Annotated in this window: 102 protein-coding genes (2 of these 102 cut by a window edge); 37 read left to right on the plus strand and 65 right to left on the minus strand. The window is 58.5% G+C overall.

Annotated elements, in window-relative coordinates; all coding sequences use genetic code 11:
* From WX88_RS29995 to WX88_RS11545, 16 genes are all read right to left on the minus strand, one after another.
* Positions 1-293, minus strand: partial view of an urease accessory protein UreF gene (locus WX88_RS29995; RefSeq protein WP_156176073.1) — the beginning only. The gene continues 385 nt to the left of window position 1, outside the view; the window shows 293 of its 678 coding nt (coding positions 1-293); its start codon is at positions 291-293; its stop codon lies beyond the left edge, outside the window.
* Positions 294-366: 73 nt separating this feature from the next.
* Positions 367-2,541 carry a tetratricopeptide repeat protein gene (locus tag WX88_RS27555; protein WP_052732601.1) on the minus strand — a complete coding sequence of 725 codons (2,175 nt, stop codon included), beginning with the start codon at positions 2,539-2,541 and terminating at the stop codon, positions 367-369.
* A gap of 1,213 nt (positions 2,542-3,754) precedes the next feature.
* A complete protein-coding gene (gene ureC / locus WX88_RS11480; RefSeq protein ID WP_046244524.1) occupies positions 3,755-5,470 on the minus strand; it encodes an urease subunit alpha in 1,716 nt (571 codons plus the stop codon).
* Between the two features lie 36 nt (positions 5,471-5,506).
* A complete protein-coding gene (locus tag WX88_RS11485; protein ID WP_046244525.1) occupies positions 5,507-6,034 on the minus strand; it encodes a hypothetical protein in 528 nt (175 codons plus the stop codon).
* Positions 6,035-6,049: 15 nt separating this feature from the next.
* Complete coding sequence (locus WX88_RS11490; protein ID WP_046244526.1) at positions 6,050-6,790, minus strand: urease subunit beta; 741 nt, start codon at positions 6,788-6,790, stop codon at positions 6,050-6,052.
* Between the two features lie 135 nt (positions 6,791-6,925).
* On the minus strand, positions 6,926-7,534 hold the full coding sequence (locus tag WX88_RS11495) for a HoxN/HupN/NixA family nickel/cobalt transporter (RefSeq protein WP_046244527.1): 609 nt from the start codon (positions 7,532-7,534) through the stop codon (positions 6,926-6,928).
* A gap of 320 nt (positions 7,535-7,854) precedes the next feature.
* Complete coding sequence (leuB, locus tag WX88_RS11500; RefSeq protein WP_046244528.1) at positions 7,855-8,988, minus strand: 3-isopropylmalate dehydrogenase; 1,134 nt, start codon at positions 8,986-8,988, stop codon at positions 7,855-7,857.
* Positions 8,976-9,572, minus strand: a complete 597-nt coding sequence (leuD, locus tag WX88_RS11505; RefSeq protein ID WP_046244529.1) for a 3-isopropylmalate dehydratase small subunit — start codon at positions 9,570-9,572, stop codon at positions 8,976-8,978. The genes leuB and leuD overlap by 13 nt, the downstream gene beginning before the upstream one ends.
* Before the next feature lie 318 nt (positions 9,573-9,890).
* Complete coding sequence (leuC, locus tag WX88_RS11510) at positions 9,891-11,285, minus strand: 3-isopropylmalate dehydratase large subunit (protein WP_046244530.1); 1,395 nt, start codon at positions 11,283-11,285, stop codon at positions 9,891-9,893.
* A 146-nt stretch (positions 11,286-11,431) separates the two neighbouring features.
* On the minus strand, positions 11,432-12,589 hold the full coding sequence (locus WX88_RS11515; RefSeq protein ID WP_052732602.1) for a 2-isopropylmalate synthase: 1,158 nt from the start codon (positions 12,587-12,589) through the stop codon (positions 11,432-11,434).
* 364 nt (positions 12,590-12,953) lie between these two features.
* On the minus strand, positions 12,954-14,222 hold the full coding sequence (gene ilvA, locus WX88_RS11520; RefSeq protein WP_046244531.1) for a threonine ammonia-lyase IlvA: 1,269 nt from the start codon (positions 14,220-14,222) through the stop codon (positions 12,954-12,956).
* Positions 14,223-14,429: 207 nt separating this feature from the next.
* Positions 14,430-15,497: a ketol-acid reductoisomerase gene (gene ilvC / locus WX88_RS11525; RefSeq protein WP_046244532.1), complete on the minus strand. Its 1,068-nt coding sequence runs from the start codon at positions 15,495-15,497 to the stop codon at positions 14,430-14,432.
* Between the two features lie 184 nt (positions 15,498-15,681).
* The gene (gene ilvN, locus WX88_RS11530) at positions 15,682-16,272 is read right to left on the minus strand and encodes an acetolactate synthase small subunit (protein ID WP_046244533.1); all 591 of its coding nucleotides are present in this window, start codon (positions 16,270-16,272) and stop codon (positions 15,682-15,684) included.
* 144 nt (positions 16,273-16,416) lie between these two features.
* Positions 16,417-18,153, minus strand: a complete 1,737-nt coding sequence (ilvB, locus tag WX88_RS11535) for a biosynthetic-type acetolactate synthase large subunit (RefSeq protein WP_046244534.1) — start codon at positions 18,151-18,153, stop codon at positions 16,417-16,419.
* Positions 18,154-18,309: 156 nt separating this feature from the next.
* Positions 18,310-19,983, minus strand: a complete 1,674-nt coding sequence (gene ilvD, locus WX88_RS11540) for a dihydroxy-acid dehydratase (RefSeq protein WP_046244535.1) — start codon at positions 19,981-19,983, stop codon at positions 18,310-18,312.
* Between the two features lie 176 nt (positions 19,984-20,159).
* Positions 20,160-21,047: a branched-chain amino acid transaminase gene (locus WX88_RS11545; protein WP_046244642.1), complete on the minus strand. Its 888-nt coding sequence runs from the start codon at positions 21,045-21,047 to the stop codon at positions 20,160-20,162.
* Between the two features lie 412 nt (positions 21,048-21,459).
* On the opposite strand from WX88_RS11545, the gene WX88_RS11550 reads away from it, so the two are divergent.
* The 4 genes from WX88_RS11550 (at position 21,460) to WX88_RS11565 (ending at position 29,939) form a co-directional block, all read left to right on the plus strand.
* The gene (locus WX88_RS11550; RefSeq protein ID WP_046244536.1) at positions 21,460-23,004 is read left to right on the plus strand and encodes a hypothetical protein; all 1,545 of its coding nucleotides are present in this window, start codon (positions 21,460-21,462) and stop codon (positions 23,002-23,004) included.
* A 277-nt stretch (positions 23,005-23,281) separates the two neighbouring features.
* Positions 23,282-27,805: a glutamate synthase large subunit gene (gene gltB / locus WX88_RS11555; protein ID WP_046244537.1), complete on the plus strand. Its 4,524-nt coding sequence runs from the start codon at positions 23,282-23,284 to the stop codon at positions 27,803-27,805.
* A gap of 178 nt (positions 27,806-27,983) precedes the next feature.
* Entirely contained in the window at positions 27,984-28,289 is a 306-nt protein-coding gene (locus WX88_RS11560; RefSeq protein WP_046244538.1) for a GIY-YIG nuclease family protein, read from the plus strand.
* Positions 28,290-28,469: 180 nt separating this feature from the next.
* Positions 28,470-29,939: a glutamate synthase subunit beta gene (locus WX88_RS11565; protein WP_046244539.1), complete on the plus strand. Its 1,470-nt coding sequence runs from the start codon at positions 28,470-28,472 to the stop codon at positions 29,937-29,939.
* Positions 29,940-30,218: 279 nt separating this feature from the next.
* Here the strand turns inward: WX88_RS11565 and WX88_RS11570 are convergent, their stop codons facing one another.
* The 4 genes from WX88_RS11570 to WX88_RS11580 all read right to left on the minus strand — a co-directional run bounded on the left by WX88_RS11570 (position 30,219) and on the right by WX88_RS11580 (position 33,265).
* A complete protein-coding gene (locus WX88_RS11570; RefSeq protein WP_197076758.1) occupies positions 30,219-30,764 on the minus strand; it encodes a hypothetical protein in 546 nt (181 codons plus the stop codon).
* Between the two features lie 116 nt (positions 30,765-30,880).
* The gene (locus WX88_RS11575) at positions 30,881-31,210 is read right to left on the minus strand and encodes a LytTR family DNA-binding domain-containing protein (RefSeq protein ID WP_046244540.1); all 330 of its coding nucleotides are present in this window, start codon (positions 31,208-31,210) and stop codon (positions 30,881-30,883) included.
* Between the two features lie 631 nt (positions 31,211-31,841).
* Positions 31,842-31,991 (minus strand): hypothetical protein, encoded by a 150-nt coding sequence (locus WX88_RS31360; RefSeq protein ID WP_231590682.1) that lies wholly within the window; start codon positions 31,989-31,991, stop codon positions 31,842-31,844.
* Between the two features lie 113 nt (positions 31,992-32,104).
* Positions 32,105-33,265: an NAD(P)/FAD-dependent oxidoreductase gene (locus WX88_RS11580; protein WP_052732603.1), complete on the minus strand. Its 1,161-nt coding sequence runs from the start codon at positions 33,263-33,265 to the stop codon at positions 32,105-32,107.
* A 153-nt stretch (positions 33,266-33,418) separates the two neighbouring features.
* Here WX88_RS11580 and WX88_RS11585 point away from each other — a divergent pair, with 153 nt between their 5' ends.
* A complete protein-coding gene (locus WX88_RS11585) occupies positions 33,419-34,099 on the plus strand; it encodes a hypothetical protein (RefSeq protein WP_046244541.1) in 681 nt (226 codons plus the stop codon).
* Between the two features lie 87 nt (positions 34,100-34,186).
* Here WX88_RS11585 and WX88_RS11590 read toward each other — a convergent pair whose 3' ends face one another.
* From WX88_RS11590 to WX88_RS11600, 4 genes are all read right to left on the minus strand, one after another.
* A complete protein-coding gene (locus WX88_RS11590) occupies positions 34,187-34,636 on the minus strand; it encodes a hypothetical protein (protein ID WP_046244542.1) in 450 nt (149 codons plus the stop codon).
* A 38-nt stretch (positions 34,637-34,674) separates the two neighbouring features.
* Positions 34,675-34,893, minus strand: a complete 219-nt coding sequence (locus WX88_RS30000; protein ID WP_156176075.1) for a hypothetical protein — start codon at positions 34,891-34,893, stop codon at positions 34,675-34,677.
* Between the two features lie 130 nt (positions 34,894-35,023).
* Positions 35,024-35,440 (minus strand): hypothetical protein, encoded by a 417-nt coding sequence (locus WX88_RS11595; RefSeq protein WP_046244543.1) that lies wholly within the window; start codon positions 35,438-35,440, stop codon positions 35,024-35,026.
* Positions 35,441-35,537: 97 nt separating this feature from the next.
* Entirely contained in the window at positions 35,538-36,119 is a 582-nt protein-coding gene (locus WX88_RS11600; protein ID WP_046244544.1) for a helix-turn-helix domain-containing protein, read from the minus strand.
* 289 nt (positions 36,120-36,408) lie between these two features.
* On the opposite strand from WX88_RS11600, the gene WX88_RS11605 reads away from it, so the two are divergent.
* From WX88_RS11605 to WX88_RS11615, 3 genes are all read left to right on the plus strand, one after another.
* Positions 36,409-37,578, plus strand: coding sequence for a 1-deoxy-D-xylulose-5-phosphate reductoisomerase (locus WX88_RS11605; protein ID WP_046244545.1), 1,170 nt, complete (start codon positions 36,409-36,411; stop codon positions 37,576-37,578).
* Positions 37,579-37,694: 116 nt separating this feature from the next.
* Positions 37,695-39,041, plus strand: a complete 1,347-nt coding sequence (gene rseP, locus WX88_RS11610) for an RIP metalloprotease RseP (RefSeq protein WP_046244546.1) — start codon at positions 37,695-37,697, stop codon at positions 39,039-39,041.
* Between the two features lie 169 nt (positions 39,042-39,210).
* Positions 39,211-39,714 (plus strand): DUF6702 family protein, encoded by a 504-nt coding sequence (locus WX88_RS11615; RefSeq protein ID WP_046244547.1) that lies wholly within the window; start codon positions 39,211-39,213, stop codon positions 39,712-39,714.
* A gap of 99 nt (positions 39,715-39,813) precedes the next feature.
* On the opposite strand, the gene WX88_RS11620 is transcribed toward WX88_RS11615, so the two are convergent.
* On the minus strand, positions 39,814-40,479 hold the full coding sequence (locus WX88_RS11620) for a DUF2461 domain-containing protein (protein ID WP_046244548.1): 666 nt from the start codon (positions 40,477-40,479) through the stop codon (positions 39,814-39,816).
* Between the two features lie 12 nt (positions 40,480-40,491).
* Between WX88_RS11620 and WX88_RS30810 the strand changes: the two genes are divergently transcribed.
* From WX88_RS30810 to WX88_RS11630, 3 genes are all read left to right on the plus strand, one after another.
* On the plus strand, positions 40,492-40,692 hold the full coding sequence (locus WX88_RS30810) for a hypothetical protein (protein WP_197076759.1): 201 nt from the start codon (positions 40,492-40,494) through the stop codon (positions 40,690-40,692).
* 304 nt (positions 40,693-40,996) lie between these two features.
* Entirely contained in the window at positions 40,997-41,764 is a 768-nt protein-coding gene (locus WX88_RS11625; RefSeq protein WP_052732604.1) for a L,D-transpeptidase family protein, read from the plus strand.
* A gap of 351 nt (positions 41,765-42,115) precedes the next feature.
* Positions 42,116-43,210 carry a TolB family protein gene (locus WX88_RS11630; RefSeq protein ID WP_046244549.1) on the plus strand — a complete coding sequence of 365 codons (1,095 nt, stop codon included), beginning with the start codon at positions 42,116-42,118 and terminating at the stop codon, positions 43,208-43,210.
* 202 nt (positions 43,211-43,412) lie between these two features.
* Here the strand turns inward: WX88_RS11630 and WX88_RS11635 are convergent, their stop codons facing one another.
* On the minus strand, positions 43,413-44,843 hold the full coding sequence (locus tag WX88_RS11635; RefSeq protein ID WP_046244550.1) for a DUF5723 family protein: 1,431 nt from the start codon (positions 44,841-44,843) through the stop codon (positions 43,413-43,415).
* Between the two features lie 160 nt (positions 44,844-45,003).
* Between WX88_RS11635 and meaB the strand changes: the two genes are divergently transcribed.
* Positions 45,004-46,014, plus strand: a complete 1,011-nt coding sequence (gene meaB, locus WX88_RS11640) for a methylmalonyl Co-A mutase-associated GTPase MeaB (protein ID WP_046244551.1) — start codon at positions 45,004-45,006, stop codon at positions 46,012-46,014.
* On the opposite strand, the gene WX88_RS11645 is transcribed toward meaB, so the two are convergent.
* Positions 45,998-46,477 carry a hypothetical protein gene (locus WX88_RS11645; protein ID WP_046244552.1) on the minus strand — a complete coding sequence of 160 codons (480 nt, stop codon included), beginning with the start codon at positions 46,475-46,477 and terminating at the stop codon, positions 45,998-46,000. The two genes, meaB and WX88_RS11645, sit on opposite strands and share 17 nt — an antisense overlap.
* A 508-nt stretch (positions 46,478-46,985) precedes the next feature.
* Here WX88_RS11645 and WX88_RS11650 point away from each other — a divergent pair.
* On the plus strand, positions 46,986-47,942 hold the full coding sequence (locus WX88_RS11650) for a T9SS type A sorting domain-containing protein (protein WP_197076760.1): 957 nt from the start codon (positions 46,986-46,988) through the stop codon (positions 47,940-47,942).
* Between the two features lie 134 nt (positions 47,943-48,076).
* Here the strand turns inward: WX88_RS11650 and WX88_RS11655 are convergent, their stop codons facing one another.
* The 4 genes from WX88_RS11655 to WX88_RS27560 form a co-directional block, all read right to left on the minus strand.
* On the minus strand, positions 48,077-48,445 hold the full coding sequence (locus WX88_RS11655; RefSeq protein ID WP_046244554.1) for an NDR1/HIN1-like protein: 369 nt from the start codon (positions 48,443-48,445) through the stop codon (positions 48,077-48,079).
* A 31-nt stretch (positions 48,446-48,476) separates the two neighbouring features.
* Positions 48,477-48,698, minus strand: coding sequence for a hypothetical protein (locus WX88_RS30005; RefSeq protein ID WP_156176076.1), 222 nt, complete (start codon positions 48,696-48,698; stop codon positions 48,477-48,479).
* A gap of 231 nt (positions 48,699-48,929) precedes the next feature.
* Entirely contained in the window at positions 48,930-50,606 is a 1,677-nt protein-coding gene (locus WX88_RS11660; RefSeq protein WP_046244555.1) for a T9SS type A sorting domain-containing protein, read from the minus strand.
* A 310-nt stretch (positions 50,607-50,916) separates the two neighbouring features.
* Positions 50,917-52,437, minus strand: coding sequence for a T9SS type A sorting domain-containing protein (locus tag WX88_RS27560; protein WP_156176078.1), 1,521 nt, complete (start codon positions 52,435-52,437; stop codon positions 50,917-50,919).
* Positions 52,438-53,360: 923 nt separating this feature from the next.
* Here WX88_RS27560 and WX88_RS11670 point away from each other — a divergent pair.
* Positions 53,361-55,043, plus strand: coding sequence for a tetratricopeptide repeat protein (locus WX88_RS11670; RefSeq protein WP_197076761.1), 1,683 nt, complete (start codon positions 53,361-53,363; stop codon positions 55,041-55,043).
* A gap of 168 nt (positions 55,044-55,211) precedes the next feature.
* Here the strand turns inward: WX88_RS11670 and WX88_RS11675 are convergent, their stop codons facing one another.
* From WX88_RS11675 to WX88_RS11685, 3 genes are all read right to left on the minus strand, one after another.
* Positions 55,212-57,779 carry a DUF5916 domain-containing protein gene (locus WX88_RS11675; protein WP_052732606.1) on the minus strand — a complete coding sequence of 856 codons (2,568 nt, stop codon included), beginning with the start codon at positions 57,777-57,779 and terminating at the stop codon, positions 55,212-55,214.
* A 204-nt stretch (positions 57,780-57,983) separates the two neighbouring features.
* Positions 57,984-60,824, minus strand: coding sequence for a M56 family metallopeptidase (locus WX88_RS27565; RefSeq protein WP_052732607.1), 2,841 nt, complete (start codon positions 60,822-60,824; stop codon positions 57,984-57,986).
* A complete protein-coding gene (locus WX88_RS11685) occupies positions 60,811-61,236 on the minus strand; it encodes a BlaI/MecI/CopY family transcriptional regulator (protein ID WP_046244557.1) in 426 nt (141 codons plus the stop codon). Before WX88_RS11685 ends, WX88_RS27565 begins: the two co-directional genes overlap by 14 nt.
* Positions 61,237-61,415: 179 nt before the next feature.
* On the opposite strand from WX88_RS11685, the gene WX88_RS11690 reads away from it, so the two are divergent.
* Positions 61,416-62,078, plus strand: a complete 663-nt coding sequence (locus WX88_RS11690; protein ID WP_046244558.1) for a hypothetical protein — start codon at positions 61,416-61,418, stop codon at positions 62,076-62,078.
* Between the two features lie 9 nt (positions 62,079-62,087).
* Here WX88_RS11690 and folB read toward each other — a convergent pair whose 3' ends face one another.
* The 3 genes from folB to WX88_RS11705 form a co-directional block, all read right to left on the minus strand.
* Positions 62,088-62,468 (minus strand): dihydroneopterin aldolase, encoded by a 381-nt coding sequence (folB, locus tag WX88_RS11695; RefSeq protein ID WP_046244559.1) that lies wholly within the window; start codon positions 62,466-62,468, stop codon positions 62,088-62,090.
* Positions 62,469-62,699: 231 nt separating this feature from the next.
* A complete protein-coding gene (locus WX88_RS11700) occupies positions 62,700-63,767 on the minus strand; it encodes a DivIVA domain-containing protein (protein ID WP_046244560.1) in 1,068 nt (355 codons plus the stop codon).
* A gap of 82 nt (positions 63,768-63,849) precedes the next feature.
* Entirely contained in the window at positions 63,850-64,791 is a 942-nt protein-coding gene (locus tag WX88_RS11705) for a WD40 repeat domain-containing protein (protein WP_046244561.1), read from the minus strand.
* 134 nt (positions 64,792-64,925) lie between these two features.
* On the opposite strand from WX88_RS11705, the gene WX88_RS11710 reads away from it, so the two are divergent.
* Together WX88_RS11710 and WX88_RS11715 are read left to right on the plus strand one after the other, a co-directional pair.
* Positions 64,926-65,615: a 4'-phosphopantetheinyl transferase family protein gene (locus WX88_RS11710; RefSeq protein WP_046244562.1), complete on the plus strand. Its 690-nt coding sequence runs from the start codon at positions 64,926-64,928 to the stop codon at positions 65,613-65,615.
* A 38-nt stretch (positions 65,616-65,653) separates the two neighbouring features.
* Complete coding sequence (locus WX88_RS11715) at positions 65,654-66,238, plus strand: redoxin domain-containing protein (RefSeq protein ID WP_197076762.1); 585 nt, start codon at positions 65,654-65,656, stop codon at positions 66,236-66,238.
* A 102-nt stretch (positions 66,239-66,340) separates the two neighbouring features.
* Here the strand turns inward: WX88_RS11715 and WX88_RS11720 are convergent, their stop codons facing one another.
* The 13 genes from WX88_RS11720 to WX88_RS11780 all read right to left on the minus strand — a co-directional run bounded on the left by WX88_RS11720 (position 66,341) and on the right by WX88_RS11780 (position 77,607).
* Complete coding sequence (locus tag WX88_RS11720) at positions 66,341-67,174, minus strand: transglutaminase-like domain-containing protein (RefSeq protein WP_046244564.1); 834 nt, start codon at positions 67,172-67,174, stop codon at positions 66,341-66,343.
* Positions 67,175-67,274: 100 nt separating this feature from the next.
* A complete protein-coding gene (locus tag WX88_RS11725) occupies positions 67,275-67,529 on the minus strand; it encodes a hypothetical protein (protein ID WP_156176079.1) in 255 nt (84 codons plus the stop codon).
* 312 nt (positions 67,530-67,841) lie between these two features.
* Positions 67,842-68,627, minus strand: a complete 786-nt coding sequence (locus WX88_RS11730) for a DUF2490 domain-containing protein (protein ID WP_046244566.1) — start codon at positions 68,625-68,627, stop codon at positions 67,842-67,844.
* 158 nt (positions 68,628-68,785) lie between these two features.
* Positions 68,786-69,526, minus strand: coding sequence for a hypothetical protein (locus WX88_RS11735; protein ID WP_046244567.1), 741 nt, complete (start codon positions 69,524-69,526; stop codon positions 68,786-68,788).
* A complete protein-coding gene (locus WX88_RS11740) occupies positions 69,523-69,915 on the minus strand; it encodes a GntR family transcriptional regulator (protein ID WP_046244568.1) in 393 nt (130 codons plus the stop codon). The genes WX88_RS11735 and WX88_RS11740 overlap by 4 nt, the downstream gene beginning before the upstream one ends.
* Before the next feature lie 15 nt (positions 69,916-69,930).
* Positions 69,931-70,722 carry a hypothetical protein gene (locus WX88_RS11745; RefSeq protein ID WP_046244569.1) on the minus strand — a complete coding sequence of 264 codons (792 nt, stop codon included), beginning with the start codon at positions 70,720-70,722 and terminating at the stop codon, positions 69,931-69,933.
* Positions 70,706-71,563 carry an ABC transporter ATP-binding protein gene (locus WX88_RS11750; RefSeq protein ID WP_046244570.1) on the minus strand — a complete coding sequence of 286 codons (858 nt, stop codon included), beginning with the start codon at positions 71,561-71,563 and terminating at the stop codon, positions 70,706-70,708. The genes WX88_RS11745 and WX88_RS11750 overlap by 17 nt, the downstream gene beginning before the upstream one ends.
* Positions 71,564-71,826: 263 nt before the next feature.
* On the minus strand, positions 71,827-72,540 hold the full coding sequence (locus tag WX88_RS11755; protein WP_046244571.1) for a hypothetical protein: 714 nt from the start codon (positions 72,538-72,540) through the stop codon (positions 71,827-71,829).
* A gap of 307 nt (positions 72,541-72,847) precedes the next feature.
* Entirely contained in the window at positions 72,848-72,973 is a 126-nt protein-coding gene (locus WX88_RS31770; protein ID WP_262489838.1) for a hypothetical protein, read from the minus strand.
* A gap of 112 nt (positions 72,974-73,085) precedes the next feature.
* On the minus strand, positions 73,086-73,652 hold the full coding sequence (locus tag WX88_RS11765; protein ID WP_052732608.1) for a hypothetical protein: 567 nt from the start codon (positions 73,650-73,652) through the stop codon (positions 73,086-73,088).
* Positions 73,653-73,805: 153 nt separating this feature from the next.
* Entirely contained in the window at positions 73,806-75,434 is a 1,629-nt protein-coding gene (locus WX88_RS11770) for an acyl-CoA carboxylase subunit beta (protein ID WP_046244573.1), read from the minus strand.
* A gap of 181 nt (positions 75,435-75,615) precedes the next feature.
* On the minus strand, positions 75,616-76,623 hold the full coding sequence (locus tag WX88_RS11775; RefSeq protein ID WP_046244574.1) for an MlaD family protein: 1,008 nt from the start codon (positions 76,621-76,623) through the stop codon (positions 75,616-75,618).
* 138 nt (positions 76,624-76,761) lie between these two features.
* Entirely contained in the window at positions 76,762-77,607 is an 846-nt protein-coding gene (locus tag WX88_RS11780) for an N-acetylmuramoyl-L-alanine amidase family protein (protein WP_231590683.1), read from the minus strand.
* Between the two features lie 79 nt (positions 77,608-77,686).
* Between WX88_RS11780 and WX88_RS11785 the strand changes: the two genes are divergently transcribed.
* The 8 genes from WX88_RS11785 to rplS all read left to right on the plus strand — a co-directional run bounded on the left by WX88_RS11785 (position 77,687) and on the right by rplS (position 87,208).
* Positions 77,687-80,890, plus strand: a complete 3,204-nt coding sequence (locus WX88_RS11785) for a putative LPS assembly protein LptD (RefSeq protein ID WP_046244575.1) — start codon at positions 77,687-77,689, stop codon at positions 80,888-80,890.
* A 756-nt stretch (positions 80,891-81,646) separates the two neighbouring features.
* On the plus strand, positions 81,647-82,462 hold the full coding sequence (gene panB, locus WX88_RS11795) for a 3-methyl-2-oxobutanoate hydroxymethyltransferase (RefSeq protein WP_046244651.1): 816 nt from the start codon (positions 81,647-81,649) through the stop codon (positions 82,460-82,462).
* Between the two features lie 220 nt (positions 82,463-82,682).
* Positions 82,683-83,393 carry an RluA family pseudouridine synthase gene (locus tag WX88_RS11800; RefSeq protein WP_046244577.1) on the plus strand — a complete coding sequence of 237 codons (711 nt, stop codon included), beginning with the start codon at positions 82,683-82,685 and terminating at the stop codon, positions 83,391-83,393.
* A 386-nt stretch (positions 83,394-83,779) separates the two neighbouring features.
* Positions 83,780-84,535, plus strand: a complete 756-nt coding sequence (locus WX88_RS11805) for an acyl-CoA desaturase (RefSeq protein ID WP_046244578.1) — start codon at positions 83,780-83,782, stop codon at positions 84,533-84,535.
* Positions 84,536-84,694: 159 nt separating this feature from the next.
* Positions 84,695-85,237: a 30S ribosomal protein S16 gene (locus tag WX88_RS11810; RefSeq protein WP_046244579.1), complete on the plus strand. Its 543-nt coding sequence runs from the start codon at positions 84,695-84,697 to the stop codon at positions 85,235-85,237.
* 92 nt (positions 85,238-85,329) lie between these two features.
* Positions 85,330-85,911, plus strand: coding sequence for a ribosome maturation factor RimM (rimM, locus tag WX88_RS11815; protein WP_046244580.1), 582 nt, complete (start codon positions 85,330-85,332; stop codon positions 85,909-85,911).
* Positions 85,912-85,986: 75 nt separating this feature from the next.
* Positions 85,987-86,661: a tRNA (guanosine(37)-N1)-methyltransferase TrmD gene (gene trmD / locus WX88_RS11820; protein WP_046244652.1), complete on the plus strand. Its 675-nt coding sequence runs from the start codon at positions 85,987-85,989 to the stop codon at positions 86,659-86,661.
* Between the two features lie 166 nt (positions 86,662-86,827).
* Positions 86,828-87,208 carry a 50S ribosomal protein L19 gene (rplS, locus tag WX88_RS11825; RefSeq protein ID WP_046244581.1) on the plus strand — a complete coding sequence of 127 codons (381 nt, stop codon included), beginning with the start codon at positions 86,828-86,830 and terminating at the stop codon, positions 87,206-87,208.
* Between the two features lie 116 nt (positions 87,209-87,324).
* On the opposite strand, the gene WX88_RS11830 is transcribed toward rplS, so the two are convergent.
* Positions 87,325-87,732: a hypothetical protein gene (locus WX88_RS11830; RefSeq protein ID WP_046244582.1), complete on the minus strand. Its 408-nt coding sequence runs from the start codon at positions 87,730-87,732 to the stop codon at positions 87,325-87,327.
* Positions 87,733-87,905: 173 nt separating this feature from the next.
* Positions 87,906-88,613, minus strand: coding sequence for a hypothetical protein (locus WX88_RS11835; protein WP_046244583.1), 708 nt, complete (start codon positions 88,611-88,613; stop codon positions 87,906-87,908).
* A 263-nt stretch (positions 88,614-88,876) separates the two neighbouring features.
* Between WX88_RS11835 and WX88_RS11840 the strand changes: the two genes are divergently transcribed.
* The 3 genes from WX88_RS11840 to WX88_RS11850 all read left to right on the plus strand — a co-directional run bounded on the left by WX88_RS11840 (position 88,877) and on the right by WX88_RS11850 (position 90,951).
* The gene (locus WX88_RS11840) at positions 88,877-89,284 is read left to right on the plus strand and encodes a 6-pyruvoyl trahydropterin synthase family protein (protein ID WP_046244584.1); all 408 of its coding nucleotides are present in this window, start codon (positions 88,877-88,879) and stop codon (positions 89,282-89,284) included.
* Positions 89,277-89,936 (plus strand): GTP cyclohydrolase I FolE, encoded by a 660-nt coding sequence (gene folE, locus WX88_RS11845; RefSeq protein WP_046244585.1) that lies wholly within the window; start codon positions 89,277-89,279, stop codon positions 89,934-89,936. Before WX88_RS11840 ends, folE begins: the two co-directional genes overlap by 8 nt.
* A gap of 100 nt (positions 89,937-90,036) precedes the next feature.
* Positions 90,037-90,951, plus strand: a complete 915-nt coding sequence (locus WX88_RS11850) for a TIGR01777 family oxidoreductase (RefSeq protein WP_046244586.1) — start codon at positions 90,037-90,039, stop codon at positions 90,949-90,951.
* A 593-nt stretch (positions 90,952-91,544) separates the two neighbouring features.
* On the opposite strand, the gene WX88_RS11855 is transcribed toward WX88_RS11850, so the two are convergent.
* The 7 genes from WX88_RS11855 to WX88_RS11885 all read right to left on the minus strand — a co-directional run bounded on the left by WX88_RS11855 (position 91,545) and on the right by WX88_RS11885 (position 98,435).
* On the minus strand, positions 91,545-93,944 hold the full coding sequence (locus tag WX88_RS11855) for a transglycosylase domain-containing protein (RefSeq protein WP_231590684.1): 2,400 nt from the start codon (positions 93,942-93,944) through the stop codon (positions 91,545-91,547).
* 128 nt (positions 93,945-94,072) lie between these two features.
* A complete protein-coding gene (locus WX88_RS11860; RefSeq protein WP_156176081.1) occupies positions 94,073-94,531 on the minus strand; it encodes a hypothetical protein in 459 nt (152 codons plus the stop codon).
* 54 nt (positions 94,532-94,585) lie between these two features.
* The gene (locus tag WX88_RS11865; protein ID WP_046244588.1) at positions 94,586-94,978 is read right to left on the minus strand and encodes a hypothetical protein; all 393 of its coding nucleotides are present in this window, start codon (positions 94,976-94,978) and stop codon (positions 94,586-94,588) included.
* Positions 94,979-95,338: 360 nt separating this feature from the next.
* A complete protein-coding gene (locus WX88_RS11870; RefSeq protein ID WP_046244589.1) occupies positions 95,339-95,560 on the minus strand; it encodes a hypothetical protein in 222 nt (73 codons plus the stop codon).
* A gap of 34 nt (positions 95,561-95,594) precedes the next feature.
* Positions 95,595-97,250, minus strand: coding sequence for a DUF4153 domain-containing protein (locus WX88_RS11875; RefSeq protein ID WP_046244590.1), 1,656 nt, complete (start codon positions 97,248-97,250; stop codon positions 95,595-95,597).
* Between the two features lie 214 nt (positions 97,251-97,464).
* The gene (locus tag WX88_RS11880; RefSeq protein ID WP_046244591.1) at positions 97,465-97,758 is read right to left on the minus strand and encodes a winged helix-turn-helix domain-containing protein; all 294 of its coding nucleotides are present in this window, start codon (positions 97,756-97,758) and stop codon (positions 97,465-97,467) included.
* A complete protein-coding gene (locus WX88_RS11885; RefSeq protein ID WP_046244592.1) occupies positions 97,755-98,435 on the minus strand; it encodes a hypothetical protein in 681 nt (226 codons plus the stop codon). The genes WX88_RS11880 and WX88_RS11885 overlap by 4 nt, the downstream gene beginning before the upstream one ends.
* A gap of 220 nt (positions 98,436-98,655) precedes the next feature.
* On the opposite strand from WX88_RS11885, the gene WX88_RS11890 reads away from it, so the two are divergent.
* From WX88_RS11890 to WX88_RS11900, 3 genes are all read left to right on the plus strand, one after another.
* Positions 98,656-99,504, plus strand: coding sequence for a hypothetical protein (locus WX88_RS11890; RefSeq protein ID WP_052732609.1), 849 nt, complete (start codon positions 98,656-98,658; stop codon positions 99,502-99,504).
* Positions 99,505-99,532: 28 nt separating this feature from the next.
* On the plus strand, positions 99,533-100,408 hold the full coding sequence (locus WX88_RS11895) for a UbiA family prenyltransferase (protein WP_046244593.1): 876 nt from the start codon (positions 99,533-99,535) through the stop codon (positions 100,406-100,408).
* A gap of 85 nt (positions 100,409-100,493) precedes the next feature.
* Positions 100,494-101,123, plus strand: coding sequence for a hypothetical protein (locus tag WX88_RS11900; RefSeq protein ID WP_046244594.1), 630 nt, complete (start codon positions 100,494-100,496; stop codon positions 101,121-101,123).
* A gap of 59 nt (positions 101,124-101,182) precedes the next feature.
* Here the strand turns inward: WX88_RS11900 and WX88_RS11905 are convergent, their stop codons facing one another.
* Both WX88_RS11905 and rho read right to left on the minus strand, forming a co-directional pair.
* Entirely contained in the window at positions 101,183-101,842 is a 660-nt protein-coding gene (locus WX88_RS11905) for a DsbA family protein (protein WP_197076763.1), read from the minus strand.
* A gap of 300 nt (positions 101,843-102,142) precedes the next feature.
* Positions 102,143-104,410 carry a transcription termination factor Rho gene (gene rho, locus WX88_RS11910; protein ID WP_046244595.1) on the minus strand — a complete coding sequence of 756 codons (2,268 nt, stop codon included), beginning with the start codon at positions 104,408-104,410 and terminating at the stop codon, positions 102,143-102,145.
* A 450-nt stretch (positions 104,411-104,860) separates the two neighbouring features.
* On the opposite strand from rho, the gene serS reads away from it, so the two are divergent.
* Entirely contained in the window at positions 104,861-106,135 is a 1,275-nt protein-coding gene (serS, locus tag WX88_RS11915; protein ID WP_046244596.1) for a serine--tRNA ligase, read from the plus strand.
* 299 nt (positions 106,136-106,434) lie between these two features.
* Here the strand turns inward: serS and WX88_RS28750 are convergent, their stop codons facing one another.
* From WX88_RS28750 to WX88_RS11930, 3 genes are all read right to left on the minus strand, one after another.
* The gene (locus tag WX88_RS28750) at positions 106,435-106,701 is read right to left on the minus strand and encodes a UBP-type zinc finger domain-containing protein (RefSeq protein WP_072052999.1); all 267 of its coding nucleotides are present in this window, start codon (positions 106,699-106,701) and stop codon (positions 106,435-106,437) included.
* 32 nt (positions 106,702-106,733) lie between these two features.
* Positions 106,734-107,798, minus strand: coding sequence for a glycosyltransferase family 9 protein (locus tag WX88_RS11925; RefSeq protein WP_046244598.1), 1,065 nt, complete (start codon positions 107,796-107,798; stop codon positions 106,734-106,736).
* A 249-nt stretch (positions 107,799-108,047) separates the two neighbouring features.
* Positions 108,048-109,802, minus strand: a complete 1,755-nt coding sequence (locus tag WX88_RS11930; protein WP_046244656.1) for a helix-hairpin-helix domain-containing protein — start codon at positions 109,800-109,802, stop codon at positions 108,048-108,050.
* Positions 109,803-109,990: 188 nt separating this feature from the next.
* Between WX88_RS11930 and WX88_RS11935 the strand changes: the two genes are divergently transcribed.
* The 5 genes from WX88_RS11935 (at position 109,991) to WX88_RS11955 (ending at position 114,145) form a co-directional block, all read left to right on the plus strand.
* Complete coding sequence (locus WX88_RS11935; RefSeq protein WP_231590685.1) at positions 109,991-110,353, plus strand: lipocalin-like domain-containing protein; 363 nt, start codon at positions 109,991-109,993, stop codon at positions 110,351-110,353.
* A 235-nt stretch (positions 110,354-110,588) separates the two neighbouring features.
* Positions 110,589-111,170 (plus strand): thioredoxin family protein, encoded by a 582-nt coding sequence (locus WX88_RS11940; protein WP_082115994.1) that lies wholly within the window; start codon positions 110,589-110,591, stop codon positions 111,168-111,170.
* Positions 111,171-111,339: 169 nt separating this feature from the next.
* Positions 111,340-111,750, plus strand: a complete 411-nt coding sequence (locus WX88_RS11945) for an EVE domain-containing protein (protein WP_046244659.1) — start codon at positions 111,340-111,342, stop codon at positions 111,748-111,750.
* A gap of 106 nt (positions 111,751-111,856) precedes the next feature.
* Entirely contained in the window at positions 111,857-113,452 is a 1,596-nt protein-coding gene (locus tag WX88_RS11950; RefSeq protein WP_046244599.1) for a hypothetical protein, read from the plus strand.
* 138 nt (positions 113,453-113,590) lie between these two features.
* Positions 113,591-114,145 (plus strand): DUF4252 domain-containing protein, encoded by a 555-nt coding sequence (locus WX88_RS11955; protein ID WP_046244600.1) that lies wholly within the window; start codon positions 113,591-113,593, stop codon positions 114,143-114,145.
* A gap of 134 nt (positions 114,146-114,279) precedes the next feature.
* Here the strand turns inward: WX88_RS11955 and WX88_RS11960 are convergent, their stop codons facing one another.
* Positions 114,280-115,343, minus strand: the 3' portion of a protein-coding gene (locus WX88_RS11960; protein ID WP_046244601.1) for an aminopeptidase P N-terminal domain-containing protein. It continues 226 nt past the right edge of the window; only the last 1,064 of its 1,290 coding nucleotides appear in the window; its start codon lies off the right edge, out of view — the gene reads right to left on this strand; it ends in the stop codon at positions 114,280-114,282.

Here is a 115,343-nt window from a genome sequence, read left to right on the forward strand (position 1 = left end):
CCCTGCACGGCGCTGGCCTTGTGCAAAGCGGGCACCAGCAGTTGCGCATCGTACTCCTCGGCCAAGGTTCGGAACGCCTCGCTCAGCTCCGCCTGCCCGAGTCGGAAGCAGGAGTTGATGAAGGGCAGTTCGACGTTACCGGCTTGTTGCAGGTAGGAATACAGGTAATTCCGCAGGGCAAAGGGCGTGTTTACCAGGCCAAAGGTGATGCTGCTTTCCAACCCGTAGGAATAAGCGAAGGAGCCCGTAGGGATGGCCGAATCGACTAGGTGCAGGAGACGGGCAAATTGCATAGGGCCGGATGAGTTGGTGGCAGCATTGGTGGCCCAGCCCCTGGCGCGGCAGGTGGCCCCCACGAAAACAGGGTTACTGAGCTTCCAGACCTTCTTTCGCTTCTTGGAAGGTGATGATAAAACGGGCGCCCGAAGCGCTGTTCTGCGCCTGGAAGGTGCCCTTGAGCTGGCGGGTAAGGTTATTAACGAGGCGCAGCCCAAGCGAAGACGTGTTTTCCAGCTTGAAATTTCTTGGCAGCCCCACCCCGTTGTCGCTGATGGTGGCCGTGAAGGTGCCGGAGGAATCCGGCGCCGATATATGCAAGTCAACCTGCCCATTACGCCCATCCGGGAACGCATGGTTGTAAGCGTTCGACAACAATTCATTTAGTATCAACCCCAATGGCACCGCCGTGCTGGCGTTCAGATATACCCCGGTAGCCTGGGTATTGATGAGGACAGCCGTCGGAGGCTCGGCATCCTGAGCATACGGCATGCTGAACACCCCGACCGGCCGGGTCCGCATTCGCATGGGACGGCCAAAGGCATTGGACAAATAGGCCGTGAGCTGCTGCAAAAACTGGTGGAAGTCGATGCGGGCCAGGTCCGCTGACTGGTAAAGCAGCTCGTGAATCAGGGCAATGGTCTGGATGCGGTTCTGACCTTCTTGCAGCATCTCGGTGAGGGCCGGCAGGTTGGGATGCTCGTAGGCCTGCAGAGCAAATAGACTGGCAATGATTTGGAGGTTGTTTTTCACCCGGTGATGCACCTCTTTCAGCAGCATTTCCTTCTCGCTCAGCGACTGGTATAAGCGCTGCTGCGTGCGGAGCAAGGCATCGTTTTTGGCGGCTATCTCGCCGTCCCGGATTTGCAGCTGGCGGTTGGCGGTGCGTTGGGCCTGGTAGCGCCGGTACCAGGAAATGCCCAGCAGCGAAGCCAGCAGCAAAGCGCCGCTCATGGCCCCCCCAAACCAGTATTGCAGCCGTGCTTTCGACCGCATAAGGGCCGTATCTTTTCGCAGCAGCGCAATTTGGGCTTCCTTCTCGCGGAAGTCGTACCGGGTTTGCAGGGAGAGCAGCTGCTGTTCCTTCTGGGCGCTAAACAGGCTATCGGACGACTCTTCGAAGCGTACCCGGTAGGCATAGGCCGCCGCAAAATCCCCGTTAGCCGCGCTAATCTTGGCCAGGGTACACCAGGCATCGACAAAGTCAGCGCTGGATTTCGTCTCGCGGGCCAACTCCAGCGTTTGCGCTGCGGCCCGCTGAGCCTCCTGCGGCCGCCCCAGGGCATGGTACGTCTCGGCCATGCTGGAGAGCAGCTTTATCAGGTAGCTGTGCTGATGGATTCGGCGGAAGGTTTTTTCCGCCTGCTGAAAGTTGCGCAAGGCCAAGGTGTGGTGGCCCTGCTTCGCCTGGAGCCGCCCCAGAATGGCGTAGGTTCGGGCCTTGTCCAAGGCGCTGATACGACTCCCGTGCGCCTGCCCCAGCCGCAGGCTTTTTTCCAGAAATCGCTGCGCGGTCGAATACTGTTTCATCAGGGTATAAACCTCCCCCAAAGAAGAATAATCGGTAATGGTATTGGTCGTGTCGCGTTGCTCCTCATGCATGCTAACGGCCCGGTTCAGGTAGCGCAAAGCCAGCGGATAGTCCTTCAGCTGTTGGTACAACCAGCCAATGTTTGCCGAAACATAGGCCTCTTCGGTGGCCCGGCGGGCCCCATTTGCCATTTTTATGCTTCGCAGGTACGCCTGCAGCGCGGCCGGGTAGTCGCCCTGCCCCCGGAAGATGTTGGCCATGTTGTTGTAGAGCCCGATCAGTTTCACTGTATCGTGCATTTGCTGGCGCAGGGGCAGCTCGTACTGCGCCGCAGTCCACGCTTTGGTGAACTCGCTCCGGTTGATGTAGTAGATGCTCATCGTTCGGTAGCACTGCGCTATTTCCCGGATGTTCCTATGCGCCTGCGCACGTTTCAGGGCCTGCTGATAGTGCGTCATGGCCACCGGATAATGCCCCTGAAATTGGTACACGATGCCCAGCGCCAACAGCGCCCGCGCTTCGAGGGTGTCAGCGTGCTGGCGGGCCAGGGCCACCGCCCGCTCCGCATAGCCATAGGCCCGCGTCGAATCGCTGTTGCGGAAATATTCACTAAGCTTGATAAGCGTGAGTACCTGCTGTGGCTTGGAGTGGGTGGTGCGCACCACGGTCAGTAAGCTGTCGGTGAAGGCAGCCGGCTGGGCCCGACACGGAGCTGATTCAACAACAGCAATCAAGTAACAAAAAAGTACTACTAGTAGACGGGAGAAATTCATATCGGAGGTAGATTACTCAGGAAAGAAGGTATGCAGATGCCCACCTCCAATCAAGAGTTGTGACACAAATCAGCAAATACACACAATGCACCAATACCCTTTTGGTTAAAGGCTTATCTCGAAGGTCGCTATTGCCGCGCATAATTTTATGGAATAAGGCCCGACCAAACCCATCCTCTAAACCAACCAACAAGCCAAATGCTTGACCCGAACCATCGAAATGCCAAAGTACAGTGCTGCCACTACTCAACCATGGTCGAACCGAACGCCTAACGCCACAACTTTTTGCCCGCCGACAAGCACGTCCAGCGCGTCAGCACCTTACAGAGTTGCCCACCAACATAATTTTATTTGCCTGCCAGGCCAAAAATTCCCCACCATCCTGGCAGTCCTGTGCGCGGCCTGCTCCTGGCCCGGCCGCATTAAGTGGGCACACCCGACGGCGCTAGCCAACCTCACGTGCTTCCTATGGGACGCGGGCTCTACACCGGGCACGCCCGCGTGAAGCCCCCAGGAGAGAGGAGCTAACAGGCAACCAAACCCGTGAGCATAGCCGACCCCAACAAGGTGCGGGCGGTGGGCGAACTGTATGGAGCGACGACTTGGCGCGGCGGCCTAAAAATCCGCGTTTCCCCCTGAAACACCATACTCAACCTCCTAAATACAATGATTAGCTCTTTCTGAGGCTTCGGGGACACTTTCTGAGGCTTTGGAGCCAGGCGCGGATGCTTAGGTCGGGGCCCATGGTGCTTAGGACAGGACCGGTGGAGCTTGGGTAGCGAGCTGCGAGGCTTCGGGGATGCTGGCTGGGGTTTGGGAGACGATTTTTGAGGGGTAGTAACCACGTTGGAAGCCTGGAGCAAGCCCCGTAACCGGGTCGGCCTATCTTTACCGCGCTCGCGTTCGGTATGTCCCCCAGCCAACGGCTACTCTGTAAAAAGAGAAGCCCCGGCTGTTGGCGCAACCAGAGCTTCGAGAAGTGTGGGGGGTTTCGCACAACCCTTCTACTTCTAACCAGATGACAAAAGACAGTACGAATAAACTATTTAGCGAGTGCGTAACGCCACTTGGTGTTGGGGTAAAGAAGTTGCGGACTGCTCTTGGCGTGAACCTCACCCCCTGACCCCCTCTCCAAAAAAGAGGGGGCAGGGGGTGAGGTTCACGCGGAGGGCGGCTAAAACAAATTATACAGCTGCGCCAGCGGCAGTACCTCGGCCGGCTCGCACGTGAGATGTACACCGTCCACCATCACGCGATACGTCTCTGGGTCCACGGAAATGTTCGGCAGGTAGTCGTTCAAAGCCATGTCCTTTTTGCCAATATTCCGGCAGTTCTTTACGGCTACTACCTGCTTGGTGAGGCCATAATCAGCCTGCACTCTTTCAACAGAAGCGCCCGATACGAATACCATTGAGCTCTTGCCGATGGCACCGCCCAGCGCGCCGAACATGGGGCGCGAGAACGAGGGCTGCGGCGTGGGAATGGAGGCATTGGCGTCGCCCATCTGGGATTGGGCGATGATGCCGCCTTTGAGAATCATCTCGGGGCGGGCGCCGAAAAAGGCGGGTTTCCAGAGCACTAAATCGGCCAGCTTGCCGATTTCGACGGAGCCGACTTCGTGCGAAATGCCGTGGGCGCGGGCCGGGTTGATGGTGTACTTGGCCACGTAGCGGCGCACGCGGAAGTTGTCGGCCTGGCCGGTAGCGTCTTCGGGCAGGGGGCCGCGCTGCTGCTTCATTTTGTGGGCCGTTTGCCAGGTGCGGGTGATGACCTCGCCCACCCGGCCCATGGCCTGCGAATCGGAGCTGATGATGCTGAGGGCGCCCAGGTCGTGCAGGATGTCTTCGGCGGCGATGGTTTCGCCCCGGATGCGGCTTTCGGCGAAGGCCACGTCTTCGGGGATGTTGCGGTCGAGGTGGTGGCAGACCATGAGCATGTCGAGGTGCTCGTCGATGGTATTCACCGTGAAGGGCCGCGTGGGGTTGGTGCTGGAGGGGATGACGTTCGGCTCGCCGCAGATTTTGATGATGTCGGGCGCGTGGCCGCCGCCCGCGCCTTCGGTGTGGTAGGAATGGATGGTGCGGCCCTTGAACGCCGCCGTGCTGGTTTCCACGAAGCCGCTCTCGTTCAGCGTATCGGTGTGGATGCAGACCTGCACGTCGTATTCCTCGGCAATGCTGAGGCACATGTCGATGGCCGCCGGGGTGGTGCCCCAGTCCTCGTGCAGCTTGAAGCCCAGGGCCCCGGCCTCGGCCTGCTCGCGCAGGCCCTCGGGCTTGGAGGAGTTACCCTTGCCTAGAAAGCCGAAGTTGAGCGGGTAGGCCTCGGTGGCTTTCAGCATGGTTTCGAGGTAGAAGGCGCCGGGCGTGCAGGTGGTGGCGTTGGTGCCGGCCGCCGGCCCGGTGCCGCCCCCAATCATGGTGGTGACGCCCGAAGCCAGCGCCTCGGGAATCTGCTGGGGGCTGATGAAATGGATGTGGCAGTCGATGCCGCCGGCGGTGAGCAGCTGGCCTTCGCCGGCAATGACTTCGGTGGTGACGCCCACCACCATGCCGGGCGTGACGCCGGGCATGAGGTGCGGGTTGCCGGCCTTGCCGATGCCCACGATGCGCCCGCCCTTGATGCCGATGTCGGCCTTGAAAATGCCGGTGTAATCGACCACCAGCGCGTTGGTGATGACCAAATCCAGCGCGTCGGCCGGGCCGATGCCGGCGGCCTGGCCCATGCCGTCGCGCAGCACCTTGCCGCCGCCGAACTTGCATTCCTCGCCGTACACGCAGTAGTCGCGTTCCACTTCAATCAGCAGGCCGGTATCGCCGAGGCGCACCCGGTCGCCGGTGGTGGGGCCGTAGATGTCGGCATACGCGCGGCGGGAGATGGGGAGGGACATAAGCTAGTGCCTATTTTAAATTTAGCTTAAATCATTCTAAACGTTTCTCATAAATTCTTCCAATGATTTTGATTCCATTTCAAAATCTTGGTAGCTTTCAAAGAGAGTTCCATGACCTTTCTCGTCTATGGAAGAATTAATTAAAACAACCTTTCCATCCTGCATTTTCAAGGTACGCCACGGTGACTCTTGGTGGAAAGGCGTTTCTAATTTTTGATAAGCTCTGCTACTTAAATAGCTCTCCGTTTCAGTACGATTCATTCTCACATAGCCGTAATGAATATTGTCCCAGAAGAAATACCATACATAATTTCTGAATAGCTCAACGTCTTCCCGTTTAGAAAAGAACTTTGCTGTTTGAACACCTCCGCCAATGATTTCTACAAATTCTTTTTGCAATTCATAAACGGCAGGCTTTTTCTTGAATAAGGCTTTCTTACCCGCATAGAGACTTTCAATAACTGTGGTTAAGCGGGTTAAGCGGAATTGAATTTCCCTTTCAGCTTGAGGTATGAAGAAGCTCACTAAACTGCCTTCATCAGCAATATCATCTTTGTGTATCATTGAGATAATTACGGTTTAATTCTTCAGTTTCTCCAGCGCCTGCTGCTTCTTTCCGGCATCATCCAGCTGCCCATCAATCAGCCCATTGCCGCCGTACACGATGCGCTCGCCGGCCAGGGCCACCAGGCGCACGCGCTTGCGCTCGCCGGGCTCGAAGCGTACCGCCGTGCCCGCCGGGATGTTAAGGCGGAAACCGTAGGCTGCCGCGCGGTCGAAGTGCAGCGCCGCGTTGGTTTCGAAGAAGGGATAGTGCGAGCCGACCTGCACGGGCCGGTCGCCCATGTTCACAACGTCCACGTCCACCGTGGCGCGGCTTTCGTTGAGGATGATGTCGGCCGGGTGCAGCTGGTATTCGCCGGGCTGGGGGTGGCTGGCGTTGGCGGGCGCGGCACCGGGGGCCGGGGCTTTGCTAAGGCCGGAGCCGTAGAGGGCCAGGGCGGCATCGCCGGTTTCGCGGCAGATGGGGTGGTGCACGGTCACGAGCTTGGTGCCGTCGGGGAAGGTGCCTTCGATTTGGACTTCGTGGAGCATGTCGGCCACGCCGGGCAGCACGTCGGCCAGGCCCAGCAGCTGCTTGCCCTTGTCCATGAGCACGGCCACCCGCTCGCCGTCGCGGATGAACTCCAGCAGCTGCGTGGCGATGAGGGCCAGGGCTTCAGGGTAGTTCAGGAGCAGGCCGCGGGCGTAGCGCTTCTGGGCCACGAAACCGGCTTGGTGGAGGACAAGCTTGTCGAGGTCTTTGGGGGAGAGATGCATTGGGTTCGTCGGGCGATTGTAGAGACGCGACCCTTCGCGTCTCCTCGTTGCTGATGTTGTTATTGCTGGGCGGCACGGCTCCGGTCGTTCAACGAGGAGACGCGAAGGGTCGCGTCTCTACAATCGTTCCGGTGGTCACCATCGCACATTCCCATAAATCATCCAGCCGCCGTACCCAATGCACAGCAGTGAGGACAAGGTAACGGTGCTAACCTTCAGCGTCCGGCTGATTTTCATGCGCTTGGTAAACGGCACGCTGCACAGCCCGGCCACGATGAACATGCCCAGAATGGAGCCGCTGCCGAATACCACGAAGTAGAGCACGCTGCGCCACGGGTCGCGGATTTCGCTCATCACCAGCAGCACCAGGGCGCCGCTGCCGGCTAGGCCGTGGAGCAGGCCTACGGCGTAGGCGGCTCGCGAAGGTGTAGCGCCAGGCCGCACCTTGGGGGGCGGGCGTCGTTGGTCGAGCAGGCGGCTGATGCCCATGACGACGAGCATGAAGCCCACCGCGGCTTCGAAGTAGCTGGAAGTAAGAAAAGTGACGCGGCTCAGCAGAATGATGGCCCCCACAATCACTAGCATGGTGGTGTGCCCGAGGCCCCAGTACACACCGTCGCGCAAGGCTTCGGCCAGGGTGTCGCGCCGCGAAATCAGGTTGCCAACGGCCAGTAGATGGTCGGGTTCGAAAGCATGGCCTATTCCGGCGATAAATGCGAAGAAAATAGGCAGTAGACTTTCCATCGAAGGGTGCTAATGACGAAAGATAGGAAAAACTTTGGTTGAGCACCATCTTTTATGAACTGCTTTAATGAAATGAAAATACCGGAAACCATGAAGCCTCCGTGGTGGAGGCTTCATGGTTTCTTAAACGGTCAGTCTGCCTCAAGGGTGAACTGGTAGAACGGTGTAGAGACGCCATCCCTGGCGTCTCGTCGTTGAACGACAACAGCCAAACAACTATGTGGAACACCGCCCGAATCGTGCGAACGACGAGACGCCAGGGATGGCGTCTCTACACCGTTCACGCAGCATCGTTGAACGGCAGACGCTTGTTTTGCTACCTAAATGATGGTGCTCATGCCCACCCGAATGTTATTCTGGTGGAATTTACAATCCCTTAAATCTATCACGCCATAGGCAATGAAGCTGCCGACCTGTTCGGTGGTGTAGCGAGTGCCCGCATTCAACTCGGGCGTCAGCACCTGCTCGTTCAGGGCATTCTCTACGGCAGCGCGCACGGCCCGGGCTTCGTCGGCCAGGCCGAAATGGTCAAGCAGCAAGGCGGCGGAGAGGATGGCGGCAATGGGGTTGGCAATGCCCTTGCCCTTGGCCTGCGGGTACGAGCCGTGGATGGGCTCGAACAACGCGGAAAATTCGCCGATGGAAGCCGAGGGCAGCAGGCCCAACGAGCCGGCAATCACGGAGGCTTCGTCGGACAGGATGTCGCCGAACATGTTCTCGGTCAGCACCACGTCGAACTGCCGCGGATTGAGGATGAGCTGCATCGCCGCATTATCAACAAAGAGGTAGTCGACAGCTACTTCGGGGTACTCCGGGGCAATACCTTGGACGACTTCGCGCCAGAGGCGGGAAGTTTCCAGCACGTTGGCTTTGTCGACCAGCGTCAGCTTTTGGCGGCGGCCCTGTGCGGCCTGGAAGGCGCGGTGAGCGATACGGGCAATTTCCTCAGAGCTGTAGGTGCAGTTGTCGTAGGCAGTGCCATCGGCGGTGCGACCTTTTTCGCCGAAGTACACGCCCCCGGTCAGCTCGCGGAAGATGAGCAGGTCGGTACCGGCAATGCGGTCGGGCCGCAGGGGCGAAAACTCCAGCAGCTGCTCGTAAGCCGTTACCGGGCGAATGTTGGCGTAGAGACCCAGGCTTTTGCGCAGGCCGAGCAGGCCCTGCTCGGGCCGCACCTTGGCGGCGGGGTTGTTGTCGTACTTGGGGTCGCCGATGGCCCCGAGGAGTACCGCATCGGCGCGAAGGCAGGCGTCGAGGGTGGCATCCGGCAGAGGAGTGCCGGTGGCGTCGATGGCGCAGGCGCCCATCAACTGATAGTCGAAGGTGAAATGGTGCCCAAACCGCTCGGCCACGGCTTTGAGCACGCGCACGGCCTCGCCGCACACTTCCGGGCCGATGCCGTCGCCGGGCAGAACCGCGATTCGTTTGCTGACGGGGGTAGTTAAAAAGTCCATGGGCGCTGTTGTTCGTAAGTGGTGATGGCCGCCTGCTGGCTGAGCAGGTAGTCGATGTCGTCGTAGCCGTTAATCAGGCATTCTTTCTTGTAGGGGTCAAGGTCGAAGGCAATGCTTTCGCCCCACACCGGCACGCTGAGCGTCTGGGCCGGCAGGTTCACCACTAGTTGGGTGCTGGGGTAGTGCGTCACCCGCGCCAGCAGGCGCTGCAGCACTTCCTCCGTCACTTGCAGGGGCAGCAGGCCCGTATTCAGGGCATTGCCGCGAAAAATATCGGCGAAGTAGCTGGATATAATTGCTTTGAAGCCAGCGTCGTACAGCGCCCAGGCGGCGTGCTCGCGGCTGGAGCCGCAGCCGAAATTCTGGCCTGTGAGTAGAATCTGGCCGTGGTAGCGGGCGTCATTCAGCACGAAGCCATGTTTGAGCTGGCCGTCAGCCGCGTAGCGCCAGTCGGCAAACAGGTTGGCGCCAAAGCCTTCACGGGTCGTCGCCTTCAGAAACCGAGCCGGAATAATTTGGTCGGTGTCAATGTTTTCGAGTGGCAACGGCACTGCCGTCGAGCGCAGCGTCTGAAACTTGTCCATGGGAAGTTGAGTCGTTAGAAGGCCGGGTGGCGTAGGCTGAGAATTGAAACTGGCCGTCCCGCTCGGCTTGTTGCAGCATCTGGGCGGCGTAAGTAATCCAGTCGCTGGGCTTATTCTCGGGATACCGAGGAGTCGAAGTATTTTGCATAACTTTATATTTGTATTTTTTGGTTATTATTTATTATACCGTCATGCCGAGCGTAGCCGAGGCATCTCGCGTGCTTCGTTCACCGGTTAGATTACTGTTCCACGCGAGATGCCTCGGCTACGCTCGGCATGACGGTCTTTTAATCAGCATGAGGGCTTTCCACAAAAATTTTAATTCAAATACTGAGTGATGTCGACGATGCGGCCTTCCACGGCCGTGATGGCGGCCACCAAGGGACTGGCCAACAGCGTGCGCGCGCCCGGCCCCTGCCGCCCCTCGAAGTTGCGGTTGGAGGTAGACACGCAGTAGGCGCCGGCTGGAATCTTGTCGTCGTTCATGGCTAGACAGGCGCTGCAACCGGGTTCGCGCAGCTCAAAACCGGCGGCGGCCAGAATCTGGTCGAGGCCCTCGGCAATGGCTTGCTTCTCGACCAGCTTCGAGCCGGGCACGATGATGGCCTCGACGTGCGCCGCCTTGTGCTTGCCCCGCACGTAGGCGGCCACGGCGCGCAGGTCCTCGATGCGCGAGTTGGTACAACTGCCAATGAACACGTAGTTGATTTCCTTGCCCAGCAACGATTCGCCCGGCTGAAAGCCCATATACTGCAACGACTTGTCGAAGCTGCCCGCTTCGCCGGCCGCTACCTGCGCCGGGATGTGGCCAGTAAGGGCGATGCCCATGCCGGGGTTGGTGCCGTAGGTAATCATCGGGGCGATGGCCTGGGCGTCGATGGCCAGCTCGGCGTCAAACTCGGCGTCTTCGTCGGAATACAGCGTTTGCCAGTAGGCCAGGGCCTGGGCCCAGCGCTCGCCCTGCGGGGCGTAGCGGCGGCCTTGCAAGTAGGCGAACGTGGTGGCGTCGGGGGCGATGAGGCCGCCGCGGGCTCCCATTTCAATGCTCATGTTGCACACCGTCATGCGGCCTTCCATGCTCAGGGCGCGAATGGCGCTGCCGGCGTACTCCACAAAGTAGCCCGTGGCGCCGCCCGTGCCGAGCTGCGCGATGACGTGCAGAATCAAATCCTTGGCCGTGACGCCGGGCCGCAGCGCCCCGTCGAGGGTGATGCGCATGCGCTTGGGCCGGCTCAGCAGCAGGCACTGGGTGGCCATTACCTGCGTGACCTGGCTGGTGCCAATGCCGAAGGCAATGGCCCCGAACGCGCCGTGAGTGGACGTGTGGCTGTCGCCGCACACGATGGTCATGCCCGGCTGGGTGAGGCCCAGCTCGGGGCCGATGACGTGCACAATGCCTTGGTATTCGTGCCCCAGCCCAAACAGCTCGACCCCGAAGTTGGCGCAATTCTCGGTCAGTTTATCCACCTGGGAGCGGGAAATGGGGTCCGCAATGGGCAGGTGCTGGTTGCGGGTGGGCACGTTGTGGTCGGCCGTGGCCACTATCTGGGCGGGGCGCAGCAAGGGCAGGCCGCGCGCGCGCAGCTCATCAAACGCCTGCGGGCTGGTGACTTCGTGAATCAGGTGCCGGTCGATGTAGAACACCTCTAGCCCGCCAGGAATGGCTTTCACGACGTGCGACTCCCAGATTTTATCAAATAAGGACTTGGCCATGGGGTGGGATATTTTTATTGGTGCGGCCTTCGTGAATAGGTTATTATGCAGGGCGGAAATGCTGGGTACCCGTAGCGCGGACTTTCGGTCCGCGAATCTTCCCAGCTAGCGAACTCGCGGACTAAAAGTCCGCGCTACCGGCGGGCTTATACCAATTGCTCTTGTTCTACCAGGGCGTGCAGGTCGTGGTCTACCACTTCCTTTTGACGGTCGGCGAGCTGCAGGAAGGAGGCGTAGGCCCTGTTGAGGGAGTGCCGGTCGAAGTCGTAGCCGATTTTCTGGAGGCGGTAGGCCAGCGCGGCACGGCCCGAACGGGCGGTGAGCACGATGGAGGAATCGGCCACACCCACGTCGCGCGGGTTCATGATTTCGTAGGTTTCGCGGTGTTTGATGACGCCGTCTTGGTGGATGCCGCTGGAGTGCGAAAAGGCATTGGCGCCCACCACGGCCTTGTTGGCTTGCACCGGCATGCTCATCAGGTGCGCGACCATGGCCGAAGTCTCGGCCAGCAGCGGGGTGCTGATGGTGGTGTCGAGTTGCAGGTAAGGATGCTGGCGCAGAATCATCACTACTTCTTCCAGGGCGGTGTTACCGGCCCGCTCCCCTACCCCATTGATGGTACACTCAATCTGGCGAGCGCCGTTTAGGACGCCCGCGATGGAATTTGCGGTGGCTAGGCCGAGGTCGTTATGGCAGTGCGTGGAGAGGCACACGCGGTCGATGCCGGTCACGTTTTCGCACAGGTACTTGATTTTGGCGCCGTACTCTTCGGGCAGGCAGTAGCCGGTGGTGTCCGGAATGTTCAGCACCGTGGCACCGGCCCGGATGGCAGCTTCACACACGCGGGCCAGGAACACATTGTCAGTCCGGCCGGCGTCTTCAGCATAGAACTCCACGTCTTCCACAAAGGACTTGGCCAGCTTCACGGCCGCTACGGCGCGAGCCAGCACTTCCTCGGGCGTGCTGCACAGCTTGTAGCGGATGTGCGATTCCGAAGTGCCGATGCCGGTGTGAATGCGCGGGTAGCGTGCCGGCTTCAGGGCGTCGGCCGCCACGCGGATGTCGTTTTCCACGGCCCGCGACAGCCCGCAGACAGTGGCTTCGCGGGTTTGGGCGGCAATGGCCCGCACGGCTTCAAAGTCACCGGGGCTCGACACCGGAAAGCCCGCCTCAATCACGTTAACGCCGAGCAGCTCCAACTGCTGGGCAATTACCAGCTTTTCGTCGCGGTTCAGCTTGCAGCCTGGCACTTGCTCGCCGTCGCGCAGGGTGGTATCAAAGATTTGTATTTTCTGACTCGCCATGGGGGTCGCGGTTCTAAGCACTTATTACAGCCCGCAAGTACACCGCCCACTCCTTCGCTGGGAAACTATTGTTTTAGCAGCTTACTATTTCTAAAGAGGAGGTAATTTACCACAAATATCTATTAGTTAATAATTTATTGAAAAGCTAGATACAATGGCTAAGCAAGGCTAACCGAATAGAACATCAGCCCCAGCGGGGCGGCATAACGGTAGTAACCCAGGCACTAAGTACGAAAAAGCCCCAGCAGAGCGACACTAGTTCTGCGAATGCCGCCCGATGGGGCTTTGGTCTTCCGATTGTTATTTTCTCTACCGATATGTCGCCCCGCTGGGGCTAGACCGTTACGTGGACTTCCACCCCATTCTACACCAGCAAGCTCAGGAAATCCGGCTTGTCGTTCAGGTATTCGTAGGCAAAGCCTTGGGCCAACATGCGGGCCTGGATGGCAGTGATTTCGCCCGGCTGCTTTAACTCGATGCCAATGAAAACCGGGCCTTTTTCCTTGTTGTTTTTCTTGATGTACTGGAAGTGAATGATGTCGTCGTCGGGGTGCAGCACGTCGTTGACGAAGCGGCGCAGCGCTCCTGGTCGCTGGTCAAACGTCACCATAAAGTAGTGTTTGAGGCCCTGGTAGCGGGTGGCCCGCTCCTTGATGTCCTCCATCCGAGTAATGTCGTTGTTGCCGCCGCTCACCACGCAAACCACGTTTTTGCCGGCAATCTGGTCGGCGTACTGGTGCAAGGCCGAAATGCAGAGCGTGCCCGCGGGCTCCAGTACGATGCCTTCCTCGTTGTACATCTTCAACAGATCGAGGCAGACTTGGCCTTCGGGCACCAGCACCACGTCGTGGAGCAGCTCGCGGCACAGGGTGAAGGTGAGTGCGCCGGGGCACTTCACAGCCGCACCATCCACGAAGCTCTCAATCTGCTCGAGCGCCTGCCGCTGCCCGGCGGCCAGGGAGCGCTGCATGGAAGGCGCCCCCAGCGGCTGCACGCCAATGAGCTTGGTGTGCGGGCTCAGCAGCCGGAACACGCTGCCCACGCCCGAAGCCAGCCCGCCGCCCCCAATGGCCATGAAGCAGTAGTCGATGAACACAGCCGCGGCCTTGAGGATTTCGAGCCCCACGGTGGCCTGGCCTTCCACAATGGCCAAGTCATCGAAGGGATGCACGAAGGTGGCGCCGCGCTCGTCGCAGAACGCGCGGGCCGTTGCAAAGGTGTCGTCGAAGGTGCGACCCGTGAGGATGACTTCGACCTGCTCTTTCCCGAACAAGCGCACTTTGTCGACTTTCTGGGCCGGCGTTTGGGCGGGCATGAAGATGTAGCCTTTCAGGCCCAGCAGCTGGCAGGCATAAGCCACGCCCTGAGCGTGGTTGCCGGCGCTGGCGCACACCACCGACCGAGCGCCCTCGGCCGCGGTGAGGCCCGCCATTTTGTGGTAGGCGCCCCGAATCTTGTACGAGCGCACCACCTGCAAGTCCTCGCGCTTGAGGTACACGTTGGCCCCATAAGCCCGCGACAGGCACAGGTTAATAAGCAGCGGGGTTTTGTATATGACGCCCTTCAGGTTGCGGGCCGCCCGCTCCACGTTTTCAAGCGTGACCTCGGAGGTAGCGAGCGGAGCCTTTTCCATTGCTGGGTGTTTGATGATGGTGAATGCCCTGCCGGTCGCAGCAAGTAGCGCGGACTTTTAGTCCGCGTCCCCGGCCGATACCCGAATAATGCCCGCCAACCGAGTTTAACGGCGTGGGGACGCGGACTAAAAGTCCGCGCTACGGCGACGGCGCAAGACCGGTGCCCCCTCTCCTGGGGAGAGAGGGTCAGGGGGTGAGGTTTCTCGCTAGCTCAGCTCGCCCACCTTTTCGGCGGCTTTGGAGCGCAGCTCGCGCACGGTGGCGCCGGTTTGCCACAGCTCCGAGTCGCGCACTTCCTTGAGCTCGGCTTCCAGTTCCTGGCGGTAGTTGGGCGTGGAGCCGCGCTGGATGGTGCGGGCCGCTTCCTGGCCCGAGGCCACGCTGTCGTACAGCTCGTTGAGCACGGGCAGGGTGGCTTCGCGGAAGCGTCCCTTCCAGTCGAGGGCGCCGCGCTGGGCCGTTACCGAGCAGTTGGCGAACATCCAGTCCATGCCGTTTTCGCCCACCAGCGGCACTAGGCTCTGGGTCAGCTCCTCCACGGTTTCGTTGAAAGCTTCGGAGGGCGAGTGGCCGCGCTGACGCAGTACCTGGTACTGGGCCTCGATGATGCCGGCCAGGGCGCCCATCAGCACGCCTCGCTCGCCGGTGAGGTCGGAGTACACTTCCTTCTTGAAGTCGGTTTCGAACAGGTAGCCCGAGCCCACCCCGATGCCCATGGCCACGGCCTTTTCGTAGGCTTGGCCGGTCGCGTCTTGATACACGGCGAACGAGGAATTAAGCCCGCCCCCGGCCAGGAACAGCCGCCGCAGGCTGGTGCCGCTGCCTTTGGGCGCCACCAGCACCACGTCGACGTCGGCCGGCGGAATGATGTTGGTTTGGTCGTTGAAGGTGATGCCGAAGCCGTGGGAGAAATACAGCGTTTTGCCCGGCGTGAGGCGCTCCTTGAGCATGGGCCACAGCGCAATTTGGCCGGCATCCGACAGCAGGTTGCACACGATGGTGCCGCGTTCAGCCGCTTCCTCCAGCGAAAACAGGGTTTCGCCCTCCACCCAACCGTCTTTCAGGGCCCGCTCCCACGAGGTCGTGCCCTGGCGCTGCCCCACAATCACGCGGAAGCCGTTGTCGCGCATGTTCAGTGCCTGGCCGGGGCCCTGCACGCCGTAGCCAATCACGGCAATGGTGTCGTCTTTCAGCACGGCCAGCGCTTTTTCCAAGGGAAATTCCTCGCGGGTAACTACGTTTTCGTCGACGCCGCCAAAATTGATTTGTGCCATAAGTAATGGGTGAATGAGTGGATGGGTAAATGAGTGAATTGGGGAAACCGCTCGTTTGGGGGCACCTCACCCCCGGCCCCTCTCCCCAGGAGAGGGGAGCATGACGATTTTTAACTGCGCAAGTCCGGTGCCCCCTCTCCCCAAGGAGAGGGGGTCAGGGGGTGAGGTTCGCCGACGAACGAACTCACATGGCAAACACGCCGTCGCGGTCGTTTAAATATTCGTTTTCAATTACTTCACTACCAGGCTTAGCTTCCTCAAACTCGCGGAGTTGGCGGTTGAAGCCGTCGCTGGCCTTGATGATGGCGATGCGGGCGCTGCGCACGAATTCGATGAGGCCAAAAGGTTGGAGCACCCGGAGCAGGTTGTCGGTTTCCTGGCGGTGACCCGTGGTTTCGAACACGGTGTAGTCCTTGCGAATCACCACGGCGCGAGCCCCGTTTTCGCGCAGCAGCCGCTCCACCAGCGCCCGCTCGGCAATCACGTCGGTGGGCACTTTGTAGAGCGCCATCTCCTGCCAAATCACCTCATCGTTGCTGTTGAAGTACACTTTTAGCACTTCCACCTGCTTCTCCATCTGCCGGGCAATTTTGCGCACCACGTCCTCCGTTTCGGTGATGACGATGTTGAAGCGGTGAATGCCCTCAATCTCCGACGGCGAGGTGTTGAGGCTCTCGATGTTGATTTTCCGGCGCGAGAAAATGATGGCCAGCCGGTTCAGCAGCCCGATATGGTTTTCGGTGTAGGCTGTGATATTGTATTCCTGGCGTTCCATCGGGATTAAGAATTAAGTAAACGTCATGCTGAGCTTGCCGAAGCATCTTGCGGGTGGTAGTAACTCAATAGCGAGAGCGATGCGAGCGAGATGCTTCGGCAAGCTCAGCATGACTTCCTTTTTAGTTGTTCTAGAGCTGTTCTCTTATCGCAGGCGGATTTCAGCCACGCTGCACCCTTGCGGCACCATCGGGAAAATGTTCTGCTCCTGGGCTACCATCACCTCCAGCAAAAACGAACCGGGATGCGCCAGCATGGCTTCCAACGCGGGGCGCAATTCGGCGCGCGCTGCCACGCTTTGCCCCTCGATGCGGTAGCCGCGGGCCACGGCCACGTAATCGGGGCTTTCGATGTTGACGAACGAGTAGCGGCGCTCGCTGAACAGCTCCTGCCACTGCCGCACCATGCCCAGAAACTGGTTGTTGAGCACGATGATTTTGACGGCGATGCCGGTTTGCATGAGCGTGCCCAACTCCTGAATCGTCATCTGCACGCCGCCGTCGCCAATGATGGCCACCACCGTGCGCTCGGGCACCCCAAACTTGGTCCCGATGGCGGCCGGCAGCGCGAAGCCCATGGTGCCCAGCCCGCCGCTGGTGATGTGCCGGCGCGACTCCTCTAGGCGGGCGTAGCGGCAGGTCACCATCTGGTGCTGGCCCACGTCGCTCACCAGAATGGCCTCGCCCTGGGTGAGCTCGTTGAGCTGCTGAATTACCTCGCCCATGGTGAGGGCGGCCGTGGTCGGGAACAGTGCGTCTTGAATCACGGCGTCCACTTCCTCGGCCTGAAACTGGTCGAAGCGCTGGCGCCAGCCGGCGTGGGTGCGGGCTTCGACCAACTGGGTGAGCAGCGGCAGCGTTTGCTTGCAGTCGCCCCACACGGGCACGGTCGCGGCCACGTTCTTGTCGATTTCGGTCGGGTCGATGTCGAGGTGAATCACCTGGGCCTGGCGGGCGTATTTGTCGAGGCGGCCGGTCACGCGGTCGTCGAAGCGCATGCCAATGGCAATGAGCACGTCGCATTCGTTGGTGAGCACGTTGGGGCCGTAGTTGCCGTGCATGCCCAGCATGCCCACGTTCAGGGGGTGGGCGGTGGGCAGCACGCCCGCGCCGAGGATGGTCCAGGCCGCCGGAATGCCGCTTTTTTCGATGAACTCCCGAAACTCCCGCTCGGCCCCGCCCAGCACCACGCCCTGGCCCCAGAGCACCAGCGGCCGCTGAGCCCGGTTGATGAGGGCGGCAGCTTGGGCCACCGCTTCGGGCCGCACCACCGGCACCGGCCGGTAGCTGCGGATGCGGGCGCAGGGCACGTAACCGGCAAAGGGTAGTTGGTCGAGTTGCGCGTTCTTGGTGATGTCGATCAGCACCGGGCCGGGCCGGCCGCTGCGGGCGATGTAAAAGGCTTTGGCCAGGATTTCGGGGATTTCGCGGGCCTCCGTCACCTGGTAGTTCCACTTCGTAACGGGCGCCGTGATGTTGATTACGTCGGTTTCCTGAAAGGCATCGGTGCCCAGCAGGTGCGCAAATACCTGCCCCGTGATGCACACCAGGGGCGTGCTATCGATTTGGGCATCGGCCAGGCCCGTTACCAGGTTGGTGGCGCCGGGCCCGCTGGTGGCAAACACCACCCCCACCTTGCCCGAGGCCCGGGCGTAGCCCTGCCCGGCGTGAATGCCGCCCTGCTCGTGCCGCACCAGCACGTGGTTCAGCTGCTCCTTGAAGTCGTACAAGGCATCGTAAATCGGTAGGATGGCCCCGCCGGGGTAGCCGAAAATGGTGTCGACGCCCTCGGCCAGCAGCCCCAGCAGCAGCGCTTCGGCCCCGGAAACCAGCCGGGTTTCGGCGGTGGGGGCATCCAGAACGGGAAGGGTTTGCGGGGTCATGGTTGTTGGAGTTGGTTGGGCTGATGATTTGAAAATGGCCGTCATGCAGAGCGCAGCGAAGCATCTCGCTCGCTTCGTTGAACCGTTCACTAATTAGATTACTGGCGCACGCGAGATGCTTCGCTGCGCTCTGCATGACGGTCGATTTTTCATTGGTCAACCATCCGTAATGCAGCCGGAGCTGGCGTTGCCCACCGTGCGGATGTACTTGCGCAGCACGCCTCGCGCGGCGTTGGGAGCGGGGGGGCGCCACTGCGCGCGGCGCGCTTCGAGCACTTCGGCTTCCAGGCGCACGTCGATGGTGTTGGCGTTGGCGTCGAGCACTATCCAGTCGCCGTTTTCGATGAGGGCGATGGGGCCACCGTCGTAAGCCTCGGGGCAAACGTGGCCGATAACGAAGCCGTGCGTGCCGCCGGAAAAGCGGCCATCGGTAATCAGGGCCACCCGGTTGCCCAGGCCCGCGCCCATGATGGCCGAAGTGGGCTTGAGCATTTCGGGCATGCCCGGCCCGCCCTTCGGCCCCACGTAGCGGATGACGACCACGTGGCCGGCCTCCACCAGGCCCCGCGCCAAGCCGTCGTTCACCGCTTCTTCCGAGTCGAAGACGATGGCCGGGCCGGCGAACAGTTCGCCTTCTTTGCCCGAAATCTTGGCCACCGCGCCTTCCGGGGCCAGGTTGCCGTAGAGAATCTGGATGTGGCCATCGGTCTTTAGCGGGTTGGCGCGGGGGCGCAGCAGGTCCTGCTCGGCGCCCAGGGGTTGAATGTCGGCGAGGTTTTCGGCCAGCGTCTGGCCGGTCACGGTGAGGGTGTCGCCGGTGAGGAGGCCTTCGGCGAGCAGGGTTTTCAGCACGGCCGGCACACCGCCCAGGGCCGAGAGGTCTTCCATCAGGTAGCGGCCGCTGGGCTTCAAATCGGCCAGCACCGGCACCCGGTTGCTGATGGCCTGGAAGTCGGCCAGGGTCAGCTTCACGCCGGCGGCGTCGGCAATGGCCATGAGGTGAATCACGGCGTTGGTGGAGCCCCCAAGCACGGTGGTCACCACTAGGGCATTCTCGAAGGCTTCGCGCACCAAGATGTCGCGGGGCTTGAGGTCGCGCTCCAGCAGCTGGCGCAGGTAGTGGCCGCTGTCCAGGCACTCCTGCATTTTGCTGGCACTCACGGCGGTGGCCGACGACGAGAACGGCACCGACAGACCTAGCGTCTCAATGGCGGCGGCCATGGTGTTGGCCGTGTACATGCCGCCGCAGGCGCCCGGCCCGGGGCAGGCGTTGTGGATGATGCCCCGGTAGTCTTCTTCCGAAAGCTGGCCCTGCAACTTCTGCCCGTAGGCCTCAAAGCACGACACAATGTTGAGCGACTGCCCTTTGTAGCTGCCGCCCTTGATGGTGCCGCCGTACACCATCAGGGCCGGGCGGTTGAGGCGGGCCAGGGCGATGAGGGCGCCGGGCATGTTCTTGTCGCAGCCCACCACGCAGGCCAGAGCGTCGTAGTTGTGCGCGCCGGCCATGGCCTCAATCGAATCGGCAATTATCTCGCGCGACACCAGGGAGTAGCGCATGCCCGGCGTGCCGTTGGTGATGCCGTCGCTCACGCCGATGGTGTTGAAGCGCAGCCCCACCAGCCCCTGCGCCGCGAGCCCCCGCTTCACCTCGTCGGCCAGCCCGTCGAGGTGCATGTTGCAGGTGTTGCCCTCGAAGCCCGTCGAGCACACGCCCACGAACGGCTTGCGCAAATCAGCCTCCGACAAGCCTGCCCCGATGAGCATAGCCTGCGACGCTGGCAAGCTGTCGTCATGGGTGTAGATGCGACTGTATTTATTGAGAATCATGCGGGTTGATGATTGTTCTTTAAGTCTTCGTGCGGGGGAACCTCACCCCCGGCCCCTCTCCAAAAGAGAGGGGAGCCTGACATCAGTTAAAAGAGAAGAATCAACACCCATCCACTTTTTAACTGAAAGCATGTCCGGTGCCCCCTCTTTTTTGGAGAGGGGGTCAGGGGGTGAGGTTACGCCTCCACTGCTTCCGCCTGGCCCTGCACCAGCGCGGTGTAGCGCGCGGCCAGCTGGGCGCCTAGTGTTTGCTCAAAGGGCTTGGTGAATACCACGTCGTCGACCGAAGCCACACCAATTACCTCGGCGGCGGTGCCGGTCATGAAGGCTCCGGTGGCACCCTGCAGCTCGGCGGGCCGGAAGAAGCGTTCGTTAACCGTGATGCCGGTCTCCCGGGCCAGGTCGATGATGGTGTTGCGGGTGATGCCGCGCAGGATGCTGCCAGCCGGCGCGGTGAACAGCTCGCCGTTTTTCTCGAAGAAAAAGTTGGCCCCCGGTCCTTCGGCCACGCAGCCATTCAGGTCCAGCAGCAGAGCTTCGTCAAAGCCGCGACTCTTGGCTTCGGAGCTGGCAATGATGGAGTTGGCATAGTGACCCGACACTTTGGCCTCGATGGGTACGGCCTTGGGATTGGGTCGCTCGTAGGGCGACACCGTGAGGCGCAGGCTCTGGCTGCCCAGGTAGCGGTCCCACTTCCACACGGCCATCAGCAGGTTGCCGGTGGTGGGCGCGGTGAGCGTCATGTGAGGCGTGGCGGCGAAAGCCAGTGGTCGAATGTAGGCATCCGTCAGGTTGTTCTTCGCCAGCAGTTCGTAGCTGATATTTGTCAGCTCTTCTACTGAATAATCGAGGGGTAGGCTGATGGCTCGACACGAATAGTGCAGGCGCTCGTAGTGCTCGCGGGCCTTGAAGATGCGGGTGCCGTGCGGTGTATTATAGGCTCGGATGCCTTCGAAAACCGCATAGCCATAGTGCAGCGACTGAGCATAGGCGCCACAGGTAGCTTGCTCGGCGGGAATGAATTCACCATCCAGAAAAACGAGGGTATTGCTATCGAAATACATGGAAAAAGGGTTGATTTCAGAAGGGTATGGCAGCAAAAAAGCCTTTCCGAGCACCGGGCTGAGAAAGGCTGATTCCTGCTAAGACAAGATGGCTCTTTCAGCCCGCCGGCTGCAGAATAATGACCTTGACGACGGGCAGGAAAGCGAAAGTCATTTTAGATGAAATTTGCGCCGGCCGAAACCAGGCAGTTGGTTAGTGAGTAGCTTGCGGCGCACGAGCTACCGAAGCTGATGGGCCACAAGGCAAGTGGAAGACCCGGTTTACGCCTTGCTATTGGCCTGATAGTGAGTACAATTTTAGCGGGGCATTCACACGAGGAAAATTTATTTTAAGACGGCTTACTATTTCTAAGCCGGATTTCAATATCTGTAATTAGCTGATTTGTAGCGCGGAAAAGAATAGTGGATTACGATGCCAAACGAAAACAGCGACCCCGTTTTTCAATTAATAAAGTCCCTCACCCGCACCGAAAAGCGGCACTTCCGCCTGTTTGCCAACCGCCAGGGTTCCACCGAAGGCCTGAAGTTCTTGCAGCTTTTCGACGCCTTCGACGCGGCTACCAACTACAACGAGGAGCGGGTGCTGACGCAGGTGCCCGCCATTAAGAAAGTGCAGCTGGCCAACCTCAAGGCCAATCTGTATCGGCAGCTGCTGGCCAGCCTGCGCATGTACCACGCCGGCCAAAACCTCGATATTCAGCTGCGCGAGCAGCTCGACTACGCCCGCGTGCTCTACAACCGTGGCCTCTACCAGCAGAGCCTGCGCATGCTGGAGCGCCTGAAAATTGCCGCCCAGCAGGTAGGCATGAGCCACATTGCCCTGCAAGCCCTCGATTTTGAGAAGCTCATCGAAGCCCAATACATCACCCGCAGCCTACGCGGCCGGGCCGAAGAACTCTCCACCGAAGCCCTCACACTGGTTGGCCACGTGAGCCAACAGCACGTGCTCTCGAACCTGGCGCTACGCATGTACGGCTTCTACTTGCAAATTGGCCACGCCCGTAACCAAACCGATTTTGAGCACCTGACCACGTTTTTTCAATCGGCACTGGCGAATGTGGACATGCGCGGTGCTGACTTTTTTGAGCGGCTCTACTACTATCAGGCCCATGTGTGGTACTACACCATCACCCAAAACTTCCTCTCCTGCTACCGCTACGCGCAGAAATGGGTTGACTTATTCGAAACCCACCCGGCTATCCGCGAGCAGCAAACCATGCTCTACCTCAAAGGCCTGCACAACCTGCTGATATCGTCTTACAACCTGCTTTATTACAGCAAATTTACCAAAGTGTTGGCTACTCTTGAAGCGTTTGCCGACAACCCCGGCCGGCGCTCCAACCCGAACATCGAGATGCTGCTGTTTCTGTACATCTATACCAACCGGATTAACGCACACTTCATGCGCGGCAGCTTCACCAAAGGCCTGGCCATCATCCCACCCCTGCTCGCCAACCTCACGCAGTTTCAACAGCAGCTCGACCCGCACCGCCTTATGGTGTTTTATTATAAAATTGCCAGCCTGTACTTCGGCAGTGGCGAGTTCAACAAGGCCATTGAATACCTGACCAAAATCATTCAGTTTCGAGAAAGCGCGCTGCGCGAGGACATTCAGTGCTTTGCCCGCATCCTGAATTTGATTGCGCACTATGAGGCCGGACGCGATGAGAGCCTTGATTATCAGGTAAAGTCCGTGTACCGCTTCTTGGGCAAGATGAACGACCAGCAGCAGATGCAAGTCGCCATTTTCCAGTTCCTACGCACGCTCGGCGACATGAACCCGCGTGAGCTGAAAAACGCCTTCATCCAACTGAAAGACCAGCTGACGGCCATCGCCGCCAATCCGTTTGAGCGGCGACCGTTTATGTACCTAGACATTGTTTCCTGGCTCGAAAGCAAGATTGAAAACCGGCCGGTACAGGAAATCATGCAGCGTAAGTCGGCTCTCTTGAAGTAGCGGCCAGGTCAAGGGAGCAATACCTGATAGAGCATCTAACGAACCGTGGGTTTCGGCATTTGATGCCGTAAGTAAATTCAACACAACCACTTGATTTGCAATTATTCTGTCGCCAATTTCAGAACTTAGAAATAGTAATTCGGGGCAGAATAAGTTTTTGGCAGAGCAGGCCGGGCAGAAATTGCAAAAGGTCCCCGGCCACCTGCTGTATTAATGTAATTCAATGTTAACTGCTTGATAAATGCCGGTTTATTCTGCTTAGCACCTATTTCTCCTGATGCAACCTACCTCCCCCGCTCCCGGCCTATACCGGCCTGAATTTGAGCACGATGCCTGCGGGACTGGTTTCATTACCTACCTCAACGGCCGCAAAACGCACGGCATCATCGGCGACGCGCTCACCATGCTCGAAAACATGGAGCACCGCGGCGCTTGCGGCTGCGATGCCGACTCCGGCGATGGGGCCGGCCTGCTGCTGCAAGTGCCCCATTGGTTTTTTCTGGAAGAGTGCACCAGCCTGAGCATCCGCCTGCCCGAGCCAGGCGCCTACGGTGTGGGCATGATGGCGGTGCCCAAAGACGAGACCACCCGCGCCGCCTGCCACCAGCGCATCGAAGCGGCGGCGGGGCAGCTCGGCCTGCCCGTGCTGGGCTACCGGCCCGTACCGGTGAACCCGACCGGCATTGGCCCCACGGCCCTGGCGGGCGAGCCGGCCATGGAACAGGTGTTCGTGGGTCGTCCCGTCGGCATCACGCAGCCCGATGACTTTGAGCGCAAGCTGTACGTGCTGCGGCGGCTCATCGAGAAAACTGTGGTCGACGAGGTAGGCGCGGCAGCCGCGGACTTTTACTTCGCCTCCTTTTCCTGCAAAGTCATCGTGTACAAAGGCCAGCTGACTACCTATCAGGTGCGTGGCTACTTCCCCGATTTGAGCGACGAGCGGGTCACTTCGGCCTTCGGCATGGTGCATTCGCGGTTTTCAACCAACACCTTTCCGAGTTGGAAGCTGGCCCAGCCTTTCCGGCTGCTAGCACACAATGGCGAGATCAACACGCTGCGGGGCAACCTGAACTGGTTTTACGCTGGCTTGCGCAACTACGTATCGCCCTACTTCTCGGCCGAGGAAATGGACATCCTTCTGCCCGTTATTAACAGCAACCAGTCGGACTCGGCCTGCCTGGATAACATCGTGGAGATTCTGCTGCACTCGGGCCGCTCGCTGCCCCATGTGATGATGATGCTGGTGCCCGAAGCCTGGGACGGCAATACTTTGATGGACCCGCTGAAAAAGGCTTTCTACGAGTTTCACGCCACATTTATGGAGCCCTGGGATGGCCCGGCGGCCTTGCTTTTCACCGATGGCCGCATGATAGGCGCCATGCTCGACCGCAACGGCCTACGCCCCCTACGCTACGTAGAAACCGAGGACGGCCGCGTGCTGGTGGCCTCCGAGGCCGGCGTGCTGCCCATCGCTCAAAGCATCGTGGTGCAGAAAGGGCGCCTGCAGCCCGGCAAGATGCTGCTCGTTGACACTGTGGCCGGCCGCATCATTGCCGACGATGAGTTGAAGGCCCACGCCGCCGGCCGGCAGCCCTACGGCGAGTGGCTGAACGAGTACCAGATTCGGTTGGAAGAACTGCCCGAACCGCGCCAGGTATTCACTGATTTAGCAGCTGACTCGGTGTTCAAATACCACCAGGTGTTCGGCTACACCCGCGAAGACATCGACGCGCTCATCACCCCAATGGCGCTGGAGGGCAAGGAGCCCATTGGCTCGATGGGCGTGGACGTGCCGCTGGCCGTGCTTTCCGACCAGCCTCAGCACCTGAGCAGCTACTTTAAGCAGTTTTTTGCCCAGGTGACCAACCCGCCCATCGACCCCATCCGGGAGCGACTGGTGATGAGCCTGGCCACCTTTTTGGGCAACAACGGTAACATTCTGGATGAGGACAAGCACCATTGCCACTGCGTGGCACTGCGCCAGCCCATTCTCTCCAACCATGAGCTGGAGAAGCTACGCAGCATCGACACGGGCATGTTCAATGCTAAGACGCTGCAAACCTATTTCCGGGCCGACTGCCGGCCGGGCTCGCTGCAAAACGGCCTGGCCCGCCTCTGCCGCTACGCCGAGGACGCCGTGCACGACGGCTTTGAGGTGCTGATTTTGTCGGACCGCGCCGTGGACTCCGAACACGCGCCCATTCCATCGCTGCTGGCCGTGTCGGCCGTGCATCACCATCTCATCAAGCTAGGGTACCGGGGCTCGGTGGGCCTGGTGGTGGAGGCTGGCGACGTGTGGGAAGTGCACCACTTCGCCTGCCTGCTGGCCTTTGGGGGCACGGCCATCAACCCCTACCTAGCGCTGTCCACCATTCGGACCATGCACGAGGCCCGGCAGTTTGCCACCGGCCACGACCATGCGCAGCTGACCAACAACTACATCAAGGCGGTGTGCGACGGGCTGCTGAAGATTTTCTCGAAGATGGGCATCTCCACTCTGCAATCGTACCATGGCGCGCAGGTGTTCGAGATTCTGGGGCTGAACCAAGATGTGGTGGACCAGTATTTCTGCGGCGCCGTAACCCGCATTGGTGGGCTAGGGCTGGATGAAATAGCCCGCGAAACGCTCTACAAGCACTTCCAGGGCTTCCGAAGCACAACGCCCGAGGAGCAAACCCTGCTGCCCGACGGCGGCGTGTACCACTGGCGTCGCCGGGGCGAGGCGCACGTGTTCAACCCCGAAACCGTGCACCTGCTGCAGCTTGCTACCCGCACCAACAACTACGCCACCTACCAGCGCTACGCCCGCCTGGTGAATGAGCCGCCGGAACGCCTCTTCTCGCTGCGGGGGCTGCTCGATTTTGCCCGCCACCGTGAGGCCATTCCGCTGGAAGAAGTGGAGCCGGCCGTGGCCATCATGCGGCGCTTCGCCACCGGGGCCATGTCGTTCGGCTCCATTTCGCACGAGGCCCACAGCACCTTGGCCATCGCCATGAACCGCATTGGCGGCAAGAGCAATACCGGCGAGGGCGGCGAGGACCCGCTGCGCTACGAGAAGCTGGCAAACGGCGACTCCATGCGTTCGGCCATCAAGCAGGTAGCTTCGGCCCGCTTCGGCGTGACGGCCCACTACCTCACCAACGCCGACGAGCTGCAAATCAAGATGGCTCAGGGCGCCAAGCCCGGCGAGGGCGGCCAGCTCCCCGGCCACAAAGTCGACGCCTGGATTGCCAAGGTGCGCCACGCCACGCCCGGCGTGGGCCTAATTTCGCCGCCCCCGCACCACGACATCTACTCCATCGAAGACCTGGCCCAGCTCATCTTCGACCTGAAAAACGCCAACCGCGCCGCCCGCATCAACGTGAAGCTGGTGAGCAAGGCGGGCGTGGGTACCATCGCGGCGGGTGTGGCCAAGGCCCACGCCGATGTCATCCTCATTGCCGGCTACGACGGCGGCACCGGCGCCTCGCCCATCAGTTCCATCAAGCACGCCGGGCTGCCCTGGGAGCTGGGACTGGCCGAGGCCCACCAAACCCTGGTGCGCAATCAGCTCCGCAGCCGCGTGGTGCTGCAAGCCGACGGCCAGCTCAAAACCGGCCGCGACTTGGCCGTGGCGGCGCTGCTGGGGGCCGAAGAATGGGGCGTAGCCACGGCGGCGCTGGTGGCCGGCGGCTGCGTGATGATGCGCAAATGCCACCTCAACACCTGTCCCGTGGGCGTGGCCACCCAAGACCCCGAACTGCGCAAGCTCTTCAGCGGCCAGCCCGAGCACATCGTCAACCTATTTCGCTTCCTGGCCGAGGAGCTGCGCGAAATCATGGCCGCGCTGGGTTTTCGAACGGTGAACGAGATGGTGGGCCGCCCGGAATTCCTGAAGGTGCGCGAAAACCTCACCCACTGGAAAGCCCGCCATTTAGACCTCTCCGGCATTCTGCACCCGGCTGCCAACAGTTCTGGCGGCACTCTCTACCACAGCGAAGACCAAGACCACGGCCTGGCCAACGTGCTGGACTGGCAGCTGCTCGAGCACGCCCAACCGGCTCTGAACGAGCGGACGCCCGTTTTTGCCTCTTTTGAAGTGCACAACACCGACCGCACCATCGGCACGCTGCTTTCGAATGAGATTGCCAAGCGCTACCACGCCGCCGGCCTGCCCGACGACACCATTAACTTCCGCTTCCGCGGTTCGGCGGGGCAGAGCTTTGGCGCCTTCAGCGTGAAGGGCCTGTCTTTTTCGCTGGAAGGTGAGGCCAATGACTACGTGGGCAAGGGTCTGTCGGGAGCGCATCTGGCCATTTTCCCGTCGGCAGATGCCTGCTTCGTGCCCGAGCAGAACATCATCATCGGCAACGTGGCGCTGTACGGCGCCACCTCCGGCGAGCTGTTCGTACGCGGGCAGGCCGGCGAGCGGTTCGCGGTGCGCAACTCCGGCGCCACGGCCGTGGTGGAAGGCGTGGGTGACCACGGCTGCGAGTACATGACCGGCGGCCGGGCCCTCATCCTGGGCAGCACGGGCCGCAACTTCGCCGCCGGCATGAGCGGCGGCACTGCTTGGGTGTACGACCCCGACGGCACCTTCCCCGCCAACTGCAACCCCGAAATGGTGGAGCTCGACCCGCTCGACGCCGACGACGAAGACCAGATTCAGGCCCTACTGCGCAAACACGTGCAACTCACCGGCAGCCAAGTAGCCGCATTTCTTTTAGGAAACTGGTCGGAGGAAGCCGGCCGCTTCGTGAAAGTGTTTCCGAGCGAATACAAAAAGGTGCTGCAAAAAGCGCGGTATGCCACGGTGGAGTAACAAAACGTCATGTTGTCAGGCCGTCATGCAGAGCGCAGCGAAGCATCTCGCGTGGGGGAGTAATCTAATCGAAAGGACGATCCAATCGGGAGGACGATGCGAGCGAGATGCTTCGTTCTGCATGACAGGCTGGAATGACGTTCTTTATATAATCAGAATCAACCATCCCCCCTACCGCATGTACGTCTATATGCTCACCAATCCCACCCGAGCAGTTCTTTACATTGGCGTAACGAATAATTTGACCCGCCGACTGGCAGAACACGCCGACAACTTAGGCAACCCCAATAAATTCACGGGCCGCTACCAAATCAACCTGCTCGTTTACTTTGAAACTCAAACCTCCCCAGCTCAAGCCATTGCCCGCGAAAAAGAGTTGAAGGGCGGGAGCCGCGCAAAAAAAGAAGTCCTGATTGCCAAGTTCAATCCCACGTGGGCAGCCATTGATTTGGAGACTTGGGCTGGTGAGCCCAAAGAAAGTTGAATAACAAGCGACGTAAGAACGTCATGCGGGGCGACCGAAGGTCGGCGGAGCCAAACATTTCGCTCGCATCATCCTCCCGATTGAATCGTCCTTTCGATTGGATTACTCCCCCACGCGAGATGCTTCGCTGCGCTCTGCATGACGGCCTGACAACATGACGTTCCAGTAAACAACGAAAACATGGCCAACCCTACCGGCTTCAAAGAATACCCGCGCGAGCTGCCGCCCAAGACTGCGCCGCAGGAACGCGTGGCACACAACCACGAGTTCGTCGGCACTTATTCCGAAGGGCAACTGACCCAGCAGGCGGCCCGCTGCATGGACTGCGGCATACCGTTTTGCCACGCAGGCTGCCCGCTGGGCAACATCATTCCCGAATTCAACGACGCCGTGCACGCGCAGGATTGGGCGGCGGCCTATCAGATTCTGTCCTCGACCAATAATTTCCCGGAGTTCACGGGTCGCATCTGCCCGGCGCCGTGCGAGGCGGCCTGCGTGCTCAGCATCCACAGCGCCCCGGTGGCCATCGAGGAAATCGAGAAGCACATTATTGAAATCGCCTTCGCCAAAGGCTATGTGCAGCCTACGGCACCGGTCCTAAAATCGGGCAAAACGGTGGCGGTGGTGGGTTCCGGGCCGGCGGGCTTGGCGGCGGCGGCGCAGCTGGCAAAGGCCGGCCACGGCGTCACCGTGTTTGAGCGCGACGACCGGCCCGGGGGGCTACTCCGCTACGGCATCCCCGATTTCAAACTGGATAAGTGGGTGATTGACCGCCGCATTGACTTGTTGAAGGAGGATGGCGTAGTCTTCCGCTGCAACACTGAGATTGGGCACGACTTATCCGGCGCCGACCTTATGCGCAGTTTCGATGCCGTGGTGCTGGCTGGCGGGGCCAGCGTGCCGCGCGATCTGCCCATTCCCGGCCGTGAACTACCGGGCATTCACTTCGCCATGGACTACCTTACCCAGCACAACCGCCGGGTGAGTGAGCTAGACATTGCGGAAGCAGAGCTGGTCGTCACCGACCAGGACGTGGTCGTTATCGGCAGCGGCGACACGGGCTCCGACTGCGTGGGCACGGCTAACCGCCAGCGGGCGCGGTCCGTCACCCAATTCGCCCTGATGAGCCAGCCCGGCACCGAGCGCCCTGCCCACACGCCCTGGCCCGCCGAGCCGCATGTGTTTCGCAGCAGCACCTCCCACGAAGAAGGCTGCCAGCGCTACTGGGGCATCAACACCAAAGCCTTTCTGGCTGACGAAACCGGTCAGCTCCGCGCCCTGCTCGTGAGCGACGTAACCTGGGAAACCGACGTGCTGGGCCGCCGCCTTCGCTTCGAGGAAGTGCCCGACTCGGACCGCGAAATCCCTTGCCAGCGCGTGCTCCTGGCCCTGGGTTTCCGCGGCCCTCGCGCGGATGGGCTCTTGGCGCAACTAGACGTGGAGCTGGATGAGAACGGCAACGTGCGGGCCAGCGAAACCGCTTATCAAACCAATCAGCCCAAGGTTTTTGTGGCCGGCGACATGCGGCGGGGACAGTCGCTGGTGGTCTGGGCCATTTCGGAGGGGCGCGAGGCAGCCCGGCAGGTGGATGTGTTTCTGACGGGGAAGACCGCGCTGCCAAGCAAAAATGCGGTGGGAATGCTGGGATGAGGCCTAGAAAATATCGGGATTAGGCAGGAACGAGTGGAAGAGAGTTGGCCTTAGTTAAAAGTTTGATCCAAAAGTTAAACGGGCAGCCGCACTGCCACAGGGGAAAAGCCGATAGGCTGTATTGAGCAACAAAAGATAAAGCGCGTTACTACGATACGTTGCCTGTGTGCTAACACTATTTTCCTTTTGCTATTCTCAGACGGTATTTTCAGCCCTCTTCCTTAACGTGCTATATTCTCCACTTTCTGAGAGCACACCTGATTTGTTCAAAAACACCCATCAATGGGGGTCGAAGGAAGCCGGAATAGGCGTTGTCTGGCGTTCCCGGTCAAAGGTCCACGATACTATCCACCACCGGCCATCTTCAAAGTATAGTTGCACGCTGTTGATGCCTCTGCGAACCACCGGTCCATCTTTTATTAGCCGAGTTTCATAGGTGCTCCATACATGGGCGATGTTGCCAAAGACCCGCACTTCCCGGTTGATCTCGTTTTCATAGAAAGCGGTGGTTAATATCATGTTATCAGTCTGCTTATGGAAGTCTTTTAACGACATCGTACTCTGCCGCGTTTGGCCGTTCGTTGTTGCCTTTTGGTAGGAGTAGACGGCATTGGGATTATGAAGCGACGCATCGCGCTCCCATTGCCTAGGAGCACCAGCCTCGCCGGAAACGACTTCGTAGGAAGCTTTCATAATGCCGGCGATAGTAGCTACATCGGCAGATTGCGGAAATTTGGTTTGCGGCTTAATCAGGGTGGGAGTTTGTGCTAAGCAGGTGACCAACGAGAGCCATCCTACGAGCGTTAGGCGAAAAAGAAATGCCATTGCATGTAGTGATAAGAGTGTCTGCAAAGCAAGCTAGGGTGTTGCTAATAGAGAAGTTATTTACGTCAACGGACCTAGCCCTTATGCCGACAGCCCACGGTGTTATGTGCGCCGTTCTATAGCATGCGCTTCGCTAAGCTTGCGGCCAAGCACTGGCGGTAGCTTTTTCCAACCGCTATATCGGCCCCTCCTACCCGCACATGATTGTCCTCCACCGACTCCACGTTCAGCAAATTCACAATACACGAGTTATGAATCCGCATAAATTCTGCTGGTAAGTTATCAATCAGCTTCTTCAAGGTCTTGTAATAAATGTGCTTGTGCCCATCCACCATTAGGATCTGCACATAGTTACCTAGTCCCGTTATGGTAGCTATGTCCAGAAACTTTATTTTAATAATTTTTTTGTCTGCTTTGATGAAAGCAAAGGAAGTGGGGGCATTCATAGGGTTTTGGTCCTGAAATAAGAGTTTGGTATATTAAGTTAAGTAAATCGCCTCCAAATGGGCGGCTACTCGCCAAAATCAGCACGATTGACAACCGCTACCTGCTGTTCCGATTTGCTAACTCGTCTGTGGAAGTGGTTTAAGTAGACAAGCAGGCACGAAATCTCCTTCATCGTTGAGTTCGAACAGGCTGGCTAATGCTGCATGGTAAGTGCTGTAACCTTCGATGAAATAAATCAGCGGTGCGGTATCCAAGAAAACGTTTTACCAGTTAGGTCTTGGCTTACCATTGCCGCTCGTCATCCAGGTAAGCATCAATGACTGCAGTATTACTCCACAACTCACTACCTACCCCAGCCAGCGCCGACAAACGTACGGCCTCATTCGCAGCCGACGCTGGCTTTCTGAGCAATAACACCAGCCGCTGAAGCACCGCTAGCTGTTCCGCTTTTGACAGTTTTCGGGCTTCAGATCGGAAAGGATATTGTTGATGGTGGGCGAAACTTCCATATTAGCTAGTTGATTGAATCATTCGGCGCTGCCAGGGCTTTTGCTGGTAAGCCAAGCGGACTTACTCCTTGCCTAGCCTTTCAATTTGTCCAACGTCGAGTCAATGATTACCGATTGCACCTTACTTAGCGTTTAATTCAGCAGCGGTTTTGAGTTGGTGCTTGGGTAGTTTTTTATGCCACCCAAATATAGAAACCGGGCTTTCAATTGACCAGTTCACCCCGGCCAAGACGTACAGCGGGTCTCCCTGAATATTCACGTCGATGAGCATGCTTGCGTTGCTGAGCAGCTTGCAGCAGTCGGGGTTGGGGTAGTGTCAGCTTGTGAAGGGCGCTGCTACTGGCACAAGTTACGCTGCACCAAACTCGCGCCAGTGCCTACCTCCTACCCTATCACCTTCTGCACCCAGGGCTTCAAACCCGGCACCCGCGCCAGGCGCACGCCCGCGTTCACCAGCCAGGGCTTGTTGCTGAGGAAGCGCATGAGGCGGTAGCTTTTGGCCAGCTTACGGCTGATTTTCTCCGCCACCTGCGCATCGTACTGTTTCATAAATCCGGCGGCAAAATCCTGCTTCTCAAAGCAGGCTAGAACCTGAGCAGCAGCCAGAATACCACTCTGCATTGCCGTATCGATGCCGTGGCCCTGGATGGGGTCGATGAGGGAGGCCGCATCGCCGCAGAGTAGAAACCGCTGACCACTGACGGACACGGTGCGCCCACCACCCAGCGGCAGGCCAAAGCCCTGAATGCCGCCGTGCTGGCGCGCGCTGGCGAAGCGCCCAGCCAGCGCAGGATGCGTGGCCAGCAGTTGGGGCAGCAGCTGTTTCAGGTCCACTTTGTGGCGGGCCACGGTTTCGGAGAGCATGCCCAGGCCCACGTTGTAGAGGCCCCGGCCGACGGGGAAAATCCAGAGGTAGCCTTGCAGGTAGTCCTTGGTGAAAAAGTACTCGGTGAGGCCGGCCTTGGCGCCGGCAATATCTTCGAAATAGGCCCGCACGCCGGCGCAGTGGTGGGCGCGGTCGAGCGGCGCGGGCAGCAGCTGGCGACGCACCACGGAATTGGCCCCATCGCAGCCGATGACCAGCTGGCAAGTGATTTCAGCGCCGGCCGAGGTCGTCAGCCGCACGTGGTCGGCATCAATGCTCAGGGTTTTCAGGCCCGTATTTTCCAGGATTTCCGTGGTAGAGTGGGCCTGCACCAAAGCCAGCAGGGCCGCATCGAAGGTTTCGCGGGGGCTGTTGAAGCTGGGGAGTTTCCAGCGCATCCAGAGGCTGTCGCCGTTGGGGGCCACGAGGCGCGACTGGCGCACGGCATCGAGCGGCTGGAGCTGCCACAGGCCCTCGGCGAAGCTGGGGTCGAGCTGGCGCAGGGCCTTCAGGGCGTGGCCGGGGACGGCGTCGCCGCACACCTTGTCGCGCGGGAATTGGGCTTTATCGAGCAGGGCCACGCGTAGACCACGATGACGCAGGGCCAGGGCACAGGCCGTGCCCGCTGGCCCCGCGCCAATGATGGCTACGTCGTAATTAGCGGAAGAAGGAATGAGCAAGACTAAAGAAACACCACAAGACGCAATACGAAACTAGGGAATACGGGTGTAAGGACATCATTTACCCCCCAAGAAGGAAGTCCGAACCAAAATAAAATGGCCCGGCAGACGTCTGTTAGGCCAAGCACTTTCTCAACTCTCACTCTTCCCCCGATGAATACCCTAACTACCAAATCAATCGATGTTGGCTGCTTACTGGCCGCGGCGGTCTTTATTGCGCATATTGTGGGCAACCTGGCCTTGAGCCGGCCCAGCGGAGGGCTGCAAGTACGCGTGGAAAAGCTAAGCTTATTTCCCCCAGCCTGGGTATTCGCCATTTGGCTGGTTATTTGGGGCCTACAGGCCGTGTTATTATTCCAGTCTTATGGCACTGGCTTCTGGACGGTGCCCGTGACGGGGCTATTCCTGCTCGTGTGTCTGGGCAATATTGGCTCCCAGTTGGCCGGGGCCAACAACCTGAGTGGCGCCATCTACCTGGCCTTGCTCGGGAGCATGCTCGTTGGGGCCGTCCTCTTCTGGCAGGTAGGCGGAACGGAGGCCGGGGCAGCACCGGTCTTTGAGGCGGCCGCGCAGCTCTACGTCGGCTGGGCCTCGATAGCGGTGGTGGTGGGGCTGGGCGTGGTGCTGGTGAGCGACCAGCAGCTAGTAGCTGACGCCACTTACTCCCGGGCGGGCCTGGCTTTGCTAGTAGCCGTGCCCGTTGTGCTCTGGGCCCTCTGGAACCAGGGTCTGGCCGATTACCGCGTCGTATCGGCTCCTTACCTACTAGTGCTCCTGGCGCTGACCATCCGGGTAGTGGGAGAAGGTGGCAACTTCCTCCGCAGCTCTTTTTAAGGCGACCTCATCCAGGAAAGTAGTTATTCCAGTAGCAAAGAAGCCCCGGCCGAGTTGGCCGAGGCTTCTTTGCTACTGGATTAGCTATTACCAAATAAACTCTGCTTTGTTATACATGCTTACCACGTCAATAAGACCATGTATTTCGACTGGATAACGCTTATTCATATCCAGTTCTTTGAGAAGTGGTATCTCGCTCAAAATCGCATTACGTGGAACGATGATGACAAACTTCTTGGTGAACTGTATGATATTACCGTGAATCTTCACTGAAGTTGAATTTTCTGGTGCCAATTCCTCCATGCTTATCCAGCCAGCACCAGCCCGATAAACAATCACAGATGCGCTGGTAACCTTATTCTCAATCCTGTTCGTTCCAGCGATTAATTTTCTGTCTTCTTGCCAAGCGACATTCGCAATAAAGTCGTAATACCCCCAACCGGCGATTCCAGCCATTCGGAACCGGAAATCGAAACTTCGGTCAAAACCGCTTTTCGTTTGGTAGACTTTTACAAGTTCAGATTCGAGTAGATACATTTTGTGTTTTGGTGAGGTGAAAAGATGGTTGGTTTGGGCTACATTGTTTTTTTGACACTATCCTCATTTGAAAGTGAGTCTACTTTTGCTTGTAAAGCCCTTTCTTGTGCAGGTGTTGAAGTTGGCGAGTCAGGTAAATCAACTCTTTCAACTTTTGGCTTGGGGCTGTAATAAGTGATTAAACTTGGTATGTTTAATACAAACACGGCCAGCAAGATGCCCCCTGCAATGGCAAGTATTAATTTCCAGATTTTCATGTGTTATTGGGTAGGAGTGTGAAGATTTGCAACAACGTATGAATAACAACCCACGCACGCACTATGCCCATACGGTGAAGCAGCGTTTACTACTTCATCATATGGGCATAGTGCGTGGGTAAAGGTCGGTCTACGCTGGCAGCGCATCATGCCGGGCCATCACCTGCTGGCGGCAGTCCTGGAGGCCCAGGAGCTGGCGCTGAGCCCCGTCCAGCTCGCGCTGCCGGCGAAACAGACCCCGGCTGCCTTGGCTCAGCTGGTCGTCCTGGAGCTTTTCGCGGTCGCGCTTGAGGGCGCGCAGGCGGATTTCCTCCTTGGTGCGCACCTCCCCGATGGGCAGGCCGGCCACGCGGGTTTCGAGGGGAGCAATCTGGTCGTTGAGCGAACTGATGTCGGCTGCATCCTCCGTGGCGGCATTGGTTTGCAAAGTACTCGACCGGGTGAGCGCCGTGATGCGAAACTGCACGCGTTCGATATCCTCATCGATATCGTCGCGCACGATGAGGCACTCGGCGCGGGTGTTCAACAGGTTAACAGGGTAGTCCATCGGGGTAAAACAATGAAGTGAAAAAAAGTGAATGAGGCAGCAAGGTAAGCAGAATAGACGCGCTCATCCAATTTTATTCTATTTTATTACTATAAAGTTAAGCCGGAGTATCGGTCAGGTACGCTTCCAGCCAGGCAGCTTCGCACTGCCAGCCGTGCTGCCGGGCGGCGAGCAGCGCCTCGGCCGCCTCGGCGGGGCCCAGCTCATCGGCGGCGGCTTCGAGCAACCGGGCCAGCCAGCGGCGGCGCAGGGCTACCGGGCTGTGGGCGGGCTCGGCGGCGGCATCGGGCAGAGCCGGGGGCAGGGCAGCCCGTAGCAGGGGGCCGGCGGCCAGGCGGGCCCGCAGCACCCCCAGGCGGGCCTGCTGCGCGGCCCGCTGCCAGTGCAGGCGCTGGGCCTGGTAGCGGCATTCGGCCAGGCGGGCCAGCAGAGGGGCCGGCCCGGCCGGTGGCGGGCCGGCATCGGCCGGACTAGGGGTAAGTGGCGTCTCCGCCTCAGCCGGCAGGGTTAGGGCCGTGAGCCAGGGCAGCAGCAAGGGCACGGCGTGCATCGGGAGGGGGTCGTAGCCGATTTCAACGCGAGATAGTTGCGACAGACTCAGACCAAGCCAGGTGGCCAGCTCCCGCTGGCGGAGGTCGAAGCGGGTGCGCACCTCGCGTAGGCTGGGGACGTAGCTCATAGAGAAGGGGGGTCGATGGGCGTCTAGTAAATTCAGAGGAGATTAACTATTTTACTAGACGGGGGACTTTCTAGTAATTTTTGCAAGGACCACAAATTTTACTAGAAAGCCACCTGTCTAGTAAAACTCGTGGCTGGTCCAAAATTTACTAGACGGGGCCTACCCTACTCCGATTGAACCACGCCTTCGGAAGTGCCAGGCAGAAGGCCGGGCCGCAACCCACATTACCGGGCAGACCGTAGTTTTGCAGTGGTTGCCCTACTGGTGGGGAGGCCATTTGCGAAGTGTAATGCATGATTTTGAGGTAAAAACCCTGGCCCTACTCGGCTCCACGGGCTCCATTGGCACGCAGACACTGGAGGTGGTGCGGCAGCAGCCGGGCCGGTTCCGAATGGCCGTGCTCAGCGCGCAGCGGCAGTGGGAGCTACTGGCGCGGCAAGCCCAGGAGTTTCGGCCGGCCGTGGTGGTCATTGGCGACGACAGCCTGTATCAGCCCCTGAAAGCCGCGCTGGCCCAGCAGCCCGAAACGCAGGTGCTGGCCGGTACCGCGGCCCTGGCCGAAGTCGTCACCCGGCCCGAGGTCGACATCGTGCTCACGGCCCTGATGGGCTACGCCGGCCTGCTGCCCACAGTGGCCGCCATCGGCGCCGGCAAGGACATTGCTCTTGCCAACAAGGAAACCCTGGTGGTGGCCGGGGAGCTGATTACCGGCCTCGTGCGGCAGCACCAAGTGCGCCTGCTGCCCGTCGACTCGGAGCATTCCGCCATCTTCCAGTGCCTGGTGGGCGAAGCGCAGAACCCCATCGAGAAAATCATTCTCACGGCCTCGGGTGGTCCGTTCCGCGGCCGCTCGGCCCAGCAGATGGAGGCCGTGACCAAGGCCCAGGCCCTGAAACATCCCAACTGGGACATGGGCGCCAAAATCACCATCGACTCGGCCTCGCTCATGAACAAGGGCCTGGAAGTGATTGAGGCCAAATGGCTGTTTGGCCTCCGCAACGACCAGATTGACGTGGTGGTACACCCCCAAAGCATCGTGCATTCGCTGGTGCAGTTCGAGGATGGCTCCCTGAAAGCCCAGCTGGGCCTGCCCGACATGAAGCTGCCCATTCAATACGCCCTGGGCTACCCGCAGCGGCTGGCCAACACCTTCCCGCGCTTCTCCTTTCTCGATTACCCCACCCTGACCTTTGAGGCCCCCGACCGGGTCGCGTTTCCCAACCTGGAGCTGGCTTTCGGAGCTATGCGCCGGGGCGGCAACGCGCCCTGCGTGCTCAACGCCGCCAACGAAGTGGCCGTGGCCGCCTTCCTGCGCGAGCAGGTGGGCTTTCGGCAGATGTCGGACCTGGTGGCGGGGTGCCTGGCGCGGGTTTCGTACCTTGCAGAGCCATTGCTGGCCGACCTTGTGGCGACCGATGCGGAAACGCGCCTGGTTGCTGCGGAACTAATTAAGAATTAAAAATTATGAGTTACGAGTTCGAGCCAAGGTGCGCAACCGCGCTTGCTGCTCTTTCATTCTGATTCATGATTGCCAATTTTTAATTCATAATTTTTAATTCATAATTCAAATTACCCTTGGCTATCCTCACCATGATTGGTCAGCTTGTGCTGGCCCTCTCCATCCTTGTTGGCTTGCACGAATTTGGCCATTTTGCCTTCGCTAAGCTCTTTAAAATCCGGGTCGATAAATTTTACATCTTCTTCGACTTCCTATTCCCCATGCCGGGGGTGCTGAACTTCGCCCTCCTGAAAAAGAAGATTGGCGAGACGGAATACGGCATTGGCTGGTTCCCGCTGGGCGGCTACGTGCAGATTCATGGCATGATTGACGAGACCCAGGACGCCTCCACCCTAGCCGGCGAGCCGCAGCCCGACGAGTTTCGGGGCAAGCCGGCCTGGCAGCGCCTGCTGGTTATGCTCGGCGGCATTATCATGAACGTGCTTCTCGGCATCGCCATTTTCGCGGCCATGACCTATCATTACGGCGAGACTTATCTGCCGGCCTCGGAGGCCCGCTACGGCATTCTGCCCAACGGCTTGGGCCGCGAAATCGGCTTCCGCGCGGGTGACAAAATCGTAAAAATCAACGGCCGGCCCTTCACCGAGTTCGACGACGTGTATAAGCCCGAGGTCATCATGGGTGACAACTCGTACTACACCGTGGAGCGCAACGGACAGTTGGAAGACATCAAAATCCCCAAAAACTTCCTCGATAAATTTGGCAAGCAAAGCGCTGATAGCCTGCTGGTGCGCCCTCGCGAAACATTCGCCGTGGAGCGGGTAGTACCCGGGGGCAACGCCGCCAAAGCCGGCCTGCAAGCGGGCGACGTCATCACGAACGTGGCCGGCCGGCCCGTGCAATTCTTCGACGAGCTGCAAGCCGCCCTACTGGCTAATAAGACCAAGAAGGTGCCGGTGGTGGTGCAGCGCAATGGCCAGCCCCAAGTCCTGAACATCGCCGTCGATGGCGCCGGTCACATCGGATTCGAGCGTAAATCGACACTGCATCTGGCCACCCGGCACTACTCCCTGGCCGAGGCTATTCCGCAAGGGGTGAGCAAGGCGTTTGGGGTAATCGGGCTGCAAGCGCGTGCTTTCGCCAAGATTGGCCGGGGCGAGCTTTCGGCTTCCGAAAGCCTGGGTGGTCCCGTTGAGATTGCCCAGCAGTTTGGCGGCACTTGGGACTGGCCGCATTTCTGGGGCTTGGCGGGCGGCCTGAGCATGGTGCTGGCCTTCATGAACCTGCTCCCGATTCCGGCCCTCGATGGCGGCCACGTCGTGTTTCTGCTTTATGAAATGATTCTGCGCCGCAAGCCATCCGACAAGTTTCTGGAAGGCGCGCAGCGCGTGGGCACCGTGCTGATTCTAGCCCTGATGTTCTACGTCATCGTCTTCAAACAGGTAATGAAGCTGTTTCACTAGCAGGTGAAGTAGCCGGATAAAAAGAACGTCCTACCGCGCAACATCTCGCTCAGCATCGTGAATCACCACGCCGGGCGAGATGTTGCGCGGTGGGACGTTTTGGCGTGTCTGTTTATTATTCCCAGCGTACGTGCACTTCACCATCCGTCATTCAACCAGCCAGCCCGTTATGCGTCTGCTTGCTGCTTTAGCCGCTTTGTTGCTGCTGTTTTCACTTGCCGGGGCGGGCCCGGCGCGGCACGCCTACCACTCCAGCATCACCGAGTTGCGCTATAATGCGGCGAAAAAGCAGCTGGAGCTATCGGTGAAAGTATTTACGGACGACTTCGAAAAAGCCCTGTCGCAAGGCCAGCCCAAGGCCGTCAGCCTGACAGATGCTGGCCCCCTCCCCCTGGCCCTGGCTACCGCCTACTTGCAGCGCACTTTGCAGGCGAGCACGACCGCCGGCGCCCCGCTCCCCTTGCAAGTATTAGGCATGCAGGCTGAAAACGACGGATTCTGGTTCTACTGCAAAGTATCACTCCCCGGCGCCCTGCCTGGCGTGCAACTGCGGCAGGCGGTATTGCTCGACGTGTTCGCCGACCAAATGAACATCGTAAACATCGAAGCGGGTGGTAAGAAGCAAAGCGCCCTTTTCCGCGCCGGCCACGAGCAAGAAGTGCTAACTTGGTAGCTGTAGGACGCAGCCTTTGCTGCGTCGTGCCCGTACCGCGTGGGAGGGAGTTGCTTCCGTTCAAGGTTCGTTCAGGGCTGACGCAGCAAAGGCTGCGTTCTACGCCACGGCTCGGCGCAGGAACTGGCAAAACGGCACCATGGCCCGGAACACTTCCACCACATGAGCCCGTAAATCTTCGTGGCTCAACACCTCCGCATCGGTCATCTGATACGTAGCAATGAAGCTCTTGTGCTTCAACAGCTCAATTTCGGGATGGTCGACCGAATAGTTAGCCGGTGATTTTTTGAGCTTATCGCCGCCCAAGCCGCCGAAGTAGCGCTGAAAATCAGGCGCGGTCAGGAGGGCTTTCAAGTCGTCGGCATTATAGTCAATTTCCTGACGAATGGCGGCCAGCTGATTCTTATCGGGCATGTAGAGGCCCCCCGCAATCATGGTATTACCGTTCGGACCGAGCTGGATGTAGTAGCCAGGCGAATCGACCTCCTTGCCGGGGCCGGCAGTGAAGTACACCGAAAAGTGGGTTTTGTACGGGTCTTTGTTGTTGCTAAATCGGACGTCGCGGTAGATGCGGAAAATGCTTTTGCGGCCCTCGGGGCCCGCCAGTACGGGGTCGAGTTTTGCTAGTTCACGGAACCAGAACTCGGCATCTTCCTCAAATTGGGCGCGCAGTTGGTCGTAGGTAGCTTTGCGCTCCTGAAACCAGGGCCGTTCATTGTGCTTAATGAGACCTGAGAGAAAGGCAAAGAGGGGTTTGAGTTGCATGGTGTTGTTATAATGAAGAGTCAATTCTCCTCCTTGGTATGGAGAGGACGCTGGCGCGAAGCCCGCCAAGCTGAGTTTCCAATTACTAGCAAGCTGGGGGTGGCTGGTGCCCATAATCGGGGCAGCATATCAGGGGCATCGGGCACGGATTTGGTGCTGGGGCTACCAGCGCATCCCAACAACGCTAACACTGGCATTAACTGGACGAAGTAGCGGGGTTGAGCGAAGAAACGCATACGTGCAAATGGGACAGAGCTACTGCCGTGCCTGCCACCGCGAAGGTAGCAGATAGGCACGGGTAGGAAACTTCCACCTAACCCCTCTCCCGTGGAGAGAGGAACCTGACGTTGGAAGGAAGGGCTTTTAACGGACATCAGGCTCCCCGCTCCACGGGAGATGGACCGGGGATGAGATTCTCCCGCGCCTGACTATCAAAACCTGATAACTAACCTCCAACGAAATAGAAAACTATGAATCCCGTTGTAGTAGCATTCTAATCACTTCACAGTTCTTTTCTATGCTGCGTCGGCTGTTGTGCTGCGTGCTTTTGGTGCTACCTATTTTTCAATTATTGGCCCAGTCGTGCAGCAAGCCAGCCGATAGTCTGGCCGACGACGCAGCCCCGGTCACTTTCTGGCAGCAACAGCTGCGGTTTCCGCGGGTGCGGGCGGCGCAGGCTGCCACCGGGCCTGCCGTGGCCACCCACTTTCGTACCCGCTACCTCGACCCCAAGCAGTTAGAAATATTCCTGCGCCTGATTAAAACCAACCGGGAACTAGAAGTGTGGGCTCGTAACCGGGGCGGGGGCCCGTTTGAGTTGTTGCACTGCTACCCACTGGCCGCTACCTCGGGCAAGCTAGGCCCCAAGCGTCGCGCTGGCGACTATCAGGTGCCCGAGGGCTTCTACGAAATCGACCGCTTCAACCCGAAGAGTAATTTCCACCTCTCGTTGGGCCTCAACTATCCCAACGCCGCCGACCAAGCCCTGAGTGAGGCCAATCCCGGCGGCAATATTTTCATCCACGGCGGCGCGGCAACCATCGGCTGCATGCCTATCACCGACGCAGGTATTGAGGAAGTGTATCTGCTGGCGGTGGCGGCACGGGCGGCCGGACAAACGGTTATTCCGGTGCACATTTTTCCGTTTCCCCTTACCCAGGCGGAGTTGGCCAAGCACGCGGCTAGTTTACATCAAGCGTTTTGGCGGGGACTGATGCCAGGATATGCGTATTTTGAAAGGTACCACGAATTGGAACAATGCCCTTCCCTGTCCGTCGTCAAATAGGGAATATAGCGGACACGCCCGGTGGAAGTCGTAAGTTTATGCCGCCGCGCTTTTGTAGTAGTGCCTGGGCCGGCTGCGTCGCTGTTTCTGCCCATCAACGGGCTGCTCGACTGGCCAGGCGGCGCGGCTTCTACTTCGCGCTACCCATGGTGGTACTCGGGCTCTTATACTGTATTATCGGTGCTGGACCCGCGGAGGACCCGCTGCTTCCAGCCTCCACTATCCTGCCTACTACTTAACTTATTAACTCAGCGACGCAAGCCCAAAGCCACGCCGACGCTTGTTTCTGCCCATATTAAAGACCAGAAGAGCCTATTTTTTCGTTATACCCGCGAACTACTTTTCAACTAAATGAGCCTGAAACGCCTTTTTCTTGCTTCGCTGCTGCTACTTACCGTGGCGGCCCGCGCCCAGCGCCCCACCGATATCTGGTATTTCGGCCAGCAGGCCGGCCTCACATTTGCCGATGGCAACACGCCCAAGCCGCTCAACGATGGCAAGATGAGTACGTATGAGGGCTGCGCCGTGGCCACCACCGCCAAGGGCGAACTGCTGTTTTACACCAACGGCGAAACCGTGTGGAACCGTAAGCATCTACCCATGCCCAACGGCCATAAGCTGATGGGCAGTGGTAGCAGCACCCAGTCGGCCCTCATCGTGCCCGACCCTGGCTCGGGCAACGTCTTTTACATTTTCACGGTGGCACCGCAAGGCACGCCCAACGGCCTGCGCTATTCCATTGTGGATATGACCCGCGACGACGGTTTCGGCGACCTGCCCCGCGTGAACCTGCTCCTTCTGCAGCCAGTGGCCGAAAAGCTGGCCGCCGTACGCCACGCCAACGGCCGCGATACCTGGGTGGTGGCCCACCGCTGGAACTCCAACGCCTTCGTAGCCTACCTCGTCACGGCCGATGGCGTGGCGGCCAAACCCATCATGAGCAATGTGGGCAGCATGAACGCAGGGCCCGGCCGCAACGCCATTGGGGCACTCAAGTTTTCGCCCGATGGCAAGCGCCTTGCCGCTGCCCTGTGGCGCGAGACCAACAAGTTTGAAATCTATGATTTTGACCGTAATACCGGCAAGGTGAGCAATCCCAGCAGCTTCGGTCCCTTCGCCGAGGCGTACGGCGTGGAGTTTTCGCCCGACGGCTCGAAGATGTACGGCACTTGCAATGGCGTGGGCGGTGGCCAAACCGAAATCTGGCAATTCGACCTCAAAACCAAAGCTAAAACGCTGGTCGGCAAATCGGCCAACCGCAAAATTGGCGCCTTGCAGCGGGGGCCGGATGGCCGCATCTACGTGGCCCGAGAGGACAATCTCAACCTCGGCATCATCGAAGAGCCCAATGCCCTGGGTAAGGACTGCAAGTACGTGGATGAGGGCCTGAAGCTGGGTGGCCGACGTAGCAAGCTTGGGCTTCCCGCGTTTGTGGTGGTGCCGTAGGGAGCAGAACAACAACTCCCCTCCTTATCAAGGAGGGGATGTTCGAGCCAACGGCGAGAACGGGGGTGGTTGAGCCGTTGAACAAATTAAGAACGATTCAGCAGCCAGTGGTTCGGGCATCGTTCAACGACTCAACCACCCCAATTTTAGCTTCGCTAAAATGTCCCCTCCTTGGTAAGGAGGGGAGTTTTTCTTGCTTTGCCTAGCTCTTTCCGCCAATCTTAAATCGCAGAAAACCAAGGGCAGCTGAGTAGTAAGGCGATTTTTCGTTGAAATAGCCGGTGACGTCGCGGGAGCTGATGCCGGCTTCCCATATCGGCGATACCAGCGTAAAGCCCAGTGGCAGGCTGGCGCCGTAGCCCGCGCCACCAGTCAGGCCGCTGCTCAGACGCAGCCAGGGGGTGGGTTTGAAGTCGACACCCAGGCCCACGAAGGTAGAGGTGAGGTTGCCGGCTACTTTATTGAGCGGGGTAGTAACATCGATGCCGGCTTCAAACAGGCTGCTGAGGCGGACGCCCGCGCCCAGCCGCAGCTTGGCGGGCAAGGAGGCACTGCGCTTCTGGGCAGCTTGGTAGGAGAAGAGGTTATTTTTGTCGGTGTCGAACTGGTTTATGATTCCCTTGAGTACGTTGTAGGTCTCGACGCCAGTGGCGGCCGTGGGCTGAAGCAGCTGGTCAGAGGCGGTGACGACGTTGCCCTTCCAGGTCATAGAACCGACGTCGGTTACGGATGCGCCCACGCGGACCAGCTTGCCAATTTCGGCGGCTACGCCCAGGTCGAAGCCGTTGCCGCTGCCCACGGGGCGCAGGCCCGAGCCACTTTTGAGATTGAACTGCTGGTTGCTGGCCAGCTGCCCGTAGTCGACTTTGAAGATGGGCGAAAGCGAGGAGTAGGCCGAAAGACTACCGCTCTTGACTTGAATATCGGCGATGCCGATGCCCTGGATGTAGCGGTAGCCTGCGCCGACCGACAGCTTGAAAGCAGCGTTATCCAACACCCGCACGCCGTAGGAAAGGTTGTATTCGCTCGTCCAGGCCAGTTGGATGGTGGTACCATTCAGGAAATTAGAAATGGGCGGGGCGGGCAGGCCGGTGCCGGTATAGTTGCCGGCAGCATCGGTGGGGAAATACTGCTGCATGCTGGCCGCTTTCTGACCGTTGATGATGACGTCGGCGGCGTTGCGGTTGAGAGCCAGGTGAGCCCCCAGGCGCTGGCGGTTGCTGACGGCAATACCGCCCAGACCGTTGGGCAGGCTGATGGCAAAACCCAGCGTCGTGACATCGGCGTTGATATTCAGGGCATTTTTACCTTCGAAGCCGTTCACCAGCTCGGCCTTTCCGGCGGCCCCGATGGGCTGGCTGCTATCGAAAAGAATGCGCCGGAGGAGGGTTTTGCTCAGAGAGCGGGAGGCCAGGCCGCCGCCGCCTTCCAGAATAGTGAAGGCCACCAGGGACTCGCCGGGCCGGCCCAGGTTGGCGGGGTTGATGCCGATGGCCTGATAGTCCTGGGCAAAGGTGTTGATAACCCCGCCGCGCCCGGTGGCGGTGAAGTTGCTGAGCTCATTTTGGGCGTGCACGGCGGCGGGCAGGGCCAGCAAAGCCACCAGCGGCAGGCGACGTAGGGATACTTTCATACAGAAAAACGAGTGGCGGGTTTAGCTTGCAGCGGGATTTGAGGAATGCGTAGCACGTTCCATTAAGCAGCCCCAATTGGTTCGCCCTTCGCTACGACATCCATTTAGTATCGTATACCTCCTCAATTCTGCCGCAAGCTAACGCCTACACGTTACTATTTTGTCTCCCAAACGTCTTTCCGTCGCCGAATACGTTGCTGGCATTGTGGCGGGCAGCCGCACAGTGCTCGGCCGCGCTATCACACTAGTTGAAAGCACGCTGCTCGCCGACCAGGCTCTGGCTCAAGAAGTTTTACAGGCCGTGCTGCCTCACACCGGGCGCAGCTTGCGCGTGGGCATCACGGGGGTGCCGGGGGTGGGCAAAAGTACGTTTATTGAGGCGCTGGGCCGTTTTTTGATGGAAACGTGGGGCCACAAGCTGGCCGTGCTGGCCGTAGACCCCAGCAGCCAGCGCGGCGGTGGCAGTATTCTGGGCGATAAAACCCGGATGCCTTGGCTGGCGGCGCACCCGGCGGCGTTCATACGCCCCTCCCCTGCTGGGGGCAGCCTGGGCGGGGTGGCGCGGGCCACGCGGGAGGCATTACTATTGTGTGAAGCAGCGGGCCACGACGTTATTTTTGTGGAAACCGTGGGTGTGGGCCAGTCCGAAACCACCGTGCACGGCATGGTCGATTTCTTCCTGTTGCTGATGCTAGCCGGGGCCGGCGACGAGCTCCAGGGCCTCAAGCGCGGCATCATGGAAATGGCCGATGCCTTGTGCATCACCAAGGCCGACCAGGGCAATGAGCAGGCGGCCCGCCGCGCCCGCGTCGACTACCAGAACGCGCTGCACTTGTTTCCGCCGGCACCCTCGGGGCAGGTGCAGCCGGTGCTGCTGACGTCGGCCGTGAGCGGCACTGGGCTGGCGGAGGTGTGGGAAGTTATTGAAAACTACGCGGCCGCCACTCGGAAGAACGGCTATTTCCAACGGCGGCGGCAAGAGCAGCAGCTGCAGTGGCTGCACCAGAGCATTGCCCGGGCACTGGAAGCGCGGTTTTATGCTGATGAGGTGGTGCGGGCCCGCCTGCCCGACGTACAACAAGCTGTGGCCGCCGGACGGCTTACCCCGTTCGCAGCGGCCACACAACTGTTGGCATCATCCGGCAGCAGCTCCCCTATAGTGACGCCGTAGCGGGTCCGCTCTTGGTGCGGCGGCTAGCGGTTTCACGCACGGCAATGGTGGCGGTGCCGGGAGTTTTGCTTTCTACCTGCACGGCGTAGCGGTAGCGGTCGGGGCCCACGCGCAGCACCAGGGCATAGCTGCCGGCGGGCAATTGGTCAAACTTCAGTAGGGTGCCGTAGGCCGCCGTGCGGTGGGTTTCGTTGAGTATCCACCGGCCATTGTCGAGGTGCACGACCTGGAGGCGGGCAGCCTTCTGCGCGGGATTGTGGATGCGGACGGACAGGCTGGCGGCATCGAGTTGAGTCACCTGCACCGACGAGGGTGCTAGTGGCGCGTCCTGGGCTTGGGCAGTACTGATAAAGCTGCCCGCGAGCAGCAGGCCAAGGAGGACGGGACCGGCGGCCAGTCGGAAAGTCAGGGTGGTTACTTGGGCCGAAGACTGGGCTGCGAGGAAGTTGGAGCGCGATTTCATGATACGAGAGAAAAGAGGATGAATGAAAAACTGGAATCCCCTGGCAAGGCCGGCGCGAAACAGCTGCTCATGTCCGGTTTTGAGTGGCTGCTGCCCAGAGGCATTAGCTAAAATTCCATCATCGTGCCAACTTTTTAACTCACTCTATTACAAATCATTAAATACAAAAACAGCTTCTGTCAGAGTGAGGATTATTGTTCGTTATCGGGCAAGTGTTCACTTATGAACACCTGCGGCCAAATCAGGTACTGCTGAACCGGGTGCCGCAACGGCTGGATTGTCGCCAGGGAGCACCCGGCTTAGTTTTTTACACCAATATCGAAGCGAGACATATAGGAGCGGCAAACGTCGCCGAATAAGTGAATTAGGCCGCCAAACCCCAGTAAGCTACCTTTTTCTGCTCTTAGAAATTGGAGAATTCTTTCCTGAAATGCTGCTAATATTGCCTCCCCAATTAAGTATTCAAGTCTACCTCACATTCATTTTTAAGTCTACTTTCTTCTCTTTCATGCTTTCTTTTTGCTACGAAAACGCGCGTCAGCTGGCGGCGCGCCTGCGCCGTCAAGCTTCCTTGCTAACCACTGTTGCTGCCTTACTCTATGCGCCGGCTGTGCGGGCCCAGGTCACTGTTCCATCAGGTAATCCACCTACCAATCCGACAGCGCCAGCCTTTACGCGCCAGCCGCTCAGTTGCTATGCAGGTTTTGAGCGCAGTGCCATGATTTATACGGCCGCCGAATTTGGCTCTCGTGGCAGCTTTACTTTCAACAGTATCGGCTTTTACCTAGAAAGCGTACAGAATCCATACACAACACCCGCGAAAATCTATCTGAAGGCCACTTCCGCCACTGAGTTTATGACTGCTACGACAGTGGCAGACGAAGAAGCAGGGGCAACCCTGGTCTATGACGGATTAGTGCCCAGTAATTTGACGGTATACTCCTGGCTGACGATTCCGCTATCGACACCTTTTACGTATGATGGCACCAGCAATCTTGAAGTTATTGTGGAAACCAACGCTGGCTTAAGTTTCGAAAATATCCTTGCCAAAGGATTCCGCGGTAGCAGACAGGTTAACCGCTTTCAGACCTGGGAGTCCGATGATACCGCGCCGCCGACTGGTCTGGGTGTGGTGTCGCGTACCATTCGACCCAACATCCAGTTCTCATCAACGGGTGTACTCAGCAGCATCTCTTCGGCGCTGGGCCAGGGCCAACTGACGGCTTTCCCCAACCCGGGGCAGGGCACGGTCCAGGTGAGCATCCCGCCCGTGGCCGGCGCCCGCTCGGCCACGCTGAGCCTGTTCAACAGCCTGGGCCAGCTCGTGCGCACCCGCGCCGTGGCCCTGGCGGCGCCTGGCACCCAGGCGCCCTTACCCCTGGCGGGTCTGGCCAGCGGCCTCTACACGCTGCGCGTGCAGGCCGGGACCGAGACTGCCGCCCTGCGCCTGACGGTGGATCAATAGCCGGGTGCTACACGGCCTGCTGGCTGTAGGCGGCGGGCCGTGTAGCGTTAAGCGCAAGCTGGCGCGGCGGCTATTCTTTTTCCTTCTTCGCGGCTTTAGCTAACTCCTTCAATTCCTTCACGGTGCCGCTACTGCTAAATAAAGTGCATGGTGGCGGTGCCGGTGAGCTTGTAGTAGGTCTTCTTGGGTTTGAAGACAGATTTGAACAGCGCTTTGGACTGGAAGCTGACGTGAACCGGCATCAGCTCGGTGCCTTTCTTTTTGAAGGTGAAGTCTTTGGTTTCCTTGCCTTTCACGTCAAGGTCGTCTTCGATTTGAAAGTGGTATATCACTTGCTTGATGGTGAAAGGAATGGATTCGTAGTTGTTGACGCGCAGGTTGACTACGGCCTGCCCGTTTTTGAGGCCTAGTTTGGCCACATCCACGTCGGCATCTTCAATTTTGAGCAGGTTGGGGATGTAGACGCGCTTGCTCACCTCGACGGGGATTTCCTTGGGGCCCACGGCGGACAGGTTGGCGTAGATACGGCCCGGCCTATACGCTGACAGTGGAGAACTGCGCCGCCAGCCCGCTGCTGCTTTGGATGGGCCAGAAGGACGGCACACCCACCACACCCCTGCCCTGCCCGGCCGAGGAAATCACGGTGCCGATGCGGGCTACCCTGGGTCCGGCCACGGCCGCTACCTGATGGGACGGTTTGAGGAAGCCACAGGCGGCGAGACGACGGTGGTGCGGCGGGTGGTGTAGCACTGCCACGGCCTATGACTGAAGTGCCCACGCACGAGGTACTACTGGGCAGGCATCCGCAAAAACGCCTGCCCGCCCAGCTTGATAACGGCATCGCTCTTGAGAAGACACTCCCTTTCGACGCCGCCTACTGCGTGAACTACGGCGCGATGTTCGAACTAGGCAACACGCATTTGGGTGCTTACTTGTGCCTCATCACTCTCTCCGACCAAGATGGCTGGAGCAGGAGCCAGCCAGCACTTACTTCACAACTAAGCGCTGGCTGGCTGCGCCGCACCGAATGTGGTACAGACCGGGCGCCAGACCAGCCACGTTGAGCGGCGCAGCGGCTGTGCCTGCTGGTAAGGCTTGAAAACGGACTTGGCGGCCAGTGGCGTCGAGCAGAACCAGTACGCGAGTCTCCGTAGCAGCGCGTAGGTGCAGTGTAGTCTCGGCATGAGCCGGGTTGGGCGCGAGTGTAATAGGCGCCGCGGCTTGCCGGGCTGTGGAGGTGGCCAGCGGGCTACTGGCATCGGGCAAGGAGGCCACGAAGCCGTTGACGGCCGCCGCAGTGGTGAGCGACGTGCCGCTGAAAACGGCCGAAGGGCCTTGGAAGTCGCCGGCCACGAACACATTTGTGTTCGTCACGGCCAGGGCCGTGGCCTGGTCATCGTTGGTGCCGCCGGCGCGCTGGGCCCAGGCGAAGCTGGCGCTGGCGCCAGCATCCGTAACCTTAGCCACGAAGAGGTCTGACCGGCCGCTATTAGTCAAGGGGACACTACCAAAGGCAGTCGCCGCTCCATTAAAATAGCCCGCTACATATACGCTTGTACCACGCACAGCCACGGCCTGAGACCTTGTATCATTGCTCAGCGCCCAGGTGTAACTGGCGCTGGCGCCCGCGTCAGCGAGCTTGGCCAGGAACCCGCCGCCGGTGCTCAAAGTAGTGGTACCAAATACGGCTGTTCCCGCCGAGAAAGCGCCTGCTGCATACACAGCTGCTCCATTTACGGCCAATGCTGAAACTAAGTCCCCACTGCTTTGCGCCCAATCAAAAGCCCCGCTGGCGCCCGCATCAATGAGCTTGGCCACAAACCCACCCTGCGCACTGGTTAAGGCGCTACCGCCAAAAGTGGCTGGGAGTCGAAAGTACCCTCCCAGGAACACCGATGTTCCACTCACGGCTAAAGAAGTCGCTTGGTCGCCCAGGATACCGCCCGCGCGTTGGGCCCAGGCATAGCTGGCACCAGCCCCCGTATCTGTGAGCTTAGCCACGAAGACATCGGTCCCGCCGGCACTAGTCAGCGGGATGCTGCCGAAGGTGGTCGCGAAAAATTCGCCCGCCACGTATAGGCTTGCTCCACTTACAGCTAGAGCGTTGATGGTTGTTTGGCTAGAGCCTGTGCTGCGCAGGGCCCAGGTAAAAGCACCTGCGTCTGTTAGCCGGGCCACAAACACGTCGCCTGTGCCAGCTGCGGCCAGCGGGGCACCGCCAAAATCAATCGCATTGCCGCTGGAGGTGCTACCCGGAAGATTACCGGCCAGGTAGACGTTCGTGCCGCTCACAGCTACGGCCGTGGCTTCATCTCTGCCAGCTCCGCCCACGCGCTGGGCCCACACGAAGCTGTTGGTCGCTGGGCTCCACTTGGCCACAAAGGCGTCGAAATCCCCGGCACTAGCACTGGTGAGCACGGTGCTGCCGAAGGTGGCACTGCCCACGAATCGGCCAGCTACGTACACATTGCCAGCGGCATCGGTAGCAGTAGCCTTCACACTGGACCCAAGGGCGCCCGTTGCTACAGTGGCAGCCGTTTGCCAGGCCGGGGCTTGGGCGTGAGCCGCGGGCTCGGCTAGCAGCACCAGGGGCATAGCCAGCAGTGTGGCAAATACCCGCTGGTGACCGGAAGAAAAGAGGGATTGAGACAAGGTTGAACGCATTACAAGCAAGGATTAGGTAATGAAAAAAGCGGTGTTGGTGCTGCGGGCATTGAGACCCGCTAGGTGAGTCTAAGTAGTGAAAATGAGTATCCACGGTTCGCGTGATAAGCCCATGCCTGAAGGCTACCCAAGTATCATGAAGGTTAGCTGGCACTGCCTCTCGCGTGGCTTGGTTCGGCAGCAGCGCGCAGACACAGAGGCTGGGCCGTGTTCGCGAGTGGGCCACATGCGTATCACTGCTGATAATGAAGTATTCCTGCTGTTCTAACAGGGGAGATAAGACGGGCACTAAAAATTACCCAGCCTCACCTTACTCGACTACCAGGTGGGTGCTGGCCGCGCCGCACCGGACGTGGTAGAGGCCGGGAGTCAATCCGGTCACGTTGAGCGGCGCAACGGCTGTACCAGCCGGCAAGGCCTGGGCGCGCACTTGGCGACCAGTGGCGTCGAGCAAGACCAGTACGCGAGTCGCAGTAGCAGCGCGCAGATGCAGCGTGGTGCTGGCATGGGCCGGGTTGGGCGCGAGTGTAATGGGCGCCGCGGCTTGCCGGGCTGTGGAGGTGGCCAGCGGGCTGCTGGCATCGGGCAACAAGGCCAGAAAGCCGCTATCCGCCGCGGCGCTGAGCGACGTGCCGCTGAAGTCGGCGGCGGGGCCTTGGAAGTCGCCGGCCACGAACACATTTGTGCTTGTCACGGCCAGGGCCGTGGCCTGGTCATCGTTGGTGCCGCCGGCGCGCTGGGCCCAGGCGAAACTGGCGCTGGCGCCAGCATCCGTAACCTTGCTCACGAAAATGTCTGATTTACCGGCAGTGGTCAGGGAAGTAGCTCCAAAGGCAGCGGTACCACCGAAGAATCTTCCCGCCGTATACAAGGTAATGCCGCGCACAGCCAGTGCCTGAGGCAGTATGCTCCCCGTACTATTGGCACTCAGCGCCCAGTTATAGCTGGCACTCCTGCCCGCGTCGGTGAGCTTGGCCACGTATCCATTGTTGTTGCCCACGTTTGGCAGGGTCGTGGTACCGAAGGTCGCGGGGCTGCCGGAGAATTCGCCGGTCACATACACGCCCGGCCCACTCACAGCCACCGCCGACACTCCCCGACCACTAGGCTGGGTCCAGACGAACGTGCCGCTAGCGCCCGCATCGGTCAGCTTGGCTACAAACCCGCCGGGTGCGCCAGTCAGGGGGCTACCGCCGAAGGTGGCCGATACCTGGAAAAAGCCGCCCACGTACACATCCGTGCCACTCACCGCCAAGGCCGTGGCCTGGTCGATAGAGCCGCTGCCGGCACGCTGGGCCCAAGTGTAGCTGGCACCGGTGCCAGCGTCCGTAAGCTTAGCCAAAAAGATGTCGCTCACTCCGGTGCTGGTTAGGGCAGTACTGCCAAAGGTGGCCGTGCCCCGAAACTCGCCTGCCACGTAGAGGCTGGTCCCATTGACGGCCAGGCCAGTAATACTAGCTTCGCCGGCGCTGCGCAAGGCCCAGGTGAAGCTACCGTTATCCGTGAGCCGGGCCACGAACATATCGCCGGCACTCGTACCAGCCAAGGGCGCACCACCAAAATCAATAGCGTAGCCTAGTAACGTACTGGCGGGAAAATTACCGGCCAGGTAAACGTTCGTGCCGCTCACGGCTACGGCCGTGGCTTCATCTCTGCCAGCTCCGCCCACGCGCTGGGCCCACACGAAGCTGTTGGTCGCTGGGCTCCACTTGGCCACAAAGGCGTCGAAGTCCCCGGCACTGGTGAGCACGGTGCTGCCGAAAGTAGCACTGCCCACGAATCGGCCAGCTATATATATGTTGCCGTCGGCATCGGTAGCCGTAGTGTTCACATTGGAACTAAGAGCACCCGTTGCTACAACCGCAGCCGTTTGCCAGGCTGGGGCTTGGGCATGAGCCGCTGGCTTTGCTAATAGAGCCAGGAGCAAGGCCAGAAGTGGGGCCGGGGCCCACCATCGGCGGCCAGAAAAGCAAGAAGATTGGTATGAAACAAGCATTGAGCTGATGCTATTAAGTGGATACTGATGCAGAAGGTTAGAGGATATCATTCCGTTGTTTTATGCCAAAGAAGAACCAAATAGGCTACCTCAAAAAAGCGCTGAATGGGAAAGCCGAGAAAGTCTAAAGCGGTATGTCATACCTCACTTTTACAGCAATTGCCAGGTAGTTGAGCAAGCAGGCTCATCGCCGTTTTGAGGTTAACCAAGCAATCTGCTCTTGTCATGAAGCGGCACAAAGGTTCTTACAGCACAGGAGCAAAACCTGTATCGCCTGCATGGACTCGACATGGACTCAGTACTTTGAGAGGGGGACAAAGCATGGACAAGTTGGGATAAGAAATTCAAAAATCAACTAAGTGCAATTACGACAGGCGATTCGAGCGAGGTACCCAATCGCTATTCGCGATTTCCGTTTGACTGAGCGAAGCCTCTTTTGTCAAACCAATGGTACCCGGAAGACTCAGCTATCTGGCGCCCTTGTATATTGGGCAACCATGCACCAGTTCCAATTATTTTTCGCTGCCTGCCAATGCAAACTGATTTTAGAGTCTTCACAGTTTGGCCGCGGCTCATTGCCAAATATCCTGGCTGCGGCAAGCAGCCTGAACACTAAGTGGACAGCTTATTCTGGGTTGTTAACACTGACTCGATGGGTGGTGCTGTTGCTTCTGTTTCTGCCGCTGCCGACGCGTGCGGCTCAACAGCCTGTCAGTGTCAGCGACTCATTACGCATTGAGCACCTCGCTGCGCAGGCTATGCAAGCGGCTGAAAAAAATCTGGCCCGGTCGCTGGATTTAGCAACCCAGACCGAACGCTTTGCTCGCCGGGTTGGCTCGGTTCGTGGGCAAGCGCTGGCCCTGCAAGTCCGCGGTCGGGCCCTGGAGATACACGGTAATCTGGCTGAAGCCGAGAAAGTAAAAAGCATGGCGCTGCACTTGGCCGAGCGGCTGCCTGACCGCGCTTTGCACGCTAAGCTGCGATTGGCATTGGGTCATGTGTTGCGGCAGCGCGGCAACTATCCGGCCGCGCTGGCCCGCATCCTGCAAGCACTCCGCTACTATGAGCAAGCCCGTGACACCATGGGCCAGGTCCGAACGCGACAGGCAGCAGGTGGTATTGATCTTGAGATAAATAACATAGCCCAGAGCCGGGCTCACCTCAAAAAGGCGCTGGCACTGGCGCTGCGGGTACGACGTACCCCTGCTTCGGTTCTTGAGCAGGCTATTGCCTATACTGGCCTTGCTTCGACCTATGCCGTGTCGCGCGATTTCGAGCGGGCCCACCGCTGCTTTGCCTTGGCTTTGGCTAGCTACCGGCAAGCTGGTGATAGCCTGCGCGTGGTGGTGGTGCTTTGCGACATGAGCGAGCTCTACATTGACCAACACGAGCTGGACACCGCGGGCAGCTTACTGGCCCAGGCGCAGCAACGGATTGATCAGTTGGGTGGCGGCAGGCTCGCGGGGCTGAATGGGTTTGCGACGTACCTCGCCGGCAAGCTTGCCTTTGCCCAGACCAACTACCTGGCCGCCAGCGGCCGTCTCGATCAAGCTCGCAGCATCGCCGGGCGCGAACAAAATGTTCCCTTGCTCAAAGATATATACCTGCTACTGGGCCGGGTAGAAGCGGTGCGGGGCCGCCATCAACCTGCCCTGCGCTGGCACTTGCGCGGCGACCAACTCAAAGACTCATTGCAGGGGGCACAAACAGCCGCCCAGATTGCCGTGCTACGCGCCCAGCACGACAGCACACGCCAGGCCCAGCAGCTGCAAGTCCAACAGTTCCGCATCAAGGAACTGGAGCAACGGAATCGCATCAACCGCTTATGGATAGGCCTGGGGACTATGCTACTGATGGCCCTGGCAGCACTGGGCTGGCTAGCCCGCCACCAAGTTGCCCTGGCCCGACAGCGCGACCAACTCCAGATGCAGGCGGAGCAGGCGGCCCAGACCCTGCGCCTGCGCACCACCGAAGACCAACTCGCTCGCCAAAACCAGGAACTGGTGGTGCTGGCGCTGAACATAAGCCAGAAAAGTGAATTGCTCGACACCCTGAAAGAGGATTTGCGCAGCTTCAGCCAAGGCACCGATGAGGCTGTCCGCCAACACGCGGGCAAGCTCCGCCAGCGCCTCGACCAGCAGGCACGCCCCGATCAGGAGTGGGAACATTTCCGCCTTCGCTTTGAACAAGTACACCCACGCTTTTTTGCATCGCTGCAGAACCAGTTTCCGGCCGTTACGCCCCATGAATTGCGCCTGGCCGCCTTGCTGAGGCTTAATTTTGCCTCTAAACCCATCGCCGCGCTACTCGGTATTTCCGAGGAGGGCGTGCGCAAGGCTCGCTACCGCCTGCGCCAAAAGCTGGGGCTACCCACCGAAGCTAATCTCGCCGACTTTCTCATGCGCCTGGACCAGCCGAACCCGACTGAGGTTGGCGCGTAACCACGTTGCTGGCTACGCCCTGTCCAATTCCAGGAAAATGCTGTTAATTATGGTCTTAAACCACCTCAGCCTTGCCGTAAGCGACGTCCTGCAAACCCAGTAGTTCTTTGAAAAGGATAGGTTTCAATGCCTCGTGCCCGGTAGTCCGGCACTGGCGCTCCCCCACCCCTACTTTTGCCGGGGGCGCAGGGCCAGGTAATCGAGATAATAAAGCACCTTTATCGACACGTTGTTATTGTGCGGGGTGTTGAGGGTGTTGTTCAGGTTGTCGAAATAGAGTGGCGTGGCGGCGTTGGCTTCCAGGAAGGTGGCCCCGGCGTTTTTCCAGACAATGCTGACCTGCGAGCCGGGCGCGAACCACCACGAGTATACCGCGTCGATATTAAAGGCATTGAAGGTGTTGTCGCGGTTGCGGGGATAGTCGGGCTCCGGGGTTTCGAGGCCGTCGGGGTGCAGGCGCGAGAAGTCGCGGTAGTGCACGTTGCTCACGTAGTGCCGCAGCCGGATGTTGAACGACATGCGGTTGGTGAAGGTGTACGTAGTGGTGGCGGTATTGGTGAAGGTAGTCACATTGCGGCGGCCCAGCAGCACGTCGCCCTCGTCGCCGCCAAAACGGGCAATAAATACCACGTCTTCAGACTCATCGTCATCCAGGCCACCAGCGTAGCCAATCTGGTTCTCGTTGCGCTCAACTCCCGCCGAGTACACGAAACTCAGGTGGTTGCTGGCGCGGTAGCGCGGGCCCAGGGTCAGGGTCAAGGAGCGACGGCCGGTGCGGGCGCCATCGGGTGCGAAGAGGCGGACGCCGCCCTCAATATCGTAAGCAAACTTCTTACGGTAGTCCGACGAGACGAAGCCGCTCAGAGCCAGATTGGAGGGTTTACGCACGTGGTATTTGCCAATGGGCGTGCGGCGCGGGTCGAAATAGTCGCGGGTCAGGGGCGCGGCGTCAAAGTCGAAGCCAACTGTGAGGAAATTCTTAGTGAAGGTGGTATTGGCACCCGCATACAGGCCCACGTCCTGGTAGCGACGGGGCCGCTCCAGCAAGGTGTAGGTAATGTAGCCGTACGTATTCAGCCGGTTCACTTTCCAGAATGGCTTGTAAATGTTATAGCTCGTGTTGATGGACTGCGCGATGTTGTTATTACGGAACAGCAGGCCCAAATCATTGGGGTTGTAGGAGTGCGACTCGATGCCGTGCTCGACATTCCAGGTGAAGTTGCCGCTGATTTTGCCGTAATTTAGGTAGTACTTGTAGCCGTCGCGGTCGTCAATTTCGCTATCCGAGTTGAAGCTTTTGCCCCGACGGTTTGAGTACACCACGCGGCCGTTGAAGGCGTAGGAGTTGGCCTTATTGGCGAAGCGAAACAGACCGCCGGTCACGTTGGCATCGTAAGTGCGGCCGGCCCGCGTCACGTTGGTATTGATGAGGCTGACGAAGGAATTGTTCTTCAAACTCTGGTCCAACACCACGATGTTGTAGTTGGCGAAGGGCTGGGTCAGCACCTCGCGGCGGGCGCCGGTGGTGCTGTCCTGCACGGTGGCGTACACATCGTTGCTCAAGGCATTGAAAATGCCCACGCCCAGGCCCTTGCTGGTGCGGCCCGATATTTTGGTGGCGTTCAGCAGGCGCGTCACGCCGGGGTTCTGCACGATGAATTCGCCGCCGCGTCGGCTGCCATCAGTGTCGTGGGTGCCCGCCCGCAGCTGGTCTTCCACTTCCCCAAAGCCGAGTGGTTGCCCGCCCACCCGGCGCGAATAAAACAGCCCACCCTTGTTGAAAAGCTCGGTGCCTTCGGTGAAAAAGCCCCGGTTTTCGTTGTACTGCACCTCGAAGGGCGAGAGGTTGAGCACCTGGTTGTCGCTCTGCACCTGTCCAAAATCCGGTACCAACGTCGCGTCCAGCGTAAAACTCTCGTTGATGCCCCACTTCACGTCGGCCCCGCCATTGAAGCTGGTGTTCGTATTTTTTTTGCCCTGTTCGTTGAAGGGGTAATGGTTGACGTAGGCCGATACGTAGGGCGTGAGCGAGAGGCGCAACGGCGGCTTGAGGTCGCGCAGGCCCGTGAGCTGGCCCCATTGGTTCACGAACCCGTCAACTTGAGGCTTCACCTCGTTCCAGAAAAACTTTTGCCGCGAGCTGCGGCGCTGTCGGCCAAAGTTCACGCCCCACACCTGCTCCTGCGCACCACTGAAACGAATAGCGGAGTACGGAATGCGCATTTCGGCCACCCAGTCGGTACCCCGCAGGGCCGTGCGCGAGTCCCACACGGCGTTCCAGCTGCCGTCTTCGCCGTTGGCCGGCGACTGTCGCGCATCAAACTGCACGCCGCCCGAGGTCAGGATGAATTCGTAGGCGTTCAGGTGGTCATTATAGGTGTCGAAAAATACCCCAAACCAGTCGGAGTTGCCAATATTGTCACGGTCACTCAGCTCGCGCAGAATGGAGTCCTGCGCCATGTCGTGCATGATGGCCCCCACGTAAATCGCCTCATCATCGTACAGCACATGTACTTCGGTTGGGTGCTTTTCGACGGGGCCCGGCGTGGGCTCATACTCATAAAACTTAGAAGCGATGGGAGCCCCTTGCCACACCGCTTCGTCAAGCAGGCCATCAAGCTTGGGTGGAGTACTGATGCGAACGGCCTGGAGCTGGCGCTTGGGCGCGGGCTTGGCGGGGTCGGTCGCTGACGTAGCTGCCTCAACCGGCTGCTCCTGCCCCCAGGCTGCGCTCACCCATAAAATTGACCAGCAAATCAGTAAGAATCGAAGCATATGGTTCACCCCCACAACTAATAGTCAGGGAGGCTAACAGATGTTGGCGAAGGATGGAGAGTTGCTTACCGGGCCCTGGTTTCTCAGATTAAATAAAAAATTCAGAGCCGCAAAAAAGCCGGCCTTCCGCAGAAAGCCGGCCTTTTACGGGTGTTCTCCTCGTCTCTATTCCTTAATTGAAAAGGTCACGTTCGCATCGGGGCTCTTGCCGAGCATCCCGCGGTACTTAGCGGCCAGCTCATCGGACTGCCGCTTGCCATTTACTGTCATCCCTGATTTGTTGAGGCTGAACTGAAAGTTCTTGTCACGCTGACCAATCAGTCCATCCTTACGCAGCTCCTCACGCAAGTCCTGCATTTTCAATCCGTTCACCACCACGCTGGGGCCGTTTATCGCTAACTTGGGCGCGGGCGGAGTTGGTGGCGTGGGTGGGGTAGGCGGAGTTGGTGGCGTGGGCGGCATTAACCCGTCGCTAATGCTGACGCTGTTAGAGTCGCCGTTATGAACTATCATCATCGAGCCGTTAGGGGTCATTTTGCGACCGGTGGTTTGTTCATACAGCTTCAGGTATTTCTCCAGCACCTTCTGAGGTTGCTCCTGGCCGTTCACCACCAGCGTGCGGGTTGTGAGCTTGAGCTGATAGTTGTCTTTGTCCCTAATAAGCCCATCTTTCAGCAGCTCATTTACCAGCACCTCATTTTGCTCGCGCCGGCGCTCGTGCTCCTGCTCGCGCTGCTCCCGTTCCTCGCGCCGGCGTTCGCTTGCTTGTTCCCGCTGTTCCTGTTGCACCTCACGAAGGCGCTCCTGAACTTCTTCACGGCGTTGGCGCAACTCTTCTTGGCTGGCGCGAAGCTCCTCAGTACGATTGCGCAGTTCTTCATCACGACCGCGGCTCTCGTCGGCTCCATTCAGGCCCAATCGCTGTAATGAAGCCGCCTTATCTACCTGCTTGAGTTGGGCCCGCACATTGCTTAGCTCTTTGGCGATGCGCTTGCGCTGCTCGGCACTCAGGCCTTTCACGGCGCTGGCTTCGCGCAAGGCCCGCTCGGCGGCCCGCAGGGCCTCGCGCTGGCCCGCCGTCGGATCGGGCCTGGAACCGGGCTGGAGCCGATACGTGCGACTTAATGAGCCATTGGGAATTGATGTTATCCGCGTATAGCCGCGTTGCAGGCTCAGGCGCCGGTTGTTGAAGTCCGGAGTCAAATCGTGAAGCTTGAGCGCGTAGTCATTGCTGCGCCAAAACTTCCGTTCCACAAGCCTTTCTACGTCGCCACTATTCCCGCTCCGGAAAGCGTAGCCCCGCATTTCGGAGGCTTCACGCGGCAGCACCTGAATAATTTGGACCTGCGATTCAACGGCTTTGTCCTTTTTATCTTTGCCTTTAAGCTTGCCCGTGGCCGTTTCCACGCGCTGGCCATCCACCATCAAGTCAGTAAGCCGGCCTTTCTTATCCTTCGTGATAACTACCGTGCCGGGGCTGCCAGGGAAGGCATCGGACACTTCACGGCCGTTGATGGTGAGACGGCGCGTTTCACGCCGCTGGCCCCAGCCGCGCCGGCTGATGCGGCGGTGTACAATCGTATCGCCGTCTCCCGTCGTCGCTTCTCCCACGCCGAGCTCATTCTGGTTGCTGTCGGCCGCCCACTCACTCGGTGCTGAAAGTGTAATGGGCATATTTGGAGCAGCCGCGGCTAGCTCCGCCACGCGCTTGCTGGTATCCCCAAAGGCTGTCAGCGCGGTTGGCGCCGCGCCAGCCTGCCAGTCAAAAGCCGCGGGGCGGGGTGAGGTTGCCGGCCGCGCCAGTGGAGTTGCCAGCACCACACTGCTGCCGAGCAGGGTTAGTCCGCCCAGCACCAGCGCGCCAGCCATAATGCCTTCAGCCAGCGTGGGAGCAGCGGGGCGGCGCTGTACCAGGCGGCGCACCCGGTTCAGCAAGGCCCCGTGCTTGCCAATGGCGGCCAGGGCCAGGCGTGGCGTGGTGGGTACCACCGCACTCTGGCTCCACTCAGCCAATGCCGTGAGGGCGCAGGCCAGCCGCAGCGAGTCGCCCCCGACGAGGGCCGTCGCGGTATCGTCGCAGCAGTTCTCGCGCTCAGTGCGCACGCAGTTGGCCACAAACCACACCGCAGGATGATAAAAGAACAACACCTCTGCCACCGTTTGCAGCAAGTTCACGAGGTAGTCGCGGCGCAACACGTGGGCCAGTTCATGAGCCAGAATGGCTTCGAGGTAGCCCGGCGAGAGGCCTGCTACGGCTCCCAAAGGCAGCAAAATCACGGGCCGCACGTGGCCTACGACCAAGGGCACCTGCACCAGCGCGGACTCAAGCAGCGCCACCGGCCGGCGCAGGCCACTGCGCTTAGCTAAGGCAGCCAGCCGCTCCTGCCACACCGCGTTCAAAGGCCGCACCCGGTAGCTCCGCAGCCGCTGCACGTATAGCAGGCCGCCCAGCATCCGCAGGCTCATGGCCAGTAAGCCTAGCAGCCACGCTACCACCAGCAACGGCAGGTGATTATCAAAATAGCGCAGCACTGTCAATAAATACCGATTGATTGACTGAGTGAATGAGCCAGCAGCACGCGACTCCGGCGCGGCAGGTGCAGCCGTCATCGCTGCCTGACTTACATCGGTCGTCGGCGTTGCATTTGCTGCTGGCACCTTGGCTAGCACTAGTTTGGGCGCAGCAGTCGAAGTAGACAGCACCAATGTTTCGGCGGGCGGCGCCCATTCGCCCCGGCCAGCACTCGGGCCAGGCATTATCTGCGGGGCTGGTTTCTTGATTCCCGCGTTGAAATACAGCCCAAACGTGATGCCGGCCAGCGCCACCACCATACCCAGTGCCCCGGCCGAGGCCACATAGCGCACCTCCGCCCGCTGCCGACGCAGCAGCAGCAGCGCGCCGGCCAGCACGGCCGCCACCAATGCCCCCTGCCACAACGAATGCAGCAACGTCCAACCTAAAGCCCGGGTCAGCGCGGGCGAAACGAAATTCTCAAGCGCGTTCATCTTCGTCGGGATTAGGGGTGGAATTTTGAATTTCAATGTCATTGAGCAGGCGGCGGATTTGCGCCAACTCATCAGCCGAAGTCTGGCGGCTGCCCAGGGCCTGCATCACCAGCTTCAGGGCCGAGCCACCGAAGGCAGCATCCACGAACTTATCGAGGAGCAAGCCTTGGGTTTCCTGCTCGCGCACCGCAGCCCGGTACACGTGGCTGCGGTCGGCATCGTCGCGCCGCACCAAGCCCTTCTCCAGCATCAGCTGCAAAATCTTGAGTGTGGTGGTGTAGCCCACCTCTGCTTGGCGGCGCTGGCTAAGGCTGTCGTTGATAGCCCGCACGGTAGCGGGCCCGTGCTGCCACAGCACGTGCAGGATTTCCAGTTCGGAATCCGTAGGTTTGGGGGGCGGTGCTTTGCTCATAGCGAAATGAAGCCTATTTGCTACGAATTGTTTCGTAGGACAAAACAAAGGTGTTACGAAATGCTTCGTAGTTGCAAGAACATAGTACGAATTATTTCGTATAAAACCATAAAACATTGATTTACAATTTATAAATTTTATAAATTATTTTTCATTCCCACTGCCACTTATTTCTTTCTATGGATAAGGCCACTGGGCTAGCCTACTTTCGCCAACAATACTTTGGGCCCGTAGACCACTACCTTGGCTGGCATGATGGCTACGAAGCCGACTTCATTTGCCTCGACCAGCTCACCATTGCCGAACGTGGGCAAGCCGAAACTGAATTGTTAGCCGCCGTGCAAACCCGGCCGGGCGACCCGCGTGCTCTGCTAGGGCTGGGCCACCTGCGCAGCCGCGCCGCACTACCTGCGCTCCACAATTGCCTTCCATTTTGGGCCACCTATGCCCTCAACGCCATCGCCCAGATTGATGCGCAGGCACTTGACAAAGCTCAGCTTCTGCACGAGCTGCGCAACACCACCAGCGAATATCAACTAATCGACTTTCTGGTTGGCATTCGGGCGTATTTCACCCTCGCGCACGTCGGGACAGCGATAACTGCTCAAATTTTTCGTCTATTGCATCACGCGCAATACCTGGTGCGCTACCACGCTTTGCAAACGCTCCGCCGGCTATACGCTCTACCAACCGCCGCCCTGGAGTTCAGCCACGATACGGAGAAGGTCCGTGAAGACGCTGTTTTTCAGCTCATTTGTAAAGATGGTTACCCGGCAAAATATCGACAGGCCGAGCAGCTGGTCAGGCTCGAAATAGAGGCGGCGGGTGGCACCGGCTCCTAAACCCGTCGGTTAGGCTTGCTTGTTTGCTGGCTGTTTGCGCCGTCGTGCCAGCGTGACGCGGGCCCGATGGCAGATACCACCCAAAGGTGGATTGAACTTGCTAACGCTGATTTTCACCTTCCGCACATGGGGCAGCTCGGCCATGATGCGGTCGAGCACGCGGTGGGCCACATGTTCCAGCAGACGGGCGGGGGCGCGCATTTCCTCGGCTACGAGGCGATATAGTACTTCGTAATTCACGGTTTGCTGGAGCTTATCCGATTCGCCGGCCGCCAGCAGGTTGGTGGTGATGTACAGGTCCACGCCGTACTTGTTTCCGATTTTCTGTTCCTCGTCGTAGTAGCCGTGGAAAGCGAAAAACTCCAGCCCTTCGAGCGCAATTTGACCCATGTGGTGAGGTAGTGAAATGGTGTAAGCTAGCAAGCGAATGACCGGACGAACGAGCACCCATCAACCTGCTGGCACTACAAAGGTTGCCGCATAAAAAAGAAAGCCCATCCAAAGACAGGCTTCCTCCAAATTCTATCACAGCTACGGGTCTGAGAACCCCATATCTATCTAATGAACAAGGCTTCCCAACAAGGAAACAAACAATCGGTAAAATCCGGCTAAATCTGTACTTTAGATTTCATCGAAGAAGGACTTCTCCGCTACTGCTACTTCGGCGGCGGGCATAGCGGCAGCCATGCCTGGCTGGCTGGGGTGGGTGGCCGGTGAAGGCTGCGTAATTTCGGGGTGACTGGGCCCCACCGGCTGAATATCGGGCGTGGGGGGCTGCACGTATGGCGGAGTGGGCTCGGGCACGCGCGAGGGAGCCGGCTCGTCGATGTGCGGCGCGGGCGCAATGCCGGGGTTTTCGGCCGGCGCGGCGGGACGCTCAATGTCAGGGCCGGGCGTCTGGGCGGGCGCGCCGGGGTCGGGTTGCTGGCCGGGCTTGGGGTTGTAGCTAGTGGTTTCGGGAGCACGCTCGCGGGGCTCATCGAAGCGGCCAGGAGCCGACGGGACGAAAGCAGCGGGCGCGGCCGCAGCTACGGCAATGGCGGGCGAAACAGAGGAAGCAGTAGTGATTTGCATAGCGGGCGTGGGCTCAAGAGTGAGGTTGGCGACCAGTTCTTTCGGCCGCTCTATCTGTACGCGTGCCGCCCGCGAAAGGATGGCTGCCGTGCCGCCCTTGGGCCGGCTGCGGGCTTTTTCTACTTTGTCAAGGGCATCAGAAGCTAAGTGGTGCAGGTCACGCACGAGGGTGTCGAACTGCTGCTCCAGGCGCTGGCACTCTTGGCCCAGCACGTTGACTTCGCGCTGCATGTCGGCTACGGTTTTCTCGGCTTGCTGGTAGGCTTCGTCCATTACAGCGCGGGCGCGCTGGCGGGCCTCCACCAGCAACTGCTCCGATTGCAGCTGGGCTTCACGAATGCGCAGATCAGCGTCGCGCTGGGCCTGCTCGGTGATGTTGCTACTGGTGTCTTCGGCCGTTTTCAGGGTGCGGTAGAGGCTGCTTTCCACCTCGCGCATCTTCTGCACATCCTGCTGGGCGTGTTCGAGCTTGAGGCGCAGTTCGCGGTTTTCGTCGCCCATCCGCTCCCACTGCTGCGAAATGGTGGTTAAAAACGCCTGTACTTCGTCCTTATCAACCCCACGAAAGGATTTTTCGAACGTTTTCTGGCGGATATCAAGGGCGGTAATTTTCATATTAGCGGTTAGCTTTTAGCTGTTGGCTATTAGCTTTTCGGATTGTTGAAATCAAATAAATCGAGCTGAAAGAAGCTAACAGCTAATGGCTATCAGCTGAAGCGCCTACATCCCAAACTGCTAGGCTGCGGTCGTCGCTACACGAAACTAGCCGGTTTTCAGCGCCCGGCCAAACCAGCCGGTTCACGGATGTGCCATGGCCAGCTGAGCGGGCACGGTCCAGCACCCGCAATAGCGTCATCGTGGCCGCGTCCCAGAGCTTAATACTCTTATCGAGGCTGCATGAGGCCAAGTAGTGGCCATCAGGACTAAATGCCAAATGGTTGATGGTGTACATGTGGGCCGGCACGGTGCCCATCAGGGCATAGCCGGCGCCCACGTCCCAGGTCCGGATTTGGGCATCGCGGCCCGCCGTGAGCAAACGGGCATCGTCCGGCGAGTAGGCTACCGAAAACACGGAATTTGTACTTTCTCCCAAAGTGAATTTGGTTGACAGCGAATCCAGGTCCAGGATTCTGGTCAGGGTATCAGAGCTGCCCACGGCCAGCTCGCCCCGGCCTTCGTGCAGGGCCAGACAGCGCAGGCTTTTATCGGTAATGCGCAGGAGCTTTTCGAGCCGGAAATCGGGTACCGTCAATACCGCCAGCGTGCCATCGCCCAATGCTGCGTACAGCCGCTGCCGGCTGGCAGAAACCACCAACTCGAAGATGGCCACCGGCGGCAAGGCCGTAGCATGGATCAACTGCTTACCAGTTAAATCAATGGCCTGAATACCCTGGAAATTATGCCCCAGTACCAGAAAATCCAGCTCCGGCAAGTACCGCAGCGCGTATACCGAATTTTCGACGCGGGCGAGCAGCACACCGTCCTGAGCAGGATTGGTGGCATCCCAACCCACCACCATGCCATCGGCGCTACCCGAATAGATGGTGCTGCCAGCACCGCCCGTGAGGGCATAAACCGCATCGCGGTGGCCAGCCAAGGTGGCAATTTTAGTAACGGGCGGGCGGAAAATTTCAGACATAACAAGCGCCGCAAAGGTAGCTTCGCGGGTAGTTGTTCGTTGTTGGTTATTCGCTGTCAGGTACTGGGGCATAAAATGCCGTAGCCAATAGCCCCGTAACCGACGGTTGACAGTGAACCACCGATAATCATAAAATGCCGCTTCACTCTGTTCAGCGCCTCTCCCCCACCGCCGTGCTGGGCCTATGGTACCTCACCGAAACGCCTGCTGAACTGTGGCTGGACTTGCCCCAACGCGAGGCGTATGAGGTGCTAGTACCCGCCCCGGCCGATGCCTCCCGACAGGCGCAGTGGCTGGCCGGCCGGCGGTTGGTTCACGCACTTTCGAAAAAAGTAAGCTCTTTGCTCCCAGATGACTTGCTCGTGCAAAACGATACCACCGGCTGTCCGCGACTGGTGGGTACAGCTCAGGGCTTGGTCGTATCCTTGTCGCATTCCGGCGTGTGGGTAGCGGCCGTGCTGGCGCTAGGCGGCCGGGTCGGGGTCGATGTAGAAATAATTCGCGATAAGGCGCAGCGGCTGGCGAGTAAATTCCTAGGGACGGAAGAATGGACTGATGCTCAAAGTATCACGCTTGCGGCACCTCATACTGCCTCCGCCCACTACACCCTCTTGTGGAGCGCCAAAGAAACGCTCTACAAATTAGCGGGTCAGCGCGGCATTATCTTCAAAAACCAGCTTTTACTGAGTTACTTTGCCCCGCAGGAATCCGGCGAAATCCCTGCTACGTTGATACTAAACGGCGTTCAGACGCGGCACCGCGTTTGCTACTTGCAGCCCGCGCCCGGCTACGTTCTCACCTATTGCCACGAACCGGCTTCGTAGCCGCCACCGCTTTTTCCTTTATGCCTTACTTTTCCTCTATGTCTTTTCGTCGAATTTCTATTCTCACTGCTATGGCCTTGCTGGCCGTGACACTGGTAGTAGGCGTAGCGCAGGCCCAATCATCGGGCAACACCGTCACCGACTTCACTCTTAAAACCGCCACCAACTCCAACGTAAGCCTCAAAAGCTACTCGGGCAAAAAGGCTGTAGTAGTGGCATTTCTGAATCCGGCCTGCGCTTTCTCTCGCCTCTACCAAGAACGGTTGGCCTCGCTCAGCAGCTCATATGGTGGCCGCGGCGTGCAATTTCTGTTCATCAACGTGCCCATCAATATCGACGCGCCCGGCACCGCTGCCCCCGGCGAAGTGGAGCTGCCAACTCTCACCGATGCCAGCCAGCAAGTGAGCAGCCTGCTCGGCGTGAGCAAAACCGCCGAAGCCGTAGTACTTCAGCCGGAAGGTAGCAGCTTCGCCATCCGTTACCGGGGTGCTATCGACGACAACCCTCAGGTTGCCAGTAGCGTGCAGCAGCATTATCTGAAGCAGGTGCTCGACAACCTACTAGCCGGCCGCCCCGCCGGAGTAGCCGATAAGCGCGCCCCTGGCTGCTTGATTAAGCGGTAAAGTATTTGGTCGCGCCACGCACCATCTCAGCGACAAACCATGAAATGCAAAAGCCCCGACTTATTGTCAAGTCGGGGCTTTTGTTGTGTTTGCGTTAGCGACTTACTCCAGGATGCTCAGCAGTACTGCTACTTCGGCAGCTTTTACGGGCTCTTGTAGCTTTTCAAAGCTCATTTGCAGATTGCGCAAGGCGCGGCGCACGATGTCGAGATTGGTACAGGGTTCAAAAAAAATAGGGTTTGAAGCAATGTTCAACTGACTGACATAATGCTCTATATCCGTGCGCGAGAGCACCAAACCCCGGTTGTAGCAATTGATGTAGAACGGCTCGGCTCCTGGCAGCTCGGGGCGGAAGGTGAGCACGAACAGGTTGGGCAGATTGACTCCCGAAACCGGCAGGTGCAGCCGCTGAGCTACCAGCAGGTAAATGACGCACAGGGTGAGCGGATTGCCCCGCTTGGTTTCAATCACGCGCTGCAACATGGAGTTGGCTGGTGAATGGAAGTGCTGAGTATTGGCCGCGAATTTGTGCACCCGGAACATAATGTGGTTCAGGGCCTGAACCTGGTCGGCGGGGTGCATTTCGGGGCGCAGGGCAGTCCAGGCTTCGAAGCGCAGTTGCTCGATGGCACGGTTCAGGGCCTGCAGGTCGGCATCGGGGTATTGGTAGGTGTTCAGCAGCCACATACCTTCGAGTAGGTCGGTGGCCCCGGCTTCGCGCCACACTTTCAGGCGCTGCTGCAAGCCCTCAAACTGCAGGTGATGAATTAAGTCTTCCAGCCGCTGCTGCTGCTGCGAATCCAGGGTTTCTTCCCACGATTCTTCCAGAAATGGAATGATACTTTCGCCCAGATTCTGAATTTTATCCTGGATTTGGGGCGCCACTTCCGGGTCGTCGAGCAGCGAGATAAGGGCTTTGATTTCTTTATTGGTCATAGAGGCAAAATGGCCACCGGTGGGGTTGCAGCGTCGAAATTAACACGCGGCAGGGCCTTTTGGGTTTCTGTAGCGCGGACTTTATAGTCCGCGCTACAGCCTACCGAAACAAATTCGTTTTGGCCAGCTCAAGTAGCTCACTGCCCCGCCCATTCATTAGTGCTTTCACCGCGTAGAGGCTGAAGCCCGACACTTGCTGGCGGTCGATGCTGGGCGGCATGCTCAGTTCCTGGCGCTTCACTAGGGCCTCGCGCAGCACGCTTTTGAGCTGGCCGGGGTCGCTCACGCGGAAGCCTCGCAAGCCGGCCGGTTTAGCCACAGCTTCGCGGGCCAGGTAGTTGAGCAAGCGAGCCACGGGCTGGGGGTACAGGCTGGTGTCGCCGGGGCCCCGCTCGGCCAGGTGCGCTTCGTGGTGGCGCTGCTGGGCCTACAGCAAATGCGGGTGCTGTTACTAGTAGTAGGGAGCTATTTATTGAAATAAATCTCTATCCTTCTTATTTTATCCGCTTCAAAGATAAGCCGCTAGCAGGGCAGACCTGATGACGCCCACTTTTATCACAGAAATAGAGACGCCAAAGACGCGCTTGACTCCGGGCATTTTGCTTTTGCGCTTTCACACAGTTCACGTTGCGGGGCTGATTCGAATGCAGGGAGCATGCACACCGTACTAATCCTGCTGCGAGGGCATTTGCTGCTCCGTGGGCTGGCCGGTGCGGCGGGCAAATTTGTAGGTAAATGCCAGCACCACGTTATTCTTGGCCGACGTAATCTGCGGGATGAATTGGCCGGCTCTGTAGGCGGGCAGGTTGTAGTTAGCCTGATTCACGAGGCCTACCTGTACGATGAGGTGGGCATTCACCTGGTAGCCCAACCCGCCGTAGACGCGGTTGCGCTCAAACACGGGGCCTTTGGGGTTGAGAAAAATTTCATCGTACGCCGAGAGGAATACCGTGCCGGCGGTGATGGTCTTTTTATTGAGCGGAAAGAAGGCATTGAGGCGGTAGCGGAACCGCTGCCGAAACGAAGTGCTGTCGTCGCGGAAGCGGAACCAGCGCTGCTCGATGCGGTAGCGGTGCTCCAGCTTCAGGCGGCTCGAATACTGGGTGAGCACCAGCTGTTCCCAGAGACGCTTTTCTACGTTGAGCGGGTGGGCGCTCAGGTCCTGATAATCGGAAGTGCTGTAGCGGCCGCCCCCAATTAGCACGGTGAAGTTGGGGTCGATGTCGTAACTGACCCCGACCTTCACCTCGTTGTAGAAATACTGCCTGAACACGCTATTGGTCCGCACCTGCACTTCGGCGTAGCTGCCCCACTTGTGTCCCATGCTGCCCGGCAGCTGCACCGTACTGATAAACCAGCTGCCCCAGGGCTGCGTGGCGCTGGGGGCCGTTTGGGCGCGGGCAACCGGGCTTTGCAACACCAGCAACAGCCCTGCAACAGCAATTTTACTCATCGATGAAACCGGCAAACAAACAACAAGCGGTGAAGCAGTATCCTGAATCGGATGATGGGCCGCAAAGATACCCTCACTTAGGGCCCGATGCCTGTTTGCTGAGGCGGTTTACATGACCTTACTGTTGCAACCAATTGGCTTCCGAAGCCGCAAGGGTTTCATCTAACTGCTCCGTTTAGGCTGCGTGCGCCCCCACCGGAAAATACCGCCGTGGCGCTGTCCGAAAACTGGTAATGGAGCTTCGGAATGGCGCTTCCCAGCTCCAACCGGCTTTGGTGCTCAATGGCCAAATCGGCTGCCTCAATAGCGTTTTCTTTGCTGACCTTCAGCGTTGAGCCGCTGCCCAGGCTGGCGCCGGCTACGGCGCGCAGGTAGCCCAGCTTGTTGTTCTCCAGCTGCACCGAGCTGGCGCGGTCCTGCCGCATGGTCAGGCTGTCTTGCACGAAACCCTGCACCACTACCCTGCCCCTGGAATTGGTTTTATTCGCCTGCGGCTTGCCTGCAATGGTGTATACGCCATCCGTGGTCAGGCTGCTGAGGCGCGGGCATTGGATAAGCACGGTTTCGCTAGCCGCCAGGTTTTTCTGGGCCTCGGGGAGAGCCACCGCCACGGTCAGCTGCTGGCCTTGTTGCGTGATGTGGACAAATTCGGCCGCTTCCTTCTTTACCCACACCTCGTACGGGCCAGGCATGATTTTAACGCTGATGACGGCGGCGGCTGGTACGGCCACTTTCGTGAAGTTGTTCAGGGCCAGCTTGGTGTAGTCCCGCGAGCGGCTTGCTTGCGTATCTCGATAACTACCGCGGGTGTATTCGGTGTGCAAAGCGGCATTGTAGGCCGTGAGTGAGCCGAGCAGCAGCAGGCCGGCGGCGGTCAGAAACTTGAGACTGTTTTTCATGATTGCGAAATGGAAACGGGTTCTGGGTAATCGGCCAGGAACTGCTCGTAGCGCTGCTGCACCTCGGGCAAGGCAATGCCAAGCAGCCGAATGGTGCGAAAAAAGGCGGGCAGCTCCTGGCTCAGAAAGCGGGCTTTGCGCTGCTCCTGCACGCGCTGCGGCCCGTCGGGCGCCACGAAGAAGCCGATGCCGCGCTTGTTGTAAATCACCATCTGGCTTTGCAGGTATTCGTAGGTGCGCATCACCGTGTTCGGGTTCACCTGTAATTCGCCGGCCAGGTCACGCACCGACGGGATTTTGTCGTCGGGCGGCCATTGGCCCCGCAGAATGCGCTCACTCACGTACCCGGCTATTTGCAGGTAGATGGCTTCGTTATCATTGAACTCCATACTGTACTGATTCGGTTAAATCTGCTTCTCCGTAAGCCGGAAGTAGGACGCCAGCCACAGCAGCACGGCCAGGCCCACGGGCAGCCAGATCAGCCAGTTATGCTGGGATTCTGGGATTGATAAGGTGTAAACTGTATTCCCCTCCTCCATCAGTACCAGACTGGTGAACGGCGGCACCAGACCTAGTCGCGCCCCGATCAGCAGCTTCAGAAATTGAAAATTGAGGACCCACACCACACCCAACAGTATGAACATGGCAAAGCTTGTTTTGATGAACTGGATTTTCTCGAAGTAGATGGCCCCGAAGAGCCCCACGCCGTGCAACACGGCCAGCACCCAGAATACGCCGACCTTATCCCGCCAGTCGGTGAATAGATTGAATAATTCCGGCGTCTGCCACGGTGCAGCGCCGGAGTAGACGACCACCGCATCGGCCAGATAAAACAAGGGGATGAATGCGAGCAGGAAAATCGGTAGGGAGTAGATCCAGGCCACAAGGTATTTTTCGAGGTGCGACGCCGGTAGTAGCAGGGCCACTGTGGCCCGGCGCCCCTCCCCAAACTGCGCAAAGACACTACTGGCGAAAATGCTGGTCCCCGCTAGTAAAAACAAGGTAAAGAACACGCTTTGCCCCATGCTGTTGAGCGCGCTATTTTGCAGGTAAGTAGCAAACCCCATCACCAGGAGCAGGAGGCCGGTACTAACGGCGGCAGCCATGGCATAGGCCGACCAGTGCTCGGCGGTGTGCCGCCGGAACAAGCGGCTGAAGCGGGAAAAGCTGAAATATTGATTACTGGGCTGGCTCATGGCGCGACTGATTTAAGTAGGTGTGGAGGGCGGCAGAACTTTCGGTGGTGAGGGCATTGAACAGGAATTCGAGGTCGACGCGGCTGTAGGCACCCGTCTCGTTGGGCCGGATGGCCACCGGCCCGCGCACCGACATGCCGGTGTAGAATGCGCCCGGTGCCTCGGCCGCGGCCCCCGTGACGAAGGCGAGCCGCTCGGCCAGCTGGTCGATTTCCTCGTTGAGCACGATTTCCCGGTTGTGCACCACCACCACGGTATCAATCAGGCTTTCGAGGTCGCGCACCTGGTGGGTCGAGATTATCATGCAGCGCTCCTCGCTCAGGGCCGAGGCCAGGATTTTGCGAAACTGCACCTTGCTCGGGATGTCCAGGCCGTTGGTGGGCTCGTCGAGCACCAGCAGGCCGGTGTTGGTGGCCAGCGCGAAGGCAATCATGAATTTCTTCTGCTGCCCGTGCGAAAACTTGTTCAGCTTCGCTCCTAGCGGTACTTCCAGCCCCCGCAGGTACTCATACAGCTGCTCGGCATTGAAACGGGGGTAGAACCCGGCCGTGTGCGCCACAAACTGCTCGGCCGTGAGGGCGGGCAGCTGCACTTCTTCGGGCAGAAAAAACAGGTCTTCCAGCACCATGGGCCGCCGCTCGGCCGCCGGCTGGTCGTCAATAAGGCAGGTGCCGGCCAATGGAAAAGCCAGGCCCACCATGTTCTTGAGCAGCGTGGTTTTACCGGCTCCGTTCTTGCCCAGCAGGCCGTAAATGTGGCCCCGGTCCAGCGCCAGGTTGAGGTTTTGGAAGAGCGGTACTCGTCTGGAATACCCAAAGTGAAGGTTACGGATGCGGACCATGCGCGGACTGTTTTAAGTGTATTATCTTACTAGTACACTACAAACGTAGGAAACATTCCGCTATTCTCTCACTCTTCTACCTTTCTTTTTTTCGAAAAAGCCGCTGGCGGGGCCACCAGGGCAGTTTATTAATTGCGGCATCCGCCGCCGGGCGCGCCTTATAGCTGCCATTGCGGGCCACGCCGTGTCCCAAAAACCAAACGACCCCGCCCCCTGGCAGTGCAAATGCGGGGATGGGGCCGGGCTGGGTAGCACGTATCGGCTCAATAACTCTCCTTCAGCACGCCAAACTTGCGGCGCTCGGCCTGATAGGTTTTGGGGTAGTTGGCCTCGATGAGCAGCAGCAGCGCCAGGAAGATGCCCTCGGCCTCTTCGCGGAACTGGTCTTTGCCGACGACCTCGGTGGCGCGGGTGCCGGTGGCTTTCGCGGCCTGGGGCTGTAGCTCGTTGTACTCGTCCGCAATGGCTTTCCAGAAGGCCTTGCCATACTTGCCATCGGCGAGGCCGTGCTTGGGGTCGGCCACGGCCTTGGCCAGCTTGAGTAGGGCCTCGGCGCGCTTGCCGCGGTCGCGGGGCAGGGTGTAGGTGCTCCCGATTTTCTCGATGCCGAACTCGCCGTAGTAGGGGCGGCCGTCGTTTTCGTCGTCGTATTGCAGGGCTAGGGCCTTTTTCACGTATTTCAGCTTGCCTTCTTTCTTACTGCCGTCAATCAGCAAATCGAGCTCGGCGAGGCGCTGAACCTGGGGCGAGATGGCGTCATCGGCATCGCCGGCGGTGCGCAGGCCTTCGCGCAGCTTGGTGGCCAGCGCGGCGGCTGTGGCCTGGGTGGTCCACTCCAGGGTGAGCTGGGGGCGCAGGCCCCACTCGGCCACGGCCAGGTCGAAAACTTCGGAAAACGCTTTGTCGCCCTGCGGCACGTTGCGGGTTTTGGGCCGCTTGGTTTTGGCCGGCGTAGCGGCGGGTTGGGTAGGTTCCATCTTAATGGCAATTATGGGGTTAGGGCAACGGCACTGCGCAGCCAATGTACCGGTAATTACCCGCATTCCAACACCTCCCCGGCCCTACCCCGCACCACCGCTGGCGCCCCAAGCGCCGCGGCTCCCCCACAAGGGCGAAGGCCTGGCCTGCTGTGCCCAGAGGGAAATACAGAGCAGCAAAGGCCAGGCCTTCGCCCTTCCGAAGAAAATTTTCAGTACCGTAGGCCTGGCCTGCCGTGCTCCGGAGGAAATACAGAGGGCCGCAGGCCAGGCCTGCGGCCCTCTGTATTTTTTGGCAAGTATGGACTCAGCCGAGCGGCGGGGCCGGGGGCATGTCCTCGGGTGGCACGGCCACGATGCGGCCGTCTAACCCTATAGATGCAATAGGAAGTATACTTAACTCTACACTGCCATCATCAGCAACTTGATTCATTATCGAATTTGTTGAATAAGGCACCTAGGCCATGATATCGAGTCCGTTTATGGAAATACTACTTGCGGTACTTGGCCTAGATGAATGCTGGACAGGCATTCCATACAAATCATTATCTTCTATTATTATAACCTATTAACTTCCATAGATGGGTACTTTCAACAGAGCTGGTTGACAGTTTATATTGCAAAGCGATGTCAAAATTTAAATGGAAGTAGTTTATTTTTCTTACCGGGAATAGAAACACTGCATCTGGCCTAGTGCTCAAGCCTTGAAGCCCAACAGCGATGAAAACAGGCACGTCATTCTCCTTTTCAAACTTCTTGTATCGGTCCAGCTGGTACCCCTTTGCCCATCTTAATTGCCCATTTATCAATGATGTTCGATACTTTGCCTCCACTGCAAACTTATTCTGCGTCTGCTTACACCTAAATAACAAATCCGGGTCTTGAGATGCTTCCGAATACCTTTTACGATTCCGTTCATACGTGTCCGTTCTCCTAATAAGGGTATATCTATCTGGTGGAAACAGGACATCTTCCACGTAATTCTCAAAATTCTCTCCCTTATAAAAACTATCAGGCTTGGTTAATTCCTTCTTAATATTAACTAGTCTTGTTTTTACAATTCTGGATTTCTCCAGTACGCTAGCGACTTGCTTAGAAATAGAGTAGAACATATGTTAGAGAGAAGGTAGATGAGTTTTTCTTATCCAAAGGTCTTAGACTTATGAGTGTTTTTTTAACCAGGCAGCTTTAGAAGTTCGCCAGGAGCTCGGCTTCAGCATGAGCTTGCCGAACTTCTGGCGAACTTCTAAAGCTGCTTCACTACCTCATACCTGAATAACCCCCACATTATATGCCTTCTCAATCGGCGCATGGTTGGCCGCCGCAATGCCCTCCGAAATCACCTTGCGCGTTTCCAGCGGGTCAATCACGGCATCGACCCAGAGCCGGGCCGCCGCGTAGTAGGGCGATAGTTGCTCCTCGTAGCGGGCCTTGATGCGGTCGAGCAGCTCCTTTTCGGCTTCGGGAGTGATGACTTCGCCTTTGGCTTTGAGGCTGGCCACCTGGATTTGCAGCAGGGTATTGGCTGCCGCCGCACCGCTCATGACGGCCAGCTGGGCGGTGGGCCAGGCCACGATGAGGCGCGGGTCATATGCTTTGCCGCACATGGCGTAGTTGCCGGCCCCGTAACTGTTGCCGATTACAACCGTGAACTTGGGTACCACCGAGTTGCTCATGGCATTCACCATTTTGGCGCCGTCCTTGATGATGCCGCCCTGCTCGCTCTGGCTGCCCACCATGAAGCCCGACACGTCGTGCAGAAACACCAGCGGGATGCGCTTCTGGTTGCAGTTCATGATGAAGCGGGCCGCCTTGTCGGCCGAGTCGGAGTAGATGACGCCGCCCATCTGCATGCCGGTTTTCTTGCTCTTCACAATTTTGCGCTGGTTGGCCACGATGCCCACCGCCCAGCCATCAATGCGCGCCAGCCCGCAGATGAGCGTCTGGCCATAGAGGTCCTTGTAGGGCTCAAATTCGGAGTTGTCGACCAGGCGGCTGATGATGTCCATCATGTCGTAGGGCTTGGCCCGGTCTGCGGGCAGCAAGCCGTAGATTTCCTGCTCATCCAGCTTGGGCTGGGCCGGCGCCACGCGGCTAAAACCGGCCGTGGCCTGGCCGCCCATCTTGTCAAAAATGTTGCGAATGTGGTCCAGGCACTCCTCATCGGTATCGAACTTGTAGTCCGTCACGCCCGAGACTTCGGAGTGCATGCTGGCACCGCCCAGGGCCTCGTTGTCGATGGTTTCGCCGATAGCCGACTTCACCAAGTAGGAGCCCGCGAGGAATACCGAGCCCGTGCCGTTCACAATCATGGCCTCGTCGCTCATGATGGGCAAATAGGCCCCACCGGCCACGCAAGGCCCCATAATGGCCGAAATCTGCACGATGCCCATGCTGCTCATCACCGCGTTGTTGCGGAAGATGCGGCCGAAGTGCTCCTTGTCCGGAAAAATCTCATCCTGCATCGGCAAGTACACCCCGGCCGAATCGACGAGGTAGATAATCGGCAGCTTGTTTTCGATGCTGATTTCCTGAGCCCGCAGGTTCTTTTTGGCCGTGATGGGAAACCAAGCCCCGGCTTTCACCGTGGCATCGTTGGCTACCACCACGCACTGCCGGCCCTGCACATAGCCGATGACTACGACCACCCCGCCACCGGGGCAACCGCCTTCCTCTTTATACATCCCCTCGCCCGCAAACGCACCGATTTCTACCTGGGCCGCGCCTTTATCAAGAAGATATTCAATCCGCTCGCGGGCCGTGAGCTTGCCTTTGGCCTTATGGTCGGCAATACGCTTTTCGCCCCCGCCGAGGGCTACTTTTTGAAGCTTCTGGCTGAGGTTAAAGCTGAGTTGCTTGAGTTGGTCTTCGTTGCGGTTGAACTCGACGTTCATAAGATGAGCGGGGTGGGATTTGGATTAGGAATAGATATACGGACTACAAAAAAATCCGCCCGGAGGCGGATTTCAAAGGTACGAGTAGGACGCAGCCTTTGCTGCGTCTTCGTCATCACGTCTGCGTTTTGCATTGCTGTCGTGCGGGCTTCGTGCAACGTGGCGAAGCAAAGGCTTCGCCCTACCTGACAGTCGGTGTTGCTTCCACCTTTTTCACTTCGGTGGTAGTCGTGCCGTCGGGCTTCTTGGTGGTTTCTACCTTGCTCTTGTCCTTGCCGCCGCCAAAGAGGGAGAAGTGTACGTAGCGCTTGGGGTTGGCCTTGAGGTCGACCAGGAGGTCGTTGGAGCTGGCCGTGGTGGCGGCGAGGTTGTTGTAGAGAGTCGAGTCGTGGAGCAGTTTGCCCATCGAACCAGTGTTGTCGTTCAGGGCTTTGTTGAGGCTGACCACGGTAGTTTGGGCATCGGTCATGGTCGCATTGAGGCGGCGCAGGGCCGGCCCCACGGGTGCCGCTTTCAACGAGTCGGAGAGCTGCGAGAAGTTCGCGGCAATTTTATCAAGCTTGTTGGTGGTTTTATTCAGCGCCGAACTCATCTGGGCCAGGTTGCGGGTAATCTGGTTGATGTTAGCCTGGTTGGCGGTGATGAGCTTTTGCAAGGCTTCGGTGCTGGCGCGAGCGCCAACCAGCGTTTGCTGGATGTTGGTTTGGGCGTCTTTGTTCAGGAAACCATTCACGCGGGTCAGGGTCGAGTCGATGGTAGTCAGCACGGGCAGGGCCCGGGCCTGAAAAGCATCAGCAATGCCCGTGGCGGCAATGGCCCGCAGTTCCTCGCCACCGGTATACTGGCGCGAATTACGCCCCAACGTGAGGGTAATGGCCTTTGAGCCCAGCAACGAGCCGCCCAGGCTGGCCGTGGTGGAGTCGCCCACCACAACATCCTTGTTCAGTTCGAGAGCCACACGCACGGTATTGCCCTTCGTGGGCTGTAATTCCATACTTTTCACCTGCCCCACTTTAATGCCGTTGAGTATCACCAAGGCGCCCACGTTCAGCCCATCAACTCGGGGATAGGTAGCGTAATAGGTATTATCGGAGGAGAGGACGTTGCTGCCACGCAAAAAATTATAGCCAATAACCAATGAGGCGATTGATACGATGGTGAGCAGCGCCACTTTTACTTCTTTAGACACGGGTCGAAATGTTGAATGTTGAGTGTAGGGTGTTGAATTTTAAATGTTGGATGATTGAGAAAGGGAGAATGCAACGGCCTGGCAAACACAATGGCTGAGAGCATCTAACAATCAACATTTAACACTCAACAATATAAGCTAACCGCCTTCCAGCTCGCGCTTATATTCGCGGAAGGCACGATAGATGCCCGCCGCCATATACGATTGATTGGCTTTGTCGTTGAGGTAACGCTCTTCGCTGGGATTAGTGAGGAAGCCGGATTCGATGAGCACCGACGGCATAGTCGACTTCCAAAGGACGATAAAGCCCGCCTGTTTCACGCCTCGGCTGGGACGTTTCACGCTGGTGCGCAGCTGTCGTTCCACCCGCTGCGCAAAGCGCAGGCTGTTGGTAATGTATGCCGATTGAAAGAGCGAAAACAGGATATGGCTCTGTGGCGAGCGAGGGTCGAAGCCGTTGTAGCGCGTTTGGTAGTCCTTTTCCTGCAGAATAACCGAGTTCTCGCGCTGGGCCACGCCCAGGTTGGCGGTGCTTTTGTGCAGGCCCATGGTCCACACTTCGGTGCCGTGGCTTTGGCGCGGTCCCGCGTTGCAATGAATGGAGATGAAGAGGTCGGCGTGGTTGCGGTTGGCGATGGCGGCCCGCTCGCCCAGTGGCACAAACACGTTAGTTTTGCGGGTATAGATGACTTTCACGTCGGGCATATTTTCCTTAATATGCTTGCCCAGGGCAAGCACAAGGCCCAGCGCCACGTCGGCCTCACGGGCCGAGGCACCAGCGCAGCCCCGGTCTTTGCCACCGTGGCCGGCATCGAGCACCACCGTCCGCAGGCGGTAGCGGTAAGGAGAAACAGGGGTGGGTAGCGCGGAATCGGGAGCGAAGCTGGCCGAATCGGCCGCGGTCTGAGCCTCCGCGTTCCACTCCCCGCTTCCAGCGCCTACCAGCAATAAGGCAATACTAGCCAGGGTGACAATAATCCGCACGTCGTTCGTTGAAGGGGCGGTAGCGACCTGCTACCTTTGTAGAAGCCCCAAAAGTAAACCAATTAAACGCTACATTACTTTGTCTGTTTGGTTTGGCCTTCGTTCTGAAGCCGGTTATCGGCCCCGGCCATACCGCACCAGCCCAGCCTGGCCCTCCCTCGGCCGACTGGAAATTCTCTTTCTACTGGTTTTTAGTCTCACTGGTTCGGCCTGGGGGCAAACCGTAACGCCCGTCAAACCCAAAAAGGCTGCCCGGGCCGCCAAAATTCAGGCGCGCAAAGACCGGGCCCGCGCCATCCGGGCCGTGCCCACCGCCCCTCCGAATACCACTAACGTCCGCCCCCGCAAGGCCGTGCCCACCGCCCGGCCCGGCCAGCGTCCGGGCAGCGCCCCTACCCCACCAGTCCGCGACATCTCGCCCGACCCCAGCATCCCCCAGGGGCCGCCACCGCCCGGCGTGCGCAATACCGGCCAGTCGCGCGTGCCTGGTGCCTCGCACCAAGCCGTGCCCGATACCTTGGCCCCCGGCGGCACCACCGGCCTACCCGGCACCTCCCCCACCGACTCGACTGGCTTGGTAAATGGCGTGAGCCGCTCCGGCGACTCGCTGCAGTTGGCCGCCAAGCGTAAGGGCCAGATTGAAACCACGATTAACTACTCCGCCAAGGACTCCATTCAGTTCGATGTAACCCAAAAGGTGGCGCGCCTTTACAACAAGGCCAGCGTGACCTACGGCGATACGGACCTGAAAGCCGCCCTCATTACGGTGAACTACGGCACCAATACCATGCAAGCCGACGGCCGCCGCGACTCGCTGACCAATAAGCTGGAAGGGCGGCCCGTGCTCAAGGACAAGGGCGGCCTCTATACGGCCGGCAGCATTGCCTACAACTTCAAGAGCAAAAAGGCGAAGGTAACCGAGGCCGTGACCACGCAGGGAGAGGGCTTCGTGAGTGCCTCTACCATCAAGCGCATGCCCAACGGCGACATTAATGGCCTAATGGGGCGCTACACTACCTGCAACCTAGAGCACCCGCACTTCTATATTCAGGCCAAGAAAATGAAGGTTATTCCGGGGGATAAAGTGGTGACAGGCCCCTTCAATCTCGTGATTGGCGACGTGCCTACGCCGCTGGGCTTCCTCTTTGGCTTCTTCCCCACACCCAGCAAAAGCCGGGGCTCCGGAGTAATTATTCCCACCTTCGGCCAGGCAGCCGACCGCGGCTACTTCCTCACCAACGGCGGCTACTACTTCGCGCCGAACGACTATATCGGTGTGCGCCTCACTGGTGACGTTTACGCTGGCAATGCTCAAACCTTCGGCGGCTGGGGTGCCACGGCCGACATTTCATACCTGAAGCGCTACACCTTCCAGGGCAACTTCAACCTGCGCTTCTCAACCCGGCCCACTACTCCAATTTTGAATAGAGAAGGTGAGGTGAGCACCGGCCCGGCATACATCAGGCCACCAGCAGCCACTTCGTTTTGGATTTACTGGAACCACACCCCCGTGCCCAAGCCCGGTGGTGGGCAATTCTCGGCGAGCGTGAACGCCGGTACCAACGGCTTCGTTCGCGCTAACAACATCGATGCCAGGCGTTACGTGTCCACGCAGTTCAATTCTAACATCAGTTATTCTAAGCGTATTCGCAACTCACCTGTCAACTACCGAATCAACCTCAGCCAATCTCAAGGTACAGAGGGCAGTATGACTTTCACTCTCCCTGACTTCACCCTGGGGGTGGACCGGCAGTACCCCTACCAATGGTTTGGCATTAAGCCGGGGGCTGGGGGCAATTTTGGCGCCAGTACTTACGAGCAGTTTACTATCAGTTACGACATGAAGGCCAGCAATGAAGTGCGCAATATTATAACTCCTCGTTCGCTCTCTAATGGTCTACCCCTGCTCGGTGGCACTACCGCCCAGACCACTATCCCGTTCAGTTTCAGCAATATTGGAAAACTATTACTTAACAGCCGCAACGGCTTACAACACAACTTTGGCATCAACCTGGGTTCGTATCGTTTAGGGCCTCATATTCAATTAACCCCTTCGGTTACGTACGGTGAGGTCTGGTATGCTCAACGGCTCAGGTACAGCTTCAGCCCGGTAGCCCAGGCAGTGCGCATTGATACCACCTATGGGTTCAACCGTATTAATAGCTATTCGGGGTCCGTGAGCCTGAATACTACTTTCTACGGTACCATAGTGCGCAAGGGCACGCACAAAATCCAGGCGCTGCGGCACAAGGTCACGCCCAGTATGAATTATAATTATGCGCCGGACCTCGCCAGCCGGAGTAGCGTGCGGACGCCGGGCAGCAGTATTCTAATTGATCCAAATGACAGGTCCAGGTCGCTGCTGCTCGACCAGTTCAACCTACCGGTACCCATCACCACTATCAATACTTATTCCTTCGACCGGTATAACGGCTTCGTTTATGGTGCCCCCGGTGGCAGCAAGCAGAGTCAAGTAACGTTCAGCCTACAAAACTCTATAGAAATGAAGGTACGGGACCCCAACGACACTACCGGTCTCAACCCTTTCCGCAAGGTTAGTCTGATTGACGGCCTTGACTTTAACATTGGCTATAATTTTGCCGCCGACTCGCTGCAGCTCTCGCCCCTCGGCGTCATTTTCCGTACTCAAATAGCTCAAAAGCTCAACCTCAACAGCACCGCTAGCTTTGAGCCTTATCAGCGCGATAGCCAGGGCCGTCCCGTCAATAAGCTTTTGTTTGAGGCAGATCCTCGTAAGCTGTTGCGCCTAGCCTCCGCCACCTTTGGGGCTACTTACAGCTTTAATCCTACCACGGGCAAGAAAAAAAGTGTGGTACCCCGGCCCGTGGCCCTGCCCAACGACCCCACTCTGGGAACGGTAGGCCAGCCTAACTTTTATGCCGATTACGTCGACTTCGACATCCCTTGGGAACTGGCCCTCACTTATGCGGCCGGCTACACCGCCAACAACATCCCGCTGACTACTGAATTCATCAAGCGAAATGGCCGCCCGCCTATCCTGGCTTTAAATACGGTTGGCCTTACCGGCTCGGTCAAGCTCACGGAAAACCTTCGGTTGAGCTACAACTTAGGCTATGATATCACAAACGGGACCGTGACTTACCCTAACGTAACCTTCTTCCGCGACCTGCACTGCTGGCAAATCAACGGTACCTGGATTCCCTTTGGCATCACCAAAGGTTACAACTTCACCATTGCGGCCAAGAGCAGCTTGTTGCAGGACTTGAAGCTAAACCGCAACCGCTACGCCCAGTACCAGTAGATTGCCGTCAGAACAATGGTTCCACCTACCGTTCATGGTGGTAGCAGCGGCGTTTGTCCACGTCTGGCTGCAGTTGAGCGAAACCCCCACCATAGCCGGATTACAAGCTGCGTATTTAACATATGAAATAACGCCGGCTGCACTCATGAGCTCTTCTCCAATGCGTGTGTTACTGACTGAGGACGACCACCAGCGGGCTGCCGTTCTTGAGGCGTGCCTACACAGGGCTGGCCACGAGGTCATCATAATGGCTGCTTGCAGCAAGCAAGTATTGGAAGCCATTCGGCTCATCCAACCTGATTTAGTAGTTCTTGGTTGTCCACTTCGGGGCTCATTCGATGCGGTCACATTCATGGCTGTACTCCAGACAAGCGAGTCGGCTCCTGTGCCCGTGATGCTAGTCTCGGACCCTATCGAGCTGCTGGCTTTGGTGTAGGCCAAGCACCCCGCGCTTTTTCCAATTATCATAGCGATAAATTCAAGGTCCTATTTGCGTCTTCGCGCTGTTTGAGAGGGCACCAAGCAATGACTGATGGTATATATGCTGGTTTATAAGGCATTTCGGGATATCTAAGACAGCTCAGACACCGCCCGGGCCAAAAGCTCTGCCGCTTCAAAGTCAGCAGTTGAGGCTAGGGGTTTGGGCATTTTGTAGGCTCAACGATGCGCTATAACGAAATTGTTGGCAGCTTTGCCCCACGAAAGCGCCGCTTGGCCGCGCCGGCTTTCCTCACTTGCCATCTCTCAGCCCGCCCCATGTCTCAGCACAAGGAAGTCAAACTCATTACCACCCACCAAATGCTGGCCATGAAGCAGCGGGGGGAAAAAATTTCGATGCTCACGGCCTACGATTACTCGATGGCCCAAATCCTCGACGGCGCCGGCATCGATGTGCTGCTCGTCGGCGACTCGGCCTCCAATGTCATGGCCGGCCATGAAACCACCCTGCCCATCACCCTCGACCAGATTATCTACCACGCCCAGGGGGTGGTGCGGGCCGTGAAGCGGGCCTTCGTGGTCGTAGATATGCCGTTCGGCTCGTACCAGGGCAACTCGTCCGAGGCATTGCGCTCCGCTATTCGCATCATGAAGGAAAGTGGCGGCCACGGCGTTAAACTCGAAGGTGGGGCCGAAGTAAAGGACAGCATTATCCGCATTCTCACGGCGGGCATCCCGGTCATGGGCCACCTCGGCCTCACACCTCAGAGCATATACAAGTTCGGTACCTACAGCGTGCGGGCCAAGGAAGAATCGGAGGCTCAGAAGCTGCTCGAAGATGCCCGCTTGCTTCAGGAAATCGGCTGTTTCGGCTTGGTGCTCGAAAAAATACCCGCTGCCCTCGCCAAGCAAGTTGCCGAGGAGCTAACCATTCCAGTCATCGGCATCGGTGCCGGACCCGACGTGGACGGGCAAGTGCTAGTAGTGCATGACTTACTGGGTATTACCAAAGAATTCAAGCCCCGCTTCCTACGCCGCTACGCCGAGCTACACGACATTATGACTGCCGCCGTGGAGCACTATGTAGCGGACGTAAAAAGTCGCGAATTCCCCAGCAAGGAGGAGGGCTATTAGAACAATTTTCAAATCGGGATACAAGCCCGTCGAAGCCACTGATGGCCCCCGGCCAGCACTTGACCCGGGGCCGGCACGCTTCGGCACAGATTCGTATCTTCGTCCCAATAAAAGCAAGTGCGGAGCGCCCGGTGAGTGTGGTCTGACGACGTGCGGTAGCCCCAAGTGGGCCCGGCCCCGCCCCTGCTGATACCCCAAATATCCCGCCCGCACCCGCCGCGTGAATCGTCCCAACATCTGGTCCGAAGGCAGAGAAATTCTGTTTGAAGACAACCACCTCCTCGTCATCAACAAGCCCGCCGGCCTGCTCGTGCAGGGCGACGCCACCGGCGACGAGCCGCTTTCTAAAAAAGCCGCTGAGTACCTGCGCTTCAAATACAAGAAGCCTGGTGAAGCCTTCATCGGAGTGGCGCACCGTATCGACCGCCCCGTGAGTGGCATTGTAGTCTTGGCCAAAACCAGCAAGGCCCTCAGCCGCCTCAACGAGATGTTTCGCGACAATCAGATGTCGAAAACGTACTGGGCCCTCATCGGCAAGCCTCCGGTACCCGAAAATGGCACGCTGGTGCACTGGCTGGTAAAAGATACCGTTCGCAACGTCACCAAAGCCTACCCCGAAAAGCACTCCCAGGGCTTGCGTTCTGAGCTGCACTATGAACTGCTGGGCCAGGCCGGCAACCGCTATCTGCTTCGGATAAACCCAGTCACAGGCCGCCCGCATCAAATTCGGACACAGCTGGCCACCGGTCTCGGCACCCCTATTGTGGGCGACGTAAAGTACGGTTTCATCGCGCCCCTGCCCGATGTAAGCATCGCGCTTCACGCCCGCCAGTTGCAATTGCAGCACCCCGTCACGAAGGAAGCCATGACCTTTGTTGCGCCTCTGCCAGATGCCCCACACTGGGACGCTGCCCGCGAGCTTTACACCTAGAGCGGTTTCGGAGTCGGTGTACTGTAGCGCGAACTCTGTAGTTCGCGTGCCCGCGCCGTTCGGGCCTTGTTCAGGTACGCGAACTACAGAGTTCGCGCTACGGCTCGCCGTACACTGATGCCGAAACGGCTCTAGCACGTAGGGCGCAGCCTTTGCTGCGCTCGGTCAAACGGCGCCCTAACGAGTTAGCCCCACAGCAGCGCGCAGCACCAAAGTTGTAATCAGTCCACAGCGATAGAGCAAAGGCGCCGCCCCACGTGCAACATTTTGGCCTTGTGCCAACTGAGCAGCCATCTGCCCGCACACCGGCCGTAATTTTGCGTTACTACTGCTGAACCTTACGCTTGGCTTTTTGCTTTTGCGGGCAGTTCAGCTTGTTTCTACTTATGGCTATCCTCATTTTTTTCGTTGCCCATTATTACTTATCCTTGTTCACACAAACATTCTATTTGCATCGCTATGCGGCACATAAAATGTTTACAATGAATAGGTTTTGGGAGAAATTCTTCTTCCTTTTTACCTACATCTGTCAAGGCAGCAGCTTCCTGTCGCCGCGAGCTTATGCGCTGCTGCACCGCATGCACCACGCCTATTCCGATACTGCGCTAGACCCGCACTCACCCCATTTCTCGAACAATGCGTTCGACATGATGTGGAAGACCAAAAACATCTACAACGATGTGTTGCATTATAACCACGAGTTAGCCACGCGCTTTGAGGGCGACATTCCAGAATGGAAACTTATTGAGAATTTGGGTGATAAGTGGTATTCCCGTCTTGGCTGGGGCACGGCTTATGTGCTGTTTTACATCAACTTCGCCACGGCGTGGTGGCAGTACTTGCTGCTCCCGATTCACTTTCTGATGGGGCCCATTCACGGCGCCATTGTTAACTGGGGTGGCCACAAGTACGGCTACCAAAACTTCGACAACAACGACAAATCGAAAAACACCCTGGCCCTCGATTTCCTGGCTTTTGGTGAATTATTTCAGAACAACCACCACAAGCTGCCCATGCGCGTCAACTTCGGCGTGAAATGGTGGGAGCTTGACCCAACTTATTCGGTCATCTGGACTCTGAATAAAATTGGCGTCATCAAGTTGAAGCGGAAAGTAGCTAAACGTGTCGCAGTACCAGCCTAAAGCTGATTATCCAGAGAATATTCGAAGCCCTGGCTGCAATGCCAGGGCTTTTTTATATTACCGCTAGTTAATACTCTGAACAAACGCTACCTTTGCACTCCAAATTTTTGGATACTTCACCAGACGGACGAGTTCCGTCGCACCAAACCCCATCGGTTTATGGCAGTTAAAATCCGCCTCGCCCGCCGTGGCCGCAAAAAGGCCGCGACTTACGACATTGTAGTAGCTGACGCCCGCGCTCCGCGCGACGGCCGTTTCATCGAGAAACTCGGCACCTACAACCCCAACACCAACCCCGCCACCATCAACTACGACGCCGACCGGGCGTTCTATTGGATGATGACTGGTGCTCAGCCTACCGACACCGTTCGGGCCATGCTCAGCTATCGCGGGGTACTCTACCGTCGTCACCTCCAGCTGGGAGTCGACAAAGGCGCTATCACTCAGGAGGTAGCTGACGAGCGTTTCAATGCTTGGAAAACCGAAAAAGACGCTAAAATTGAAGGCAAGCGCACTGGCTTGGTTGATGCGAAGGAAGAAGCCCGCAAGGCTGCTTTCGCCGCCGAAACCAAGGTGAAAGAAGCTCGTTCAGAAGCTCAGCGTCAGAAAGCAGCTGCACTGCTAGCGGCTAACGCCCCCGCTCCGGCTGCTGATGAGGCTACTGAAGCTCCGGCCGAAGCCGCAACTGAAGCTGCTGAGTAGTTTTTAGGTTTCTGAACTGAAAGAAAGAGTTTGGGAGTTGTGAGCCGGACCGGCTGGCAACCTCCAAACTCTTTTTCGTTAATCCCACACTCATGCTTCTCGACGAAACTTATCAACTCGGCTATATCATCAAAACCCACGGGTTGCGTGGCCACGTGGTAGCCCATTTCGACGTGGATGATGTCAGCGCCTACGCCAAGCTCAAAACCGTATTCCTCACTTTGACTGGCGCGCCGACCAAGCTTGTCGAACACCAAGTGGAAAAGGTGCAGCCCCAGGCCGGCGCCCGCGTGCTACTCAAGCTGCGCGGCATCGAGCGAATTGAAGAAGCCGAGCCCCTGCGCGGAGCCCAACTCCACCTGCCTCTAGCCCAACTGCCAGAGCTAGAAGACGACCAGTTCTATTTCCACGATGTCATTGGTTTCACAGTGGTAGATGAAAATCTGGGCGAGTTGGGTACCGTGGAGAACTTCTACGAACTGCCCCAACAGGACATGTTAGCTATGCGCTACCAGGGCCAGGAAGTCCTGATTCCGGTAGTAGATGAGCTGGTGAGTCACGCTAATAAGGAGACCCAGCAGATTTACGTAAACCTACCCGACGGTTTGCTGGATGTGTACCTCAAGCCGTCGTCCCGTGACCGCGACGAGCCCGACGAATTTGACGAAGCATAAAGTAGCGTGGACTTTGCGAGTCCGCGCGTAGCTACCTCTGAAGCGGACTCGCAGAGTCCACGCTACCATAAAAGCATGCGTATCGACATCCTTACCTGCCTGCCCGAACTGCTGGTCAGCCCCTTTTCCCATTCCATTGTGAAGCGGGCGCAAGACAAACGACTGGCTGAAATTCAGGTGCACGACCTGCGCCAACACGCTATTAATAAGCATGGGCAGATTGACGACTACGTGTTTGGCGGCGGGGCTGGCATGGTGCTCCGCGTCGAGCCAATTGCGGCCTGGATCGATGAATTGCAAGCCCAGCGGCCCTACGACGCCATTATTTACCTCACCCCCGATGGTGAAACCCTGCGCCAGCCCTTAGCCAACCGGCTATCTCTGTTTCGGAATATCATCATGCTCTGTGGCCACTACAAAGGCATCGATGAGCGGATTCGCCAAACCTACATCACTCACGAAATCAGCGTGGGCGACTACGTGCTGAGCGGTGGGGAGCTTGGCGCGGCCATTCTGGTCGATGCCGTGGTGCGGCTGCTGCCGGGCGTGCTAGGTAATGAAGAATCGGCATTGTCGGACTCTTTTCAGGATGACTTGCTAGCGCCGCCCGTGTACACGCGGCCCGCGGAATGGCGCGGGCAGGCCGTGCCGGAAATCCTGCTGTCGGGCAACACCCCCAAAATTGAAGAGTGGCGGCACGAGCAGGCGCTAGCTCGCACCCAGGCACGCCGGCCCGATTTGTTATCATGAAGTCGGCTTTCGTTGATTGTGCTGCCGAATTAGCAGCAACTCAGTGGGCAAGCTAACGCTTGCTCTACAAACCACTTGCTATCCTCAACCGAAAGCGCTATCTTTGCGCTCCGTTTCGTAAAATAACAATCCCGACGGCGGCGCCGTCTTTCGCATTTCCCCAGCCATGAGCGTACTACTTGACTTTATCCAGGCCGAATCGCAGGAGCGCCGCGCCAGCTTCCCCCAGTTCGCCGCTGGCGACACTATTAACGTGCACGTGAAAATCCGCGAGGGCAACAAGGAGCGCATTCAGCAGTTCCAGGGCGTGGTGCTGCAGCGCCGCAACCCAAGCTCTAATGGCGAAACCTTTACTGTTCGCAAGATTTCTAACCAAATTGGTACTGAGCGTATTTTCCCCCTACTCTCGCCAAACATCGACAAAATTGAAGTGATACGTCGCGGCAAAGTACGGCGTGCTCGTCTGTTCTACCTGCGTGGCCTTTCGGGCAAGCAAGCTCGTATCAAAGAGCGCCGCTTGAACGTAGCTGCCAAGGCTACCGCCTAAGTTCTACTGCAACCATTCGGTTGCCCCTGTAACCAAAAGTCGGCCCCACGCGTGGGGCCGACTTTTTTGAGTTTAGCGCAAGTCGGCTGATCAGCAATAGTTGTGCGTCTACTGGGTTAGCTGTGCGACGAATAGTCTTGGGGTAGGCTGCCATCAACCTCCACTGAGCCCCCCTGTAGCTGTTGGGCCACTGCGGTGAGTACCTCACTTAGCTTGGTGATGCGCGTGGCCGTGTTCACATTTTCGGCGAAATTCGCAGCCTGGGCTGTATTAGTACCCAGGCGGGCCAGTAGCGGAGCAATAATATTTACATCGAGCGTACCACTACCGAAGTGCGCTTTCAGCGCCTGCATATCAACAATCAACTGATGAAAGGCGGGATTGTTGGCATCTTTAAAGTCTCCAATCCAACGCTGAAACTGGTTATCGAGGCCCGCGCGGTTAGCTTCTTCGATTAGGTCGCCGCTGAGCAGATGGATGGCGCCGTCAAGGTGCACTTGGTGTTGAACTTCTTTCTTTTCCATGGGGAGAGGGTCTGATGAGTTGCCGCCGTGGTTCTGGTGGCGGCTGTTGTTGCCAACGTAGTTCCGCCTTGCGAGGTTGGGGATTGCGCCCAATCAAAAAAGCCTCGCCGATACCAGCGAGGCTTTTTTAGTAGCTCATTACAGGCAGTTATTAATCCTGTGAGCTTCAAAAACTATTCAATCTTGTTCATCCGCTCCTTCACGGCTTCGAGGGCGACACGCATATTAACAATATCGCCGCGGGCGGCTTCCTGCTCTTTCAAGTTGAGGTCGATGAGATTGTTGAACTGCTGAAGTTCGGCGGCATTGGCAGCCAACATCTGCTGGATTTCAATTTTGCGCGCTTTGTTCTTCTCAATGTCCTTCTTAATAGTGTTCGATTTTTCAATCACGGCTACGTGGTTGTTCTGTGAGGCTACCAGGGCGCGCTCAGCCTCAGCAATTTGCGACACCAAGTCTTCGCGGTACATCATGCGGGCAAAGTCTTTGAGATACTTCTCAGCCGACTTCCACTGCACGGGAGTGGCATCTTTAGCCAAGTAAGCGTTGCCAAGGTCAATGCTCCACCATACGGTGGTGCCGGTGGGGGTAGCGTCGACTTTGCTGATTACGCGAATGGGATTGGGTGCAATTTCCTCAATAATAACACCATCCATCGTCAATACGCCCTTGGTATTTTTGAACTTACTGCCAAACTTCTCGCTGAGTTGCTTAATCCAAGCGGCCTCTACACGGCGGTTGTCAAGCTGCATGCTCACGCGCTGGCCCTTGCGAGGAATGTTGTTGATAGACATATCCGCTTCATCCACAGGGGATTTCTGAGCATAGACGCCGAACGATGCCAAGCATAGAATGAGCAGAATGAGTAGGCTTCTTTTCATGGTAACAATAACTTATGAGAGCTGCAAAAAGGTCGAGGAAAAAGACTTTCGGTGTTGGTACCGTTGTCTGGCTTTCCAAATTTAAGGTCTTTATTCGATGCAACTTCTTCTGACTGCCTTTTTTTTGATGATAATGCAGTTTTTATTCTTATAACTATAATTAAACTTTGATAAACAATAAAAAAAAGGAGCTATTGGTTTTAGTGACATCTTCTTTTGAAGCAGATGTAACAAAGCTCGCCGGACGGGGGTTGTAGGCGCCTATGCTAGTTACTGTCTGCCGCACCGAGCACTTCAACGCCGCGCACCGCCTGTACAATCCTGCCTGGGATGACGAGCGGAACCAACGCGTATTTGGCAAGTGCAATAACCCCAATTACCACGGTCACAATTATAAATTGACCGTACGCCTGACCGGCGATATCGACCCTGAAACCGGCTACGTATACGACCTCAAGCGCTTAAGCGACCTAATTAAGCAGGAAGTGCTCGACCGCTACGATCACCGCAATCTGAATCTGGATACAGAAGAATTTCGTACCCTGAATCCCACGGCGGAAAATATCGCCGTGGTTATTTGGCAACGCCTACGCCCGCACCTAGACAAAGGCCTTGCCCTTTCGGTCACGCTGTATGAGACGGACCGCAACTTTGTAGAATACCATGGATAATGCTTCCGGGCACAGCCCGGCACCCGACGCGTACCTCACCCCGAGCCTGCGCACCCCGCTTCGCGACGATGCCTTCGCGCAGGACGACGAAGCAAAAATCACGGCTATTAGTGGTCACTTCGAGGCTATTATGCGCGAGCTTGGCCTCGACCTGACCGATGACAGCCTAGCTGGTACACCCCGGCGCGTGGCCAAAATGTACGTGCAAGAGTGGTTCAAGGGCCTCGACCCGAAGAATCGGCCGGAGGTGCGCATGTTTGATAACCGCTACGACTATCACCAGTTGCTAGTAGAGCGAGACATTACGCTGTTTTCGTGCTGTGAGCACCACTTCGTGCCTATTATTGGCAAGGCCCACGTCGCTTACCTGCCGGGTAGCCACGTGGTGGGGCTGAGCAAGCTAAACCGGGTGGTGCAATACTACGCCCGCCGCCCGCAGGTGCAGGAGCGCCTCACCCGCCAGATTTCAGAAGAGCTAAAGCAAAGCCTAGGCACCGATGACGTGGCCGTGCTCATCGAAGCCGACCACTTGTGCGTGATGAGCCGCGGCGTGAACGACACAAGCAGTTCGACGCTCACTAGTGAGTACGGGGGCCGCTTTGCTACCGATGAGGCATTGCGGACGGAATTTTTGCGGCAGATTGGCAAGTAGAAGACTCGCGGTTAGCCGTTCGTTAGCTTTCTTGCCGGATAATAGCCACGTATTCTTGTCAAGTTCAAAGGCTAGTCGTTTTTAGCTAACTGCTCAACCTATGAAAGTTCTCATTACCGGCGGCACTGGCCTTATTGGTACTCGCCTGGCCGAAATGCTGATTGACAGCGGCTACGAGGTGGCGCTACTGAGCCGGGAGCCCACGAAAAGCAGTCATTTCCGCAGCTTTCGCTGGGACCCGCGCGCCAATACTATTGATGAAGCGGCTGTGCCCTACGCCGACTATATCGTGAATCTGGCTGGGGCCAGCGTATCGGATGGCAAGTGGACGGATGAGCGTAAGCGCGACATTATGACCAGCCGCCTCGGGGGGCTGGCCTTGTTGAGCCGCGAGCTGGCCAAGGACGGCCACCACGTGCAGGCCTTTGTTTCGGCATCGGCCATCGGCGTATACGGCGATACGGCCGATACGGTACTCACGGAAGAAACGCCGCCCGGCCTGCCCACGCACGACTTTCTGGCCGATGTGGCCCACCAGTGGGAGCTGGCGGCCGAGCCCGTGGCGGCGCTGGGCATCCGCACGGTGGTGCCGCGTATTGGCATCGTGCTGAGCACTGAGGGAGGTGCCCTGCCCCAGATTGCCCGGCCGGTGAAGCTGGGCGCGGGGGCCGCGCTGGGCAGCGGCAAGCAGTACATGTCCTGGATTCATCTCGACGACCTGTGCCGGCTTATTATCGCCATGCTGGAGGACCCGGCCTGGCGCGGTATCTACAACGCGGTGGCCCCGAACCCGGTTACGAACCAGCAGTTTACGAAAACACTTGCCCAGGTACTGCACCGCCGCCTGCTGCTGCCCAAAGTACCGGCATTTGGTCTGAAACTGGCGTTGGGTGAGATGAGCGACATCATTTTGGCCTCGCAGAATGTGAGTGCCCGCAAGGTGCTGGCGCAGGGCTTCCAGTTTGAATACCCGGAGCTGCGTGGGGCGCTGGAGGCGCTCTATGGGAAGGGATGAATTGGAATGGGCTAAGCAGCGCAGCTTATGGAGGTTAACCTTTGGCAGGCGCTGGCGTGATACGTCAGGAACAGCCCTCCCTGGTGCTGAATGAGCTTTTCGCTAAAGGAGTATTGCTGTCGTAACAACCGGTGCGGGGGCGCATTCTATCAGAAGAAAGCGCCCGGATATGGGCGAATTATTCTATAAACGGCTCCGGCAATGCTTCCGATGGTTCCGGAAACCCGTCCGATGTATCCGGAAACTCATCCGATGGTCCCGGTGGTGCATCCGGTGGCTCCGCAGGCCTTCCGATGAGCCCGGTTACGCATCCGATGGCTCCGGAAACTCGTCCGATGCATCCGGAAATGGTTCCGATAGCCCGGCAAACCTTCCGATGCATCCGAAAACTGTTCCGATGGGTCCGGCACTTATCCGATGATTCTAGAAGGCTTTCAGGGTGCGGCTTTGGAAGAGCGAAACCTAGCGCAGTTTCTGCATCAATGTAGAGCGAGCCGTAGCGCGAACATTGTCGGTCCGGCAGGTTGGTATCTCTTTCTAAAGGGCTTATCACCTACCCCCGGCCGTGTATTGCGAAAAAGCTTTACGGGGCTTTACCGCCGCACGCCTAAGCTATCTGGCACCCCTACCCCGCTGTTCATCTGCTCCAACAGATTGTCGGCGGCAATGGTATCCACGGCTTCGGCGCGGCGGCGGGGCTCGCTGGGAGAAACGCAATTATACTTCTTGATAATCTTCATCGACGGCTTGGGAAAGGGGCCGTAGGTGTAGCCCAACTCCTTGTCTTTGTAGATTTTCTCCATGAATTTGCCGAAGATGGGCAGGGCCGTGCGGCCACCCTCTCCTTGCTGCGAGCCGGTGAAGTGAATGCTGCGGTCTTCGCCACCCACCCACACGCCGGTCATGAGGTCTTTGGTCATGCCCATGTACCAGCCGTCGGAGTAGTTGGAGGTGGTGCCGGTTTTGCCGCCGATTTGGTTGTCTTTGCGCCAGAGGTCGGGGAAGTCCCAGAGGGCCTGGGAGGTGCCGCCGGGCTCTTCCATGCCGCCGCGCAGCATGTAGGTCATCAGCCAGGCAGTTTCGGCCGGGATGGCGCGCTTCTGCACGGGGTCAAACTGCTTGATGACGTTACCGTTGCGGTCCTCAATTCGCGTCACGAGGCGGGGCTCGGAGCGGAAGCCGGTATTCATGAAGGTGCTGTAGGCATCCACCATTTCGTACACGCTCACGTCGCCCGCCGACCCGAGGCCGATGCTGGGCACCGGCAGCAAGGAGCTGGTGATGCCGACTTTATGGGCGTACTTGGCCACATTTTCCCAGCCCACTTTCTCCGTCAGCTGGGCCGTGACAGAGTTTACGGAGCGGGCCATGGCGTGGCGCAGCGTCATGTTGATGCCGGTGTATTCGCGGGTCACGTTGTCGGGCTGCCACTCCATGGGCTGGCCGTTTTCGACGTACTTAATGGTCACGCGCTGGTCGCGGATGCGGTCGCAGGGCGAATAGCCATTGTCGAGGGCGGTGAGATAGACGAAGGGCTTGAACGTGGAGCCGGCCTGGCGCTTGCCCTGTTTTACGTGGTCGTACTGAAAAAAGCGGTAGTCCAGCCCGCCCACCCAGGCCTTGATGTGGCCGGTGAAGGGGTCCATGGTCATCATGCCGGCTTGCAGGAAATGCTTGTAGTAGGCCAGCGAATCGAGCGGCGACATGACGAGTGTGGTGTCGTTGTCGTCGTGCTTCCAGGTAAAAACCTTCATCGGCCGCTTGGCGTGCAGGGCCGAATCAAGGCGCTGGGGATGGTTTTTGTAGCGAGCAGCCAGGCTTTTGTAGCTCTCGGTGCGCTTCATCTGGGTTTCGATGAAGTCGGGGATTTCATTGCCTTTGTCGTCGACCCAGGGGTTCTTGTCCTTGTTGCGCCAGAAGTTGTCGAAGGTGCGCTGCAAGGTTTTCATCCGCTCGTGCAGGGCCTTTTCGGCATGAGCCTGCACGCGGGAATCGATGGTGAGGTAGATTTTGAGGCCGTCGCGATACATGTCGTGGCCGGTGCTGTCGCACCAGGCATCCACAAACTGGCTGATGGCGCTGCGGAAGTAGGTATCGGGCCCGTCAATGTGACGCTCGACGTGGTAATCGAGCACGATGGGCGTGGCTTTGAGAGCCTGAATTTCGGCGGCGGGCAGCACGCCGGCCTGGCCCATGCGGTCGAGCACCACATTGCGGCGGCGCAACGCGGCCACCGGGTGAAAACGCGGGTTGTAGGCCGTGGGGTTGTTGAGCACGCCCACCAGCATGGCCGCCTGCTCGGGCTTAAGACTGTCGGGGGAAGTATTGAAAAAGGTTTTGGCAGCTACCTTGATGCCAAAGGCGCTGGAACCATACTCTACGGTGTTAAGGTACATCCGCAGAATTTCCTCCTTGGTGTAGCGCTCTTCCAGGTCCACGGCCGTGAGCCACTCCTTGGTTTTGGCCACGATGGTGCTCACCACCGGGATGTAGCCCAACGCTCCACGGCTCTGCTGCCGACGGATTTTGTAGAGGTTTTTGGCGAGCTGCTGGGTGATGGTGGACCCCCCTCGCTTCTCCCCGCGTAGCGACGAGTAGAAGCCCCCAAGCACGGCCGCGAGGTCGATACCCGAATGCTCGTAGAAGCGCACATCTTCGGTGGCAATCAGCGCCTTAATAAGCAAAGGAGACATCTGACTGAGCAGCACCGGCGAGCGGTTTTCGCGGAAGTATTTACCAATCAAGACTCCATCGGAAGTATACAGTTCCGAGGCTTGTTCAACCTTGGGGTTCTCCAAATCCGACAAGCTCGGTGACTTCCCGAATAGGAACATAAAGTTGGTGCTCACCAGAAAAGGATACACCAAAAACAGAATAATGACGAGGCCAAACAGTACCCAGGCCCAACTAGCCAGCCGCAGGGGCCAGCGCCGGCGCGGCACTTTCGGTTTAGAGCCAGAAGGAGCAGAAATGGGCGGTTTTGGGTCGGCCATGCGGGGCAGCAAGTGGAATGCGGGGTCCGGAAACCGCCGCGCGGAAGGGCAAATATACCAGCCCCCCGCCCCAAAAGGTCAGCGCTAATGGTGTAAGTGCAAAATTCGGGTCCGGCTGCGACCAGCTGCTAGGAGCGTTGCCGGACCGCGAGCAGAGCGTGGTGGTGCACGTTGCGGAGAGCTTTGGCCCGGCGGCGCTGCCAGTGCCAGCCCAGTTCGCCCAAGGCCAGCAGGATAATACCCAAGCCCAGGAAATAGCTCCAATATAACATCCTGATTTGCCCCCGTGTGGGCGAATCCAGTTCCTGAAACAGCAACAAGCCCCACAGCTCATCGACTAGGGTGAAGCCCCACACGGCGGCGGCAAATAGGCGCCCAACCCGCCCCAGGGCCAGCTGCCAGTGCAGCAAATACAGAATTACGCCCGGCAGCGCCGACAGCAACACCAACGGCGCCTCCTGCACCAAAGGCAGGCCCAGAAAAACGATGCTCAACGTTTCCTTTAATACCTGGGCGGTGGCCAGGGCCCGGCCCAGGCGGGAAAGTTTCGGAACGACGGGTAGTGGGTGTAGATGTGTTATCGGCATAGAGCAGGGGCAGATGCGGAGCAGCCAACGGCCCCCTAAGATACTGAACAACCGCTAGTAACGGCGCATCATTATCCGAGAAGCCTGGCAACGCCAAGTAAGTATCACAATGAGCAAGCCTTTTACGGAATCAAGCAGCAAATTGTCGGGCTTGCCGAATACGTAATAAATGCCAATTCCGATGCCTATCCACCAAACTCCCAGCAAGTAGCACCACGTAGCGTAGCCGCGCCGACGCTGCCACACCTGCCCAAAGGCCACCATTGCCATCAACAATACCAGGAGCAACAGCCACCCCAATACGTAAGTCAGAAAAATAGTATCAGGTCCGTATTTTACCCCAAACTGAGCCAGCGTCAGAGCCGGAGCAAAAAAGAAGCCACCCGTCAGAGCCAGTTCGAGGAGCAGGGCGATAAAGAGTACAACCAAAAGCAGCGTACGGGCCATGTAGCGAAGGCAAGTGTGAAACCGTCACGGGCCTTTCTTGGTCGGGGAAGCCCTAATGGGTCGCCAAGCTAAACAATAAACTTGGATAAGTCATTATTCCAAGCTTATGCTCCAACTTTTACCCTGCTATTGATCCATTGGCAATGCGATTGTTAAAGCCTGCTACTGTTCATATTCTCAACTTGGCCCTCTTTTTTCCAGTCTATTTCCTACCAAAGGTCACCCATACACTAATAATTGAGGAAGCGTACCTTTCTCTGCCGGTGGTAGTGTACCACCACGAAACCTGCGGACAATTCACAGCATTGCTCCGTTTTTACACTGCCACCGCACTCGGCTTCCTGAATCTAAGCTTTCCCATCAATGCGAAGACCAGAGCAACATGAGTTGCGTGAAAGCCAGGAGTAGCAGGCTCAGAAGCAACACCGTGCCGGGCAGCACCCCGCGTAGCAGCCGCAGGCGGCGCAGGTCCGGCGAGGGTGCTCGTTCCTGCCAAGTGAGCAGGAAACCGAGCGCGGCTACATCGCCCACGCAAAAGAGGACACCCAGCAACGTGAGGACAAATTGAGAGACGGAGGCCATGGGATGATTTTTTGAAGTTTTGACAAACAGCTGTTTAGAATTTACTTCGCCTGCGAGGCTCGGCATTCGCGGATAGTCGCCCGTAAGCCCGCCAGTCGGCCCAGGTGCGGCTCTGCCAGTCGGTGTGGGCGGCGTAGTAGGCCGTCCAGGTGGCGGCGGCAATATTGAGCTGCACCTGAGCATCGGCGGCTGAGATGGGCACGGTGGTGCCAGATTCGTCCTCGGCAGTAAGGTGGGGAGCTTGGTCGAGCACGGCGCGGCGAGCCAACAGCGTAGGCAACGTCCGGCCGGGCATCTGCAGGAGGAAGCCAATATCAATGTTCCGAAACCGGGGCTGGAGGTTGTATTCGGCAATCCAGACTTCCCAATTGCCCGCCGCCAGCAGGAGCATCACCACATAGGTAGCCAGCGAATTGAGACGGATAAGGCTGTAAGCCGAGCGGCGCTGCCAGATTTTCAGCAGCACCGTGACCAAGCCAAAAAACGTGAGCAGTAAAAAGAAGCACACACCAATACGCTTGTAAGCCAAGCCACTGTGCAGAATATAATAATAGTTGCGCAGCCCTACGGAGGTAGCCAGCACGGCATTCTGCGCCACCCACACCGTGGCGCCCCAACGCAGCCACGGCAAGCCGGACGAGTAGAAATTCAGGTTGCGGCGGAAAAACCAGAGCACGATGCCCATGGCCAGCAGGATGCTGAAGATGAGTACATACGTTCCCTCGTGCACGAACTGCGTCAAGTCGAACCCCGGCGCGGGCACGAAGCCAAACCACAGCCAGTGAATATCAATGGCATTCAGGACCAGCAGCAGCAAATTCACCAGGCTAAAGACGGCCACGGCGACAATGAATTCCTTACGTAAATCGAGCGCCCGGCTGGTTTTCCAGCGAAAATCGGGCCGGCGCACGCTAAAAGACGCCACTTGGTCGCGCTGCCGTCGAATAAATTCACCAAAGCGCGACTCATGGTCGGCGAAATAATACACTGGCACCGTCACCACCACTCCGGCCGTCACCAGAAAGCCCAGCGAGAAAAACAGAAAGTGGGCGAATGATATGTCCGGTAGCAGCCGCGCCAGCCAGTCACCCAGCAACGCCAGCACCCGGCTACTTAAGCTTTCATAACGCGGATTTGCCAACGCAAACAGCCAATGGAACGTCCCCAGAATTCCCAATGGCACCAGAAACAAACGGCCGTAGAACCAGCTCCAGCGCACTCCCGCACTAGTATTGTGCGGTGCTCGCAGGCCGCGCAACACCCGCAGCCAAGCCTGCGCCAGATTATTTGCGGCGGTTAGCAAGGCATAGAGCACGAGTTTCAGGTGCGGCTGGTTCACGTAGCCGAGCAGCATTAGCACCGACACCATGCACGCCAGGGCGGCGGCCCCGGAACCGTACACCGCCATCATGAGACCACTGAACAGACTGCCACCGACCATCAGCCAGAAGTAGCCCGAGCGCCGCACTGCCGCATGGCGCAGCAGCTGCACCAACTGCACCGTCACAACAAAAATCGTAAATACGAGCAGGTTAACACCACTGTTTTTCTGCCAGAACAGCCAGTCGAATAGCACTACGCCCAGCGGCAGGAACAGTTTTTGAGCAGCGGTGAGTGGTGTAATGGCGGGTTTGGCGGAGCTGTCGTGGGCAAGCGGCCATTGGCCAGCAGATTCAGCTATTGGAATCATAATGATTGATTGCTAAAGAACTTTGTATTTCAAAGTAACATGTCAAAAAAAAGATTTTAGGGTCTATGTGAACATCATGCAGAGGGTAGCATGATGTCCACATCGTGGAACCGCTGGTCAGCAGAGCTAACGCGGGAGCTTTTGCTCCACGCAAGATATTGCGCGGTGTCTGCATGAGATTCTGCTCTATTGCTCTCATCTTCTGGTCTGACTTCTAGCCTCGCAGTAGCTTCTCCAGCGTAGCCAAGTGTTGCTGAAACGCGGTTTTGCCGGCGGCGGTGGCCGAATAGGTTGTGTTGGGTTTCTTGCCGATGAATTGCTTGCTTACCAACACGTATTCAGCCTTTTCGAGGGCGGCGACGTGGCTGGCGAGGTTGCCGTCGGTAAGGTCAAGCGCCTCTTTCAGGTCGTTGAAACTCACGGATTCGTTGGCCATCAGCACGGCCATCACGCCCAGCCGTACGCGGTGGTCGAAAGCCTTGTTGAGGGTATGGATAAGGTGCTTCACCGGGACACTACGGTTTTGACGGGCGCGGCGGCCGGGCCCGGCCGCTCGTAGCGATTATACATCACCAGCCCGTAGCCAATGTGACCCAAGCCAAAGCCCAGCGCGAAGAAAATCAATCCCCAGCCAGGCAGTAGCATGCATACCAAGCCCAAGGTAATCTGAGTGAGCCCCAGCCACCGGATTTCGTCTAGCGTGAACTTACTGGCATTGAGCAGCGCGAGGCCATAAAACACCAACAGGCCGGGCACCACCATAGCCGCATCGCCGCCCAGGTAGAGGCGCAGGCAAAACAGGCCACCCGTCACCAACGGTATTGTTAGCGCCACGGCTACCCGCCGGGCAGGGCCGCTCCACAGTGTTTGCCCGTCGTTTCGGGTGCGGCGCTGGGTGAAGTAGAACGCGACCAGCAGCGCCATACCTATCATGCCGCCCGCCAGCAGCAACAAAAATGGCAAGGCCACCCGCCGCTCCTCCACCGAGGTTTGCATGAGTCGTAGGTAGCCCTCGGGGTATTCGCTCTGCAAATAGAGGTGACCGGCCGCCGCGCCCGCCAGCGCCACTACTCCCGCCCCTACCCCGCTCAAGCCCGAGAGCGATAAGAAGCGCGAGCTGCGCTCCATGATGGCGCGGATTTCGGTAAGTTGGGCGAGTGGGTCGGAGTTGGCGGCGGGCTTCATAAGTCTCGAAGTGCTTTGTATTGCAAAGTTATGAAAGAAATTCGGTACGCTTGCATTAGTTAATCTTTTTTTGAAGCTGTTTGGAAAGCCACTGGCTGTCATGCTGCGCGCAGTGAAGTATCTCCGTAACGGGGCTCTGCTAAGCCGTGGCCACCTGCTTGTCAGCAGGCTTCCACCCGTAAAAGCACCGAACAGCCCCTTTTCTGCGTACGTTCGGGTCATGCGCCTCCGCCTTCGTTTGTTTGAGTTTGAAGACCTACCGTGGTTCCCGGCCATTATCCGCGCCGGAATGATGGACTACCTGCGGTTTATGATTTCGGCGCTGGGCACTTACCGGCCCATCACGCCCTTGCTGGCCGAGGGGCTGCGCCGCACCCGGCAGACCACCGTGCTGGAGCTGGGGGCGGGAGGCGGGGGCGGCACCGAAACTGTGCTGGCGAGCCTACGGGCCCAGAGTCTGCCCGAAGCAACCATCACCCTCACCGACCTCTATCCCCAGCCCGCCACCTGGGCCGACATTGCCGAACGCACCCGGGGCGCCATCGGCTACGAGCCGGCTCCAGTGAATGCCCTGGCTGTGCCGGCGCACCTGCCGGGCTTTCGAACTATTTTCTCCGCCTTCCATCACTTTCCCCCGGCCTCGGCCGAAGCCCTGCTGCGCGATGCCGTGCAAGCGGGCACCGGCATTGGCGTGTTTGAGGGAGCGGGCAAGCACTGGTGGGAGCTGCTGCTGGCCTGGACGGTACTGCCAGTGGCGCAGTTGCTGCTTACTCCGTTCTTTCGCCCTTTCCGACTCAGCCGACTGGTATTCACTTATTTAATACCCATTATTCCACTCTGTACTATCTGGGATGGGTCGGTGTCGCTGCTGCGCATGTACTCCATCAAGGGCCTACTGGAACTGGCCCAACGAGCTGACCCCACGAGCCAGTTTACCTGGCAGGCCGGCAAAAAGCGTCATTGGTGGGGCCCCCAAGTCACCTACTTAGTGGGTTGGCCGAGCGCTGCGCTTCATGAAGAGACAAGAAGGAGGAAGAAGGAAGCGTTATCCGAGCAACCTTTGCATTGATTGTTCACTCTTCATTCTTCGTCTCCCATTGGTAATTGAGAAATATCGTCGGGCACTGCCGCTGCTGCGCATTCCGTTTTCCATTTACCTTATGCCGGTATTTTGGTTTGGACTGAGTGCGTTGCGGGGGCCGTGGAGCGGATGGCGGGCGGTGGGGGTATTTGTGGTGCTGCACTTACTGGCTTACCCGGCGTCTAACGGGTATAATTCTTACTACGATAAGGACGAAGACAGCATCGGGGGCTTGAAAGCGCCGCCCAAAGTGACGCCGGAGCTGCTCCATCTGGTGTGGCTGTTCGATGCGCTGGCGGTGGCCGGGGCCGCGCTGCTATCTCTGCCATTTGCCGCATTGGTCTTGGTGTACCTGCTGGTTTCCAAAGCCTACAGCTACGAGGGCATCCGCTTGAAAAAATACCCACTGCTGAGCACGCTGGTAGTGGTGGTGTTTCAGGGCGCCTTCACGTTGCTGATGACCCAGGTGGGCGTAGGGGCCACTTACGGCCAGCTTTTTGAGAAAACGAATCTGCTGCTGGCGTTGGTCAGCACCTTGTTTTTGTGTGGGTCCTACCCGCTCACGCAGGTGTACCAGCATGCCGAAGACGCCCGGCGCGGCGACCAGACGCTGAGCCTGCGGCTGGGCATCCGGGGCACATTTGTGTTTGCGGCAGTGGGGCTGCTGGCGGGTGCGACGGCCCTGGGCGTGGCCTACTGGCTGCGGCAGGAAATAAGGCCACTGCTGATTTTTCTGGTGGCTACGGGCCCGGTGGTGGCTTTGTTCAGCCGCTGGGTCTGGCTGGTGTGGCACGATGAGGCAGCCGCCAATTTCGAGCACACCATGCGCATGAACCAGGTATCGTCGCTGTGCATGAGCGCTGCTTTCATAGCCATGCTGCTGTGGCACTGAGTGCACTTGGTGGCTTTCGATAACTTGAGCAGCTACTAGTTGCGTATTATGTACTACTGCCGGTTCACCTTTTCCTGATTATTCTATGCGATTCTCCTGGCTCACTTGGTTGCCGCTGCTGGCGGCCTGCAACTCCACTCCTTCGGCCATGCATGAAGGGACCGTATCCCGCATTACCGACCAGACTGGGCACGACTCCTCAGCCCTACCCACACCCGATACCTCTCGCAGCAAAGCGGTATCGGCCGTTAGCGACACCTTGCGCGTGGCCCGGCAACAGCACAATTTCAGCAACCCCGAAGGCCCACCCGATACGTTCCAGCTGGTTTTTCGCGGTCCGTCGATACTAGAGGGAACCGGTGAGCTTACGATTACCAGTGCCAGCGGCCAGGTCATTTTCCGCGAAATGCTGACCGAGCCTAACCTTGAAGCCTCACTCGTGTATGAAATGAAAACTCCCACCGCTAGCCGTGCTGAGCGCGAAGCCTTCGTGCTGCGACGCATCGACCGATTTTTCCTACCCTCGCAGTTCCATACGCCTGCCATTGATAAGAAAGCGGCGTTCCCAGCTACAGTTGAAAACCTTGACCGAGCCAGCTGGATTGACTTACGGCAACGCCCAGACGCCATCCGGTTTGAATACCTGAAGGGCAAGGAAGACCGACACAGAATAGCTTGGTCGCCTCTGAAGAAGGAAGTGGTGCGAGTGCAATAGCCCAGTTTGCGAGGCGAAGCCAAATTAGGAGTCGTAACGCCCGTCTGTCTTCTCTGCCACTACGCTGCTGCGCGCAAAAGCTGCTCCAGGCCCTGCCGTAGCTGCTCGTAGGGCTGGTAGCCGCGCGCTAGCACGTAACCCTGCTCCCCCAGCCGCAGCACCAACGTTGGGAAGCCCTGCACGCCAATTCGGGCCACCGCCGCAAACTCCTGCTGCGTGGCGCGGGCCGTTTCGGGAGCTGCCAAACGACGCTGAAATTCTGCCACATCAATCCCGAAGGGAGTCAGCAACGAGTTGTAAGTGGCGGGGTTGTTCAGGTCCTGTCCATCATGAAACAGGGCCATTTGCACGGCGTGCGCAAAGGCCACGGTGTGGGCCGGGTCTTGGGTGATTTGGCGAAAAGTGGTGATGGCCCGGCTCGGGGGTTCCGAGTCGTACACGTAGCTGCCTTCTTCTCCCAGGGCCTTGAAGGCAGCCCCAAAGTGCACGCCAGTAGCCTTTTCCACATCACCCAAAGCCTGCCTGACGTATTCCCAGCTAGCCGAAATAGGTCCGGCATCGTCGCCTTTTACCATGCCGCCACACAGCACCGACACATCAACGCGCCCCATAAACTCTTGCTGCACCCGATTGATAACCGGGCTCGTGCCATAGCACCAGCCGCACAACGGGTCGTGAATGTAGAGCAGTTCGGGCAGGTTGGCGGGAATGGTTTCCATAAGCATTGGGACGAAATAGCCGGCAAATTTATACTCGCAAAGCAAGTTTTGCCGAGCAGAGAATTGGTAGAACAAATAGATGCCGAAACAGTCCCGGTGAAGAAAGCGCCAATTTTATTCTCGCTCACTAACAGGTGGTTTGTAGCCGGAATGCTAAAAGCTGAATCTATCCCAACGGGTAGCCGTTTTATCCGGACTATGTTACCTATTACCAGTAATTATTTTTACATCTGATTATTAGGCAAATGAAAAGCCCCCGGCGTTGCTGCCGGGGGCTTTTCATTTGCAGACCCTACCTGCTTAGCCATTCATTGAAATGAGGAATTCCTCGTTGTCCTTGGTGCCTTTGATACGGTCCTTGAGGAATTCCATGGCTTCGGTAGCCGTCATGTCGGACATGAATTTGCGGAGGACCCACACGCGGCTTAGCTCGTCCTTGCTCATGAGCAGGTCTTCGCGGCGAGTGCCGGAAGCCGGAATGTCGATGGCCGGGAACACGCGCTTGTTGGCCAGCTTGCGGTCGAGCTGGAGTTCCATGTTGCCAGTCCCTTTGAATTCTTCGAAAATTACCTCGTCCATCTTAGAGCCGGTTTCGATGAGGGCCGTGGCGATAATGGTGAGCGAACCGCCGCCTTCCACGTTACGGGCCGCGCCAAAGAAGCGTTTGGGCTTTTGCAGCGCACCGGCATCAATACCACCTGATAGGATGCGCGAAGAGCTGGGTTGCACGGTGTTGTAGGCCCGTGCCAAGCGGGTGATGGAGTCGAGCAAAATCACCACATCGTGGCCGCACTCCACGAGGCGCCGGGCCTTATCCAAGGCCATTTCGGCGATTTTCACGTGGCGGTCGGCCGTTTCGTCGAAGGTCGAGCTGAGCACTTCGGCCTTCACGGTACGGGCCATGTCGGTTACTTCCTCGGGGCGTTCGTCGATGAGCAATATCATCAAATACACCTCGGGGTGGTTTTCGCTGATGGCATTGGCTACTTCCTGCAGCAATACGGTTTTACCGGTTTTGGGCTGGGCCACAATCAGGCCGCGCTGGCCTTTGCCGATGGGCGCAAACAAATCGAGCACGCGGGTACTGATTTGGCTGGACTTGGTGCTCAGCTTCATGCGCTGGTCAGCAAAAAGCGGGGTGAGATGGCTAAACGGCACTCGGTCGCGGACTTCCTCCACGGTGCGGCCATTCATGCTATCCACGCCTACTAGGGCAAAGTATTTCTCACCTTCGCGGGGCGGCCGGATGGTACAAACCACAGTATCGCCGGCCTTCATGGCAAACTGCTTCACCTGCTGCGGCGACACGTAGACGTCGTCGGGCGAGGCTAGATAGTTGTAATAGGGCGAGCGCAGGAAGCCGTAGCCGCCATCAGGCATCAACTCAAACGTACCGCCGCCTGGCACCACCAAATCCAGGTCCTGACGGGGGGGGCGCTGCTGTTGGGCCTGGTCGGTGCGGGGCGTGCCGTCAGAGTTGAGGGCGCGCTGCTGGCGCTGCTGGTCACGCTGGGCAAACCGGTCCTCGCGGCGTTGGTCGTTGTTGCGGGGCTCGCGATTATCGCGCTCGGGGCGGTCTTGGCCATTGCGGGGCTCCCGAGCTTGGCCATCCCGGTTGTGGTTTTCGCGCGGCTGGTCGTTGCGGGGTTCCCGGTTTTCACGAGGTTGGTCGTTGCGGTTGGGGCGCTGCTCGCGGCCGTCGCGCACTTCGCGGCTGTCGCGCTCGAACCGGTCGGCGCGGTTTTCGCGGCGTTCGGCAAACGCGTTGCCACCAAATTCCCGACGGTTATCGCGACCACCCTCACGGGTATCGGTGCCATTCTCAGTCGGGTTCGGGTTGGCCGCAACTTCGGCGGCAGCGGCAGCTTCGGCAGCGGCCTTTTCGGCGGCTATCTCGGCGGCCCGCTGCTCTGTGATAGGGCGCCCGGCGCGGTCGACGCGCTCACGGCGCGGACGCTCGGGGCGGCCCAAAGTGGCGTTTGGCTGTTGCTCCGCACCATTAATCTGCAGGTCGGCGCTGGAAGCGGAATCAGCCTTGGCAGCATCTGGGGCCGGTTCTGCCGTGGGCTCATTAGCCAAAGACGCACCGGTGGCATCGCCAGCGGGCACCAGAGCCAGCCCTTCGATGGGGTCTAGTATCTCCACGCTCGGCACCGGACCGGGAGCAGGGGCTGCCACAGCAACTGGGGCGGGCGCTTCCCGACGCGGTTCGCGGGCAGGACGGTTGGGCTGGGCCTTGGGGGCGGGCGGCGCTACGTCGGAAAAAGGCTGCTCGGCCGTGCTGGGGGCGGGCCGGCGCTTGGGAGCGCGGGGGGCAGGGCGCGGCGTCTCGACGGAAACCGAAGCCACAGCGGCCGGAGCGGCTGCTACCAGGGCTGGAGCGGGAGCCGGGGTGGGCGCCGGCGCGGCAGGTTGCTCAGCAGCGCTAGGAATCAGGGCTTGCTGGTCAAGGATTTTATAAATCAAATCCTGCTTGCTGAGCCGTTTGAAGTTGCCTACATTCATTTGTTCGGCAATTTCTTTGAGGTCGGACAGCAGCCGGTCCTTCAACTCGTTAATGGTGTGCATAAAGGGAATAAGGGAGAAACATCGGCTTGAAGCGAGGGGGCTGGCTGCCCGCAAAAGCCCACTGGGGGCTCAAAAAGCCAGCTATGGCAAGGGCGCGGCAAGGCCGCCATAGAGCATTGGCTGGATACGCGGGCTATGTTGGGGATAGCAGCGCGCGGCGCGCAATGAATGAACAAGAAAATAGGTGCAGAAAGCGAGCCGCAGGAGATTCAACAAAATGTGGGCCGGAGGTGGACGCTAAAGTCCACTGGTCCAACCACGGCGGCCGGTTGCTAACGCAATGTTAGCGTATTACGGGCAAACTGCCAAATCGGATGTCCGCTGGCTGAATTTTAAACACCAGCGAGGACAAAATAAGTTTACACCCCGCTGTATTCGTTTCTATGGCTTATACACTGGCTCCGGCCAGTTTTACTTCCGACCTTTGCCCGCCTTACCCAAACGTGCCTCATGCTGCAAATCTCCGTTCTCCGCGACCAGACCGACCTGGTACTGGCTGGCCTCGCCAAAAAACACTACCCCACCGGCCCCGCCGACGTAGCCGCCATTCTCGACCTGGACCAGCGCCGCCGCCAGCTCCAAACCAGCCATGATGCGGCACAGGCCGAAGCCAATGAGCTGGCCCGCCAAATTGGGGGCCTGATGAAGACTGGTGACAAAGCCGGGGCCGAGGCCCTCAAAGCCCGTACCGCCGAGCTGAAGCAGCACACGCAAGCCGCCGCCGCCGAGCTGGCCCAGGTGGAAGAAGGCCAGAAACAGCTACTATTCAAGCTGCCCAACCTGCCCCACGCCAGCGTGCCAGAGGGCCGCGCCGCCGCCGATAACGAGGTGGTGCGCGAACACGGCACCAAGCCAACCCTCGGCTCAGACACCCAGCCGCACTGGGAGCTGATTAAAAAGTACGACATCATCGACTTTGAGCTGGGCAACAAAATTACCGGCGCGGGCTTTCCGGTGTATAAAAACCAGGGGGCGCGGCTCCAGCGGGCGCTCATCAACTTCTTTCTGGATCAGGCTCGGCAGGCTGGCTATACCGAAATGCAGCCGCCCATTCTGGTGAACGAGGCCAGCGGCTACGGCACCGGCCAGTTGCCCGACAAGGACGGCCAGATGTACCACGACGCCAAGGACAACCTCTACCTGATTCCCACGGCCGAGGTGCCCCTCACCAATATTTACCGCGACGAAATTATTCCGCTGGATAAGTTGCCCATTCGCATAACGGGCCACACGCCCTGCTTCCGCCGCGAAGCCGGCTCCTGGGGAGCCGACGTGCGCGGTCTCAACCGCCTGCACCAGTTCGATAAAATCGAAATCGTGCAAATCACAGAGCCTGAGCGCAGCTACGACGCGCTGGAAGCGATGCTGGCTCACGTCGAAAGCCTGCTCCAACAGCTCAACCTCCCCTACCGCGTGCTGCGCCTTTGCGGTGGCGACATGAGCTTTACATCGGCCCTCACCTACGACCTCGAAGTGTGGAGCGCCGCCCAAGGTCGCTGGCTGGAAGTAAGCTCAGTATCTAACTTCGAAACCTACCAAGCCAACCGCCTCAAGTGCCGCTACCGTGCCGAAGGCGGCAAAACGCAACTCCTGCACACGCTCAACGGCTCGGCCCTGGCGTTGCCCCGCATCGTGGCCGCGCTGCTGGAAAATAATCAGACGAGCACGGGCATCGAGTTGCCGCTGGTACTGCACAGCTACTGCGGGTTCGAGCGGATTGGTTAGAAACAGAGCCCTGATTTGCCTAACGTATAAAACGGCCCGCTTAACTCATTAAACGGGCCGTTTTATCGTTTAATCTCGCAAAAAAGGATGGATGTCTATACTTTAACGCCTAGGTCCAAATAACCTACGTTTAGCTCAGCTGGTTAACTTCACCCCCGGCCCCTCTCCCAAGGAGAGGGGAGTCTGATGATTCTGTGGAAAACATTGCTAGCGCCCCTCTCCACAGGAAAGGGGCCAGGCGTGAGGTTAACCAGCCGCACAATGAAGCGCTTACGGCTGCACGGCTCTGCTTCGTCTTTTCAATACTCCGCCATTTCCTCATCGTTGTAACACCAGAGCCACCGCTCGCCGGGCTCGGCCGAGGAGATGACAGGGTGCTGCGAGGCGCGAAAATGCTTGGTAGCGTGCGTGTTTTTAGAATTGTCGCAGCAGCCGACGTGGCCGCACTCCTGGCACACGCGCAGGTGAACCCAGGTGTCACCCAGCGCAATACACTCGGGACAGAGGTATTGAGGCGCCGTTTTGAGGCTGGTGAGGGCGATGAGGTGTTGGCAAGGTTCAGCCATGGGGCATGGGGTTTATGGGTTGGAGCGCCAAGTTAGCGGCCGTCGCGCGGGGGCGGCAAGTTCAGGTCCAGAACCTGGTCGCGCATGCACTTGAAATGGCCTTGCGGGCACTTGGCAAACCCTATTTTCGAGCACGGCCGACAGCTTAGATTGTTCACTTCCAGCACCCGGAAATCGGTGCGGTAGGGGTACATGCCGAAGGCAGGTACGGTATTGCCCCAAATGCTGAAAATCTCCTTGCCAAAGGCAGCAGCAATGTGCATCAGGCCGGTGTCGTGGCTCACCACAAACTGCGCCTGCCGCAGCAGCGAGGCTGATTGATGCAGCGAATATCGTCCGCAGCCGTTCACAATAAGTGGGCGAGTGGCCGACTGAACCGGAAAATTTTTGGGGAAATAGTACGGGCTGTCGGGGATGGTTTGGGCAGGCGGCTGGAGGGGAGCTGCTTCCGTCTCAAAAGCTTGCTCGATGACGTGGGCAATACTCTCGTCTTCGCGGCCACCGAGCAGCACGATGGGCCGAGCCAGCTTGGCGCACAGCTCAATTAGCTTGTCGACGGGCAGACGCTTGGTGGCATGCTGCGCGCCAATAGCAACGGCGACATAGCCGCGCTGAAAAGCCGGCGGCAGCATCGCCAGGTCTACCTCCTGGTCTTCGGGAATAAAGTAATCTAGGCCCTGACCGTCGTCTCTGATACCCAGCGGCGCGGCCGCAGCCAGATAGCGCTGCACGATGTGGACACGCGGCAACTTATCAATTTTGAAATTGACCAGCAGCCACTTTCGTCCATTTAGCTTATCAAAACTGCTAGATTTGACGCCCAGCCGCAGCTTGATGAGGCGGGTGCGCAAGTTGTTGTGCAGGTCGATGAGGTAGTCGAATTGCTCGGCTTTTAGCGCCTGCACCAACTCGCCCAAGGGACCAGTCAGGCAGTGGACTTTGGCGATGTGCCGGTTGGATTCGAGCAGGCTGCGGTAGGCCGGCTTCGTGGCAAAATGCACTTCTGCGCCCGGCACCTGCTGCGCTAGTGCCCGCACCACCGGCGTGGTAAGCACGATGTCGCCGATGGAGGAAAAGCGGAGAACGAGAATTTTCATGGGCAATGGCAGAACGACTAGTTCCTGCACTAAGGACATGATAGTTGAGGCGCAGGCGAGAACAGGCGTAGCTGAACTTGCTGAGTGACTCGCGTATGAATCATCGAACGAGGCGCGAGCGATTCGGGGGCGGGTTGTTCAATAAGTCATTCAACAATTTATACGAGCGTTCAACGATTCAACCACCCCCGTTCGCGCCTCTTCGGCGCTCACGTCCCCTCCTTGGTAAGGAGGGGAGTTTTCGTTTTGCTACTCGAATAGGGACTTTTTAAACTCCAGCGGGGGCTTGATATTCGATTTGCGGGCCTCAAAATATGCCGCGGCTTCGTCCACGGATTTTGTGTTGAACGTCATTTCCTTGGTCAAAAATCCCTTTCTGCCCATCAGCACGCCATAGCGCATGTCGGCGTACCCGTCAGTGTGATGAGCGTCGGGATTGATGCTGAGCATCACGCCCTGGTCGAGGGCGTAGCGCACCCAGCGCCAGTCGAGGTCGAGGCGCCAGGGGTTGGCGTTGATTTCGATGATGACCTGGTGCTGGGCGCAGGCGTCGATGACAGCTTTGTAGTCGATGGGGTAGCCCTGGCGGCGCAACAGCAAGCGGCCGGTGGGGTGGCCCAACATGGTGGTGTAGGGATTTTCGATGGCGCGCAGCAGGCGCTCGGTGGCCTTGCGCTCGTCCATTTTCAGATTGGAATGCACCGAGGCCACGATGAAATCGAAGCTGGCCAGCACATCGGGCGCATAGTCGAGCGAACCGTCGCCGAGGATGTCGCTTTCGATGCCTTTGAAAATGCGGAAGGGAGCCAACTCGGCGTTCAGCTTGTCGATTTCCTGGTGCTGCTGGCGCACCCGCTCGGCGCTGAGGCCGTTGGCGTAATGAGCGGCCTGGCTGTGGTCGCAAATGCCAAGGTACTCGTAGCCGTGGTCGCGCAGCCAGGTGGCCATTTCCCGCAGCGTGTGGTTGCCATCCGAATAGGTGCTGTGGTTGTGCAGGGAGCCGCCCAGGTCGCCGTCTTCGAGCAGGCGGGGCAGCCTTTTCTCAGCAGCGAGGGCAATTTCGCCTAAGCCTTCGCGCAGCTCGGGCACAATGAATTGCAGGCCGGCTTTCTCATACAGCGCCTCTTCCTGCTGGAATTTCTCGCGCCGCGCCCACTGGCGTAGCGTGGCAGGCGGGCCAAAACTTTCTGGGCCGGGCAGGCCCTCGGTCAGGTGGTTTTCGGCGGCCGAATTGAGGAATAATTCGGTCACAAAATTTTCAACCGTGGTCAACAGTACCTCCACCCACACGCCCGATTGGGTGGCCGTGCCCCGCCAGGCAAACGGCCCCGAGCGGCGCGGGTCGGCGGTGAGGCCGTCCAACGAATTCAGCAGCTCGTGGGCTTTCAATGGCTGGTCGGTAGCGGCCACCAGAACCACCACTTCCACGGTTTCGAGGCGGCGGCGGATTTCACCGGCGACAGCTACTTTATCGGTTTTCAGAGCGTCGCGCAGGTGGTGGGCCAGGTCGGCGGCCAGTTGCTCGGCCTGCGGATAGAGGAGTTTGCCCTTGCTTTGGCCGGCGAATTCCAGGGCCTCCAAAATGGATTCCTGGGTCTTTTTGCCGAAACCTTTCAGCTTGCTAACCTGGTCGTTTTCGGCGGCATCGCGCAGCTGCTCGATGCTCTCAATGCCCAACTCGTGCCACAGGGCCCGGATTTTTTTAGGACCGATGCCTTTGATGCCGAGCATTTCGACTACGCCCGGCGGGGTGGCATCGAGCAGACGCTGCAAGTCGGAGAACGTGCCGGTATCGAGCAACTCGGCCACTTTGGCGGCGGCGGTTTTGCTTAGACCGGTGCGGTCGGGCAGGCCGGAGCGCTCTACTTCCGACACAGGGAAGCTGAGGGCATCGAGAGCGTTGGCCGTGCCTTCGATGGCACGGATTTTAAAGGGGTTCTCGTCGTGCAGCTCCATCAGCTGGGCGGCCAGCTTGAAGGCGCGGGTCAGGGCGCGGTTATCCACGGGGCAGGAGTTTTTGTGGGAACGAATGTAGCGTATCCGCGTGCTTACGCGGCTGGCGGGCAAATGGCCGGCCGAGCTAAAACCCCGTACCTGCTTGATACGCCTTACCTTTCGGCCCACCCTAATTTTCGCAGAAATTTATGCTGATGTTGCATTCTGTTGCCCGACTACTACCGTTGTCCCTCCTATTGTTATCTGCCACCTGCCAGCAGCGGCGCCCCGCCAAGGCCATCCCTATGAAGCAGCTGGAAGGTACTTGGCTTGTGTCGCGCGAGGAAAACAGCGGCGACACGCTCGTGTATCGCCCTAATACTTATACGTTTCCGCCTTCCCGGGGCCGGACGGGCTTTGCCATCGGGCCGGCCGGCCGCTTCGAGCAGTTCGACATTGCCCCTACTGATGGCTTGGCTGGCCGCTCCGGCACCTGGACCGCCGAAGGCAATACCCGCCTGCATATCCATATCACAGAAGGCGAGGAGCCCGATTACACCCTGGAAATCATTTCGCTCGACAAAGACAAGCAGGTGCTAAAAGTGCGGCGTTTGCCCTAACCAGACCATGCAGGACATTTTTGCAAAGATTCAACAACTTTGAAAGTATGCTGGTGGTTCTCCGGTCCGCGTCGTTCAACTCTGTTCTGGCCTCAAGCGAACCGGAAGCGCAGGGTGAATGTCATGAACACGCTTCTAACAATATAAAGCCTCTTTAAAGCTTTCACCATCCGCCTGAATTCACTAAGCCTTGGCCGCATTACCGGAGACCGGGGCCTCTTCCTCCATAATTCCAATGCTATTTATACTACCAAGTAGCTCCATGCGGGCCTTCGTTCTGGGCCTTATTTTAGCCAGCACGAGCCCATCACAAGCGCAACAAGCTGCTGTGACGGCACCTGGCAAAATCACTGCCCCGAATGCGCCTCAGCCTACTTCACCCGTCGCATCGACACCGCAGGTAGTGCTGCCAGCCTCCGCCGATGGCATGGCTGGCTGGCTGACCGACTTGGGCAAGGCACAGGCACAGGCCAAGGCCACTAATCGGCCTATTTTGGCCGTTTTCTCGGGCTCGGACTGGTGCAAGCCCTGCATTGTGTACGAACAGGAAGTGTTTGCCAAACCCGAATTTGCGGATTATGCAAAAGACCGGCTGATACTAGCGCGCTTCGATTTCCCACGCCAGAAGCGCAACCAGCCCAGCGCTGCGCAGCTTAAACTCAACGAGACGGCGGCAGCCCAACTCAACCGCGAAGGCGATTTTCCACTGGCCGTCGTGATTGCGCCCGATGGCAAGGTGCTGGCTAAAACCGGCTACATCGCCGGCGGTCCCGCAGCTTTCGAGGTCTACCTGAAAAAGATAGTACCGACGCTATAGAACTGCCCCAGCCGAGCAAGCGGAAGACTAACCCTGCTCAGTTGACGTCTACCTGCCTGGGTATTAAGTTCTTTCCTTCATCTATTACCAGCTCTAACGGAGGTGTTTTCTTTGCAGCACGCTTATAGCGTGTTTGCTATTCACTCCATCGCCCATTCACCAACTGCACATGAAGCATTGGCTTGTTAAATCTGAACCCGAAGCTTATTCCTGGGCCACGTTTGTGCAGGAAGATGGCACGGCCTGGACCGGTGTGCGCAACTACCAGGCCCGCAACAATCTAAATTTGATGGAACCCGGCGACCTGGTGCTGTTTTACCATAGCGTGAGCGAGAAGGCCGTGGTGGGCATTGCCGAAGTAGCCGCCACAGCCACGCCCGATGCCACTGCCGAAGTTGGCTCGCCGTGGGTGGCGGTGGCCCTGCGCCCAGTGCAGCCTCTGCCCCAGCCCGTCAGCCTGGCCCAGCTCAAGGCCGATGTGCGATTGAGTGAGCTCGCTTTACTGCGCCAGTCGCGGCTATCGGTGCTGCCGGTACGGCCCGAGGAGTTCGACGCCGTGCTGGCACTAGCCACGAAATAAACCTTGCTGGCCTAGCACACAAACAAGCAGTTCAGTTGTAACTTTAAAGTAGATACCACTCGTTGGAGCAGGTATCTTCAAATACTTTATTTTACAGCGCACGGGTATGAAACTCTACTACTTTTCCCTGCTGCTTTCGTTTGGGATGCTGGCCAGCTCGTCGGAGCTGTGCGCACAAAAGTCCAAGCTGCGTTCCCCACCTGCCAACGCGCCGGTACAAACGGCTCGCACCGAACTACCCCTTGAGAAATACAGCAGCGAAGTGCACGTGCAAGCCCTGCGCGCCGATAGCACGGTGGTCCTGCTGATAGGCCGCGACCGGCCTCTTTCCAATAAATCCACCTTTGCCTTCCATCAGTATGACCAGGCCTTGCACCTGCGCCACGAACTACCGCTGGAGGTACCCGATGAGTTCGACTTCACCCGAATGTGCGCCGAGGGAGCCACTGTCTACGCGTTGTTCTCATCGCGTAGCAATACCGGGCGGCTCTGGGTAGCAGCCTACAATGGCCGCCTGGGCCAGGTGCGCACCCAGCAGTACGAAACTCGCCTGAGCCGAGAAATAGTGGAACTCAAAGCCTTGGATGGCCGCCTGTTTGCCACCGTGCTGCTCAACGACCAGTTGCACGTCACGGCGCTGCTCCTCGACGTAGCCACTGGCCAAATGCAGTACCTGCCCTCCGTCTTCGAGCCGCTGCCCACGCAGCTTACCTTCGTGGCCGATGCTGCCAGCCGCCGCGCCGAATACGTGCTGAGCCAAACCAACGGCCGCAAGTCGCGCCTGCTGCTCAAGCAGCTCACCGACCGTGGCCAGCTCGTTCGCTCCGAGTTTGTACAGGCCGAGAGCGAGCGCAGCCTCATCACTGCCCAGCTCACCCCGCCGCAAGACACCACGGCCCGCTTGCTCATGGGCACTTATTCCCTGCGTGGCCTTGACTATGCCCAGGGCCTGTTTGCCACCGACCTGCGCCCCACAACGGGCACTAACGCCAAGCCGCCACTGCGGTTCTATGATTTCCTGCACCTCAAGCACTTTTTCGACTACCTCAAACCCAGCCGCCAAGCCCGCCTGCGTCAGCGCACCGCCCGCCGCATTGCCCGCTCGGTGTCGCCCCCACGCTGGCACTACCGATTGTTGCTCCACGAGCTCCTGCCCCAGCCCGATGGTGGCTACGTGCTAGTAGCCGAAGTATACTATCCTCATTACCGGTATAATAGCTATGGTAGCTATGCCGGGCCCTTCAATAACTTGGGCAACCAGTTTGGGAGCGCGGGCTATGGCAATTCCCGCATCTTCGACGGCTACCAAACAACTCACGCGCTGGTGTGTGGCTTCGACCGCTCTGGCACCTTGCTTTGGGACAATGTCTTTGTGGTAGAAAACCTACGTCGATACGACCTTGAGGAGGCCGTTCGGGTGCAAACCCTCCCCGACAACCGGCTCGTGCTAGCCTACCTCGACGAGGAAAAACTACGTTACAAGGTGATAAACCGCACCGAAGCTGCCCCCAACGACCTGCAGGTACTAATCCAAACCGGCTCCGGAGCGGCCGATAACGGCATCGAGCGCACAAGCGAAACCTCCCAAGCCGACCTTTTGCCGTGGTATGGCAGCCGATTTGTGGCCACTGGCTACCAGCGCGTACGCGTTGAGCACGGGCCAGACCGGGAGGTGTTTTTTCTAAACTCAGTGGCTTTCTAAGGCTTGCATAGGAAGGCATCGAACGACAACTCCCCTCCTTTCCAAGGAGGGGAGTTGTCGTTCGATGCCTAACCAAAAGGCAACCGTGCCAAAGGCCAGGCGCGTACAACGCACCTATCTTTTTGCCACCTTTGCCTGATGATTACAAAACTTCGTTTCCCCGCCCTCTTTCTGTTTTTGCTACTGGTAGGCTGCCGCGCTGGCGGGCCTGGCACTCCAGCTCGCACGGTAGCCTCATTTTTCTCCAAGTACGAAGGCCGCGAAGGCTTCAAAACCACCGAATGGTCGGCTGATTTGCTCCAGCGGCTCGCGTTGGTGAAGGCCGCCAAGCTCCTCGGCGGCTCCGACCTTACCAATGCCATTACCGGCATCCGCTCGGCCAAGGTCATCAGCTTCGCCCCTACCACGAGCACGGCGCGTGAGCTAGCCAATCAGGGCCTGCGCCAAGAAGCGGCCGGCATTCTGCAAGGCAATAAGTACGAGCCTATTTCGGTGGGTTCGACGCTGGGGAACGACTACCAGGTTTCGGTGCGAGCCTCCGGCGACAAGGTTTCGGAATTTGCCGCCACCGGCCAGCTGCCCGACGCCGCTGATTCGTTCGTGCTGGTTGCAGTCAATGGTAATTTTACCCGCTCACAGGTACAGACCCTGGCCAAATACCTGCCGCAAATCGTGCAGGCCACAAGTAAATAGAGCCTAGCATAACGTTGCATAGCACAATGTAGCGCGCAGCCTTTGCTGCGTGTTCCCCGCGCCTTTAGAACTATTCCCTGCGACGCGGGAGACACGCAGCAAAGGCTGCGCGCTACATTGTGCTATGCTCTGTTCTACTTCTTCATAAGGGCTTCAATATCCTCCGCTTGTAGCGGGATATCTCTCATCAAATCCTCATTACCATTGGCGGTGAGGAGAATATCATTCTCCAGGCGAATGCCCAAGCCTTCCTCGGGAATGTAGATACCAGGCTCGCAAGTGTACACCATACCAGCTTCGAAGGTGCGGTATTTGTAGCCCACATCGTGCACATCGAGCCCCAGGTAATGGCTGGTGCCGTGCATGAAATATTTTTTATACAGCGGAGCGGCAGGGTTCTGGTTTTTTACATCCGATGCATTCAACAAGTCAAGCTTGATGAGTTCCTGCTCCATACGCTCGCCCACGGCCTGGTGGTAAGCCTCGATTTCGCCGCCGGGCACAAGGAGCGTTTTAGCGAAGTTCATCACGCCCAGGACGGCATCGTACACCTGGAGCTGACGCGGGTTAAACTTACCACTGACGGGAATGCTACGCGAGAGGTCGGCGGCGTAGTTGGCGTATTCGGCGCCAAAGTCCAGCAGAATCACGTCGCCTTCCTGGCACTGATTGTCGTTGGTGGTGTAGTGGAGCACGCAGGCGTTTTTGCCGCTGGCCACAATGCTGCCGTAGGCTGGCCCGCGGCTGCGGTTGCGCATGAATTCGTGCACGATTTCGGCCTCAATCTCAAACTCCCACACGCCCGGCCTCACGAAGCCCAGCAGCCGCCGAAACGCCTTGCCAGTGATGTCGCAAGCCTGCCGCATCACCCGGATTTCCTCAGGGCTCTTGATGGCACGCAGGCTATGCAACAGCGGCGCGGCCCGGCGATAAGTATGTAGCGGGTACTGACGCTGAATGGCTTTGATGAAGCGAGCGTCCCGGGTTTCTACTTCCACCACGGCCCGAATGTGCTCATTGGAGTTCAAATAAACGTTTTCCGCTTCATTCATCAGCGCGGGCAGCACCGATTTAAAGCTGTCGAGCCACATGATGGTCGGGATGCCCGAATTGGCGCGCGCCTCGTCCTTGGTCAGCTTGTAGCCCTCCCAAATGAGAATGTGCTCGGAAGTTTCTTTCAGAAACAGGATTTCGCGGT

Source organism: Hymenobacter terrenus, assembly GCF_000972495.1.
GTDB lineage: Bacteria > Bacteroidota > Bacteroidia > Cytophagales > Hymenobacteraceae > Hymenobacter > Hymenobacter terrenus.

What these genes read in the sequence shown, in the direction of transcription:
- ureC (WP_046244524.1), bottom strand. Translation starts at nt 5,470, where the DNA reads ATGTCCCTCCCCATCTCCCGCCGCGCGTATGCCGACATCTACGGCCCC.
- WX88_RS11485 (WP_046244525.1), bottom strand. Translation starts at nt 6,034, where the DNA reads ATGATACACAAAGATGATATTGCTGATGAAGGCAGTTTAGTGAGCTTC.
- WX88_RS11490 (WP_046244526.1), bottom strand. Translation starts at nt 6,790, where the DNA reads ATGCATCTCTCCCCCAAAGACCTCGACAAGCTTGTCCTCCACCAAGCC.
- WX88_RS11495 (WP_046244527.1), bottom strand. Translation starts at nt 7,534, where the DNA reads ATGGAAAGTCTACTGCCTATTTTCTTCGCATTTATCGCCGGAATAGGC.
- leuB (WP_046244528.1), bottom strand. Translation starts at nt 8,988, where the DNA reads ATGGACTTTTTAACTACCCCCGTCAGCAAACGAATCGCGGTTCTGCCC.
- leuD (WP_046244529.1), bottom strand. Translation starts at nt 9,572, where the DNA reads ATGGACAAGTTTCAGACGCTGCGCTCGACGGCAGTGCCGTTGCCACTC.
- leuC (WP_046244530.1), bottom strand. Translation starts at nt 11,285, where the DNA reads ATGGCCAAGTCCTTATTTGATAAAATCTGGGAGTCGCACGTCGTGAAA.
- WX88_RS11515 (WP_052732602.1), bottom strand. Translation starts at nt 12,589, where the DNA reads ATGGCGAGTCAGAAAATACAAATCTTTGATACCACCCTGCGCGACGGC.
- ilvA (WP_046244531.1), bottom strand. Translation starts at nt 14,222, where the DNA reads ATGGAAAAGGCTCCGCTCGCTACCTCCGAGGTCACGCTTGAAAACGTG.
- ilvC (WP_046244532.1), bottom strand. Translation starts at nt 15,497, where the DNA reads ATGGCACAAATCAATTTTGGCGGCGTCGACGAAAACGTAGTTACCCGC.
- ilvN (WP_046244533.1), bottom strand. Translation starts at nt 16,272, where the DNA reads ATGGAACGCCAGGAATACAATATCACAGCCTACACCGAAAACCATATC.
- ilvB (WP_046244534.1), bottom strand. Translation starts at nt 18,153, where the DNA reads ATGACCCCGCAAACCCTTCCCGTTCTGGATGCCCCCACCGCCGAAACC.
- ilvD (WP_046244535.1), bottom strand. Translation starts at nt 19,983, where the DNA reads ATGATTCTCAATAAATACAGTCGCATCTACACCCATGACGACAGCTTG.
- WX88_RS11545 (WP_046244642.1), bottom strand. Translation starts at nt 21,047, where the DNA reads ATGTATTTCGATAGCAATACCCTCGTTTTTCTGGATGGTGAATTCATT.
- WX88_RS11550 (WP_046244536.1), top strand. Translation starts at nt 21,460, where the DNA reads ATGCCAAACGAAAACAGCGACCCCGTTTTTCAATTAATAAAGTCCCTC.
- gltB (WP_046244537.1), top strand. Translation starts at nt 23,282, where the DNA reads ATGCAACCTACCTCCCCCGCTCCCGGCCTATACCGGCCTGAATTTGAG.
- WX88_RS11560 (WP_046244538.1), top strand. Translation starts at nt 27,984, where the DNA reads ATGTACGTCTATATGCTCACCAATCCCACCCGAGCAGTTCTTTACATT.
- WX88_RS11565 (WP_046244539.1), top strand. Translation starts at nt 28,470, where the DNA reads ATGGCCAACCCTACCGGCTTCAAAGAATACCCGCGCGAGCTGCCGCCC.
- WX88_RS11570 (WP_197076758.1), bottom strand. Translation starts at nt 30,764, where the DNA reads ATGGCATTTCTTTTTCGCCTAACGCTCGTAGGATGGCTCTCGTTGGTC.
- WX88_RS11575 (WP_046244540.1), bottom strand. Translation starts at nt 31,210, where the DNA reads ATGAATGCCCCCACTTCCTTTGCTTTCATCAAAGCAGACAAAAAAATT.
- WX88_RS31360 (WP_231590682.1), bottom strand. Translation starts at nt 31,991, where the DNA reads ATGCTCATCGACGTGAATATTCAGGGAGACCCGCTGTACGTCTTGGCC.
- WX88_RS11585 (WP_046244541.1), top strand. Translation starts at nt 33,419, where the DNA reads ATGAATACCCTAACTACCAAATCAATCGATGTTGGCTGCTTACTGGCC.
- WX88_RS11590 (WP_046244542.1), bottom strand. Translation starts at nt 34,636, where the DNA reads ATGTATCTACTCGAATCTGAACTTGTAAAAGTCTACCAAACGAAAAGC.
- WX88_RS30000 (WP_156176075.1), bottom strand. Translation starts at nt 34,893, where the DNA reads ATGAAAATCTGGAAATTAATACTTGCCATTGCAGGGGGCATCTTGCTG.
- WX88_RS11595 (WP_046244543.1), bottom strand. Translation starts at nt 35,440, where the DNA reads ATGGACTACCCTGTTAACCTGTTGAACACCCGCGCCGAGTGCCTCATC.
- WX88_RS11600 (WP_046244544.1), bottom strand. Translation starts at nt 36,119, where the DNA reads ATGAGCTACGTCCCCAGCCTACGCGAGGTGCGCACCCGCTTCGACCTC.
- WX88_RS11605 (WP_046244545.1), top strand. Translation starts at nt 36,409, where the DNA reads ATGCATGATTTTGAGGTAAAAACCCTGGCCCTACTCGGCTCCACGGGC.
- WX88_RS11615 (WP_046244547.1), top strand. Translation starts at nt 39,211, where the DNA reads ATGCGTCTGCTTGCTGCTTTAGCCGCTTTGTTGCTGCTGTTTTCACTT.
- WX88_RS11620 (WP_046244548.1), bottom strand. Translation starts at nt 40,479, where the DNA reads ATGCAACTCAAACCCCTCTTTGCCTTTCTCTCAGGTCTCATTAAGCAC.
- WX88_RS30810 (WP_197076759.1), top strand. Translation starts at nt 40,492, where the DNA reads ATGAAGAGTCAATTCTCCTCCTTGGTATGGAGAGGACGCTGGCGCGAA.
- WX88_RS11625 (WP_052732604.1), top strand. Translation starts at nt 40,997, where the DNA reads ATGCTGCGTCGGCTGTTGTGCTGCGTGCTTTTGGTGCTACCTATTTTT.
- WX88_RS11630 (WP_046244549.1), top strand. Translation starts at nt 42,116, where the DNA reads ATGAGCCTGAAACGCCTTTTTCTTGCTTCGCTGCTGCTACTTACCGTG.
- WX88_RS11635 (WP_046244550.1), bottom strand. Translation starts at nt 44,843, where the DNA reads ATGAAAGTATCCCTACGTCGCCTGCCGCTGGTGGCTTTGCTGGCCCTG.
- WX88_RS11645 (WP_046244552.1), bottom strand. Translation starts at nt 46,477, where the DNA reads ATGAAATCGCGCTCCAACTTCCTCGCAGCCCAGTCTTCGGCCCAAGTA.
- WX88_RS11650 (WP_197076760.1), top strand. Translation starts at nt 46,986, where the DNA reads ATGCTTTCTTTTTGCTACGAAAACGCGCGTCAGCTGGCGGCGCGCCTG.
- WX88_RS11660 (WP_046244555.1), bottom strand. Translation starts at nt 50,606, where the DNA reads ATGCGTTCAACCTTGTCTCAATCCCTCTTTTCTTCCGGTCACCAGCGG.
- WX88_RS11670 (WP_197076761.1), top strand. Translation starts at nt 53,361, where the DNA reads ATGCAAGCGGCTGAAAAAAATCTGGCCCGGTCGCTGGATTTAGCAACC.
- WX88_RS27565 (WP_052732607.1), bottom strand. Translation starts at nt 60,824, where the DNA reads ATGAACGCGCTTGAGAATTTCGTTTCGCCCGCGCTGACCCGGGCTTTA.
- WX88_RS11685 (WP_046244557.1), bottom strand. Translation starts at nt 61,236, where the DNA reads ATGAGCAAAGCACCGCCCCCCAAACCTACGGATTCCGAACTGGAAATC.
- WX88_RS11690 (WP_046244558.1), top strand. Translation starts at nt 61,416, where the DNA reads ATGGATAAGGCCACTGGGCTAGCCTACTTTCGCCAACAATACTTTGGG.
- folB (WP_046244559.1), bottom strand. Translation starts at nt 62,468, where the DNA reads ATGGGTCAAATTGCGCTCGAAGGGCTGGAGTTTTTCGCTTTCCACGGC.
- WX88_RS11700 (WP_046244560.1), bottom strand. Translation starts at nt 63,767, where the DNA reads ATGAAAATTACCGCCCTTGATATCCGCCAGAAAACGTTCGAAAAATCC.
- WX88_RS11705 (WP_046244561.1), bottom strand. Translation starts at nt 64,791, where the DNA reads ATGTCTGAAATTTTCCGCCCGCCCGTTACTAAAATTGCCACCTTGGCT.
- WX88_RS11710 (WP_046244562.1), top strand. Translation starts at nt 64,926, where the DNA reads ATGCCGCTTCACTCTGTTCAGCGCCTCTCCCCCACCGCCGTGCTGGGC.
- WX88_RS11715 (WP_197076762.1), top strand. Translation starts at nt 65,654, where the DNA reads ATGTCTTTTCGTCGAATTTCTATTCTCACTGCTATGGCCTTGCTGGCC.
- WX88_RS11720 (WP_046244564.1), bottom strand. Translation starts at nt 67,174, where the DNA reads ATGACCAATAAAGAAATCAAAGCCCTTATCTCGCTGCTCGACGACCCG.
- WX88_RS11730 (WP_046244566.1), bottom strand. Translation starts at nt 68,627, where the DNA reads ATGAGTAAAATTGCTGTTGCAGGGCTGTTGCTGGTGTTGCAAAGCCCG.
- WX88_RS11735 (WP_046244567.1), bottom strand. Translation starts at nt 69,526, where the DNA reads ATGAAAAACAGTCTCAAGTTTCTGACCGCCGCCGGCCTGCTGCTGCTC.
- WX88_RS11740 (WP_046244568.1), bottom strand. Translation starts at nt 69,915, where the DNA reads ATGGAGTTCAATGATAACGAAGCCATCTACCTGCAAATAGCCGGGTAC.
- WX88_RS11745 (WP_046244569.1), bottom strand. Translation starts at nt 70,722, where the DNA reads ATGAGCCAGCCCAGTAATCAATATTTCAGCTTTTCCCGCTTCAGCCGC.
- WX88_RS11750 (WP_046244570.1), bottom strand. Translation starts at nt 71,563, where the DNA reads ATGGTCCGCATCCGTAACCTTCACTTTGGGTATTCCAGACGAGTACCG.
- WX88_RS11755 (WP_046244571.1), bottom strand. Translation starts at nt 72,540, where the DNA reads ATGGAACCTACCCAACCCGCCGCTACGCCGGCCAAAACCAAGCGGCCC.
- WX88_RS31770 (WP_262489838.1), bottom strand. Translation starts at nt 72,973, where the DNA reads ATGAATCAAGTTGCTGATGATGGCAGTGTAGAGTTAAGTATACTTCCT.
- WX88_RS11765 (WP_052732608.1), bottom strand. Translation starts at nt 73,652, where the DNA reads ATGTTCTACTCTATTTCTAAGCAAGTCGCTAGCGTACTGGAGAAATCC.
- WX88_RS11770 (WP_046244573.1), bottom strand. Translation starts at nt 75,434, where the DNA reads ATGAACGTCGAGTTCAACCGCAACGAAGACCAACTCAAGCAACTCAGC.
- panB (WP_046244651.1), top strand. Translation starts at nt 81,647, where the DNA reads ATGTCTCAGCACAAGGAAGTCAAACTCATTACCACCCACCAAATGCTG.
- WX88_RS11805 (WP_046244578.1), top strand. Translation starts at nt 83,780, where the DNA reads ATGGCTATCCTCATTTTTTTCGTTGCCCATTATTACTTATCCTTGTTC.
- WX88_RS11810 (WP_046244579.1), top strand. Translation starts at nt 84,695, where the DNA reads ATGGCAGTTAAAATCCGCCTCGCCCGCCGTGGCCGCAAAAAGGCCGCG.
- rimM (WP_046244580.1), top strand. Translation starts at nt 85,330, where the DNA reads ATGCTTCTCGACGAAACTTATCAACTCGGCTATATCATCAAAACCCAC.
- trmD (WP_046244652.1), top strand. Translation starts at nt 85,987, where the DNA reads ATGCGTATCGACATCCTTACCTGCCTGCCCGAACTGCTGGTCAGCCCC.
- rplS (WP_046244581.1), top strand. Translation starts at nt 86,828, where the DNA reads ATGAGCGTACTACTTGACTTTATCCAGGCCGAATCGCAGGAGCGCCGC.
- WX88_RS11830 (WP_046244582.1), bottom strand. Translation starts at nt 87,732, where the DNA reads ATGGAAAAGAAAGAAGTTCAACACCAAGTGCACCTTGACGGCGCCATC.
- WX88_RS11835 (WP_046244583.1), bottom strand. Translation starts at nt 88,613, where the DNA reads ATGAAAAGAAGCCTACTCATTCTGCTCATTCTATGCTTGGCATCGTTC.
- WX88_RS11840 (WP_046244584.1), top strand. Translation starts at nt 88,877, where the DNA reads ATGCTAGTTACTGTCTGCCGCACCGAGCACTTCAACGCCGCGCACCGC.
- folE (WP_046244585.1), top strand. Translation starts at nt 89,277, where the DNA reads ATGGATAATGCTTCCGGGCACAGCCCGGCACCCGACGCGTACCTCACC.
- WX88_RS11850 (WP_046244586.1), top strand. Translation starts at nt 90,037, where the DNA reads ATGAAAGTTCTCATTACCGGCGGCACTGGCCTTATTGGTACTCGCCTG.
- WX88_RS11855 (WP_231590684.1), bottom strand. Translation starts at nt 93,944, where the DNA reads ATGGCCGACCCAAAACCGCCCATTTCTGCTCCTTCTGGCTCTAAACCG.
- WX88_RS11860 (WP_156176081.1), bottom strand. Translation starts at nt 94,531, where the DNA reads ATGCCGATAACACATCTACACCCACTACCCGTCGTTCCGAAACTTTCC.
- WX88_RS11865 (WP_046244588.1), bottom strand. Translation starts at nt 94,978, where the DNA reads ATGGCCCGTACGCTGCTTTTGGTTGTACTCTTTATCGCCCTGCTCCTC.
- WX88_RS11870 (WP_046244589.1), bottom strand. Translation starts at nt 95,560, where the DNA reads ATGGCCTCCGTCTCTCAATTTGTCCTCACGTTGCTGGGTGTCCTCTTT.
- WX88_RS11875 (WP_046244590.1), bottom strand. Translation starts at nt 97,250, where the DNA reads ATGATTCCAATAGCTGAATCTGCTGGCCAATGGCCGCTTGCCCACGAC.
- WX88_RS11885 (WP_046244592.1), bottom strand. Translation starts at nt 98,435, where the DNA reads ATGAAGCCCGCCGCCAACTCCGACCCACTCGCCCAACTTACCGAAATC.
- WX88_RS11890 (WP_052732609.1), top strand. Translation starts at nt 98,656, where the DNA reads ATGCGCCTCCGCCTTCGTTTGTTTGAGTTTGAAGACCTACCGTGGTTC.
- WX88_RS11900 (WP_046244594.1), top strand. Translation starts at nt 100,494, where the DNA reads ATGCGATTCTCCTGGCTCACTTGGTTGCCGCTGCTGGCGGCCTGCAAC.
- WX88_RS11905 (WP_197076763.1), bottom strand. Translation starts at nt 101,842, where the DNA reads ATGGAAACCATTCCCGCCAACCTGCCCGAACTGCTCTACATTCACGAC.
- rho (WP_046244595.1), bottom strand. Translation starts at nt 104,410, where the DNA reads ATGCACACCATTAACGAGTTGAAGGACCGGCTGCTGTCCGACCTCAAA.
- serS (WP_046244596.1), top strand. Translation starts at nt 104,861, where the DNA reads ATGCTGCAAATCTCCGTTCTCCGCGACCAGACCGACCTGGTACTGGCT.
- WX88_RS28750 (WP_072052999.1), bottom strand. Translation starts at nt 106,701, where the DNA reads ATGGCTGAACCTTGCCAACACCTCATCGCCCTCACCAGCCTCAAAACG.
- WX88_RS11925 (WP_046244598.1), bottom strand. Translation starts at nt 107,798, where the DNA reads ATGAAAATTCTCGTTCTCCGCTTTTCCTCCATCGGCGACATCGTGCTT.
- WX88_RS11940 (WP_082115994.1), top strand. Translation starts at nt 110,589, where the DNA reads ATGCTATTTATACTACCAAGTAGCTCCATGCGGGCCTTCGTTCTGGGC.
- WX88_RS11945 (WP_046244659.1), top strand. Translation starts at nt 111,340, where the DNA reads ATGAAGCATTGGCTTGTTAAATCTGAACCCGAAGCTTATTCCTGGGCC.
- WX88_RS11950 (WP_046244599.1), top strand. Translation starts at nt 111,857, where the DNA reads ATGAAACTCTACTACTTTTCCCTGCTGCTTTCGTTTGGGATGCTGGCC.
- WX88_RS11955 (WP_046244600.1), top strand. Translation starts at nt 113,591, where the DNA reads ATGATTACAAAACTTCGTTTCCCCGCCCTCTTTCTGTTTTTGCTACTG.